At 62.9% G+C, this 113,619-nt stretch carries 104 protein-coding genes and 1 pseudogene (2 of these 105 only partly in view); 38 read left to right on the top strand and 67 right to left on the bottom strand.

Annotated features, from left to right (window positions below):
• The 4 genes from motA to AC57B1_RS26220 all read left to right on the top strand — a co-directional run.
• A protein-coding gene (gene motA, locus AC57B1_RS26235; protein ID WP_408182281.1) for a flagellar motor stator protein MotA crosses the window boundary here: on the top strand, positions 1-633 show its 3' portion. Its footprint begins 237 nt before the window's first position; the window shows 633 of its 870 coding nt (coding positions 238-870); the start codon falls outside the window, past its left edge; its stop codon occupies positions 631-633.
• 14 nt (positions 634-647) lie between these two features.
• A complete protein-coding gene (gene motB / locus AC57B1_RS26230) occupies positions 648-1,643 on the top strand; it encodes a flagellar motor protein MotB (protein WP_496419122.1) in 996 nt (331 codons plus the stop codon).
• Positions 1,644-1,733: 90 nt separating this feature from the next.
• Positions 1,734-2,417, top strand: coding sequence for a Pr6Pr family membrane protein (locus AC57B1_RS26225; protein ID WP_496419121.1), 684 nt, complete (start codon positions 1,734-1,736; stop codon positions 2,415-2,417).
• A 165-nt stretch (positions 2,418-2,582) separates the two neighbouring features.
• On the top strand, positions 2,583-2,870 hold the full coding sequence (locus AC57B1_RS26220; protein WP_091802872.1) for a CsbD family protein: 288 nt from the start codon (positions 2,583-2,585) through the stop codon (positions 2,868-2,870).
• 55 nt (positions 2,871-2,925) lie between these two features.
• Here the strand turns inward: AC57B1_RS26220 and AC57B1_RS26215 are convergent, their stop codons facing one another.
• The 3 genes from AC57B1_RS26215 to AC57B1_RS26205 all read right to left on the bottom strand — a co-directional run bounded on the left by AC57B1_RS26215 (position 2,926) and on the right by AC57B1_RS26205 (position 6,247).
• On the bottom strand, positions 2,926-3,738 hold the full coding sequence (locus tag AC57B1_RS26215; protein WP_496419120.1) for an exodeoxyribonuclease III: 813 nt from the start codon (positions 3,736-3,738) through the stop codon (positions 2,926-2,928).
• Positions 3,739-3,762: 24 nt separating this feature from the next.
• Positions 3,763-3,981, bottom strand: coding sequence for a hypothetical protein (locus AC57B1_RS26210; protein WP_408299612.1), 219 nt, complete (start codon positions 3,979-3,981; stop codon positions 3,763-3,765).
• Between the two features lie 142 nt (positions 3,982-4,123).
• Positions 4,124-6,247, bottom strand: a complete 2,124-nt coding sequence (locus tag AC57B1_RS26205) for a D-(-)-3-hydroxybutyrate oligomer hydrolase (protein ID WP_496419119.1) — start codon at positions 6,245-6,247, stop codon at positions 4,124-4,126.
• 141 nt (positions 6,248-6,388) lie between these two features.
• Here AC57B1_RS26205 and AC57B1_RS26200 point away from each other — a divergent pair, with 141 nt between their 5' ends.
• The 7 genes from AC57B1_RS26200 (at position 6,389) to AC57B1_RS26170 (ending at position 14,069) form a co-directional block, all read left to right on the top strand.
• Positions 6,389-7,141, top strand: coding sequence for a 2Fe-2S iron-sulfur cluster-binding protein (locus AC57B1_RS26200; protein ID WP_408347976.1), 753 nt, complete (start codon positions 6,389-6,391; stop codon positions 7,139-7,141).
• Between the two features lie 11 nt (positions 7,142-7,152).
• Positions 7,153-8,154: an FAD binding domain-containing protein gene (locus tag AC57B1_RS26195; protein WP_496419118.1), complete on the top strand. Its 1,002-nt coding sequence runs from the start codon at positions 7,153-7,155 to the stop codon at positions 8,152-8,154.
• Positions 8,151-10,373 (top strand): xanthine dehydrogenase family protein molybdopterin-binding subunit, encoded by a 2,223-nt coding sequence (locus tag AC57B1_RS26190; RefSeq protein ID WP_496419117.1) that lies wholly within the window; start codon positions 8,151-8,153, stop codon positions 10,371-10,373. Before AC57B1_RS26195 ends, AC57B1_RS26190 begins: the two co-directional genes overlap by 4 nt.
• A gap of 226 nt (positions 10,374-10,599) precedes the next feature.
• Positions 10,600-11,187: a nucleotidyltransferase family protein gene (locus AC57B1_RS26185; protein ID WP_408299604.1), complete on the top strand. Its 588-nt coding sequence runs from the start codon at positions 10,600-10,602 to the stop codon at positions 11,185-11,187.
• 138 nt (positions 11,188-11,325) lie between these two features.
• Entirely contained in the window at positions 11,326-12,855 is a 1,530-nt protein-coding gene (locus AC57B1_RS26180; protein ID WP_496419116.1) for a UdgX family uracil-DNA binding protein, read from the top strand.
• A gap of 255 nt (positions 12,856-13,110) precedes the next feature.
• Positions 13,111-13,815, top strand: coding sequence for a PIG-L deacetylase family protein (locus AC57B1_RS26175; protein ID WP_408347964.1), 705 nt, complete (start codon positions 13,111-13,113; stop codon positions 13,813-13,815).
• Positions 13,816-13,916: 101 nt separating this feature from the next.
• The gene (locus AC57B1_RS26170; protein WP_165614491.1) at positions 13,917-14,069 is read left to right on the top strand and encodes a hypothetical protein; all 153 of its coding nucleotides are present in this window, start codon (positions 13,917-13,919) and stop codon (positions 14,067-14,069) included.
• A 33-nt stretch (positions 14,070-14,102) separates the two neighbouring features.
• Here AC57B1_RS26170 and AC57B1_RS26165 read toward each other — a convergent pair whose 3' ends face one another.
• The 3 genes from AC57B1_RS26165 to aepX are packed head-to-tail and all read right to left on the bottom strand — an operon-like array spanning position 14,103 to position 18,094.
• The gene (locus AC57B1_RS26165; RefSeq protein WP_091802901.1) at positions 14,103-15,170 is read right to left on the bottom strand and encodes a 2-aminoethylphosphonate aminotransferase; all 1,068 of its coding nucleotides are present in this window, start codon (positions 15,168-15,170) and stop codon (positions 14,103-14,105) included.
• 15 nt (positions 15,171-15,185) lie between these two features.
• On the bottom strand, positions 15,186-16,349 hold the full coding sequence (aepY, locus tag AC57B1_RS26160) for a phosphonopyruvate decarboxylase (RefSeq protein ID WP_496419115.1): 1,164 nt from the start codon (positions 16,347-16,349) through the stop codon (positions 15,186-15,188).
• Positions 16,346-18,094, bottom strand: a complete 1,749-nt coding sequence (gene aepX, locus AC57B1_RS26155) for a phosphoenolpyruvate mutase (RefSeq protein WP_496419114.1) — start codon at positions 18,092-18,094, stop codon at positions 16,346-16,348. The genes aepY and aepX overlap by 4 nt, the downstream gene beginning before the upstream one ends.
• A 604-nt stretch (positions 18,095-18,698) precedes the next feature.
• On the opposite strand from aepX, the gene AC57B1_RS26150 reads away from it, so the two are divergent.
• The gene (locus AC57B1_RS26150; protein ID WP_408347953.1) at positions 18,699-20,240 is read left to right on the top strand and encodes a methyl-accepting chemotaxis protein; all 1,542 of its coding nucleotides are present in this window, start codon (positions 18,699-18,701) and stop codon (positions 20,238-20,240) included.
• Positions 20,241-20,633: 393 nt separating this feature from the next.
• Complete coding sequence (locus tag AC57B1_RS26145) at positions 20,634-22,400, top strand: peptidoglycan D,D-transpeptidase FtsI family protein (protein ID WP_496419113.1); 1,767 nt, start codon at positions 20,634-20,636, stop codon at positions 22,398-22,400.
• A gap of 253 nt (positions 22,401-22,653) precedes the next feature.
• On the opposite strand, the gene AC57B1_RS26140 is transcribed toward AC57B1_RS26145, so the two are convergent.
• Positions 22,654-23,769 (bottom strand): GGDEF domain-containing protein, encoded by a 1,116-nt coding sequence (locus AC57B1_RS26140; protein WP_496419112.1) that lies wholly within the window; start codon positions 23,767-23,769, stop codon positions 22,654-22,656.
• A 257-nt stretch (positions 23,770-24,026) separates the two neighbouring features.
• On the opposite strand from AC57B1_RS26140, the gene AC57B1_RS26135 reads away from it, so the two are divergent.
• The gene (locus AC57B1_RS26135; protein ID WP_091802919.1) at positions 24,027-24,284 is read left to right on the top strand and encodes a DUF2866 domain-containing protein; all 258 of its coding nucleotides are present in this window, start codon (positions 24,027-24,029) and stop codon (positions 24,282-24,284) included.
• Positions 24,285-24,323: 39 nt separating this feature from the next.
• Here AC57B1_RS26135 and AC57B1_RS26130 read toward each other — a convergent pair whose 3' ends face one another.
• The gene (locus tag AC57B1_RS26130) at positions 24,324-24,962 is read right to left on the bottom strand and encodes a 2-hydroxychromene-2-carboxylate isomerase (protein ID WP_496419111.1); all 639 of its coding nucleotides are present in this window, start codon (positions 24,960-24,962) and stop codon (positions 24,324-24,326) included.
• Between the two features lie 324 nt (positions 24,963-25,286).
• Between AC57B1_RS26130 and AC57B1_RS26125 the strand changes: the two genes are divergently transcribed.
• Positions 25,287-25,655, top strand: a complete 369-nt coding sequence (locus AC57B1_RS26125; protein ID WP_496419110.1) for a hypothetical protein — start codon at positions 25,287-25,289, stop codon at positions 25,653-25,655.
• Positions 25,656-25,712: 57 nt separating this feature from the next.
• On the opposite strand, the gene AC57B1_RS26120 is transcribed toward AC57B1_RS26125, so the two are convergent.
• Complete coding sequence (locus tag AC57B1_RS26120; protein WP_496419109.1) at positions 25,713-26,339, bottom strand: LysE family translocator; 627 nt, start codon at positions 26,337-26,339, stop codon at positions 25,713-25,715.
• 252 nt (positions 26,340-26,591) lie between these two features.
• On the opposite strand from AC57B1_RS26120, the gene AC57B1_RS26115 reads away from it, so the two are divergent.
• The 3 genes from AC57B1_RS26115 to AC57B1_RS26105 all read left to right on the top strand — a co-directional run bounded on the left by AC57B1_RS26115 (position 26,592) and on the right by AC57B1_RS26105 (position 29,115).
• Positions 26,592-27,176, top strand: a complete 585-nt coding sequence (locus AC57B1_RS26115; RefSeq protein WP_496419108.1) for an IMPACT family protein — start codon at positions 26,592-26,594, stop codon at positions 27,174-27,176.
• A gap of 662 nt (positions 27,177-27,838) precedes the next feature.
• Entirely contained in the window at positions 27,839-28,378 is a 540-nt protein-coding gene (locus AC57B1_RS26110) for a hypothetical protein (protein ID WP_408348456.1), read from the top strand.
• Between the two features lie 116 nt (positions 28,379-28,494).
• Positions 28,495-29,115 carry a LysE family translocator gene (locus AC57B1_RS26105; protein ID WP_408182322.1) on the top strand — a complete coding sequence of 207 codons (621 nt, stop codon included), beginning with the start codon at positions 28,495-28,497 and terminating at the stop codon, positions 29,113-29,115.
• 18 nt (positions 29,116-29,133) lie between these two features.
• Here the strand turns inward: AC57B1_RS26105 and AC57B1_RS26100 are convergent, their stop codons facing one another.
• From AC57B1_RS26100 to AC57B1_RS26040, 13 genes are all read right to left on the bottom strand, one after another.
• Positions 29,134-29,553: a serine O-acetyltransferase gene (locus tag AC57B1_RS26100; RefSeq protein ID WP_408299582.1), complete on the bottom strand. Its 420-nt coding sequence runs from the start codon at positions 29,551-29,553 to the stop codon at positions 29,134-29,136.
• 45 nt (positions 29,554-29,598) lie between these two features.
• Entirely contained in the window at positions 29,599-30,333 is a 735-nt protein-coding gene (locus AC57B1_RS26095) for a WecB/TagA/CpsF family glycosyltransferase (protein WP_494410814.1), read from the bottom strand.
• Positions 30,334-30,394: 61 nt separating this feature from the next.
• On the bottom strand, positions 30,395-31,186 hold the full coding sequence (locus tag AC57B1_RS26090; RefSeq protein WP_408347931.1) for a heparin lyase I family protein: 792 nt from the start codon (positions 31,184-31,186) through the stop codon (positions 30,395-30,397).
• Positions 31,183-32,187, bottom strand: coding sequence for a glycosyltransferase family 4 protein (locus AC57B1_RS26085; protein WP_496419107.1), 1,005 nt, complete (start codon positions 32,185-32,187; stop codon positions 31,183-31,185). The genes AC57B1_RS26090 and AC57B1_RS26085 overlap by 4 nt, the downstream gene beginning before the upstream one ends.
• 151 nt (positions 32,188-32,338) lie before the next feature.
• Complete coding sequence (locus AC57B1_RS26080; RefSeq protein WP_496419106.1) at positions 32,339-33,649, bottom strand: O-antigen ligase family protein; 1,311 nt, start codon at positions 33,647-33,649, stop codon at positions 32,339-32,341.
• On the bottom strand, positions 33,642-34,469 hold the full coding sequence (locus AC57B1_RS26075) for a glycosyltransferase family 25 protein (RefSeq protein WP_496419105.1): 828 nt from the start codon (positions 34,467-34,469) through the stop codon (positions 33,642-33,644). Before AC57B1_RS26075 ends, AC57B1_RS26080 begins: the two co-directional genes overlap by 8 nt.
• Positions 34,466-35,767: a flippase gene (locus tag AC57B1_RS26070; RefSeq protein ID WP_496419104.1), complete on the bottom strand. Its 1,302-nt coding sequence runs from the start codon at positions 35,765-35,767 to the stop codon at positions 34,466-34,468. The genes AC57B1_RS26075 and AC57B1_RS26070 overlap by 4 nt, the downstream gene beginning before the upstream one ends.
• Before the next feature lie 39 nt (positions 35,768-35,806).
• Positions 35,807-37,051, bottom strand: a complete 1,245-nt coding sequence (gene wecC, locus AC57B1_RS26065; RefSeq protein WP_091802943.1) for a UDP-N-acetyl-D-mannosamine dehydrogenase — start codon at positions 37,049-37,051, stop codon at positions 35,807-35,809.
• A 131-nt stretch (positions 37,052-37,182) separates the two neighbouring features.
• The gene (locus tag AC57B1_RS26060; protein WP_496419103.1) at positions 37,183-39,393 is read right to left on the bottom strand and encodes a polysaccharide biosynthesis tyrosine autokinase; all 2,211 of its coding nucleotides are present in this window, start codon (positions 39,391-39,393) and stop codon (positions 37,183-37,185) included.
• 3 nt (positions 39,394-39,396) lie between these two features.
• Complete coding sequence (locus AC57B1_RS26055; RefSeq protein WP_408348450.1) at positions 39,397-39,819, bottom strand: low molecular weight protein-tyrosine-phosphatase; 423 nt, start codon at positions 39,817-39,819, stop codon at positions 39,397-39,399.
• A gap of 11 nt (positions 39,820-39,830) precedes the next feature.
• Positions 39,831-41,033: a polysaccharide biosynthesis/export family protein gene (locus AC57B1_RS26050; protein ID WP_496419328.1), complete on the bottom strand. Its 1,203-nt coding sequence runs from the start codon at positions 41,031-41,033 to the stop codon at positions 39,831-39,833.
• Positions 41,034-41,188: 155 nt separating this feature from the next.
• On the bottom strand, positions 41,189-42,604 hold the full coding sequence (locus AC57B1_RS26045) for an undecaprenyl-phosphate glucose phosphotransferase (RefSeq protein ID WP_496419102.1): 1,416 nt from the start codon (positions 42,602-42,604) through the stop codon (positions 41,189-41,191).
• 169 nt (positions 42,605-42,773) lie between these two features.
• Positions 42,774-42,923, bottom strand: a complete 150-nt coding sequence (locus AC57B1_RS26040; RefSeq protein WP_408347910.1) for a hypothetical protein — start codon at positions 42,921-42,923, stop codon at positions 42,774-42,776.
• Between the two features lie 143 nt (positions 42,924-43,066).
• On the opposite strand from AC57B1_RS26040, the gene AC57B1_RS26035 reads away from it, so the two are divergent.
• A complete protein-coding gene (locus AC57B1_RS26035; protein ID WP_496419101.1) occupies positions 43,067-44,044 on the top strand; it encodes a 2-dehydropantoate 2-reductase in 978 nt (325 codons plus the stop codon).
• Between the two features lie 107 nt (positions 44,045-44,151).
• Here the strand turns inward: AC57B1_RS26035 and AC57B1_RS26030 are convergent, their stop codons facing one another.
• The 3 genes from AC57B1_RS26030 to oxlT all read right to left on the bottom strand — a co-directional run bounded on the left by AC57B1_RS26030 (position 44,152) and on the right by oxlT (position 48,041).
• The gene (locus AC57B1_RS26030) at positions 44,152-45,603 is read right to left on the bottom strand and encodes an aldehyde dehydrogenase family protein (protein WP_496419327.1); all 1,452 of its coding nucleotides are present in this window, start codon (positions 45,601-45,603) and stop codon (positions 44,152-44,154) included.
• 80 nt (positions 45,604-45,683) lie between these two features.
• Entirely contained in the window at positions 45,684-46,667 is a 984-nt protein-coding gene (locus tag AC57B1_RS26025; protein WP_408483137.1) for a LysR family transcriptional regulator, read from the bottom strand.
• A 30-nt stretch (positions 46,668-46,697) separates the two neighbouring features.
• Complete coding sequence (gene oxlT / locus AC57B1_RS26020) at positions 46,698-48,041, bottom strand: oxalate/formate MFS antiporter (protein WP_091802959.1); 1,344 nt, start codon at positions 48,039-48,041, stop codon at positions 46,698-46,700.
• A gap of 407 nt (positions 48,042-48,448) precedes the next feature.
• On the opposite strand from oxlT, the gene AC57B1_RS26015 reads away from it, so the two are divergent.
• Both AC57B1_RS26015 and AC57B1_RS26010 read left to right on the top strand, forming a co-directional pair.
• The gene (locus AC57B1_RS26015) at positions 48,449-49,396 is read left to right on the top strand and encodes a LysR family transcriptional regulator (RefSeq protein ID WP_091802961.1); all 948 of its coding nucleotides are present in this window, start codon (positions 48,449-48,451) and stop codon (positions 49,394-49,396) included.
• 96 nt (positions 49,397-49,492) lie between these two features.
• Entirely contained in the window at positions 49,493-49,798 is a 306-nt protein-coding gene (locus AC57B1_RS26010; RefSeq protein WP_091802963.1) for a hypothetical protein, read from the top strand.
• A 62-nt stretch (positions 49,799-49,860) separates the two neighbouring features.
• On the opposite strand, the gene AC57B1_RS26005 is transcribed toward AC57B1_RS26010, so the two are convergent.
• The 6 genes from AC57B1_RS26005 to AC57B1_RS25980 all read right to left on the bottom strand — a co-directional run bounded on the left by AC57B1_RS26005 (position 49,861) and on the right by AC57B1_RS25980 (position 54,419).
• Positions 49,861-50,778, bottom strand: coding sequence for an NAD(P)(+) transhydrogenase (Re/Si-specific) subunit beta (locus AC57B1_RS26005; RefSeq protein ID WP_496419100.1), 918 nt, complete (start codon positions 50,776-50,778; stop codon positions 49,861-49,863).
• 63 nt (positions 50,779-50,841) lie between these two features.
• Positions 50,842-51,660, bottom strand: coding sequence for a fumarylacetoacetate hydrolase family protein (locus tag AC57B1_RS26000; RefSeq protein ID WP_496419099.1), 819 nt, complete (start codon positions 51,658-51,660; stop codon positions 50,842-50,844).
• Positions 51,661-51,687: 27 nt separating this feature from the next.
• Positions 51,688-52,935, bottom strand: a complete 1,248-nt coding sequence (frc, locus tag AC57B1_RS25995) for a formyl-CoA transferase (protein WP_408182360.1) — start codon at positions 52,933-52,935, stop codon at positions 51,688-51,690.
• 24 nt (positions 52,936-52,959) lie between these two features.
• Complete coding sequence (locus tag AC57B1_RS25990; protein WP_496419098.1) at positions 52,960-53,145, bottom strand: hypothetical protein; 186 nt, start codon at positions 53,143-53,145, stop codon at positions 52,960-52,962.
• A 355-nt stretch (positions 53,146-53,500) separates the two neighbouring features.
• A complete protein-coding gene (locus AC57B1_RS25985) occupies positions 53,501-54,220 on the bottom strand; it encodes a GntR family transcriptional regulator (protein WP_496419097.1) in 720 nt (239 codons plus the stop codon).
• Positions 54,198-54,419, bottom strand: a complete 222-nt coding sequence (locus AC57B1_RS25980; RefSeq protein WP_408347887.1) for a hypothetical protein — start codon at positions 54,417-54,419, stop codon at positions 54,198-54,200. Before AC57B1_RS25980 ends, AC57B1_RS25985 begins: the two co-directional genes overlap by 23 nt.
• Before the next feature lie 360 nt (positions 54,420-54,779).
• Here AC57B1_RS25980 and shiA point away from each other — a divergent pair, with 360 nt between their 5' ends.
• The 3 genes from shiA (at position 54,780) to AC57B1_RS25965 (ending at position 57,996) form a co-directional block, all read left to right on the top strand.
• Positions 54,780-56,102 carry a shikimate transporter gene (shiA, locus tag AC57B1_RS25975; protein WP_408347884.1) on the top strand — a complete coding sequence of 441 codons (1,323 nt, stop codon included), beginning with the start codon at positions 54,780-54,782 and terminating at the stop codon, positions 56,100-56,102.
• Between the two features lie 351 nt (positions 56,103-56,453).
• Positions 56,454-57,857: an L-lactate MFS transporter gene (locus AC57B1_RS25970; RefSeq protein WP_496419096.1), complete on the top strand. Its 1,404-nt coding sequence runs from the start codon at positions 56,454-56,456 to the stop codon at positions 57,855-57,857.
• 10 nt (positions 57,858-57,867) lie between these two features.
• Positions 57,868-57,996 carry an MFS transporter small subunit gene (locus AC57B1_RS25965; protein ID WP_091802982.1) on the top strand — a complete coding sequence of 43 codons (129 nt, stop codon included), beginning with the start codon at positions 57,868-57,870 and terminating at the stop codon, positions 57,994-57,996.
• 111 nt (positions 57,997-58,107) lie between these two features.
• On the opposite strand, the gene AC57B1_RS25960 is transcribed toward AC57B1_RS25965, so the two are convergent.
• The 4 genes from AC57B1_RS25960 to AC57B1_RS25945 all read right to left on the bottom strand — a co-directional run bounded on the left by AC57B1_RS25960 (position 58,108) and on the right by AC57B1_RS25945 (position 65,591).
• Positions 58,108-61,854 carry a YadA-like family protein gene (locus tag AC57B1_RS25960; protein WP_496419095.1) on the bottom strand — a complete coding sequence of 1,249 codons (3,747 nt, stop codon included), beginning with the start codon at positions 61,852-61,854 and terminating at the stop codon, positions 58,108-58,110.
• A 430-nt stretch (positions 61,855-62,284) separates the two neighbouring features.
• On the bottom strand, positions 62,285-63,505 hold the full coding sequence (locus AC57B1_RS25955; RefSeq protein WP_408347878.1) for a sensor histidine kinase: 1,221 nt from the start codon (positions 63,503-63,505) through the stop codon (positions 62,285-62,287).
• A 250-nt stretch (positions 63,506-63,755) separates the two neighbouring features.
• A complete protein-coding gene (locus AC57B1_RS25950; protein ID WP_408299536.1) occupies positions 63,756-64,181 on the bottom strand; it encodes a DUF3830 family protein in 426 nt (141 codons plus the stop codon).
• A gap of 486 nt (positions 64,182-64,667) precedes the next feature.
• Positions 64,668-65,591 (bottom strand): helix-turn-helix domain-containing protein, encoded by a 924-nt coding sequence (locus AC57B1_RS25945; RefSeq protein ID WP_496419094.1) that lies wholly within the window; start codon positions 65,589-65,591, stop codon positions 64,668-64,670.
• Between the two features lie 181 nt (positions 65,592-65,772).
• Between AC57B1_RS25945 and AC57B1_RS25940 the strand changes: the two genes are divergently transcribed.
• Positions 65,773-66,774, top strand: a complete 1,002-nt coding sequence (locus tag AC57B1_RS25940) for a helix-turn-helix transcriptional regulator (RefSeq protein ID WP_408347869.1) — start codon at positions 65,773-65,775, stop codon at positions 66,772-66,774.
• A 66-nt stretch (positions 66,775-66,840) separates the two neighbouring features.
• Here AC57B1_RS25940 and AC57B1_RS25935 read toward each other — a convergent pair whose 3' ends face one another.
• The 3 genes from AC57B1_RS25935 to AC57B1_RS25925 form a co-directional block, all read right to left on the bottom strand.
• Positions 66,841-67,602, bottom strand: coding sequence for an ABC transporter permease (locus tag AC57B1_RS25935; RefSeq protein WP_091802995.1), 762 nt, complete (start codon positions 67,600-67,602; stop codon positions 66,841-66,843).
• Positions 67,599-68,525 (bottom strand): ABC transporter ATP-binding protein, encoded by a 927-nt coding sequence (locus AC57B1_RS25930; protein WP_091802997.1) that lies wholly within the window; start codon positions 68,523-68,525, stop codon positions 67,599-67,601. The genes AC57B1_RS25935 and AC57B1_RS25930 overlap by 4 nt, the downstream gene beginning before the upstream one ends.
• A gap of 152 nt (positions 68,526-68,677) precedes the next feature.
• Complete coding sequence (locus AC57B1_RS25925) at positions 68,678-69,175, bottom strand: response regulator (protein WP_408347863.1); 498 nt, start codon at positions 69,173-69,175, stop codon at positions 68,678-68,680.
• Positions 69,176-69,590: 415 nt separating this feature from the next.
• Here AC57B1_RS25925 and AC57B1_RS25920 point away from each other — a divergent pair, with 415 nt between their 5' ends.
• Positions 69,591-69,992: a hypothetical protein gene (locus AC57B1_RS25920; RefSeq protein WP_408347860.1), complete on the top strand. Its 402-nt coding sequence runs from the start codon at positions 69,591-69,593 to the stop codon at positions 69,990-69,992.
• Positions 69,993-70,168: 176 nt separating this feature from the next.
• Here AC57B1_RS25920 and AC57B1_RS25915 read toward each other — a convergent pair whose 3' ends face one another.
• The 3 genes from AC57B1_RS25915 to AC57B1_RS25905 all read right to left on the bottom strand — a co-directional run bounded on the left by AC57B1_RS25915 (position 70,169) and on the right by AC57B1_RS25905 (position 73,289).
• Complete coding sequence (locus AC57B1_RS25915) at positions 70,169-71,839, bottom strand: tannase/feruloyl esterase family alpha/beta hydrolase (RefSeq protein ID WP_408355152.1); 1,671 nt, start codon at positions 71,837-71,839, stop codon at positions 70,169-70,171.
• Positions 71,836-72,969: an OpgC domain-containing protein gene (locus AC57B1_RS25910; protein ID WP_408355155.1), complete on the bottom strand. Its 1,134-nt coding sequence runs from the start codon at positions 72,967-72,969 to the stop codon at positions 71,836-71,838. The genes AC57B1_RS25915 and AC57B1_RS25910 overlap by 4 nt, the downstream gene beginning before the upstream one ends.
• A 119-nt stretch (positions 72,970-73,088) precedes the next feature.
• Entirely contained in the window at positions 73,089-73,289 is a 201-nt protein-coding gene (locus tag AC57B1_RS25905; RefSeq protein ID WP_496419093.1) for a hypothetical protein, read from the bottom strand.
• 232 nt (positions 73,290-73,521) lie between these two features.
• On the opposite strand from AC57B1_RS25905, the gene AC57B1_RS25900 reads away from it, so the two are divergent.
• Both AC57B1_RS25900 and AC57B1_RS25895 read left to right on the top strand, forming a co-directional pair.
• On the top strand, positions 73,522-74,697 hold the full coding sequence (locus AC57B1_RS25900; RefSeq protein WP_496419092.1) for an acyltransferase family protein: 1,176 nt from the start codon (positions 73,522-73,524) through the stop codon (positions 74,695-74,697).
• 135 nt (positions 74,698-74,832) lie between these two features.
• Positions 74,833-75,087 carry a hypothetical protein gene (locus AC57B1_RS25895; RefSeq protein WP_408355164.1) on the top strand — a complete coding sequence of 85 codons (255 nt, stop codon included), beginning with the start codon at positions 74,833-74,835 and terminating at the stop codon, positions 75,085-75,087.
• Between the two features lie 82 nt (positions 75,088-75,169).
• Here AC57B1_RS25895 and AC57B1_RS25890 read toward each other — a convergent pair whose 3' ends face one another.
• Positions 75,170-77,074: an AAA family ATPase gene (locus tag AC57B1_RS25890; RefSeq protein ID WP_496419091.1), complete on the bottom strand. Its 1,905-nt coding sequence runs from the start codon at positions 77,072-77,074 to the stop codon at positions 75,170-75,172.
• Positions 77,075-77,904: 830 nt separating this feature from the next.
• Complete coding sequence (locus AC57B1_RS25885) at positions 77,905-78,129, bottom strand: hypothetical protein (RefSeq protein WP_496419090.1); 225 nt, start codon at positions 78,127-78,129, stop codon at positions 77,905-77,907.
• A gap of 338 nt (positions 78,130-78,467) precedes the next feature.
• Here AC57B1_RS25885 and AC57B1_RS25880 point away from each other — a divergent pair, with 338 nt between their 5' ends.
• Positions 78,468-79,508 (top strand): helix-turn-helix transcriptional regulator, encoded by a 1,041-nt coding sequence (locus AC57B1_RS25880; RefSeq protein WP_408355170.1) that lies wholly within the window; start codon positions 78,468-78,470, stop codon positions 79,506-79,508.
• A gap of 3 nt (positions 79,509-79,511) precedes the next feature.
• Here AC57B1_RS25880 and AC57B1_RS25875 read toward each other — a convergent pair whose 3' ends face one another.
• Complete coding sequence (locus AC57B1_RS25875) at positions 79,512-80,813, bottom strand: MFS transporter (protein WP_496419089.1); 1,302 nt, start codon at positions 80,811-80,813, stop codon at positions 79,512-79,514.
• A 244-nt stretch (positions 80,814-81,057) separates the two neighbouring features.
• Here AC57B1_RS25875 and AC57B1_RS25870 point away from each other — a divergent pair, with 244 nt between their 5' ends.
• The gene (locus tag AC57B1_RS25870; protein WP_496419088.1) at positions 81,058-81,681 is read left to right on the top strand and encodes an ABC transporter ATP-binding protein; all 624 of its coding nucleotides are present in this window, start codon (positions 81,058-81,060) and stop codon (positions 81,679-81,681) included.
• Between the two features lie 137 nt (positions 81,682-81,818).
• On the opposite strand, the gene AC57B1_RS25865 is transcribed toward AC57B1_RS25870, so the two are convergent.
• From AC57B1_RS25865 to AC57B1_RS25830, 8 genes and pseudogenes are all read right to left on the bottom strand, one after another.
• Positions 81,819-82,826, bottom strand: a complete 1,008-nt coding sequence (locus AC57B1_RS25865; RefSeq protein WP_496419087.1) for a zinc-dependent alcohol dehydrogenase family protein — start codon at positions 82,824-82,826, stop codon at positions 81,819-81,821.
• Positions 82,827-82,955: 129 nt separating this feature from the next.
• On the bottom strand, positions 82,956-83,270 hold the full coding sequence (gene hmuQ, locus AC57B1_RS25860) for a heme-degrading protein HmuQ (protein ID WP_091803019.1): 315 nt from the start codon (positions 83,268-83,270) through the stop codon (positions 82,956-82,958).
• 106 nt (positions 83,271-83,376) lie between these two features.
• Positions 83,377-84,336 carry an O-fucosyltransferase family protein gene (locus tag AC57B1_RS25855; protein ID WP_496419086.1) on the bottom strand — a complete coding sequence of 320 codons (960 nt, stop codon included), beginning with the start codon at positions 84,334-84,336 and terminating at the stop codon, positions 83,377-83,379.
• Positions 84,337-84,462: 126 nt separating this feature from the next.
• A pseudogene (locus AC57B1_RS25850) lies at positions 84,463-84,693 on the bottom strand (tetratricopeptide repeat protein); the annotation flags it as partial.
• A gap of 112 nt (positions 84,694-84,805) precedes the next feature.
• Entirely contained in the window at positions 84,806-85,156 is a 351-nt protein-coding gene (locus AC57B1_RS25845; RefSeq protein ID WP_408355183.1) for a copper-binding protein, read from the bottom strand.
• 37 nt (positions 85,157-85,193) lie between these two features.
• Positions 85,194-86,489: a multicopper oxidase family protein gene (locus AC57B1_RS25840; protein WP_496419085.1), complete on the bottom strand. Its 1,296-nt coding sequence runs from the start codon at positions 86,487-86,489 to the stop codon at positions 85,194-85,196.
• Between the two features lies 1 nt (position 86,490).
• Positions 86,491-87,921, bottom strand: coding sequence for a TolC family protein (locus tag AC57B1_RS25835; protein ID WP_496419084.1), 1,431 nt, complete (start codon positions 87,919-87,921; stop codon positions 86,491-86,493).
• The gene (locus AC57B1_RS25830; RefSeq protein ID WP_408355192.1) at positions 87,918-88,220 is read right to left on the bottom strand and encodes a hypothetical protein; all 303 of its coding nucleotides are present in this window, start codon (positions 88,218-88,220) and stop codon (positions 87,918-87,920) included. The genes AC57B1_RS25835 and AC57B1_RS25830 overlap by 4 nt, the downstream gene beginning before the upstream one ends.
• A 260-nt stretch (positions 88,221-88,480) precedes the next feature.
• Between AC57B1_RS25830 and AC57B1_RS25825 the strand changes: the two genes are divergently transcribed.
• The 3 genes from AC57B1_RS25825 to copM all read left to right on the top strand — a co-directional run bounded on the left by AC57B1_RS25825 (position 88,481) and on the right by copM (position 89,640).
• The gene (locus AC57B1_RS25825; RefSeq protein WP_408355194.1) at positions 88,481-88,747 is read left to right on the top strand and encodes a hypothetical protein; all 267 of its coding nucleotides are present in this window, start codon (positions 88,481-88,483) and stop codon (positions 88,745-88,747) included.
• Between the two features lie 155 nt (positions 88,748-88,902).
• Positions 88,903-89,100, top strand: coding sequence for a heavy-metal-associated domain-containing protein (locus AC57B1_RS25820; RefSeq protein ID WP_408355197.1), 198 nt, complete (start codon positions 88,903-88,905; stop codon positions 89,098-89,100).
• Between the two features lie 153 nt (positions 89,101-89,253).
• Positions 89,254-89,640 (top strand): CopM family metallochaperone, encoded by a 387-nt coding sequence (gene copM, locus AC57B1_RS25815; RefSeq protein WP_091803039.1) that lies wholly within the window; start codon positions 89,254-89,256, stop codon positions 89,638-89,640.
• A gap of 21 nt (positions 89,641-89,661) precedes the next feature.
• Here the strand turns inward: copM and AC57B1_RS25810 are convergent, their stop codons facing one another.
• Complete coding sequence (locus tag AC57B1_RS25810) at positions 89,662-90,714, bottom strand: AraC family transcriptional regulator (protein ID WP_408355212.1); 1,053 nt, start codon at positions 90,712-90,714, stop codon at positions 89,662-89,664.
• 245 nt (positions 90,715-90,959) lie between these two features.
• Here AC57B1_RS25810 and AC57B1_RS25805 point away from each other — a divergent pair, with 245 nt between their 5' ends.
• Both AC57B1_RS25805 and AC57B1_RS25800 read left to right on the top strand, forming a co-directional pair.
• Positions 90,960-91,793, top strand: a complete 834-nt coding sequence (locus AC57B1_RS25805) for a class I SAM-dependent methyltransferase (RefSeq protein ID WP_496419083.1) — start codon at positions 90,960-90,962, stop codon at positions 91,791-91,793.
• Positions 91,790-91,966 carry a hypothetical protein gene (locus AC57B1_RS25800; protein WP_177205116.1) on the top strand — a complete coding sequence of 59 codons (177 nt, stop codon included), beginning with the start codon at positions 91,790-91,792 and terminating at the stop codon, positions 91,964-91,966. The genes AC57B1_RS25805 and AC57B1_RS25800 overlap by 4 nt, the downstream gene beginning before the upstream one ends.
• A 111-nt stretch (positions 91,967-92,077) precedes the next feature.
• Here AC57B1_RS25800 and prpF read toward each other — a convergent pair whose 3' ends face one another.
• The 3 genes from prpF to prpC all read right to left on the bottom strand — a co-directional run bounded on the left by prpF (position 92,078) and on the right by prpC (position 97,475).
• Positions 92,078-93,265 carry a 2-methylaconitate cis-trans isomerase PrpF gene (prpF, locus tag AC57B1_RS25795; RefSeq protein WP_496419082.1) on the bottom strand — a complete coding sequence of 396 codons (1,188 nt, stop codon included), beginning with the start codon at positions 93,263-93,265 and terminating at the stop codon, positions 92,078-92,080.
• A gap of 132 nt (positions 93,266-93,397) precedes the next feature.
• Entirely contained in the window at positions 93,398-95,995 is a 2,598-nt protein-coding gene (acnD, locus tag AC57B1_RS25790; RefSeq protein WP_496419081.1) for a Fe/S-dependent 2-methylisocitrate dehydratase AcnD, read from the bottom strand.
• A 310-nt stretch (positions 95,996-96,305) separates the two neighbouring features.
• A complete protein-coding gene (gene prpC, locus AC57B1_RS25785; protein WP_091803051.1) occupies positions 96,306-97,475 on the bottom strand; it encodes a bifunctional 2-methylcitrate synthase/citrate synthase in 1,170 nt (389 codons plus the stop codon).
• A 219-nt stretch (positions 97,476-97,694) separates the two neighbouring features.
• On the opposite strand from prpC, the gene prpR reads away from it, so the two are divergent.
• Positions 97,695-99,662: a propionate catabolism operon regulatory protein PrpR gene (prpR, locus tag AC57B1_RS25780; protein WP_496419080.1), complete on the top strand. Its 1,968-nt coding sequence runs from the start codon at positions 97,695-97,697 to the stop codon at positions 99,660-99,662.
• Here prpR and AC57B1_RS25775 read toward each other — a convergent pair.
• From AC57B1_RS25775 to AC57B1_RS25725, 11 genes are all read right to left on the bottom strand, one after another.
• Positions 99,619-100,077: a helix-turn-helix domain-containing protein gene (locus tag AC57B1_RS25775; RefSeq protein ID WP_408299486.1), complete on the bottom strand. Its 459-nt coding sequence runs from the start codon at positions 100,075-100,077 to the stop codon at positions 99,619-99,621. The genes prpR and AC57B1_RS25775 overlap by 44 nt on opposite strands.
• Complete coding sequence (locus AC57B1_RS25770) at positions 100,074-101,243, bottom strand: NAD(P)/FAD-dependent oxidoreductase (protein WP_408353794.1); 1,170 nt, start codon at positions 101,241-101,243, stop codon at positions 100,074-100,076. Before AC57B1_RS25770 ends, AC57B1_RS25775 begins: the two co-directional genes overlap by 4 nt.
• Positions 101,240-102,634 carry an FAD/NAD(P)-dependent oxidoreductase gene (locus AC57B1_RS25765; protein WP_496419079.1) on the bottom strand — a complete coding sequence of 465 codons (1,395 nt, stop codon included), beginning with the start codon at positions 102,632-102,634 and terminating at the stop codon, positions 101,240-101,242. The genes AC57B1_RS25770 and AC57B1_RS25765 overlap by 4 nt, the downstream gene beginning before the upstream one ends.
• On the bottom strand, positions 102,619-102,933 hold the full coding sequence (locus tag AC57B1_RS25760; RefSeq protein WP_091803062.1) for a (2Fe-2S)-binding protein: 315 nt from the start codon (positions 102,931-102,933) through the stop codon (positions 102,619-102,621). The genes AC57B1_RS25765 and AC57B1_RS25760 overlap by 16 nt, the downstream gene beginning before the upstream one ends.
• On the bottom strand, positions 102,930-104,774 hold the full coding sequence (locus tag AC57B1_RS25755; RefSeq protein WP_496419078.1) for an ABC transporter ATP-binding protein: 1,845 nt from the start codon (positions 104,772-104,774) through the stop codon (positions 102,930-102,932). Before AC57B1_RS25755 ends, AC57B1_RS25760 begins: the two co-directional genes overlap by 4 nt.
• Positions 104,774-105,724: an ABC transporter permease gene (locus tag AC57B1_RS25750; protein WP_408353802.1), complete on the bottom strand. Its 951-nt coding sequence runs from the start codon at positions 105,722-105,724 to the stop codon at positions 104,774-104,776. Before AC57B1_RS25750 ends, AC57B1_RS25755 begins: the two co-directional genes overlap by 1 nt.
• Positions 105,721-106,674: an ABC transporter permease gene (locus AC57B1_RS25745; protein WP_408299478.1), complete on the bottom strand. Its 954-nt coding sequence runs from the start codon at positions 106,672-106,674 to the stop codon at positions 105,721-105,723. The genes AC57B1_RS25750 and AC57B1_RS25745 overlap by 4 nt, the downstream gene beginning before the upstream one ends.
• A 119-nt stretch (positions 106,675-106,793) precedes the next feature.
• A complete protein-coding gene (locus AC57B1_RS25740; protein WP_408353804.1) occupies positions 106,794-108,410 on the bottom strand; it encodes an ABC transporter substrate-binding protein in 1,617 nt (538 codons plus the stop codon).
• A gap of 79 nt (positions 108,411-108,489) precedes the next feature.
• Entirely contained in the window at positions 108,490-109,764 is a 1,275-nt protein-coding gene (locus tag AC57B1_RS25735; protein ID WP_496419077.1) for an NAD(P)/FAD-dependent oxidoreductase, read from the bottom strand.
• A gap of 78 nt (positions 109,765-109,842) precedes the next feature.
• On the bottom strand, positions 109,843-110,511 hold the full coding sequence (locus AC57B1_RS25730) for a haloacid dehalogenase type II (RefSeq protein ID WP_408353808.1): 669 nt from the start codon (positions 110,509-110,511) through the stop codon (positions 109,843-109,845).
• 299 nt (positions 110,512-110,810) lie between these two features.
• A complete protein-coding gene (locus AC57B1_RS25725) occupies positions 110,811-112,289 on the bottom strand; it encodes an aldehyde dehydrogenase family protein (RefSeq protein WP_408353810.1) in 1,479 nt (492 codons plus the stop codon).
• Positions 112,290-112,569: 280 nt separating this feature from the next.
• On the opposite strand from AC57B1_RS25725, the gene AC57B1_RS25720 reads away from it, so the two are divergent.
• Positions 112,570-113,442, top strand: coding sequence for a GNAT family N-acetyltransferase (locus AC57B1_RS25720; protein ID WP_408353812.1), 873 nt, complete (start codon positions 112,570-112,572; stop codon positions 113,440-113,442).
• Between the two features lie 5 nt (positions 113,443-113,447).
• Positions 113,448-113,619, top strand: partial view of a 2-hydroxyacid dehydrogenase gene (locus AC57B1_RS25715; protein ID WP_496419076.1) — the 5' end (the start) only. The gene runs 755 nt beyond the window's last position; 172 of the gene's 927 nt are visible here — the first part of the coding sequence; the start codon lies at positions 113,448-113,450; its stop codon lies beyond the right edge, outside the window.

The raw sequence follows: 113,619 nt of genomic DNA, 5'->3' as shown, positions 1-113,619 counted from the left end.
GCATTGCTTTACGAGTTGCTCCAGAAGGCGCGCAAGGAAGGCATGATGTCGCTCGAAGTCGACGTGGGCGCACCCGAAGAAAGCGTGCTTTTCCAGAAGTATCCGCATGTGCTCGAGGACCATCATCTGCTCGACTTCATCGTCGACTATCTGCGCATGATGTCCGGCGGCAATGTGAACGTGCTCGAAGTGCAGGATCTGATGGACGAGGAACTGGCCACGCATCACGCGGAATCGACCGTCGCGGCCAACGCCATTCAGAAAATGGCGGACGGCCTGCCCGCCTTCGGTATCGTCGCCGCGGTCATGGGCGTGGTTCACACCATGGGTTCGGTTGGCGCGCCGCCCGCCGTGCTCGGCGAAATGATTGCAGGCGCGCTGGTCGGCACGTTCCTCGGCATTCTGCTCGCGTATGGCTTTATCGGCCCGCTGGCCGATCTGCTCAACGCCAAAGGCCGCGCCGAAGCCAAACCGTATCAGTGCGTGAAAGCCGTGCTGCTCGCATCGCTGTCCGGCTACGCGCCGCCGATCGCCGTCGAATTCGGCCGCAAGGTGCTGTTCACCGCCGACCGCCCGAGCTTCCAGGAACTCGACGACGCCGTGCGCGCCACCAAGATGCCGAAGTCGGCCTGACGCGGAGCGGCATGATGAGCGAAAGAAAATCGCGGGCGTCACGGGAGGAGCAGGCGCCGGCGCCGGTGATCGTGCGCCGCTCGAGAAGAGGCGAAGATCATGGCGGCCATCACGGTGGCGCATGGAAAATCGCGTACGCCGATTTCGTCACCGCAATGATGGCGTTCTTCCTGCTGATGTGGCTGCTCGGCTCCACGTCGAAGTACGACAAGCAGGGTATCGAGGATTATTTCAACACGCCGCTGTCGAGCCTGCTCGGCGGCAACGAAGGCACGGCTGCGGCGCGTCCGAGCGTGGTGCAGGGCGGCGGCCGCGACATCTCCGAGACACGGCCCGGCGACGGCAGGAAGAGCCAGACCGAGACCCAACCCGCACCGTCCGCGACCGTCGCGCCGACCGTGGCGCCATCCGACGCGGCGCGCCTCGAACAACTGAAGGCGAAGCTCACCACGCTGATCGAACAGAGCCCCGCGTTGAAGGCGTTCAAGGATCAGATCCGCATCTCGATCACGAATGAAGGGCTGCGTATCGAGATCGTCGATTCGCAGAACCGGCCCATGTTTCCTTCCGGCAGCTCGAAGCTGCAACCTTATGCGGTAACGATCCTCACGCAGATCGGCGCCGCGCTCAACGACGTCGACAACCGCATTTCGATCGCCGGCCATACGGATGCGGTGCCCTACACGGCGGGACCGGAGGGCTACTCGAACTGGGAACTGTCGTCCGAACGCGCCAACGCCGCGCGCCGCTCGCTCGTTGCCGGTGGCATGCATGGCGAAAAGCTGCTGCAGGTGCGCGGACTGGCGGACGTCTTGCCGCTGAACAGCAATGTCGCCGATGAGCCGACCAACCGGCGCATCAGCATTCTGGTCCTGAACAAGGCCGCCGAATTGGCATTTTTCCACGATGGCGGGCGCACCGCGATCGACGAAGCCGTTCCGGCGAGTTCAGCCATTCCCGCAGTAGTGGAACGCCTGAAGCCTGTGACCGGTTCGCGTAGCACGCCGTAGTATTTCTTCTGCCTCGCGCCTGATCGATGCGGCGCGTGCGCTCGGTCACGCACACTGCAAAGCCCATGCAGTGTGTATAAAATCGAACGCATGCGCCCTGCCCCTTCCGAGCACCGGGAGCCCGAGCTTCCGCTGCATACGCCAAGTGTTTCGTCGGTGACGCTGGCGGCGATCATCGCCGTCATTGCGTGGATCTCGATCGTCGCGCAAGCTGACGTCACGATCGACCGCACGCTCGCGCGCGGGTTGACCGTGCTCGACGGCATCTCCCGCATGAGCAGTTATCTCACCAATCTGACGGCGCTCGCCTGCGCGATCTGTTTTACCTGCGTGGCGTTACGCGGGCACAGATCGGCGCCCGCGCGGTTTTTCCGGCAACCTACCGTCGTCACCGCGGTGGTGGTGTACATGGTGTTTGTCGGCATTGCGTACAACCTGCTGCTGCGAGGTTACTGGACGCCCACGGCATTCCGGCTGCTGCTCAACGAATCGCTTCACAGCGTCTTGCCCATGCTGGCCGCGCTGTACTGGGTGCTGTTCGTGCCGCGCTTTCATTTGCGGCTGCGGCATTGTCTGTTGTGGCTGGTCTATCCGCTGGCCTATCTCGGCGTCACTTTCTGGCGCGGGAGCCTGTCGGATTTCTATCCCTATCCGTTCATCAACGTCGAGACGCTCGGAATCCGGCACGTCGTGGTGAATTCGGCGCTGCTGTTCGGCGGCTTTCTGATGCTGATGGCCGTCTTCGTGGGCATCAATTCCAGACGGCGGCGCTGACGCGTTCCCGCTTCGTCGGCTCTGCTTTTTCCCGGGCGCGCTTCTTGCGCCTTGTCTGGTGGACGTAAGCCGTGCCTCTCAGGGCGGCGTGCGCGAAACCCCGGTGTGCAGGTGTTGCGATTCGCGATGGCTCACACGTAAATATGACAATGGGAGCAAAAACGTATGGACACCAATTCGGCAGCGAACAAAGTGGAAGGCGCAGTCAAGGAAGTCGCGGGGAAGGTTCAGGGCGCGGCTGGCGATGTACTGGGCGATACCGGCACCCAACTGGCCGGCAAAGCCAAAGAACTGAGCGGCAAGGCCCAGCAACTGTGCGCGAGCACCACGAGCCTCGTGCGTGAAACGACGGCGGAAAGTCCGTTCACGGCGATCGCGGTGGTGGCGCTCGCCGGTTTCGTAGCGGGCGCGCTGTGGGCGCACGGCGCCGCTGAGCGCGACTATCGCCGTTGATTATCGACGCGTTTGATCACCGGGCGATCGGCTTCTGTCGATCGCCCGTTTCGCTTCATGCGCTGCTTTTCTTGCGGCGTCCCGCACCCATGTCAAGTTCGACCCACGCGGGCGCGTGATCGCTTGCGTGCGGCTCGCCACGCACCCACCGATCGACACCCGCATCGCGCAAGCGCGGCGCGAGGTCGGCGCTCAGCAGCAGATGGTCGATACGCAAGCCGGAGTTGGTGTCCCAGTGGCGGCGAAAATAATCCCAGAAGGTATAGATCCGTTCTCCGCCGAATTGCGTTCGCAATGCGTCGGTCCAGCCTTGCGCGAGCAATCGCTGATAACGTTCGCGGCTCTCGGGTTGCAGCAGCGCGTCTTTCAGCCAGGAGCGCGGGTTGTAGATGTCTTCGTCGGTCGGCACCACGTTGAAGTCGCCTGCCAGCACCACTGGATGACCGCTCTTGTAGAGGTTCGCCGCGTGCTTGATCAGATGATCGAACCACGCCAGCTTGTAGTCGAATTTGGGGCCGGGCTGGGGATTGCCGTTGGGGAGATAGAGGCATGCCACCAGCACGCCGCCAATCGCGGCTTCGAGATACCGGCTATGGGTGTCCGCCTCGAAACCCGGCAGGCCGCGGCGGCTCTCCAGCGGCGCCGCGCCTTTCGACAGGATCGCCACGCCGTTCCATGCGCTTTGCCCTTGCCAGATCGCCCCATAACCTGCATCGCGCAGCTGCTCGGCGGGAAACGCGCTGTCCACCGCCTTGAGTTCCTGCAGGCAGACAATGTCGGGCGTCTCGCGTTCGAGCCATTGCAACAGCGCCGGCAGGCGCGAGCGAATTCCGTTGATGTTGAAGGTCGCGATTCGAAGCCTGGCCACGACGTGTCCTCTCTGCAATGCGCGTTATTGCGCCGCCGCGTCGCACCATTCCATTGCGTAGGACTTCGCGCATGAAATGGCGTCGGCTTCACTGGAAAAGGCGTCGATGTCGCCGGAATCGTGCGACCGGACGTGTTCGTTTTTCTGCGGCACGTGAGTGATCTTCGCTCTCGCGTGGTAAAGGCCGTCTTCCGCGTGGCGGGCGCGGCAATCGATATGAAAATGCCTGTAGTCGAACTGCATTCGTTCTCCTTTGAACACGCTTCACTTCACCTGCCATAGCATCGCTTATACCCGGGCGGGCTTGCTCGCGAGCAGCGATTCGCGCAGGCCGGCTCGCGCGCGTGACGGCCGCCGCGAGCCGGTGCATTCAGCTATGCGCGATTCAGTTCGGCACGTTCACCGCGCCATTGCTCACCGTAATCGCGTTGACGCCGGGGCTCGCCGCGATCGCCGGCAGATTGGCCGTGGTCAGTTGCGGCGCGGCGCCCGGCGAGCCGCCACGCGGTATGGTATGAATCACCTGAGACGGCGGCAATGGCGTGCCGTTTTTCAGATGGCTCCACATCAGATTGAGCGCCTGAATGTTGTAGTAATGCAGCGGCACGAAGCGTGAATCGAAACCCGCCACGCCGAGGAACGCATCGAAATGCTGGGCGTTCGTCACTTCATAGAACGATAGCTTGCTCGCGCCGCCTTCGCTCAGCTGGTTCAAGCCGAGATACGGCCGCGACGCGTGGTTGATCGGCACCAGCGCATCCGCGCGACCCTGCACGATGATGGCGGGCTTGCCATGCAGGTTCGCATTCACACGAATGGCTTCGACGCTGCCAGTCAGCGTACCGTTGGTCCACAGCGTGCGCAGACAGGAGGCCCCCGCAAAGCTGCCGTCGGCGCTCGCCAGCCGATGGTCCGCCGCGCCTGCGCCCGGGTTGAAGACGAGGTTGATGCCGTTGGTCGGAGGCACGCCGTTGCCATTGCCGAACACCGTGAGCATCGGCGACACCGCAGGCGTCACGCCGGCCGCTCCCGCCGCGCTCGTCGTGCCGAAGCTGAACGCGCAGAGGTTGGCGGTCACGCTCGCTTTCGCGTACGCATCCGCATAGGTCACGGCAACGGCCGGCACCGCCTGCGAGTCCCACATGGGCGCTTGCAGCACGTCGGAGTCGGTCTGATAGCCGTTTTGATGCAGGAGCGCGAGCGCGTTGATCGCCTGGGTCGTCGTATTCGTGCCCGTGATCACACCCGCGCTCGCCAGCGACGTGCATCGCGCGGTGCGAATCGACGTGGTGGTGGCGAGCGGCAACGCCGTCAGATATGGCGCGCCGGCCGCGGCGGGCGCGAGTGCCGCGCACGGTTGCAGCATATTGGCGAGCGTCATGTAGTCGGCGAGCGGCTTGCCGAATGCGCCGACCGGCACGCCGCCCTGCGCCACCGAGACCTGCGCGGGCAGCCGCAAATTGATCTGCGGCTCGCCCACGACCACCGCGGTGATCCAGCCGGACGTGTCCTGTTCCGCCGCCGCGAGCGACGCGCCGCCGCCGTTGCTCACCGAAGCCGCGATGGTCGTGATGCTGCCGTTCTCGTAGCGCACGTTGCGGGTCGCTCCGTTGAGCGTGCCATACGAGTCGTTGAGCGCCCAATACGCGAACTGGATCGCCTGCAAGGTATTCTTGCCCCAGTCCTTCTCCGGATTCTGCTGCGAGTGCGCGTGCTTGAATGCGTAGCGATTCGGGAACTGGTTGTTGTAAGTCGCGAGATCGGTATTGCCGAGGTTGGCCGTGAAGAAACTGTTCTTGCCCGCCGCAGTGGCATCCTGCAACGTGCCGTCGATCAGCGTAACCCGATTGGAAGACAGCTCATGCGCGCCGTTGCCGCTGCCTTTATCGTTGTAGGCCACCGCGCAACCGCGCTTGAGGCCCCACTCGCCGGCCGCCGAAATCGCGCCGTACACGCCGCGCGAACCGGATGACGTAGCCGCGACAATGCACGGCTGATCCGGATTGAAGCTCGCCGGAATCTGCACCAGCATGGTGACGTTCTGCGTGCCGCTGCCGTCGTCGGCGAAGGCGAGATATTCCTTGCCGGCGATCTTGCCCTCGCCGAGCGTGTCGTTGCCGTTCAGGTCGACATTGGGTCCCCAGAAACGTCCATAGCCCCCGTTCGCGGTCATGTCCACGAGCGCGCGATAGTTCGCCCAGATAGCGAGGCGGCGCAGTTCGGCGGCCGTCGGTTGCGCAGCGTTGGCAATGGCCGGCGCCGTGGCCGAAGCGAGGCCGGTCTTGCCGAGGCCCGCGGTGAGCAGGTCGTCGGTATTGCCGTCGTAGGACTGGGTTCTTACCGAGGCACTGGCGATAAAGCTCGGCAGCGTGTTCGTTGGCGGCGGCGAATTGACTTCATCGCTGCCGTGGCATGCGCTCAACACGACCGTCACGGCCACCAAGGGGACCAGGGTTCGTACCAGCGGCACGGGTCTCGACGCGGACTTGAATCGGGGCATTACTGTCATTGGCTGTCTCCGATATTTGCTAATACCGTTGTGTATGCAACGGCACCGAAATTGCTGCGTGATGTCCAATGGATCGCGACGCTTCGGATACCGACGCATCGCTAGCCTGCATCGACCTTTCAACGGAGTCAACAGAACGTCATGTCCACGCATAACGAATGTCAGGATCCGAGTGACGAGTCAGCCGCCACCCCACCCCAACCTTCACGCCGCCGCTTCCTTCAATCGGCCGCCGCTGCCGCCACGATCGGCGCGGCGCCGCATCTGCGCGCGCAAACCCAAACCCCTGCCGCACCGCCGGTCCAGGCTCGTCAAGCCGTACCGCCGCGCCCGGTCACGTTGACCGTAAACGGCCGCCCGTACACCCTGCAACTCGAGCCGCGCGTGACTCTGCTCGATGCACTGCGCGAATACGCGGGCCTGATGGGCACGAAGAAAGGCTGCGATCGAGGACAATGCGGCGCCTGCACGGTGCTCGCCGATGGCCGCCGCATCAACGCCTGTTTGACGCTTGCCGTGATGCACGAGGGCGAGACCATCACCACGGTCGAAGGGCTGGCCAGCAATGGCGCATTGAGTCCGATGCAGCGCGCGTTCATCGAACACGACGCCTTTCAGTGCGGTTACTGTACGCCCGGGCAGTTGTGCTCAGCGACCGCCCTGCTGAATGAATTTCGTACCGGCACGGCAAGCACCGTCACGGCTGATGTCCGCAGCCGTCCCGCACAACTCTCCGATGATGAGATCCGCGAACGCATGAGCGGCAATATTTGCCGCTGCGGCGCATACGCGAACATCGTGGCCGCCGTGCGCGCGGTGCATGAAGGCGGCGGCCAGAACAGCAATGCTGCGGGCACCGACACGATGGGCAGCGGCAACAGCCGCAACGCCTGAGGAGCGACAGCATGGATGCGATCTCTTACGAACGCGCCGGCGACGTCGCCGGTGCAGTGCGGGCGGCGCAGCAGCCGGGCGCGGTGTTCATCGGCGGCGGCACCAACCTGCTCGATCTGATGAAGGGCGGCGTAGCGCGGCCGGTGCGGCTGATCGATATCACGCATATCAGCGGTCTCGACACGGTCACGACACTGCCCGATGGCGGCATCCGCATCGGCGCGCTGGTACGCAATAGCGATGCCGCCAACCACGCGCTGGTGCGCGAACAATACCCGTTGCTCACGCAAGCATTTTTGTCGGGCGCGTCGTCGCAGTTGCGCAATATGGCGACCGTAGGCGGCAATCTGCTGCAACGCACCCGTTGCGGCTACTTCTACGACACGGCCTTCACGCAGTGCAACAAGCGCATGCCGGGCAGCGGCTGCGCGGCGCTCGACGGTCACAATCGCACGCATGCGATTCTCGGGGCGAGTCCCCATTGCATCGCGGTAAATCCGTCGGATATGAGCGTGGCGCTGGCCGCGCTCGACGCCGTGGTGCGCGTGAGCGGTCCCGCGGGCGAGCGGATCATTGCGTTCGCCGATTTCCACCGGCTGCCTGGCGAGCGGCCCGATGTCGATACGACCTTGCAGCCTGGCGAACTGATTACCGCCGTCGATCTGCCGCCGCCGCTCTTCAGCGCAAACTCCCACTACCTCAAAGTGCGTGACCGCGCCAGTTACGCATTCGCGCTGGTTTCGGTTGCCGCCGCATTGCAGATGGACGGCGACCGCGTGCGGACCGCGCGTATCGCGTTAGGCGGCGTGGCACACAAGCCGTGGCGCGCGAGCGCGGCGGAGCAGATGCTCAATGGCCAGCCGCTCACGCAAGCCACGCTGAAGAACGCCGCCTCGGCCGCATTGCGCGAGGCCCGGCCGCAACACGACAATCGCTTCAAGGTGCAGCTCGCGCAGCGCGCGATCGTGCGCGCAGTGAATCAGGCCGCCGGCCACGCGGGAGGTGTCGCATGAATCTGATCGGTCAACCGTTCGACCGCACCGACGGTCTGCTCAAAGTCACCGGCGAAGCGCGCTATGCCGCCGAATTTCCCGAGGCGCGTCTTGCGCATGCGGTGCTCGTCACGAGCACGATCGCGCGCGGCACCATTGCCTCGATCGACGCGAGCCGCGCACAGGCGCTGCCCGGCGTGCTGCTCGTCATGACGTATCAGAACGCGCCGCGCTTGCCCAATGGCGGCAAGCCCGCGCTGGCACCACTGGCCGGCCGCCGCCTGTCGCTGCTTCAGGACAACGAGGTTCATTACAGCAACGAGCCGGTTGCCGTGGTGGTGGCCGACACGCTCGAACATGCCACCGACGCCGCGCGCCAGTTGCGCATCACCTATCAGAGCGGCGCCGCGGTCACGGACTTCGCGCAAGCCAAACCGAACGCGCACGCACCCGACAGGCCGCAAGGCCGGCAAACCGACACGCAACGCGGCAGCTTCGACGACGGCATGCAAAGCGGCACGGTGCACGTCAACGCGACCTACACCACGCCGATCGAACATCACAACCCGATGGAGCCGCACGCCACGATGGCGCGCTGGGACGGTCCGCAGCTCACGCTCTACGATTCGACCCAAGGCGTCAGCAGCGCGGCGCAGGCGATCGCGAAGACGCTCGGCATGTCACCCGCCGACGTGCGCGTGATTTCGCCGTTCGTCGGCGGCGGTTTCGGTTGCAAGGGCTCGTCGTGGTCGCATGTGTCGTTGTGCGCGATGGCGGCGAAACAGACCGGGCGCCCCGTGCGGCTCGTGCTCGAACGGCCGCAGATGTTCGGCCCGGTCGGCGCGCGTCCGCACACCGAGCAGCACTTCGTGCTCGCGGCGCGACGCGACGGCACACTGACCGCGATGCGTCACGACAGCCTCTCGAACACCTCGGTGATCGAAGACTGGACCGAGACCTGCTGCATGGTCACGCGCATGCTGTACGCGGTACCCAATCAGGTGACCACGCACCGCATCGTGCCGCTCAATCTCGGCACGCCGACCTTCATGCGCGCGCCGGGCGAAACGACCGGGTCGTTCGCGCTCGAGTCCGCGATGGACGAACTCGCCGTCGCCTTGCACATGGACCCGCTCGCGCTGCGCCTGAAGAATTACGCCGAGGCCGATCCGCAGGAAAACAAGCCGTGGTCGGGCAAGTCCTTGCGCGAGTGTTATCAGATCGGCGCCGAGAAATTCGGCTGGTCGCGGCGCACGAGGGAGCCTCGCTCGATGCGCAACGGCGGCACGCTGATCGGCATGGGCATGGCCACCGCGACCTATCCGGCCAATCGCAGCGAAGCCAGCGCCATTGCGCGGATCTTGCCCGACGGCACTGCGATGGTCGCATCCGGCACGCAGGATATCGGCACCGGCACCTACACCGTGATGACCCAGGTGGCCGCGGACGCGCTTGGCTTCGCACCGGAAAACATCCACTTCGCGCTCGGCGATTCGTCCTTGCCGCGAGCGCCGGTGTCTGGCGGATCGCAATCGGCGGCGAGCGTTTCACCTGCCGTGCGCGACGCGGCGAGCCAGGCGCGCAGCCAGTTGATCGCGCTGGCGCTCGCCGATCAGGCTTCGCCCGTGCACGGCATCGCGCTCGACGACATCACCGTGGAAAACGGCTGGGTGACGAGCCGCTCGCAACCGGGCAAACGCGATCCGGCGGCGGCGATCATCGCGCGCTCGGGCGGCAAGCCGATCGAGGCGATCGCGACCGTCAAGCCCGGCGACGAAAAACAGAGGTACTCGTTTCACTCGTTCGGTGCGGTATTCGTGGAGGTGCATGTGGATGCCGACCTCGGCACGATCCGGGTGCCGCGCGTGGTGGCTGTGTACGACGTGGGACGCGTGCTCAACCAGAAGACGGCGCGCAGCCAGTTGATGGGCGGCATCGTGTGGGGTGTCGGGGCGGCGCTGCAGGAAGAGACTTCAGTCGACACGCGCTATGGCCGCTTCACCAATGCGAATCTCGCGGAATATCACGTGCCGGTGAATGCCGATATCGGTTCGCTCGACATTACCTTTATCGACCGGCCGGATCCGTATATCAACTCGCTCGGGGTACGCGGCATCGGCGAGATCGGCATTACGGGCGTGCCGGCGGCGATTGCGAACGCGGTGTATCACGCCACCGGCGTGCGCGTGCGCGATCTGCCCATTACGCTGGACAAGGTGATGGGCACGATGCAGGTGTGATGCGTGGGCGTTTGCGTTCACGTTGGCCGGTAGGTTCGCGTCCGCCGTTACGTTCGCATACGCCGATGCGTTTCATGGTGACGCCGATTCGTTTCGATCGACGTCGCTAAGTTATGCAAACGCATCGCGATATCGAACAGCAAGCGCCATGCATACGCATTGGCGCTTGCCTACGGCTGCGTTGCATCGCACAATCGACCTCATCTTTTGCTCCCGGTGTCCGTCCATGGCCTACGCCTCGCTCGCCACTGGCGTGTTGCTCGCCGCCGGCTTCGGTTCGCGCTTCGACCCGGACGGCCTGCACAATAAACTGCTTGCACGTATGCCCGACGGCACACCGGTCGCGCATGAATCCGCGCATCGGCTGCTGCGGGTCGTGACGCGGGTGCTGGCCGTGGTGCGGCCAGGTTCGGACGCGCTCGCGCGGCTGCTCAACGACGCCGGTTGCGACGTGGTGTTCGCGCGCGATGCCGAACGCGGGATGGGCGCGAGCCTCGCGGCCGGCATCGAGGCAAGCGAAGGCGCCGAGGGCTGGATCGTCGCGCTCGCCGACATGCCCCGCATCGCCACTTCGACGATCGAAGACGTGGCGCGCGCACTCGACGGCGGTGCTTCGCTGGTCGCGCCGTTTTATCAGGGGCAGCGGGGGCATCCGGTCGGCTTCGGCATCGAGCATCGCGACGCACTGCTGGCGCTCGATGGCGATACCGGCGCAAAGTCGTTGTTCATGTCGCAACGGGTGACGCGATTGGATGTCGACGATGCGGGCATTTTGCGCGATGTCGATACGCCCGAGGATTTACGCGACGTCTAGGCGTGACGCCCCGGCCGGGGTCGCTGTAACGCGGCAGGCTTGATCCGGACGGGCGTTCAGGCGCATACTGTACATCCATACAGTATTTTGTCCGCGAGGGTTGGCGCTTTACGTTGCGCATGGCCGCGGCGCGCCCGCATGAAACGCATTTCTATCGAACCGACTTTCTCCGCGTGGCGCCGCGCGGCGCGGGAGTTACTGCTGCAAGAGGTCGAGCCGGCGCGGATCGAATGGGTCGAGTGTGATTCGGACGCTTCGAGCCATGCAAGCAATTCGAACCATTCGGGCAATTCGGGCAATTCGAGCCTTTCGACCAATGTCGGCACTCACACCGCCAATGTTCCGGATAGCCCCGCCACCACTCTGGCGGTCGCCGCTCCCGCCGTTCCTCGTGAACTGCTCGCCCGGCTGAAAACCGCGGCCTGCTTCCGCGCCCCGGACCGCTGGTCCCTGCTCTACCGCATTCTGTGGCGTTGGACGCGCGGCGAGCGCCACGTCCTCGATCTGCTGGACCACGACGGCGCGCTGCTCGATCAGCGTATTCGCTCCGTGGAGCACGAAACCGACGATCTACTACTGCTCACCCTGTTCAGGCGGCGCGATCCGTCCATGGGCCTGCCGGAATTCGTCGGCTGGTACGAGCCGCATCATGATCTGCTGGAGCGCGCCGCCACACGCTTCGCCGAGAGGATGGGCGATTCCACGTGGATGCTGGCGACGCCACACGGCGCGGCGTTCTGGAACGGCATGCTGCTGCGAATCGACCGGCCGTTGACGGATAACGGCGAGCACCCTCTCTCCGAGAGCCGGCAGCACTCGCCTGCCATGCAGGTGTTGCCACCGGGCGCCATGGCCGGCGAAGCCACGACCAGCGAACCCACCGAGGCGCTCTGGCTCACGTATTACGCCAGCGTCTTCAACGGCGCGCCGGCGCCCGTGCCACTGCGCTACTGGAGAACCCCGCCCGCGGGCCCGCCGCTGCCCGCGCACCTCGCACGCGAGCGCAGCCGTATCGGCGCGCAGAGCGGCACCGTCACCGTCCCGGACATGCCGCCCATTGAATATTCAGCGATCACGCCACCGTTGCGCGAGCCGACCGGTCCGCTCACCACCTGCCGGCGCTGCGCGTTGTGGCGCAACGCGAAGCAGGCCGTCGCGGGCACCGGTCCCGCTCAGGCGGCGATCATGGTGGTCGGCGAACAACCCGGTGAGCATGAGAACCAGACCGGCGCGCCCTTCACCGGCCCCGCCGGTCAGTTGCTGGACACCGTGCTCGCGCGCGCCGGACTCGCACGCGCGGCGCTGTATCTAACCTATGCCGTCAAGCACCACAAGTGGGAAACGCTCGATCAGCAGCGCGTGCACCGCACACCCGCGCTGCGCGAGGTCGAGGCTTGCCAGTATTGGCTGGAGCAAGAGCTTGAGCGGGTCGCGCCGCGAGTGGTCGTTACGCTCGGCGCGACCGCGCTGAAGGCGCTGACCGGTGCGCACGTCAATCTATCGGAATATCTGGGGCAGACCATCGATCACGGCGGGCGGCTGATCGTGCCGACGTGGCACCCGTCGTATGCGTTGAAGACGGTTGACGCCCGGTTGCGCGAGGATATCGTCGCGGGGATGATGGCGGCGTTCAATCGCGCGGCGGCGCTGGTGGCCGAAGGGGCATAGCGTTCGCGCCTGGCCAGACGATTTTCCAATACAGAAAATCAGCTTAAGCGCTCACCTGACTTCTCAAGGCGTCTTATCAATCACATGTGCACGATCAGGCACGCCACTTGCACCCCACAAAACCGCCGCGCAAGGCACGCCAATTCCGCCTAAGCTGATGTGACGCCGCGTTTTCCCGCGCACCAGCGCGACGCTCGGGGCACAGTCGGCCAACCTCGTGCACAGCCCGCGCGTCGCGAACCCATCACACGTCCCATGAGCGAAACCAGCCCGCGCCTTTTCATCGTCTCGCCCCATTTCGACGACGCCGTTTTCAGCTGCGGCGCGTTGCTCGCCGCGCATCCCGACGCCGCCGTCTGCACGGTGTTCGCCGCGCCGCCCGAGCAGCCGATGCATACCGAATGGGACGCCAACTCGGGCTTCAACGACGCCCATCAGGCCATTCACGAGCGCACGCTGGAAGACAACCGCGCACTCGAAGTGCTCGACGCGATTCCGCTACGCATGCCGTTTCGCGACAGCCAGTATTCGGACTCGCCATCGATCGGCAAACTGGCGGCGGCGCTCGAAGAAACCATCTACCGCACGACCGCGAATACGCTGCTCATGCCGCTCGGCCTGTATCACGACGACCACGTGCGGGTGTTCGAAGCCTGCTGCGAAATCCTGCCGCGCCTGTCGCATCTGACCTGGTTCGGCTACGAGGAAGCAATTCACCGCCGCACGCCTGGCGTGGTGCAGGCGCGGCTCGCCGATCTCGCGCAGCGCGGCATCGTCGCGACACCGGCCCAGCCGAGCGCCAGCTATACGATCGATCCACAACGCCGCGCGCAACTCAAACGCGAAGCCGTCAACGCTTACGAAAGCCAGTTGCGCGCATTCGGCGCGGGCAATTACGACGACATTTTCGCCACTGAGCGTTACTGGCAGCTCAGCGCGGGCCGTCGTGTGAAAAAGTAAGAGACGCGGCGCGCCGGAAACGTCTACGCTTGAAAAGAGCGGCCGGCGTGGGTTCGACCTCGCCGCCCGTACTGTCCTCGTCTCCAGCCAAAGGTGCCGTCATGAGCTACGACATGCATACCAGCCCGATTCCCGATCCCAATGCCGATCCGAACCGCGACCCGGAAGCCGATCCGCTGGTGCCGCCGTCACCCGGCCACCATACCGAAGAACCGCAGCGGCCCGATGGGCCGCCGGACAAAGATCCGGTGTGACCGCGTTGCGCGGCCAGCCACCGGAAGCGCGAATCAACGCGTCAGTTCGCTAAAGCCTTGCAACAGACGGTCGATGTCGGCGGCGTGAATGTTGCCCATCGTCGAGATGCGGAACAGTTCCGCCGACAAACCGCCCTGCCCCGCGTAGATGACGAAGCCGCGCGCCTTGAGCGCGTCGTGCAGTTGCGGATAAGCGACGCCGGCCGGCAGACGGTACGCGCGCAGCACCACCGACGATTGCTCCGGCGGCAACACGCTGCCGATGCCGCGCTCGGCAAGCCCGGCGCGCGCCTGTTCGGCGAGCGCCGCGTAGCGCGCATGACGTGCGCGCCAGCCGCCTTCGTCGGCGAGTTCGCGCAGCGCTTCGACAAGCGCGTAGTACGCATGCACTGAAGGCGTGAACGGCGTGTTGCGCTGATCCTGCAAACGCGCAAGACGTCCGAGATCGAGGTAGTACGTGCGGCTCGCCGCCTCTCCGAGCGCCGCGCGGCGCACCAGCACGAACGACGCGCCCGGCACGCCATGCAGGCACTTGTTCGCCGTGGCCGCCACCGCGTCGAGACTCGTGTCGGTGAAATCGATCGATTCCGCGCCGAAGCTGCTGACGCCGTCCACCAGTAAACGCAGCCCCCGTTCGCGGCACAACGCGCCGAGCGCGGCCAGATCGTTCAGGCGGCCCGTCGTGGTTTCGTGATGGATCACGGCGACGTGCGTGAACGCCTTGTCCGCGTCGAGGCGTTCGGCGATCTTCGCGAGGTCGGGCGCCTGCATCCAGTCGTGCTTCAGCGATTCATGCGCGATCCCGTACTGCGTGGCGATCTGCGAAATACGCTCGCCGTACACGCCGTTTTCCACCACGAGCAGCTTGCCGTTCTGCGGCACCAGCGCCGCGGTCATGCTTTCGACCGCCGCCGTGCCGGAGCCGGTCATCAGGACCGCTTGCCATTCGCCGGCATCGAGGCCGTACAGATCGACCAGACGCGTGCGGGCCTCTTCCTGCAAATCGAAAAACTCGCTTTCGCGATGGCACAGATCCGTCTGCAACAGGCTGTTGCGAACGCGTTCGGTGAGCGTCACCGGACCGGGATTGAGTAGCAGCATGGGCGCTCCTTGACTTCAAGCGGCGCCGATGTGGCGCATGAGACGCGTCTTCACATCCGGCGGAGTAATGGTGGGACGCGGCAGCCCGTCGGGCGTGCCGCGGCGAATGGCCAGACGCACGAAACGCGGACCGTCGAGCGGCGCCGCTTCGAACAGGTCGTCGATCACGGCCGCGTCGTCGCTTTCGAGCGCCGATGCGTAACCGCACGCCGCGGCGACGCCCGCAAACGAAACCTGCGGCGACACCGTCGCCTGCCCCCCCGTGGAGTCATGCGCGCCGTTATCGAGCAGCACGTGCGTGAGATTCGACGGCCCGTATGCGCCGAGGGTCGCGAACGCGCCCATGCGCATGAGCGCGGCGCCGTCGCCGTCGAGCGCGACCACATGCAGATCGGGACGCGCGAGCGCGAGACCCAGCGCGAACGGCGTCACGCAACCCATCGAGCCGACCATGTACAACTGGTTCGGACGGTCGTCGATCGCGTACAGTTCGCGCCCGCAAAATCCGGTCGAGGCGAGCACCACCGTCGATTCGAGCGGCGTGTGCGCGATCACCTTTTTCAAAGCATCGTGACGCGAAGCGAGGTCACTCGCCGCGAGATTCGCGAACCGCGACTGCGGCGCAACGGGCACGCGGCGCTCGCTCGCGCCGCTGTCCTTCAACTCGTACGGCGCCACGCTGCCTTTTTGCATCACCAACGCATACGGGCGGCCGGTTTCATCCATATGCGCGATGGCGCGATCGAGCGCCGGGCCGATTGCGTCGGCTTCGGTCGGGAATGTTTCCCAGGGAATCTCCATCGTGTCGAGCATGGCGGGTGTGACGGGACCCATCAGCGCGTGCTGCGGTTCGTCGGCGACACCGGGCTGGCCGCGCCACGTCACGATCAGCAATTGCGGCAGACGGAACGTCCACGTGAGCGACGTCAACGGGCTCACGGCGTTGCCGAGTCCGGAGTTCTGCATCATCGTGATGCCGCGCCGGCCGTTGCGCGCGCCGAGCGTGACACCCGCGATCAGGGCGACGGCGTCGCCCTCGTTGGCCGCCGATACGTAATGCAGCGACTCGTCCTGCAGCACGTAGTTGATGAACGGCGTCAGATACGAACACGGTACACCCGCGTACCAGTCGAAGCCGCGCTCGCGCGCCGCCTCGACGAACTGGGCCGCCTCGATCATTGCGCCGCTCCCGTTGCTGCGCTGCTTGCGACATTATTCGCCGCGCTGTTCGCCGAGTCACCGACCGCGGCCGCGAACGGCGCTTGTGCATGCGCGAAGTCGCCCGCACGACGGAAGTCCTCGAGATCGTTCACGCCGCGCCAGTGGCCGTGCACGTATTGCACTTCGATCGATTCGCCCGCTTCGATCAGCGCGTTGAGCAACGCGGGCATATCGAGCGACGCGAAATCCGGCCGCGCCTGCAACTGGCGCATGACCGCCTGCAAGCGCTCACGGCCTTGGCCGCGCACGTTCAGCAGTCCGACCCAGCGGCCATGCGGCGTTTGCGACGCGATCGACGAAGCAGCGTCCTGCCCGCTCGACACGTGACGCAGCACGACCTTGTTGCCGAACAGGCCGCGGTCGTCGGCCGCCGAGCACCATGCGAAATCCCGCACGCTGGCGTTTTCCGCGTCGGTCAGCGACGAATCGACCACCACGCTGAACGCCGCGTCGCTCTCCACCAGATCGCGCAGGATATAGCTGCGAAACAGCAGATCGCCATACGAGACGACCGTGTCGCCGGCCAGTTTGTCGACCGCGCAGGCGAGCGACGCGAGCTCGCCGGATTGCGCGTGCTGTTCATTCACGACGAGCTTGATACCGGCCGTGTCGATCGCGTCGGCCCGATAACCGCCGACCACGGTGATGTCGTTCACACCCTGCTTCTTGAAGGCGTCGACGAGCCAGCGCAGCAGCGGCTTGCCGGCGATCGGCAGCATGACTTTCGGACGGTCTTCGGTAACGGCTTCGAGACCCTTGCCGCGGCTTGCCGCGAGCACGACCGCGGAGCCGGCCGCGCGGCCGCTCGACAGGTAGCGGTCTTCGGCTTCCGAGTATTCGTCGGCATCTTGCAGACGGAAGATTTCGTTGACGGCGGCGATGCTGTCTTCGACGTTGACGAGCGTTTCGTTCGCGTGAATTTCCTTGGCGACCGCCTGCATGGCCGAGGTCGCCGCGCGAATCAGATGGTTCGCCCAGATCACCGTGCTGATGCCGGCTTCGCGGAACACTTCGGTCGGCGTGCTGTAGTACTTGGTCGGCACGATCACGAGCGGACCGCGGCCGGCCCATTCGCGCGCGAATTCGAGAATTTCGTCGGGACGCGAGAGCTTGCTGTGAATCAGGATCGCATCCGCGCCGGCCTGCCGGTAGGCTTCCGCTCGACGCAGCGCCTCGTCCATACCCCAGCCGGCGATCAACGCCTCAACACGCGCGACGATCGAAAAGTTTTCATCGGACTGCGAGTCCTTACCGGCTTTGATCTTGCCGCAGAACTCGTCCATATCGGCGAGCGGCTGCGCTTCGCCGTTGATGAAGCTGTTGGTCTTGGGGAATTGCTTGTCTTCGATACACACGCCGGCAATGCCGCGCTGTTCGAGCTTGCGCACGAGTCGGCGCACGTTGTTGAAGTTGCCGTAGCCGGTATCGCCGTCGAGCAGGATCGGCAGGTCGCTCGCGTCGGCCATGAATTCGAGCGTGTCGACGACTTGCGTCCAGCTTGCTTCGTTGTTGTCGCGCACGCCGTATTGCGCCGAGATCGCGAGGCCCGAGCCCCAGATCGCCTTGAAACCGGCTTCGCGGACGATCCGCGCGGACAGGCCGTTATGGGCCTCCATCATGAATTCGAGTTCGTTACTGACGAGCATCTGGCGCAGGCGCGCACTACGGGAAGCGGAGACGAAAGCAGGTTCGCGAGCGTTCATTTTTTTGTACTCCTGGTGGCGGGCTTATTGGTGCTCTTCTTTTGCCCGACTGGCGACTGGAAAATGGCGACTATAGCGGAATTTTTATTTATTCGTCTTTTCCACGACTGCGACTTTCTCCATTTGCGGATAAGTGGAAAAATGTGTCGTTTTTTGCAACCGAGGTAATCCGCCGTTGACTTGGATTTTATTGGCGTTTTGTGGAATCATGACGCAACCGCTCGCCAGGATGCAGACAGGTACTGCGTCGGGTCAGTTTTGTCGATAACCCATTGTGGCGATCTTGAGGTTCCCGATATTCCAATTTTATTTACGAAATTCCTGGACTATTAATATCGATTCAAAATCATCCGCATCTTTATTCGGCTATTCAGGGAACGCCCGATTGAATCAATCAAATAAACGGGCCACTGCGAATCGCTGCATAAAAATGCCATTCCGCCTGTAAAGACTCTTTTTAGTCAGACAAATAAGGATGCCTGACAGCGGGTTTCCCCTGCCCTGCGCAGTCCCTGCCGCCGCGCCGTAAACACAGTCAGCGACAAGCCACTCGCCGCTAGCGAACCCCAACCTGACCGACCACTGTGCGAAAGCAAAAACCGCTATGACTTTGAACAAGAAACTGGCGTCGATGATCGCCGTCCTCTGGATCGGCCTGATCCTGATCGGCGGCTTCGGCGCATGGCAAAACCGCGCCTCGATGATTTCGGACCGCCGCGATCAGTTGCAAGCGCTGATCGACCAGGCCAACCATATCGTCGGCCGCTACTACACGCTCGCGCAACAGCACACCCTCAGCGAAGACGAAGCCAGAAAGCAGGCGCTCGCCACACTGGCGGCCATGCGCTACGGCAAGGACGGCTACATCTCCGTCAACGATTCGCAGCCGGTCATGCTGATGCATCCGTTCAAGCCGGAAATGGTCGGCAAGAACCTCGGGCAGTTCGTCGATCCGGCGGGCAACCATCTGTTTACCGATATCGTCACCGCGGGCAATCGCGAGGGCGGCGGTTTCGTCGACTATCTGTGGGCCAAGCCCGGCAACGATAAGCCGGTGGCCAAAACCAGCTACGCGCTGCACTTCGTCCCGTGGGACTGGTATATCGTCACCGGCATGTATATGGACGACGTACAGAGCGCGTTCTATGCCAATCTGCTGCGCTGGCTCGTGATCACCGTCACGCTCGGCGCGATCGCCACCGCGGTCATGCTGCTGGTGCTGCGCAGCATTCGCCGCTCGCTCGGCGGCGATCTCGAAGCCGCCGTGGAACACGCGCAGCTGATGGCGCGCGGCAACCTCGCCACGCGCGTGCCGGTCCAGCCGGACAGCGCCGGCAGCCTGCTGCACGCGCTCCAGACGATGCAGGCCGGTCTCGTCGAGACCGTGTCGCGCGTGCGCCTCGGCACGGAAAACATCAACATCGGCGCGACCGAAATTGCCGCCGGCAACACGGACCTCTCGCAGCGCACCGAAGAACAGGCCGCCGCGCTCGTCGAAACCGCGTCGAGCATGGACCAGATGACGGTCAACGTGAAGCAGAACGCGGACAGCGCGCAGCAGGCCGCACACCTCGCCGGCCAGGCCGCGGACGTCGCCACGCGCGGCAGCCGCGTGGTCGACGACGTGGTGCGCACAATGGGCGAAATCACCACCAGCTCGCGGCAGATCGGCGACATTATCGGCGTGATCGACGGCATCGCTTTCCAGACCAACATCCTCGCGCTCAACGCGGCCGTGGAAGCGGCTCGCGCCGGCGAACAGGGACGCGGCTTCGCGGTGGTCGCAGCCGAAGTGCGCAGCCTCGCGCAACGTTCGGCCACGGCGGCAAAGGAAATCAAGGCCTTGATCGAGACCTCGACCGATACGGTCGAAGCCGGCGCATCACTGGTCGCCAACGCCGGTTCGACGATGGGCGAGATCGTGCAGTCGGTGCGCCGCGTGAACGAGATTCTCGAAGAGATCAGCAACGCCTCGCGCGAACAGAGCGCGGGCATCGAGCAGGTCAATCGTGCAGTGGGCGAAATGGACCAGGTCACGCAACAGAATGCGGCGCTGGTCGAACAGGCCGCGGCTGCCGCGCATTCGCTGAAGGATCAGGTAGGGGTGCTGCGCGAAGCGATTTCGAGCTTCTCGCTGCCGGCCTGAGCGTTGTCGGACCACTCGGGAACGACACAAGCAGGCACATAAAAAAGAAGGCGCTCAACAGGCAGGGAGCGCCTCTTTAACACGCCGCGTCGGAGTCGACGCATTAATCGAACGAAACGGCCGCGCGGATTTTCAAGTCCGCGCGGCTTTTTTTATGCCCCTGCCCCTGCCCCTGCCCGTTTGCGGCACTCGGCACGCGGCCCTCGGCGGCGGCGCCGTGCGCGACATCGTACCCAACCAATATCAGCTTGCATGAACCTCGCATACAGATTACGTTCTTATTACAATTGGACCGGCATCGGCTGCCGGAGCAGTTGCGCCTGCCACCCAAAGTATTCATTGCCGCTGATCCAGGCGGCACAAGTTAATTGAGCTGTTCGATATCCGCACCCAATGATCCACAAGAAGAAATCCCAGTCTCACGATCCCTACGCGCCCGTCGCGAAGAATCAGTTGCTGGCCGCGCGCCTGCCCATGTGGCGTTCGAAATTCATCGTCCTGCTGGTGTTCGGCGCGTTTGCCTCGCTGGCGGGGCGCGCGTTCTGGGTGCAGGTGGTGAACCAGGATTTCTACGTCGATCAGGGCCAGAAACGCTATCAGCGCACCCTCGAACTCGACGCGACACGCGGGCGGATCGTCGATCGCAACGGCTCGATGCTCGCCGTCAGCCTCGCGACCTATGAAATCTGGGCCTCGCCCAAACTGATCGACGAAGCAGCGGTCGCGCCGCTCTCCAGGCTGCTCGATCTGCCACTCGCGGAGCTGCGCAGGCGTCTGAACGGCGACAAGACCTTCGTTCTGCTCAAGCGGCAGGTGGATGCCGAGACCGCCGGGCATCTGTCCAAACTGGGCCTCGCCGGCATCACGCAGATCGCGGATTCGAAGCGGTTCTACCCCGAAGGCGAATCGGCGGCGCACGTGGTCGGTTTCACGGATGTCGAGGACAACGGCCAGGAAGGCGTCGAACTCGCCGCCAACGAGCAGCTGCTCGGCGTGCCCGGCCAGCGTGAAGTGATCCGCGACCGTCTGGGCCGCGTGGTGTCCGAGACCCGGCCGCTCGTGCCCGCGCAGAACGGCGACACCATCCACCTCACGATCGACCGGCGGATTCAGCAGCTCGCTTACGCGCAGTTGAAGGAAGCGATTGCCAAACATCACGCGGAGGCTGGCAGCGTGGTGGTGCTCGATGCGCGCAATGGCGAAATTCTGGCGCTCGCCAATTATCCGAGCTTCGATCCGAACGACCGCGCCCGCCTGACTGGCCGTCAATTGCGCAATCGCGCGGTGGTCGACACCTTCGAGCCCGGCTCGACGATCAAGCCGGTGGTCGTCGCGCTGTCGATCGACGCGGGCAAAGTGCGGCCACAGAGCATCATCGATACCGCGCCGGGCTGGTACAAGATCGGGCCTGCCGTGATCCACGACACCTCGAATCACGGCGCGATGACGGTCGCCGAAGCGGTGCAGAAGTCGAGCAACATCGCGCTCGCCAAGCTCGCGCTGAACCTGCCGGCCGAGACGATCTGGACCAAGTATCAGGAATACGGGCTCGGCCTGCGCCCTGAGCTGACCTTTCCGGGCGTGGCGTCGGGCAAGGTGCGTCCGTATAAACGCTGGCGTCCGATCGAACAGGCGACCATGGCATATGGCTATGGACTCTCCACCTCGCTGCTGCAGATCGCGCAGGTCTACACGGCCTATGCGGGCGACGGCACGATGCATCACGTGAGTCTGTTGCGTAATGGACCGGGAGCGGGAGCGGGAGCGGGAGCCGCCGCGCAGTCCACGGACAAAGGTCACACGGTCACGACGCCGGCGACCGCGCGCGCCATCCGCTCGATGCTGGAAATGGCGACCGGCGTGGGGGGCACAGGCCGCGCGGCGACGGTGGAAGGCTACCGGGTCGGCGGCAAGACCGGCACGGCGCGCAAACAGGTCGGCGCGAGCTACGCGAAAAACCGCTACCGCGCGCTGTTCGTCGGCATGGCGCCGATGAGCGATCCACGGCTGATCGTCGCGGTCATGATCGACGACCCGGCGGGCAAGGCGTTCTATGGCGGCACGGTGGCCGGTCCGGTGTTCAGCGGCGTGACGGGCGGAGCGTTGCAATTGCTCGGCGTGCCGCCGGATACGCCGGTGGGTGCGAACGGCGTTAGCTGAATGGCCTGAGGTAGACCGTATGAATTGAGCGGCGTGAGTTGAGCGGTGAGTTCAACGGCGTGATCCGCTCGTAGCGCGGCAGGGACCCAGGAAACGCAGTCCTAGCGCGAAGCTCGCATCGCGCCCCATCCTTTCACACGGACGGCAAGCCCGGCAGCGCGATCAGGCACAAGCCATGATGGGCCGAAGCGGCGCGCAATCTCTGCAGGGTGCGCTGGCTAATCAGCCGCACAATTTCCGCCGGATGCGCCAACTAATCAGCCGCGCAATCTCCATCCGCATTCACCAGCGCTTCGATACGATTACGGCCGTTGCGCTTGGCCTGGTACATCGCGCGATCCGCTTCTTCCATGATCACACTGCCTAACGTGGCCGCCTCGGCCTGCGTACGGCTGACCATCCGCGCCGCCACGCCGATCGACACCGTCAAGGCAATACGTTCGCCATGGTCGTCCTGCAAAGCCAGCCTCTCGACTGCCAGCCGCACACGCTCGGCGACGGTGAGCGCGTCGGCCCGGTCACCTTGCAGCAGGGCGGCAAATTCTTCACCGCCATATCGTGCCACGGTATCGCCGAGACGCACCTGCTGCCGCACACAAGCCGCCACCGCTGCCAGCGCGCGGTCGCCGGTCTGATGACCGTACGTATCGTTGATCCGCTTGAAGCTGTCGATATCGATGAAAAGACACGCCACCGGCATCCGATAGCGAACGGCGCGCATGACTTCTTCACGCAGTCGCTCGTCGAAGTAGCGGCGATTGGCGAGGCCCGTCAACGAATCGGTCATGCCCAGTTGCTTGAGCCGCTCGCGATGCGCGACATTGTCGAGGCTCGCCGTCACGATACTCGCGAAGCGCTCCAGAATGTCGGTGGCCATGCCTTGACCGAAACGCGCAGGATCGTCGCTGCGGAGCCAGAGATAGCCGCTGACGGTGTCGCCCGCGGCAAGCGGCAGCAGGATCGCACTGGCCGGCGCTTCGGCGTCGCCGAAGAAAGCGCGCCGCACCGCGTCGTCCAGTTCGCGCAACGTGCCGAGCCACGGCCGGCCATCGTCGCATAGACCTCGAGCGGCAAGACCGCCCTCGCGCGACGTTCGCAGGTTGGGCTGGTCGAGCGCCTGCAAGGCGGCCGGCTCGAGCAGTTCGCGCAGCATCGGCGCGCGGTCGTCGAGCCAGAGCGTCACGCCCGTGAGTGAGAACTCCCGCGGCAAATGACTGATTAGCGTATCGAGAAAGGACGGGAAATCTTGCGCCCCGATCAATCGCAACTCCACGGTCTGGAAGCGGCGCAGCGTGCGCTCATTGTGCTGCACGGTATCGACGAGCGAGCGAAGGCGCTCGGAAAGCGGCGTTTGGGCGAGATTCGTCACGTTATGAGGTGCGAGCCCGAAGGGCGAAGCGGGGTCGGCGGCCCCAACCGCTCTAATAACGGCCGATTTCACGAGGTCTTGAGGGTACGCGCCGACTACGCTTTTACGCGATCTTAAGTCTCGCTTAATTCTTTGCTGTAACCATGAGGCACAACATCCCCTGTTGAAGCCGCCAGAACATCGGCGGCGCTTTTTCTCAAGGGTGTCGACGACGCGCGATAAGACGGGCTGCAGGCCCGCGAAGAAGGAGTCAAACCATGGATGAAAACACGGTATTCGAGCATCTGCGCGCCATGCCCGGCAACGAATGGGTCCACCAGATTCACTCGTGCAAGGTCTCGGACCCGCTGCAGCATCCTTGGGGACGTTCTTACCGGCTCGTCGAATGGACCATGAAGCACACGCCCGAATCATGTCGCCGGGTGGTGCCCGCCGAGAGCACCCCGCTTGAAATCGCTCAGGCTGTCGTTTCGCACGTTCCGGGCCGGCGCTTCTGCCAGCACGGTGACGAATAGCACGCGACAGGGTCGAGCACACGCGGCGCATGCATTGCGCTAGCCACGCGCGGCAATCGACTCGCAGTACTCCAATGCATCATCCAGCCGGTCGTTGCCCCAGAACATTTCATCGCCGATAAAAAACGTCGGGGCGCCGAAAATGCCGCGTGCCGCGGCCGCCGAGGTCTGCTCACGCAGGCGCAGTTTGTTCGCGTCGCTTTGCGCTTCGGTGATGATCTGCCGGGCCGGCAATCCCAGTTCCTCGAGCGCCTCGCTCACCACCTCCAACGAGCCGATATCGCGGTCATGCGCGAAGTTCAGTTGCATGATCTGGCGACAGTACGCCGCGATCCATTCGCGCTCCGCGCCGAGCAGCGCCACGCGCATGGCGAGGAGCGCCGCACGTGGAAACGTGCTGGGGCGCTTCAGCGGGATGCCATATTTGCGGCATTGCCGTTCCATGTCTTTCCATACGTACGCGCCCTTGTCCTTCTGCAGCACGAACGGTGAATTGTCGAAACCGAGGTCGCGGAAAACAGGCCCCAGCAAGAATGGGCGCCAGCCGATTCGCAAGCCCCTTGCCGCGGCCAGAGCCTCGATGCGCATCACGCTGAGGTAGCTGTAGTTACTGCCGAAGTCGAACCAGAACTCGATTTCCGGTGCGCGCGTGATCGCGCGAGATGCGACATCGCTCATGTTTACCTCTCCGATCGTATGCAGACGCATGGCGCCCACCCGCGCCCCACGTCTTGCAAAGCTTAACAGTCGCCCGGCGCGCTTATCCCTATGATGGCCCTACAACCCGCCACGTCAGATGGTCATACAGCATGCGCTATCCCTACGACATTCTTACCGCCACGTGTCTTTTCATCATCGTGGTCTCCACGTCCATCATGCTCGCGCTGTGTTGAACACTTGAGCCGCCTCGCGCGGAGGAAGTGAACCTGCGAACGCGCTCTACGCGCGTTCGTAAAAAGACGGGATATACTGTACATATATACAGTACTTTTTGTCTGAGCAATGCGTCTTCCATCCTTCGATCCTCCCACGCTCGCCGACCTGCGCGGTTGGTGGCGCACGCGCGACGAGCAGGCCGTTCAGCGGCTCATCCTCGAAATCCAGCGGCAGCGGCTTACGCTGCTGGAGCTGCGCAACCTGATCGATTGCGGCGTCCAGCAAGCTCGCGCAGCGGACCGCGCGCTGGTAGAACGCGGCGAACCGTTGATGACTCTGCGCATCAGGATCGCTCAGGAAGTGCTGCGTGTGGGCGATATCGACGACACGCGGCAGATGAGCCGCGCCGCGCAGGAAAGAGTTGCGGTTCGTACCGAAGGTCAGATGGAATACGCGCGCGAAGGCCGTCTCAGGCGACAGCGCCGCAACATCTAGTCAGAGCGCGGGGCCCACTCTCCTGTCGTGACGGCGCGAAACAAGCGCGCGCATCGTTCAACGCGTTTGTGTCGCCACGCGCAGGCCAAGCGAAATGAACAGCACGCCGATGATCTTGTTCTGCCAGCGCGTCAACCAGGTCAGGCGCCTGACGAATTTGCCCAGCGGACGAATGGTCAATACGATCAGCGTCGTATAAAGCGCACTCATGCCGACAAAGATTAGCCCGAGCGTGGTGAATTGCAGAAACGTGGAGCCGTGTTCGGGATGAACGAACTGCGGCAGGAACGCGAGAAAAAATAGCGCCGTTTTGGGATTCAGCACTTCGGCGGGAATGGCCTGAAAGAACGCCTTCGAGGCCGACACCGGCGCCACCGCCGGCATATGCGCACTCGCCTGCTTCTCGCGCAATGCACGAATGCCCAGATAGACGAGGTAGGCCGCGCCGACGAACTTCACCGCGTTGAAGGCGAGCGCGGAAGTCATCAGCAGCGCCGAGAGGCCGACCGATGCGCCCAGCGTATGAATGAAATCACCCACCGCGATACCGAGGCCGGTGAGAATACCGGCCTTGCGACCGCCATGCACGGTGCGCGTCAAAACCAGCAGCACGGCAGGACCCGGAATCAGAAAGAGCCCGAGTACGACGGCAACGAAAGTCCCCAACGTGGATAGGTCAAGCATGCTGTCTCCTTGGTGACGCGCTGATTGTCGCGGACGAGCGCGTGGCGTTCAGCGAAAGATTGTAGACGAATGCCCGCAATTCGATTGACGCGCGGCGCGTAGGCGCCAGAGCGCGGCAAACCAAGGCGACAATGTCCGTGCTCAACGTGCTCATGCGTGGCAGGCCGAATCCGTCCGCGGCCGCCGATCCGTTACCATGGCGGGCACGGCGCCGCGTGCGGCCGCGTTCTTTCATCCACCGAAGTCTTTGCCTTGCCCACTTATACCTTGCCCGCGGCGCTGAGCGCGGAACTCGAGATTCGCAAGAGTCGATTTATTGCATACGCGATACCGGTCGCCGACCGCGACGCCGCGATGGCCGAGTTGCGGCGTCTGCGCGACGAGCATCCCGCCGCGACGCACGTCTGCTGGGCCTTGCTGGCGGGCGGCCAGTCCGGCATGTCCGACGACGGCGAGCCCTCCGGCACCGCCGGCCGGCCGATTCTGGAAGTCTTGCGGCATCACGATCTGGACGGGGTGCTGGCCGCCGTCGTGCGCTACTACGGCGGCGTGAAGCTCGGCGCCGGCGGGCTCGTGCGCGCGTACACCGATGCGATTGCTTCGGCTTTACTGGATGCGCCGCGCGTCGAGCGGATCGCGCAGGTTTCGCTGACCGTCGAAGTCAGCTACGCCGACGAGGCGAAAGTGCGCCGATGGATCGACGCCGAAGGCTATACGCTTGCGGACAGCGCTTACGCGATGCTCGTGAAGATGACGATCCGTCTGCCCATCACCGCGGTGGATGACGCTCAGCGAGCGTTGGTGGATATGACGCAGGGGAAAGCCGGGTTCTTCTGACGGCTCGGCGTGACACGCCCTCTGTTGCGTGCGAGTTCGCCAGCAGTCGGTATAGAAGATCGTATCGTCAAGGCTCAAGACTTCGCCCGGCCGAAATGCGAACGGATTGATCTGATAGCAGTCGACGCCTCCACCCATTTGTTTTGCCATACTTAGTAATATTGAACCCTCGCGTTAAGTACGGGCACGCACCAACCGAACCGCAAATCGACAGTGGGCGTACGCGCCTCAAACTCTGCACTATCGCAAGCTCACGCGTCGCTATCAGGATTGCCAGCAGGCTATGTGCGTGACTGACCCGAGGGGTTGTCACACGCGACTGTTATTGTCGTGAGATAACGATTACCGCATCGATCTGACCGGTCCCAGGACGCGCGCGTAACAGTGATCCTCTATTGACACGGTGTTTATCGCAGCGCCTGCTGGTTATGATGAGCACGCCCGCTTGAAACCAGCGTGAATCCGGGTCACGATGTCATTAAGAGATGTACGAGGCCGGGCCGCTGTTACCATGTCGTTTATTCCCCGGAATGACTCAATCTAAAAGGGTAACTCCTCTGACTTCGACCGCCGCTTTTTCCAGCACAGCGCCTGAGTCGCCGCGCCGGAGCGCGTCTGCGCCGCCATCGCTCAGTCACACGCACTCCCCCTTGACGACAACCGTGCTCAAAGGTTGCGGCACGATCGCGCTGCCGTTGATGCTGTCCGCCTGCTCCTGGTCGTGGTTTGGCCTGAACAGCACGCCGCGCGCGGCGGCGCATCCAACCGGCTGGCTTAGCGTCGCCCCTGCCCGTGACTTCCCCTATATGCCGGCCCGCAATGGAGAGGTCTCGCCGAACCGCATCGAAAACACGGCAATGACGGGCATCGTGCTCAAAGACGATATCAATGAAACCGTGCGCGACGGCATTGTGAACCGCCTGAAAATCGCCGGTTTTCATCTCGACGCAGGCAAACGGGTTCTCAGCGGCAGCATCGAGAAATTCTCGGTGGACGACACGCGGTCGCCGGCGTTCTGGACGCTCAAGATGCGCTATGTGGTGACCGATGCCACGACTCAGAAGGTGGTGTTTTCCACCACCAAGACGGTCAAGCAAAAATCGCCCAAGTTCACTAGCAACACCATCGCCATCGAAGACACGGTCAGGCTGAACGTCGACGCGTTGATCGGCGATCCGGGGTTTGTCAAAGCGGTGAATTGAGGACGCCGGCAGCGTGAGTTAGAACCGGTTTCGCTACAATAGGCCAGAGGGTATCGCGCGGGCTGCCGTTGCGCCGTGCGATGGATCCCCAACGTCCGTTCACCGTGCGAGCCGTCATGTCCATTACCGCCTGGCTGTTTTTTCTACCCGCCTGTTTCGCGATCAATCTGGCGCCCGGCCCCAATAATCTGTTGTCGATCAATGTGGCGGCGCGTCATGGCTTCATGACCGCGTTCGTCGGCGGCACGGGCCGCCTCGTCGCTTTCGCCTTGATGCTCGTGCTTGCCGCAACGGGGCTTGCGGTTGTGTTGCACGCTTCGGAGTGGTTCTTTCTGGCCATCAAACTGGCCGGCGCTGCTTATCTGATCTGGCTCGCCATCCAGCTGTGGCGCAGCGACGCGCCGACCATCGACACGACGCAACAGGACGATGCCTCGCTTGCACGGGTCGCGCGCCGGGAGTTCCTCGTGGCCGCCGGGAACCCGAAAGCCATTTTGGTGTTCACCGCGTTTTTGCCGCAGTTCGTCGATATCGCCAAGCCCATGCTGCCGCAGTTCGCGGTGCTGGGCATCAGTTTTCTGGTGCTGGAATGGTTTGCTATCGCATTGTATTCGTGGGCGGGGATGTATCTCGGGAAATGGTTGGTCCGTGCGACGGTGCGGCGATGGTTCAACCGGTGTTGTGGGGGTTTTCTGGCGGCGATTGGGGTGGGGTTTTTGATGGTGAGGAGGGGGTGAGGGTATCTGGGAAAGCGGTTAACCGCTTTGTCGCGGCTGGACGATTCGAGCCGGGACGCCGACTACCGTGACATGCGGCGGCACGTCGAACGTGACCACGGCGTTCGCGCCGATCTTCGCATTCCGCCCGATCGTCACCGGCCCCAGTATGCATGCACCCGCACCGATTAGAACGTTATCCTCGATAACCGGCGCACCTGGCTGCCCGCGGCCCCCAATCACTACGTTGGGTGCAATGACTATATCGCTACCGAGCACCGCGTGCCGATGCACGACGATGCCAAGTCCCTGATAGCCGAACACCACATTTCGCCCGACTATGACAGACGGTGGCAAGGATACAGAAAAGACCACGCGGTTAAAGACTTTTAGCGCCCACGGCAAAAAAGGCACATGTAGACGATGAAGTAGATGCGCTACGCGATAGATGTACAACACGAAAGACTTCCTTGATTGACTGTGCGCGCGATTGGCTCGCCCCGGTTACCGCTGGACGATTAGCGCCTTACCTAACATAAGTGCGAACTTGCTGTTCGTGACCAGATAGCGGCGCCACATACGACGCGGCTCCTGCAGGACGCGAAAGAACCATTCCAGACCCACCCTTTGCATCCAGCGAGGTGCCCGGTTGACTTTACCGGCCACGACATCGAACGTTCCGCCTACCCCCATCACGAAATCGACGCCGAGCGCCGCTTGCCAGCGGTTGATGAAATTCTCCTTGGTAGGCGAGGTAATCGCCACGAACAGCAGTCGCGCGCCCGACTCGCGAATCCGGTCGACAACGGATTGCTGGTCATTGCCGAAATAACCGTGGTGATATCCCGCGATTCGCAGACCGGGATAGCGGGCCGTGCATATCGTGGCCACGCGTGCGACCACCTCGTCGGTCGCGCCGAGCAAATACACCGGAAGCCCTAGCCTCGCCGCCTCCGCTAGCAACCTGTCGAACAGATCGACGCCGGCAACACGTTCAGGCACCTCGTGACCAAGCATCCGCGCCGCCCAGATCACGCCCATCCCGTCGATACTGATCAGGTCACAATACTGGACCGACTTTGCCAGTTCGGTGTCGGCCTGCATATGTACGAGCTTCGCCACATTGACCGCGACGTGCTGGGTGAAGCGTCTAGCAATAACTCGATTCAAAATCGCGGCGACCGTTTCGTCCATTGTCGCCACATCCATAGGACATCCAAATACTTCAATGCGCTTCATAAAGCCACTCTGCCTGTTCTTTGACATCCCACACATGAATAGCGTGTCGCGGATGTTGCCTTTATTTCTTCGACACCGAAACCGGTCCAAAAAACAACGTAATCTCGCTGACATCGGACGCAGAACCATTCCACCCAGACTTGTACAGTCCCATTTTCAAATACGCGTCCTGCACACCCATGTAGGCATTCGGTACCCCTTGCGATGCAAACACCAACCGTCCGTCCCTCCACAACTGGGTCGAAGCGTGGTGACCGGAATCGTCGGCCACATAGCGCAGCGACCAGTTGACCCACTTGCCCTCGTCAGCGTCCGCGCAGCACAGCCACTTGCCGGCGGAAACAGTCGCTGTATTCGCCCCTCCACGCTCCGAAATGGCGTACTGCTTACCTTGCAAACTCAACGCGATCGTTGGGCCGCCGGTCCATTCACCTTGATGTACCTGGGTGATAATGACCGCCTGCCTAGCGTCGAAAGTGAAACCAACGGGTATGAACGTGCTCCATCTGATCAGATAGTCTGTTCCCTGCGAAAAACTCACCGCTCGCGGAAAGATCAACTCCGCTCGAGGAACGCCGTTCGCGATCTTCGAAAAGTCTTCGGATCGAGTCATATGAATACGCAAGGCCTTGCGTCCGGCAACCACCGGGTCGTCGACCACGGTGATACCGCCGGGATTTGCCTGAACGCCAATGCCTGCATCGATACCATCCTTCCACGCCGTCGAGAACAGCTTGTCGTACGTGCTCGTCAACGCGCTCATTTGCGGATCGGTCCACGCGACTCCGATATCCTGGGCGCGGGCAATACTTAAACTTCCCAGAAGACAAATCAGCAACCATCCATAACTCATATAAGCCCCTCCCGTTGGAAATCACCCACTTTCCGATAGCATCGAACGTATTGACCGACAATCGCGTCAACCGAATAACGGCTTAAGGCTCTTGACACCGCTTGCCGCCCCATTGCGCGTGCAAGATCGGGGCTTTCGACCACCTGCCGGATTCTTTCCGCCAGCTCGTCAGCGTCGCCGCAACGGACGAGGTAGCCCGTCACCCCCTCCTCGACCAGATCGAGGAACCCACCGACTCGCGTACCGATCACTGGGCGACCGATAAACATCGCCTCCAGTGTCGAGATGCCGAACGCTTCAAAATGACTCGGCATGCAAAATACGGCCGCGTCGCGATAGAACGCGAGCTTTGCATCGCCCTGTAACCATCCGACAAAGCGCACCCGCTCACTCACGCCGCAATCGATCGCTGCACGATTCCATCTATCCATATCGCCGGCGCCCGCCAACCGCAGTTCAACCTCGACGCCCTGTCGTTTCAGCGACGTAATCGCCCTCAGCAACTCGTCGAGCCCCTTGCCCTCCGTGAATCTGCCGGCAAAAGCGACGTATGGCATCACGTCCGCGCCCGTCGCGCCTGGGGAATCCCGCAAAGCCGCGCCTGCCGCCAATTCAGCGCTATACGCCGTGTTCCCGATTACATGCAGATCATGCGCAGCACCCTGATGAACCTGCAGTTCCGCCGCAATTGCCGATGACACAGCTACCACGGCGTCTGCTCCGCGAATGAAGCACAACATAGCTTTGCGAGTGGCAGATCCACTGCGGGTCCAAAAATATTGGAAATTACCTGCATGCAGATGAAAGATTGTTTTTTTTCCGCACAGTCGCGCAAGCAGATACAGCATGAATTTTCGGTAGAAAGAACCTCGGACCGACACATGGAAATGAATCAGGTCGACACCCTTGAGCAGCGCGAATAGAAAGCATGGAATATCGACTAGTAGAAAGCACAATAGCGATCTCAGGCTTTGGAAACCATGCGTTTCGAAGATAGCCACCCCTACACCGGCATGCAGAAACCTCGCCCGTTGCGCGCCCAGCTCAGCGAGTACAGATGCAATGCCACCTCGCTGACCCTGTCCGGGTCCCACGTGCAGCACCCGCATCGACACTGATTCATGAAGCGAGTGCGCGTTATTGTCCCGACGCTTATTCATCGTCCAACCTTCTCGTTAGAGGGTGGCGATCTGCCGCGCCACGCTCGACGAGCACAGCAATCATGGCCAGATATGGGCTGACGATTGCAGAGACAAGCACATGACCCGCAGTGCAAGCCGTTCCCATCAAGACGATATAAAACCATTTGCCAAAGCCCGGGACGGCCCCGTTTCCGCGATATAAGAACGCCCTTCCAACACGCCACAAATACAGAACACAAACTGGCAGACCCATCGCCAGCACCAGATCAGGCACGTCGATCTCAACCAGATAGCGCACTACCGGATAGCCGCCCGTGAGCAATGGCACAAAGCCTTCGCTTGCCACTTCGTCCCATACATTCGAAAACTTGACGTCGCGCCCGGATAAAATCATGGTGAGCATTCCGCCCTCGCCGGCGTGGTCATGCTGATACATGAAATATTGCAGACTGAGATCGACGGCGCTTCGCACGCCCGGCAGCGACAGGTAGACGGCCCCCGCCAGGCCAACCAGTACTGCAACGAGTGCCGCCGCGCGCAGGGTCGCTTGCGGCACCCGATGTCGGCAGTACAAATACGAACATGTCATGGCAAGCGCTCCCGCCATTGCCGCCTTGGTGCCAACAAGGCATGAAGCGAGCACAACGCTGCCGACCAAAGCGCCATTCCATGCCGTCCAGCCCGACGTCAAAACTCTGAGCAGGCCATAGCCAAGCGCCACGATCATCAGGGCGGACGCTTCGTTCTGCGCGTACACAATGCCCTTGTAACCAGAGCGGATTTGCGTTTCAGCCCAATAGCTGCGAAACATATCGATCGAGAACACCGCGCCCACCACGATTGCCAACGTGTAGGCAAACAGCGTCAAACGCACGATCGGTTCGAGTTTCTCAAGTTGGCTGTCGCTCATTCCCGAGAGCGCTGCGAGACAGACAAAAAAAGAGAATACTTTGAGAACGAAAACAGCTTGCTGCGTAAACTCGGCGCTTGTCACATCCCCGAATACGACCGCCCCTGCCGACGCGATGATCGCCAGCACGGCCAGTAGCGCCGTACGCCAACTCGAAAACCTTATCCGGCCGCCAGCGAGCATAAACAGTATCAGTCCGCCCACCATGCTTCCGCGCACGAACAGCGAGAAACGCGCGTCAGCGCCCGCGCTCTCGATTCCATGCGCAGCCAGGACTGACAGGTAGTCCGCGAACGGCGATAGCGCGAGTCCGCCCGCGAACACCATCCATATCAATGGCGTTCCAGGCTGGCGAGTCGGCTCATGCGCCGCCAATCGGTTCCGCTGCTGCACGAATACGGCGTCAGTCATGGCGCGCGCTTGCCGCATGGCTCACCGATGACGACCGCTGCAATGCAACCACGCTCCAACGAGCCGCGGTGCGCAAGAGACGCATCGGCCAAAGTGCTACGTCATGCAATGACGCGCGCGATCTTATCCCTGCTCCACGCTCCTCTTCGATACTGCTTGGCAACCGTTCGAAATCCTCCCACACGGCATAGGGACGCAATTCGGCTACGCGAGCCCCGCCCTCGTCGCGATGCCATGGCCAGTCATCGAGCAAAGCGCCGAGTGGTCCTTCCGAATAGGCGAGAGCCTGACTGGCCGCCCGCGCTGAGATCCAGTAGCCCACGGATCCCGATGTCCACTGTTTGAACGGAACACCGACACGCAGTCCGCCAATCGCCGTGACTCGTCTGAGCGGCTCGTTGAAGTAGGTCCACGATGACTCTGAGCGGCGCAACTTGGATTGTCCAAGCAAAACAATATCGGCAATGGCCGACAACTCGGACTCGTTGATACGCAGCACATCATCAAAGAATGCCGGTTCGAGGATCGCATCGTCTTCGAGGATTACCGCAGCGCGACCCGTTTCAACAATCTTGCGCCACACCGAGCGATGGCTCATAAAGCACGCCACTTCCGCACGGGTCAATGAGCGTCCGTAACGACGGCGAGCCGCAACATCGTCGTAGGCGGCATCCAGTTCGATCTGAGTAAGGCAACGCCCATCGACAGCGTCCTCGAAACGGAATGGCGCGTCATGGTCACCCAATAATCCGGCAATTGCATCGCGGCGGCCGGAACGAGACAGGGATATGACATGAACAGGGACCAGGCTTGGCATCATCGAATCAACAATTGGGTAAAGTGGTGGCGCAGCACTGGCTTGCTCAAGATCATCGAGACATACACGGCAAGCAACAGCGCCTCAGCGGTAAGAAGCGACACCGCGGCGCCATCGGCGCCGAAACGCGGCGTCAGAACAATTGCCAGGCCAACGTTCAGCGCGCCAGCCGCCAGCATCAACAGCGACCGCACGCGGGCATTCCCGAACGGCACCAGTACTTGCAATCCGAGAAAATAGGCCAGATTGCCGAACACGCTTGCAAGGCAAAGCAGCTTGAGCAGCGACGCACTACCCGCAAAGCCGGCACCCAGAATCAAAGTAGTCAGCGGTGTCGACACATAGGCGATGACCGCCAGTCCGGCCAGTGTCGTCGACACGATGGCAAGCGCACCGATCGCCGTGAGCCGGGCAGCCGACCGGGGTTGCGCGAAAAACAGCGACGCGATGCGCGGATAGCAAACCGTATTGATTTGAGCCGGCACCATATTGGCCACGGCCTTCAGTTTCTCGGCGGCCGTATAGATGCCCACCTGATACGGCGTCGTCACTGACGCGAGAACAACTGCGTTCGTTATGCCGAAAAGACTCACCGACGCCGACGAGACGAACATGTCGGCGCTTTCCCGAACACGCTGGGAGACCGAACGCAGCGATGCTGATGGAAGGCGCAGAACACCCAGTTGCCGTGCGGCAATCAGAGAAAAGAGTCCCGTTAAAACCGCGACTCCCCCCTGGATTCCTGCTGCGCACGCAACATCGTCACTGTGGCGTACGAAGACGAACGTCAGCGGCAAGGCTACAAAGCGGCCCGCCAGTGCGACGGTCGCAAATGCCGAAAACCGCTCGAGTCCCTGCAATAACCAGTTCAATGTAAAGACATTGCCAACCGCCATCGGCCACGCAGCGAGTACCACGGGAAAGACCGAAGCCAGTTTGCGATCAAAGTAGGCAACGACCAGCAGAACTGCGAACGAGAGCGAGCACAGGCATGCTTTGGCGATCATCGTCGACCAGACGAGTTCGTTAAGTGCCTCCGGTTGCCCTCGCCGTTCAACGACCGCCCTCGGACCGCTGAGAAAGAATCCCCACTCCGTCACAAGCATCCCGTACGTAGCGATCGCCGTCGCATAGCCAAGCACGCCGAAATGCGCCGCGCCGAGCACACGCGTCAGATAGGGAAACGTCGCCAATGGCACGAGGTAGTTACCGACCTGCCACACCATCATGGCGACGAAGTTCGAACGGATACGTGACGCCTTCATCGCCGAATTTGCGCGCGTTGCAGATTGATCGCTCACGCGATGCCTCGGCATGTGAACGCTGAAGGACGGGGTGCGCTACGCATGCGCCAGCACGCCGCGCGTGTCGATCACGACCTTCGCCTGAAAGCGGACTGGATCCACGCGCCGGAACTGCGCATGGTCGACCAGAATGACGATGATGTCCGCCTCCAACAGCGCTTCGTTCAATTCGCAGAGCCGCACCTTACCGTCGAGCGCCGCGGGCAAGGTTCTGACATTGGGTTCGACGACCACCACCTGCCCCGCGAATCTCTCCGCGAGTTCGTCAGCGATTTCGACCGCCGGGCTCTCACGCAGGTCGTCGATATTCGCTTTGAAGGCCAGCCCGAGACATGCGATCACCGGCTCCTTGAAGCGTCGCGCAGCGCGCTCGACGCGGTCAATGACATAGCCCGGCTTGGCGTCGTTGACGGTTCTCGCGGTACGAATCAGACGCGCCTGCTCGGGCGCTGAATCGACGATGAACCAGGGGTCGACGGCGATGCAATGGCCTCCCACTCCAGGGCCTGGCTGCAGGATGCTTACACGTGGATGCCGGTTCGCAAGCCGGATCAGTTCCCACACGTTAATATCGAGCTTATCGCAAATGATCGAGAGTTCGTTCGCGAAGGCAATGTTCACGTCGCGGAATGAGTTCTCGGTAAGCTTGCACATCTCGGCTGTTCGAGCATCCGTCAAGATGCAATCGCCGCGCACGAAGCTTTGATAGAGTTCGCGTGCCAATTCGCTGCACCGTGGCGTCATTCCGCCGATTACGCGGTCGTTCTCAACCAGTTCCCGAATCACGTGACCGGGTAGCACGCGCTCCGGACAATGTGCGATACGGATGTCGGATAGCTCGCCAGCCTGTTGCGGAAAAGTGAGATCGGGACGGAGCTCCGACATCCAGGCCGCCATCTGTTCCGTCGTGCCGACCGGCGATGTCGATTCGAGCACCACGAGATCACCCTTCTTGAGCACCGGCGCAATCGCGTGGCTCGCCGCCTCGATGAAACGGAGGTCCGGTTTGTAGCCGTCCGAGAAAGGTGTCGGCACCGCGATAAGGAACGCATCTGCCGGCTCAGGCGTGATGGTCGCACGCAGATAGCCTTGCGTTACCGCCGCGTGCACCAGCATGTCGAGTTCCGGCTCGACAATGTGAATGGCGCCGCGGTTAATGGTGTCGACCGCATGCTGACTAATGTCCACGCCGATAACACGCTTGCGGCGCGCCGCAAATGCGGCTGCAGTCGGCAGACCGATGTAGCCGAGGCCAACTACCGAAACAGTTTCAAAATCCATTTCTTTTCTATATCCGTAGGCAAATTGTGTTCGCTCGGACCGCTGGAGCCGGACCTCGCGAACCCGGACGTGACGCGATACGACCGTCGTGGAAGGCACCGCACCGATCCGCGGCAGTTTGTTGAAATCGATTACCTGGCCTTTTCCGCCCCATACTCGGAGAATGCGCCATACGCGCTGGCGCGATGGGGCACACCGTTCAACAGGACGCCGTCGACGGCGCGACCCGCGCTACCCAGTTGTCGCGTGCTTTCCTGGAGCTCGGCGGCCGAGTGGCGTCCGTGACGGACAACGAGCAATGTCAGGCCCGCGTGTTTTGCAACCAGCACCGGGTCGGTCACCGCGAGTACCGGCGGTGAATCGACGATCACCACGTCGTACAGCTTGCTGAAGTGCGCGAGCAATTTTCCGAAGGCATCGCTCATCAGCATTTCAGCCGGACTGGAGGCCACGCTTCCACTCGTCAGTACATCAAGGTTCGGCAGAACCTGACGGTGGACAGCACTGGTCGGTTCGACTCCACCGATCACATCGGATAGGCCCGGTTTGCTGGGAAGCGAGAAGTACCTGTGCACGTCGCCCCGGCGCATGTCCGAGTCGATCAACAGAACGCGCTTACCGCCTGCCGATAGCACCGCGGACAAGTTCACCGAGAGAAACGACTTGCCGACTCCTGGCCGCGGCCCCGTCAACATCACGATGTTGTTGTGCGATTTGAGCAAGCCGAATTGCAATGCGGTCCTCAGACTGCGGATTCCTTCGACCGCGATATCGTCGGGCTGAACCGCCGCGAGCACGTTCAAGCCCTGCACGCCACCACGCGCCGCCTGTTGTAGCGCCCGCTGCCGCGTGCTCTTCGAGACGATCGCGTATACCGGCACGCCGACAGCGCCTTCGATTTCCGACGGGGTCTCGAGCCCGCGATTCAGCGTGCTGCGCACAAATGCGACGGAGCATCCGAGCAGCAGACCGATGACACCCGACAACGCAATCACCAAGGTTTTCTTCGGCTTCACGGGCCTTTCGGCCACCTCGGCGTAGTCGACTGTGTGAACGTTCCCCAACTGGCCCGCCTTTAATACGCGCAATTGCTGCGCGCTATCCAGCAGCTTCGTGTACAGGTCCGTATCGACCCGCACATCGCGCAGGAGACGGAGTTCCTGTTGCTGAACATTCGGCAAAGCAGCGACTTTCTCATTGAAAGCAGCCTGCTGTTTCTGCAGTTCCGCAATCTGGGCGTCGATAGCCTGCACTGAGGGATGTTCGACCGTGTACCGTTGTGCAAGCGCAGAACGTTGTTGCTGTAACTCGATCAACCTGGTTTGACTATCGACGATTGACTGCAACAGGAGTTTGCCTTCGGCCTCCAGATCGACGGTGCCTTTCTCAGTGCGGAACGCGTTATATTTCGACTCGGCTTCGTCGAGGTCCGCGCGTAACTGAGGAAGTTGTTCGCCGAGGAACTGCAACATCTGCTGTGCCTGCGCAGACTTCCTGTCCACATTTCGCTGAACGTAAATGCTCGCAACACGGTTAACGGTCGCAGCGGCGCTCGCCGCGTCCGCGCCTTCAAGCGAGACAGCGACAATGCCCGACTGTTTCGCCTTCTCCCTGATATTGAGCGCGCTTTGCAGATCCGCTGCCGTAAGTTGTGTCGAGGCCCTCGCAAGATTGAACGACGTGTCCGCGCGCGCAACCATGCGGTTCACGCTCAGTTGCACCGGACCATACCGCGTCATACCCTGCGCCGTGGCGCCAACATGGCCGTGCAGCACCGTGCGGCCATCCGGGCCCTGGAGTTCGAATGCCTGGTTCGCCTCCACCATCAATCTGAAAGACTGATCGTAAAGCGCGGCGGGGACGTCGAATTGCGTCACATCCAGACTCTCACCGCCCCACGCGAAACGACTCATCCCCAAGACGGGATCCGCCGGAGCGCCTGCGGTCACATACCGCGCGACCAGCGCGCCGATTAAGGGAAACCGGTACGGCGTTGCCTTCACGTCGAGATGCAAACTACGGACGGTTTCTTCCGCCACCCTCCGCGATCGGATCAGTTCAATTTCGGCGTCGGTCGACGCCTTGCTCTGGAACAAGGATGCAAGGTCGCCGAGGTTGTCGTTGAGCGTATCGCTGCCAGGGTCGCTGTCGACCTGAATCATCACATCGGCTTTGTACAATGGCGTGGCGAAAAACGCATAGGCCACGCCGAGAAACAGCATTGCCGCAGTGGTCAGCGCAATGAGAAGCCGGTTCTCGCCCAACAAGGCAATGACATCGGACAGCGTGATTTCCTTTTCGCTCAGCGCGTCGGCCGAGCGTTCCCGATCAAGTAATTTCATAATTCAGTGCATCAACCTGGCAATGTCTTCGCACCATTTCAAAACGCTGTGCTCGATTTGCGCGAAAGCCAGTTCAAAAATGACACGATGCCGCTGATACGGATCCACAATATCAAGTTGCTCATGCTCGCCCAACCGGAATACCTTCCCCCTTGCGAACGGGAATCGATCGAGAATCAACGCGCGCTGCGTGTTCGTCATGGTCAGCACGACATCCGCTGCGCGCACGTGTTCGTCGCTCAGTGCCTCTGCCACATGCCCACTAATATCCATCCCATGCTCACGCGCAACCTGGATCGCCATCGGATCCGCATGCCGGCCAACGAGCGCTCGCGTACCTGCCGAACTCACTGAAACGAGTGGCAGCGCCCGCTCGAGAAGCGCCCGCGCCACCGGACTCCTGCAGATATTCCCCTCACACACCATCAAAACCCGGGTCATTTCGCAATCACCCCCGCAGTCAAGCCCGTGCTGATCAACGGCATCAACAAACTCAGCACACGATTGAAGCGAACGAGACCGCTACCATCCACATACACCACGTCCTTCGGTTGCAGCTCGAAATCCTTGGCGAGCAGCATCGCGACCGGTGAATGGCCGTCGAGGTGAAACACTTGCGGCGTGCCCGTCAGCGAACCGCGGATCACGAACATCTGGGCAGCGTCGGCGGTCGAAGCATTCACGCTGCCGGCCTGCGCAAGAGCGTCGGCCAGCGTCATGTGCCCCGTTCGGCGCGGAATCGCAGAGACCGGTTTGTTCACTTCGCCCATCACATACGCGTCGTTTTCGTCACGCGACACGACGCGCAGCAGGTCGCCTGGTTTCAGATAGAGGCGCGACGGGCTCAATCCCTGTGCAAGCATCTGGGTCAGGTTCACGCGATAAGACCGTTCGCCGCGAACCAGAACGAGGTCGCTCTGGTCGGCCGCTTCACTAAATCCACCTGCGCGGCCCACTGCTTCGTAAAGCGACATGGGCACGTCGTTGACCGCCAATGTGCCGGGGCTACGCACTTCTCCATCCACGTACACCTGGTGCGCCCGATACGACGCCATCCGCACGGTCACTTGCGGTTTGACCAGGTACTTGCCGAGCACGCTGCTCAACCGTTGCTGTATCTCTTCGGTGCGCAGGCCAGCCACTTGCAGGGTGCCTGCGTACGGAAATGTCAGGCCGCCGTTCTGATCGACGACGAATCCAGCGAGCGGATCACCCGGCCGCGACGAAGATTGCGTTTGTGCCGACCCAAGTGCCGCCGCGAATTCCGGATGGTCCCATACGACAATTTGCAGCACATCGCCCGGCCCGACCGTGTATGCCAACGGCGCTCCGGAGAGCAATTGCGACAGTTCGATCTGCTGCTGTTTCCGGCTTTGAGCCAGTTGCGAGATCAACTCCGCGTCGACTTCCCTGATGGCGATGTCCGGTGTGCCCGCCGTTGCATCGGCCTTTTCGCTTGCCGCGCCTTCGCTGGCTTCTCCAACCACGCTCGACGTATTGGACCCACCCGACTTGTCCTGCACGCGAGACGTTTCCATTCGCATACCTGGCGCCACTGCACATCCACCGGTCAGCAGGATTACCGCTGCCATCAAAACCCCATGCCTGAACGCCGGCCGGGTTGAAAATACCGCTAACATCTTGTTCAACCTATTCAAGAGAACGCGCCGAAGCCGCGTTCTCGCTGCCCGCTATTGGGCAGATTTCATTCATATTCCACTGGGATATGCGCCGTCTTCCACAATCGGCACGGCTTCATGATCAATCTGGTTTCAGATCGCGATGAAGCCGCGCGTCAATACGCATTCCGATGCCGCAACCCCTTCACCACCGTCGCAAACACAATCCGCATATCCAACCCAAACGACCAGTTACGCAAGTAGTACAGATCGTGTTCCACCCGTGCCTGCATCTTTTCAACCCGATCCGTCTCTCCGCGAAAACCGTTGACTTGAGCCCACCCGGTAATACCCGGCTTGATCCGGTACCGATGGATATAACCGTCGACGATGCCGCGATACTCGTCATCGTGTTCGATCGCGTGGGGCCGCGGCCCCACCACCGACATCTCCCCGCGCAGCACATTCAGAAACTGCGGCAATTCATCGAGACTCGTGCGACGCAAGAACGCGCCCACGCGAGTGACACGCGGATCGCCACGCGTAGCCTGACGAACGACACCGGTGCGCGCCGCGTGCTTGCGCATGGAGCGAAACTTGTAAATGCGAAACACACGTCCGTCCGCGCCCTTGCGCCGCTGGGTGAACAACACCGGCCCCTCCGACGTCGCCTTGACGGCCACTGCAATCGTCACCATCACCGGCGCCAACGCGAGCAACGCCGTGAGCGCGAACAGCCGGTCGAAAACCGCCTTCTGAACCAACGCGTACGGAGTCATTGGCGATGCCATCAGATTGATGGCCGGCGTGCCAATCAGATCGACCACGTTCCGATCGAACATCGCAAGACTGCGTACGTCAGGAATGAAGCGCACGTTGACCAGGTCTCCGCTGAATTCGTCGAGGATCCGCAGCACGGTGTCCTCCTCTGACATGGATAGCGCGAGCCACACTTCTTCGACCTGCTCACTGCGTACCCAGTCAGCGAATTCGGGCAGACACCCGAACGACGGCAAGCCCGGAAAATCAGATTCGTTCCCCTGCCGCGTGTTGAACGTGGCAACCATCCGGAAGCCCGCTTCCGGCGAGCGCATGATATTGGCGATCACACGGTCGCGATGCGCGCCGACGCCCACCACCGCCACCGTGCGCAGGTTGCCTCCCGCCCGCCTCATGCGGCCGAGTACCGCATGCACCAGCAGTCGCGAAACGACCAGCCCAACCGCCGTGATCGCGGTCCAACTCACGCACCAGAGCCGCGACACTGATGCAGCACGGTGAAGCAGGAACAACATGGCAAGTCCGCATACCTGCACCGCGATCCAGCCGAATACGATGTTGAAACTCAAACGCCATTTCGACCGCCCGCGCCACGAGTCGTACACGCCGAACCATGGCAAGAGCAAGATGGCGAACGCCATATCGAACGCGACGAACGCACCCTCGAAAATCGACAGACCCGGACGAGGCACAAACGCGAGCGAGGCCAACGACGCGCCCAACGCAATCAACATCACGTCGAGCAGGCGCGCCAACATGCTGTCCACGTCCGCTAAATTCCGGCCGGCGGGTTGACGAATTGCCGTTCGCATGGACCTTGCCCTAACACGCGTGAGGGTCGCGGCGCCGGGCACCAGCTTCCACGCCATGCAGACGGGTCTCCGGTGCCACATGCGCGAACGTGACGGAATAGTCCAAAGCAGTCCTCGGCCTCATGGCATCACCCTCAATACAGTTCATTTGCAATGCCGACCGAATGCATCACTTTTCAAAGAGATCGCATTCTGCCTCCATCAAGATCGTCCAAAGATGGGAAATTTCCCAAGTAGCCACAGCATTCGTCAGCTTGGAAATCCAATCTTTGGGAACGACTCTGAATTCTCCAAAACAGTCCGGTTTCTGGTCGTCCATAACCTATCCCTAATGGACTCGTTGAGAAACTTTAACTATCTGCAATCGTCTCCTCCCCTTATGCTCGAACAGTGACCCGCAAACCGTGTACGGCGAGAGACGGCACCGGGCAGGAGACTATTCATCGTCAGAGGAGCGGCATCATGAAGATCTGTATCTTCGGAGCAGGAGCGATTGGCGGCTTGATGGGTGTGCAGCTGGCACGCGCCGGCGCGGATGTGAGTTTCGTCGCGCGCGGCGCGCATCTCGCTGCCATGCGCGAACACGGAGCGCGTCTGATCATGGACGGCGAGACGTTCAGCGCGCCGGTACGCTGCACGTCCGATCCGCGCGAACTCGGCGTGCAGGACTTCGTGATCATTACGCTGAAAGCGCATTCGCTGCCCGGCGTGGTCGATGCGATGCAGCCGCTGCTCGGCAAACACACGGCGATCGTCACGGGCGTCAACGGCATACCGTACTGGTACTTCTACCAACACGGCGGCCGATTCGCCGGCACGCGGCTCGCGAGTGTCGACCCCGACGGCGGTCAATGGACGAAGCTCGGCCCTGAACGGGCGATCGGCTGCGTGCTGTATCCCGCCGCCGAAATCGTCGAACCCGGCGTCATCAAGCATGTGTACGGCAAGAAGTTCCCGATTGGCGAGCCAAGCGGAGAACGCACGCCGCGCATTCAGCAATTGCACGAGATCATGCAAGCGGCCGGTTTCGAAGCGCCGATTCGCGACAATGTCCGCGACGAAATCTGGCTCAAGCTATGGGGCAACCTGTGCTTCAACCCGATCAGCGCATTGACGCACGCCACGCTCGACGTGCTCACCAGCGACCCAGGCACCCGTGCCGTATCGCGCACGATGATGCTGGAAGCCAAGCGCATTGCAGATCAGTTCGGCGTGCACTTTCGCGTCGATGTGGAAAAGCGTATCGACGGTGCGGGCGCGGTCGGCGCGCATAAGACCTCGACGCTGGTCGACCTGGAGAATCGTCGTCCAATGGAGATCGATCCGCTGTTGACGGTGGTGCAGGAAATGGGCCGCCTCGTCGCCGAACCCACGCCGACTATCGATGTCGTGCTGGCGCTCATCAAACTGCGTGAGCGGATGGCATTGCAGGGAGATTGAGGCCTGGAAACACAATTTCGCCGTTGAACGACTGCAAGCAAAAGAGGATCGCACGCCACGCGCGTTCGATCCTCTTTCCTTTAGCGGCTACTTGTTACCACTGATCGCTACTGGTCGATAGCGAGCCACACGGCTTTAGGCTCGGTGAAGTTTTCAATCGCGACGTCGCCGTGTTCGCGGCCGAACCCGGAGTCGCCGGAGCCTCCCCACGGCAGGCGCACATCGGTGTAGCCGTAAGTGTTGATCCACACTGTCCCCGCCTTCAGATCGCGCGCAACCCGATGCACGCGGCCGATATCCGCGCTCCACACGCCCGCGGCGAGGCTATACAGCGTGCCATTGGCGATCCGTATCGCGTCGGCTTCGTCGTTGAATCGAATTACGCTCGCCACGGGACCGAAGATCTCCTCCTGCGAAATGCGCATCTCATGCTCGACGTTGGCGAAGACAGTCGGCTCGACAAAGAAGCCGCGCTCGCCCACTCGCGCGCCGCCGGTCACAAGCGACGCGCCTTCGGAGCGCCCTGTTTCGACATAGCCCAACACCGTCTTCATTTGCGCCGCGGAGATGAGCGGCCCCATGGACGTATCTCGCGCCGACGGATCGCCGATCTTGATCGACTTCGCGCGAGCGGCGAGGCGCTCGACCACTTCGTCGTACACATCGCGATGGGCGAGAATGCGCGAGCCCGCCGAGCACACCTGGCCGGTGTTGAAGAAGATCCCCGCCGCCGCGGCGCGCACCGCATTGTCGAGATTGGCATCCGGAAAAATCAGGTTGGCCGATTTACCGCCGAGTTCCAGCGTGACGCGCTTGAAGTTGCCGGCCGCGCCTTGCAGAATGCCGCGCCCCACGGAAGGCGAACCCGTGAACGTCACCTTGTCGACGCCCGGATGCGCGACCAGCGCATCGCCGACCACGCGTCCCTTGCCCGTGACGATATTCAGCACACCCGGCGGCACGCCCGCTTCGAGTGCCAGTTCGCCGATACGCAATGCGCTCAGCGGCGTGATCTCAGCGGGTTTGACGATCAGCGTACAGCCACACGCCAGCGCAGGCGCGATCTTCCACATGCCGATCATCAGCGGGAAATTCCACGGCACGATCGCGGCGACCACGCCGACGGGTTCACGCAACGTGTATGTCAATGCATCGGGGCGCACCGGCACGACCTGACCGTTGATCTTGTCGCACCAGCCTGCGTAGTATTCGAGCGTATCGATCGCGGCCGGAATGTCCTGGCGCATGACCGCGGCGATCGGCTTGCCGGCGTCGAGGCTTTCGAGCGCGGCGAGTTCTTCGAGATTCGCGCGCATCAGCGCGGCGAAGCGCATCAGAATGCGGCCGCGCTCAGCGGTTCGTATCGCGTTCCATACTTTCAATGCTGCACGCGCCGCGTGCACTGCCGTGTCCACGTCGGCGGAACTGCCTTGCGCAACCAGTGCGATCGGCTCTTCGGTGGCGGGGTTGATGTCGACGGAATATTCGCCGGTGCCGGGCGGCAAGCGCTTGCCGTCGATAAGCAGATCATGGCGCCTGAGGTCGGTTTCAGTTTCCATCATGAAGCTCCTTGCTTGAGATGCTGGCTGAGATGTTGCATGGGCTGAATGCTTGCGAACCGGTTTGGGATGAGGGCTGACTAGGGCTCGTGGAGTACGGCGCCGTCGCGCGCAACGGTCATCCCCGTTCGCATTGCGGAAATGGATGGCTGAGCGTCGGCGGCGTCTGAAGGCGCGCCGGCTGGCGCGGAAAACTGTGCCCACGCCGCCGCGGCGTTGGGCCTCAGGGAACGGTTGCGGCGATGCACGAGCAGCGTCGTCAGACTCATCCCCGGCTCAAGCGGCCGGCTAACGAGTGACGGGCCCACTGCTGGCCAATGCGCGTCGATGGGTAATATGCCGACGCCGAGCCCCAGTTCGACCATGCGCAACACTGCCGCGACATGCCCGAACTCCTGCACCGGCCGGCGCTTCACGCCGTTCGTATGGAAGGCGAGTTCGAGCGCCGCGCGCACACCCGTATCGGCATTCAGCGTAACGAGCGCCCATTCGTGCAATGCGCTCCACGCCACGGTGGCATGACGTGCAAGCGGATGCGCGGGCGGCATCACCGCGTGGAGCGGGGTCGTGAAGACGACTTGCGCGTGCAACAGATCGCCGGCGAGCGGCTCGGCGAGCGAGACCACGCCGAAGTCCACTTCGCCTTGCTCGACGCTCGCGAGCACACCGCTTTGCGGCTGATCCCTGACGGAGACGATCAACTCGGGAAAAGCCGCCGCGCATCGCGCGAGCCCTTGGGCCACCCAGCTCGACGACAACACCGGATTGCTCGCCAGCACCACCACGCCGGTATGCCCGTCGTAAGCGGCTCGCTCTTCACGCAGCGTCAGGTCGATTTCATCGAGCAGCCGGCCAATCCTTCGTTCGAGACTCGCACCCGCATGAGTCAGTTCGACCTGGCGGGTAGTACGGTCGAATAGTTTAAGTTCGACCGCTTCTTCGAGTTCGCGGATACAACGGCTCACCGCCGATTGCGTCAACTCGAACTCACGCGCCGCGCGCGTGAAACTCCGCTCACGCGCAACGGCGACGAACACCTTGAGTTGCTGCAACGATACATTCATGACTTCACTGCCGGGCGCGGGCCGCTCACCCTATTCTCCTGTCTGCTCAGGCCAGTGACTCAGCCGCGAGGCCTTGCCCGTGCCGGCAACCGCCAGCACACCCTGAGGCTCATTGTGCGTTTCGATCCAGCGTGAGCGCATCGGGGCGAGTATGAACTTCGCGGAGATGCCCGCGGCGATCGTCACGACGGCGGAGACGATGAAGACGAGACTCCAGCCACCCGTCGCCGACAGCACTGAAGCAATCGGCACCAGCAGCGAAGCCGTGCCCTTCGCGGTGTACAAGGTACCCGCATTGGCCGCCGCATACTTGCTGCCGAAGGTATCCGCACAGATCGCCGGGAAGATCGAGAAGATTTCGCCCCAGAAGAGGAAGATCAACGCGGCGAACGTCATGAACGCATACGGGTTGGTGCCGTATTGCATCAAGCCGAGCAACGCCAAACCCTCGCCGATAAAGATCACGAACATGGTGTTTTCACGGCCGAGCTTGTCGGAGATGAAGCCGCACAACGGACGCGTAAAACCGTTGCACACGTTGTCGATGGAAAGCGTGGCGGTCAGGAGCGGCAAGGTCATACCGAAGATCGTCATCGGAATGCGTGCGAGGCCCCAGTCTTTCGCAATCGGACCGATCTGCGCGGTGGCCATCAGACCGCCCGCGGCCACCGCCACGAACGAGACGTAGATCACCCAGAACACCGGCGTTTTGATCATCTGACCCGGCGTGAAGTCCACCTTCGAAACGGCGAACTTCTTCTTCGGTGCGGGTTGCTGGCGCAGGTTCGGCTTCTTCAACAGCAGTGCGAGCGCCAGAATGCATCCGCCTTGCAGAATGCCGAAGAAGAAGAACGTGTGCTCATAGCCCGAACGCGTAATCATGTTGGCAATCGGAATCACCGTCACCGCCGCGCCCGCGCCGAAGCCCGCAGCCGTGAGACCTGCGGCAAGACCGCGCCGGTCGGGAAACCATTTCAACGCATTGCCCACGCAGGTGCCATACACGCCACCCGCGCCGATCCCGGCGATGACCGCGGAAACATACAGCATCGGCAAGGTCGTGGCATATGAGTTCATCACCCATGCAATGCCCGCGCATATCGCTCCGCCCGCGACCACGGGCCGAGGCCCGAACCGGTCGACCAGCCAGCCTTCGAGCGGCACGAGCCACGTCTCAGTCAGAATGAAGATTGCAAACGCAAGTTGAATCGACGCTTCGCCCCAGTGATGCCGCGCGTTCATCGGGGTGACGAACAACGTCCAGGCGTATTGAAGATTGGCGACCAGTGCCATGCACACCATGCCGATGACGAGTTGCCACCAACGGTTCGCCCAAAACACCCGGGCCTTGGTCTGCTGAGTGAATTCGTCCATGAGCCTTGTCTCCACTATTTATTTAGTGCAGCCGACCAACGTCCCGATGGAAGTCCCTTCGATGACGCGCCGGACTGTATACATCCCACCTTATGGTTGTGCCCCGAAAAGCCGTGCTCCCGGGAATATCTGATATTTGCGTCTTTAATCCGTTGCTTTAAAAATCCACCCGCTTAATTCATTGCATTCTGAAAATACTTTATTCCGATCAATTAAAACTTCGCATTGCGACGAGGCTGTCTCCGCCGGTCCATAAGGCCTGAAATCCAAGCGTTAACCCGAGTACTTCACCCACTGCTCTGGCGGCATTTCCGCTTTCTTATACAGAGTCATGCTAGGGTCATTGCTGAATTACTAATAATTAAAGTTTGTTATTATGTTGATTCACGTTTGCTTATACATCGGCCATGACGATGCGAAATGCGACTCTGCGACAACTGAAGGTCTTCGAAACGGTGGCGCGCCACCTGAGCTTCTCGCGCGCCGCCGAGGAATTGCATCTCACGCAGCCGGCCGTCTCCACTCAGGTCCGGCAACTCGAAGAACATGCCGGGCTGCCGCTGTTCGAACAGCTCGGCAAAAAAATCTATCTGACGCCGGCGGGCACCGAAATGCTTCACTACAGCCGCGCGATCATCCAGCAATTCCACGAAGTCGACGAGGCGATGAGTCAGCTCAAGGGCGTCTCCGGCGGCAAGCTGAACGTCGCGGTGATCAGCGCGGGCGACTACTTCTTTCCCCGACTGCTGGCCGAATTCACGCGCCGCTATTCGGGTGTCGTGCTCAATCTCGCCGTGCACAACCGCGAGGAACTGCTGCATCAGCTCGCTACCAACCAGACCGATCTCGCGGTAATGGTGCGCCCGCCCCACGAAACCGACGCGACCAACGAGCCGTTCGCGCCGCACCCGTACGTGATCGTGGCGGCGCCCACGCATCCGCTCGCGCATAAGCGCAACATCAAGATCGGCCAGTTGGCGAATGAAGCCTTCATCGTGCGGGAACGCGGCTCGGACACATGGAATTCGATGGAAGAAGGTTTCGCCGGGCGCCTTGCCAACCTCAAGATCGCCATGGAGATCAAGAGCACCGAGACGATCAAGCAGGCTGTGATCGCGGGCATGGGCATCGCCTTTCTGTCCGCGCATACGATCAGCCTCGAACTGCAACTCGGTCATCTGGTCGTGCTCGATGTCGAGAGCTTTCCGGTCATGCTCAACTGGTACGTGGTGCACCGCAAGAACAAGCGCCTGCCGCCGGTAGCGGTCGCCTTCAAGCGCTTCCTCATGGAAGAAGGCGCGAATCTGATCGAGAAGATCACGCGCGTCAGGGAATTGAGCGTGTATAAGCAGTAGGCTATGGAGAAGCAATAAAACTTTAACTATTGAAAATTCATCAGGACTTCTATGCTGCAAGCGAGTTCCATCACTCGTCAGCCCAGGAGGCCGATCATGAATCACGCTTCGGTTGAATCCCATGCCAGCGCGCACCCTGACCGTGCCGCTTCGATCCATCCCGACGATGCCCACCTGAGCGCGTACAACGCCGCTTTCAGCGATCTCGGCCTGCGTTTTCGCTGGGATCGCGCCACGCTCGACGTGCTCAAGGAATTCAACAGTGAAGCGGCCCGTATCACCGCCTATATCGAGCGGTTTCACTCCCATCTCCATCGTGCCTACGATACCGACTTCCTCGCTCAACTGATTCTGCACAAGAAGTCGCAGTACTTCAGCGAGTTCACGGCGACAGGCGACTGAGAGCGTCGGCGGGATTTCGATCCCGCTACGCGTCGCGCTTGTCGTCAGACAGCTGCGTGCGTTCATAAGGCACGCCTCGTGGTGGCGCGAGTTGAATGATGGTGGGCGCACGCGCGCTTTCGCCCATCCCCATTCATGCTATGCCGTTCGCTTCGACAGCGCGGATATGCTGCCGTTCGCAGGTCGGCTCGCGTTACATCGTGCAGCGCCCAAGCCTGCTCTTCGCCGCCGTGCCATTCGATTCGCTCAAGCAGCCCACGGTTGTCCGTGGTCGCGCTATGACTGTGGCAACGCGCGGCAAACGCGAGTGCGCCTGAATCGTGGCCCTGCTCGCGCGCATTGGAATACTCGCGGCTGGTCATCAGATGCACACCCATTGCACAAGCCACCGAGCTCATCGCGAGTAGCGCGGCCAGTCCGAATGGCTGCGCCTGTTCGGTGACGAAACCGTAGCCGAGCCAGGCGCACAGCAGCAGCGCAAGCAGATTGACGACATCGTGACCAGGACGCGCCACCGCGGCGAAGTCCAATACACCGCGCAGTTTGCAGAACGCAATCGTCGAGGTGGCAAAAATCAACGCGCCGATGAACACGGCGACACAGAGTCCACCGCGCTCCACGCTCGCCTGCGCCGCCGACGACAGATAACGCGCAAAACCACCCGACATGACAGCGAGCCCCATGCCACTGCCCACCAGGGCGACGAGACGCGGCCGCCGCGTCAAGTTGCGTCCGTGCGCCAGCCGCGCGCCGAGCACCGCGCCCGCCGCCGCGGCGCCGACCGTGCCGTCGCTCGCGCCCATGCCCGCAGCGAGAAGCGCCGCGAGTGCGGCGGCCAACGCGCCGACGTGCCAGTCAGGCCGACGCTTCGCTCGCCGTTCGAACTGCAGTTGCCCGACTGCGGCAAGCGCGACGGCGAACACGGAAGCAAATACACCCGCCAGCGAACACCACACGGTACTGTCATACGCTAGCGGCATGCGTGCTCCTCCGAGTCGGAATGCATGGGCACGTGCCCATGCATGGCGAAGTCAGCCAACCGTTCAGACGGCGCTCGAAGCGACTCGCTCCGTGCCGGCCATAGCAACCGCGCGCGCGGCGCTCAAGGTATTGCTCAGCGTGCCGATCCCGTCGACCGTGATCGACACCGTCGCTCCGTCCTTGATCGACCCCACGCCCACCGAGGTGCCGCACGCAATCACATCGCCCGGTTCGAGCGTGAGATCCTGCGAGATCAGACTCACCTGCTCGGCCGGCGAGAAAACCATGTCGGCGAGCGGATAATTCTGCCGCTCCACGCCGTCGAGTGTCGTGACAAGACGTGCGCGCTGCCAGTCGAAACCGGAGACGATCGCCGGCCCGATACAGCAAAACGTATCGAAGCCCTTCGCACGGCACCATTGCGGAAAGTGCGGATTCTCGTTCAGCAGATCGGCAGCGGTGACGTCGTTCACCAGCGTGTAGCCGAAGATCGCTTCGGCGGCCTCTTCGACACTCGCGTCGCGGCAGCGCCGTCCTATCACAATGCCGAGTTCGCCCTCATAGACGATCTTGCCCGCGTAGCTGAGCGGCCTGCGGATCGGCTCACCCGCGCCGATCACCGAACCTGCCGGTTTCAGCAGGAAGAGCGGATGCGCGGGCACGGGCTTGTCGAGCTTCGCCGCCAGCGCGTGATAGTTGTTCCACAGCGCGACGATCTTGCCCGGCGCGCACGGCGCGATCGGGGCGAGCGCGCGCGTCGAGAGCACGGCGCCGGTCGGCACCGGCTGATCGAGACTTTCATACTCGTGCAGATAGCCCCCCTCCACACGGCCGAACACGACGCCGCCGTCGCTCGACATGAATCGCATCCACGTATCCATTCGTCGCTCCCTGTTAGCTTGAATCGTCTAGATCGCGCCGGCAGTGCGCAGTGCGCTGACCTGCTCGGGCGAATAACCGAGTTCGGCCATGACCTCGTCGGTATGCTCGCCGAGCAGCGGGGAACGCGTCACCTCGGTCGGGCTATCGGACAGTTTGATAGGATTGCCAACCGTCAGATATTTGCCGCGAGTCGGGTGATCCACTTCGACGATCGTGCCGGTTTTGCGCAGCGAAGGCTCTTCGGCGATTTCCTTCATCGACAGAATCGGTCCGCACGGAATGTCGTATTTGTTGAGAATCTGCATGGCCTCGAACTTGGTCTTGGTCATGGTCCAGCGTTCGATCTCCGCGAAGATGTCCTTCAGGTGCGGCAGGCGCGCGGCCGGCGTCGCGTAATCAGGATCTGTCGCCCACTCTTCCTTGCCGATCACGTTGCAGATCTTCGCCCACACCGGCGCCTGCGTGATGAAGTAGATATACGCGTTGGGGTCCGTCTCCCAGCCTTTGCACTTCAGGATCCAACCTGGCTGACCGCCGCCCGATGCATTCCCCGCGCGCGGCACTGCTTCACCGAACTGTCCATTCGGATATTGCGGGTACTCTTTCATCGTGCCGGTGCGTTCGAGCCGCTGCTGGTCGCGCAGTTTCACGCGGCACAGGTTCAGTACGCCGTCCTGCATCGCGGCGAGAACGCGCTGGCCGCGTCCGGTGTGTGTGCGCTGATAGAGCGCCGTGACGATGCCGAGCGCCAGATGCAAGCCGGTGCCACTGTCGCCGATCTGCGCGCCCGTCACGACCGGCGGACCGTCGTCGAAGCCGGTGGTCGAGGCCGCGCCGCCCGCGCATTGCGCGACATTCTCGTAGACCTTGCAGTCCTCGTAGGGCCCGGGGCCGAAGCCCTTCACCGAAGCGACGATCATCCGCGGATTCAATTCCTGAATCCGCTCCCACGTGAAGCCCATGCGATCGAGCGCGCCCGGCGCGAAGTTTTCCACCAGCACGTCGCATTTCTGGATCAATGCTTCGAGCACCTGCTTGCCTTCGGGGTTCTTCGTATCGATCGTGACCGAGCGCTTGTTGTGGTTGAGCATCGTGAAGTAGAGGCTGTCCACGTCCGGAATGTCGCGCAACTGCTCACGCGTGATGTCGCCCGCGCCCGCCCGTTCCACCTTGATCACGTCCGCACCGAACCACGCGAGCAGCTGCGTGCAGGTCGGTCCGGATTGCACATGCGTGAAGTCGAGAATGCGCACGCCGTCGAGTGCTTTGCTCATGTCCTGTCTCCTGAAGGGCGCGTCTTATTTGCACATGGTTTGGTTTTTGGTACCCGGCGCATGGTCTCGCGGGTCGCAATGGGCGGGTCCCACATCGAACGCGGTCATGCCGAACGTGCCCTCGCCGGCCGGGCGCGCCTTCTGTTTGAGCGCCTGTTCGGCCTTTGCGCTGCGCGCCGCTGAAATCAGGGGTGAAACAACTGCGGGCATAGTCGTCTCCTAGTCACCTTCGACACATACGGTATGTGATATATCAGATTCAATCAAGCTTGATTTCGGGATGCTGCCTCGGTGCGATTTCTCCTCTGTAGGCTTACTCAGACTGGCGCTGCGCAGAGAAACGGCAAACTTGCAGGTGCAAAGTCGAGGGAAAACACCGACGTCCTCGCTCCGCTCGGCTCGTTTGATATATCACATACCATATTTTTAAGACCGTCAAGCGAGGTTTATCCCGCACCTCGACGGCCTGACGGCATTTCGGTCTGGCGGGAAACAAAAAAGCCCGCGGTGTTTCCACCGCGGGCTCCCTATCCAGCCTGCCAATCAAACGCCGCCCAAGCAGCCGTTAATCCAGAAAATCGCAATTCGCCTCGACGAACGCGGCGAGATCCAACGAATGCTGCCGCGTGAGGCGCTCGGCCAGTTCGGTATCTCGCTGCTCCAGCGCCTCGATGATGCGCAGATGATCGACGATCGAACGCGATGCGCGGTCGCTCTGCGAAATGGTCATGCGGCGGATCGCCCGCACGTGGATGAAGATGTTCTTGATCGTGTCGAGAATGATCTGCGACTTGGACAACTCGACGATCGCCTGATGAAACGCGATATTGGCATCCGAGTACTCAGCGATGTGCTCGGCCGGCGTCGCGTCGCGGAAGTTGTCGAACATGTGGCGCAGCCGGGCAATTTCCTCGTCCGTGGCGTGCAGCGTGGCAAGACGCGCCGCCATGCTTTCGAGCGCCGCCCACATCTGGATCATTTCGACGATTTCACGCTTGCTCTTGCGCACGATATAAATGCCGCGCCGCGGCACCATACGCAAAAACCCTTCCTGCTCGAGCAGCGTCATGGCCTCGCGCACCGGCGTGCGGCTGACGCCGAGCGACTCGCTCAGCACGCGCTCGTCGAGCCGGATTTCTTCCCGGCTCTGATAGATGTCAGCGTCGGCAATCGCCTGGCGCAGCATGGCATACGCCTGATCGCGCAAGCTCGCGCTCGCGCCGATGGGCTGCAATGACAACGTGAGCGGTATGGCCACTGCTTCAGCTTGAAGTTCTGACGACATTCATCGCCTCTTGTTGAACATGCGCACGGTACGGCGCCGGCATTGCTGCGCCGCGTTGCTCGCCCAAACCCACGAAGCGGCCATGTTGCGCTGCAAGCTGCGCAACCGGTTGAGGAACCCAGCGGGTCAACAGAACAGTGGCCGCAGCGCCCAAACCCACAACGGAAACGGCAAGCAGCGAAAGAGGAACAAATTCCATTTGTAACTCCGAATGATTGAGTGAAGGAATGACTCAATCATATGCTGCAATGCCGCAAAAATCAATATTCCGTATGTAGTATATCAGTAACTGTTGTTTTTGAGATTGAATCCTCAAGGTAGCACGGCCTGCCTTCAGACGCTTCATCGCAGCGTCTGAAGGGGCGGGTGCTCGGTGTAAACGCGCAAAACGCGCGCTATTCGCGCACAGATGTACGATAATCGCGCATTATTGGTCAGATGTGGATTGTGGGATCGCCTTCGCATCATTAATCTTCGGGCATCCTGCAATCGATCGCGAACCGCCACGCTACCCTGCGGGCAAGCGATTCCAGCAGCCAGAGAGTTTCGAGGAGACACTATGACGAGCACCACCATCCCGACGGCCGCCATGGCCGACAACCGCAAGGCGCGCAGCCAGGCTCGCAAGGCGGCGCTCGGCAGCTTCGTCGGCGCCGTGGTCGACTGGTATGACTTCCTGTTGTATGGCATCGTCGCCGCGCTCGTTTTCAATGCCGAGTTTTTCCCCAAGGTCAGCCCGGCGATGGGCACGCTCGCCGCGTTCGCCACTTTCGGCGTCGGCTTTCTGTTCCGTCCACTCGGCGGCTTCGTGTTCGGCCACTTCGGCGACCGGCTCGGACGCAAGCGCATGCTCGTGCTCACGGTCATGATGATGGGCCTGTCGACCGCTGCGATCGGCCTGCTGCCGTCTTTCGCCAGCATCGGCTGGTTGGCGCCGGTGCTCCTCGTAACGTTGCGCGCGATCCAGGGCTTCGCGGTGGGCGGCGAATGGGGCGGCGCGGCGCTGATGGCGGTCGAAAGCGCGCCGGAAAAGAAGAAAGCGTTCTATAGCAGCGGCGTGCAGGTCGGGTACGGTGTGGGCCTCGTGCTCTCGACCGGATTGGTCGCGCTGATCAGCCGTTCGATGGATAACGCGTCGTTCCTGAGCTGGGGCTGGCGCCTGCCCTTCCTGTTCAGCGTGGTGCTGGTGCTGATCGCGCTATGGATCCGCTCGAGCATGGAAGAGTCGAAGGAGTTCGTCGAGAAAGTCGGCAAGCATGGTGAACGCAGCGTGCGCCTGCCGATTGTCGAAGCATTGCTGCGGCATCCGAAGGCGTTTCTGCTGATCATCGCGCTGCGTCTTGCCGAGTTGTTCACGATGTACATCGTGACCGCATTCGCGCTGAACTACTCGACGGCAAATCTGCACATGCCGCGCGAATTCTTCCTGACCATCGGTCTGCTGGTCGGCGCGCTGAGCTGCGTGACGATCCCGTGCTTCGCCGCGCTGGCGGATCGTTTCGGCCGCCGCCGCGTTTATATCGTCGGCGCGGTGATCGGCATGCTGAGCGCGGTGCCGTTCTTCCTCGCGCTCGAAGCGCGCTCGACGCTGTGGATCGTGGTCTTCGCCGTCATGCTTGCCAACGTCGCGCATGACATGGTGGTGAGCGTGCAGCAGCCCATGTTCACCGAACTGTTCGGCACCGAGTATCGCTACAGCGGCGCGGGTGTGGGCTATCAGGTGGCGAGCGTGGTCGGCGGCGGCTTCACGCCGTTCATTGCGGTCGCGCTGGTGAGCTTTGCCGGTGGCTCGTGGCATCCCGTGGCCGCTTATCTGGCTATCGGCTGCCTGATCTCGGTACTCGTGGCGGCCAAAATGAAAACTGGGCGCACCATCGCCTGAATGCGGTAACGCTGCCAAAGCGGGCCGGCGTGGCGAAAGATGCCACTGCCGGCCCGTTTCGTTTGGAGTATCCGGTAGTTTGTCCCGCCCTTTTGCGCCGCGGCGCCGCAATTCGACAGATTACGGTCGCGTTTCACCAGGCAAACACCTTATGTCTTTGCGTCTCATATTGCAAAGGCCATGCTCGCCGCCTATCGTTCGACGATGCGATTTTTGTCGCGGATTTCGGCACGTCATATGCAATTCAAATACATATATTGACGGCTCCGAATTCGTGGACTTTACGCCGCGGCGCCTAAAGCAAAGTGTACGAGGCGCCGATAACAACTAATTCGTCACCGGAGACCGACCATGAGCAGCATCACCGAGCCGAGCGGCAATTCAGGCTCTGCCCCGTTCTTTTCCAAACAGGCCACCGTTGCGAAACCCGGCTTTTCGCGTTGGATGGTCCCGCCCGCGGCACTCGCCGTCCATCTCTGTATTGGCCAGGCGTATGCGTTCTCCGTGTTCAATGGTCCGCTGACCAAAGTCATCGGCATCACGCAATCCAGTGCGGACGACTGGTCGCTGACCTCCCTCGGCTGGATCTTTTCGCTGGCGATCGTGTTCCTCGGTTTGTCGGCGGCCTTTGCCGGCAAGTGGCTCGAACGCGTCGGCCCGCGCCGCACGATGTTTACCGCCGCATGCTGCTTCGGCGGCGGCTTCCTCGTCTCCTCGCTCGGCGTGTATCTGCATCAGATCGTCCTGCTCTACCTCGGCTACGGCGTGATCGGCGGAATCGGGCTGGGACTTGGTTATGTGTCGCCGGTGTCCACGCTGATCCGCTGGTTCCCGGACCGCCGCGGGATGGCGACGGGCATGGCGATCATGGGCTTCGGCGGCGGCGCGATGATCGCCGCGCCGTTGTCCGTGGCGTTGATGAACCACTTCCGCAGCGCCACCAGCATCGGTGTGGCCGAGACGTTCGTCGTGCTCGGCATCGCGTACTTCATCTCGATGACGATCGGCGCACTGGCGATCCGCGTGCCGCCGGCGGGCTGGAAACCGGCCGGCTGGACGCCGGCCGCGACGAGTCAGAACAAGATGATCTCGCGTAACCACGTGCATATCGACCAGGCGCTGAAGACGCCGCAGTTCTATCTGATCTGGCTCGTGCTGTTCCTGAACGTGACGGCCGGCATCGGCATTCTCGGCCAGGCTTCGGTGATGATTCAGGAAAGCTTCAAAAACACGGTGACGGCGGCCGCGGCGGCCGGCTTCGTGGGTCTTCTGTCGCTGTTCAATATGGGTGGCCGGTTTGTCTGGGCGTCGGCGTCCGACTGGATCGGCCGCAAGAACACGTACTTCATCTTCTTCGCGCTCGGCGCGGTGCTGTACTACCTCGTGCCGGGTTTCGCCGCATCCGGTCAGATCGCCCTCTTCGTGCTCGCCTACTGCGTGATCCTGACAATGTACGGTGGCGGCTTCGCCACCGTGCCGGCCTATCTCGCCGACATGTTCGGCACGGCGTTCGTCGGCGGCATTCACGGGCGTCTGCTGACGGCGTGGGCTGCGGCGGGTGTCGCAGGTCCTGTGCTGGTGAACTACATTCGCGCCTATGAAGTCGCGCACGGCGTCGCCAAGGCGGACGCCTACACGATGACCGTTCATATCATGGCCGTGCTGCTGGTGGTCGGCTTCGTCTGCAACCTGCTGGTCAAGCGTGTGGACGACAAGCACCACATGACCGACGCTCAACTCGCCAAAGGCGCATAAGGAGATTCCCATGTCGACCGTTCAAGCAGTGAATCAGACCAGCAAGGTCAAACTCGCCGTGTTCTGGCTTTATGTGACCCTTCCGCTGGCATGGGGCGTGGTCAATACGCTCTCGCAGGCGATGAAGCTGTTCCAGTAACGGCCTGTCGTTCAGCACCCCGCGCGTTCAGACGGCGGGGTGCGCGCCGCGAGCCTGGCTCGCGGCCTGTCTACCGGCGCATTTCGAACGCGCCGATCTCCCGCCTTCGCTCTACCACTGATATGCCGCACCGGCCGTGACTGCGGTCGTGGCGGAACTGATGCCCGCGCCGAGCTTCACCTTCAGACTCTGCGTGACGCGCGCCGACAGCCCCACGGCCACCGCCTGATACCCCTTGTAACCGGCCGTGCCGACTCCGATTGCGAGGTTCTTGCTGGAATCGACTTCAGGAATCGAGGTCAACGCCAGCGCCGAGGCCGTGCCGGAGTAGGCACTGCGCGCCATGTCGCTCAAGCCGCCCTGGAACTGCTGCATATTCACCGCATCCGTGGGCGCCTGGCCCGGTGCGACGTTGGTGATGCGGCGCTCACTGCCGGATGAGCCCACGGAAACCGTGTTCGTCACGTCGGCCACCGAACCCTCGCCGATCGCCACCGAGTTCGGCGCCGACGCTTTGGCGCCGCCGCCGATCGCCACAGACCCGTTGCCGATCGCCTGCGCCGCATTGCCGGCGCTGTTCACGGAGACATAGGGAGTGCCGGTAGTCTGATTGTTCCGCACGGACTGAACCAACTGGTTCAGCGTGCTCACATCCTGGTTGGTATTCCAGAGCTGCGCACCGGTCACGGCGTCAGTGCTGGTGGCCGATAGATTGGCGTCCTTCAGATTGGTCAGCTGTACCTTCGGCGCACTGGCCGCCGTGCCGCCGAGCGTGATCCTGTCGTGCGCCGAACCGTCGTACTGCACCGCATTCGCGACCGCCCCGTTGAGGTTGCCGATGGTAGTTTGCAAACCGGCGATATCGCTGCTGTTTTGGGTGACGCGGCCATCCAGGTTGGTAATCGCGCTGCCGACGTTGTTCACTACCTTGCCGCCCACGCTATACGAAGGCGCCGTTACCGAACCGTCCGCGTTGACCGACGCTCCACCGCCCAGCGCCACTGCCGTGCTCGCCGCCTGCGCATACAGTTGCGCGCCATTCACCGCGTCGCTGCTCGTCGAACTGACCGATCCTCGCGCCACGCCTGTGACGACCCGATTACCCGCCGTGCCGGCCATGTTGATCAGATTGCCGTTCGTCGTCGCGCCCACTTTGATATCGCGCGACACCGGATCCTGCGTGACCATGCCGATGCCGCCGTTTTCCATGTTCTGCTGCAACGTGCTGAGACCATTGTCGAGCGAGCCGAGCGCGTCGCCGACCGTGGTTTGCGTGCCGCCTTGCATGTGATAGCTGGGGCCGGTCAGCGAACCGTCGGCGTTGATCTGCGCGCCGCCGCCCAATGCGGCCACCATCGGCTTGAACTGGCCGAGATTGACCGCGGATGCGTCCGTGGTGCCCGCCGCGATCCCGGTCAGCTCGCGCGCGCCGCCGGTGCCGGTGAAATCGACGCGCGCGCCGTCCGTACCTTTTGCCACGGTGAGATTGCGCGACGCCTGATCCTGCTGAACGAGCCCGATCTCGCCGTTCGTGATCTGGTTCGTGATGTTGGTCACGTCGCCTTCGATCGTGGTGGTGCGCTGGTCGAGATGGCTGATGTTCGTCGTGTTCGCGGTGACGCGCTGGTCGAGGCTGCTGATGTTCGTCGTGTTATCCGTCACGCGCTGGTCGAGGTTCGTGATGCTGACGCTGTTCTGCGCGACGGCCTGATTGGTGGCGAACAGTTGCGCGCCGTTGACGGCGTCCGAACTGCCGGCATCGAGATTAGCGGCGCGCACGTTGGTGAGCCGAACCGGCGCGACGCCCTTGCCCAACGTGATGATGTCGTGTGCCGCCGAATCGTACTGAACGGAATCGGCGCCTGCCTGAACACTGGTCGTGACGGCGGCCGCGAGCGCGGCCCCCACGTCGCTGTAGGTGCTTCCGCCGATGCTGTAAGCCGGCCTCTTGAGCGAGCCGTCCGGATTGACGGTCGACCCGCCGCCCAGCGCGGCCGCCGTATTAGCGGTGTTCGCATAAAGTTGCGCGCCATTGACCGTGTCGCTGCTGGCCGCGCCAACCGCACCAGCCGCCACGCCGGTGATCACGCGATTTCCCGCCGAACCCGCCACGCTGACCCGCGTGCCGGTCGTGGACGCGCCGATCAGAATGTCGTGGGATGCGGCATTCTGCGTGACGAGGCCGACCGTGCCGCCGCTGATCTGCGACTGCAGCGACGACAGCCCCGTGTCGAGCGAACTCAGCGCGCTGCCGACCGTGGTCTGCGTGCCCGCTTGCACGTGATACGTGGGACCGGCCACCGAACCGTTCGCGTTCACCGTTGCGCCGCCGCCAAGCGACGCCACGACCGGACTGAGCTGCGCCAGATTCACCGCTGAGCCCGCGGTCGTACCCGCCGCCACGCCAACCATCTCGCGCGCCCCCGTCAATCCGGTGAAGTCGACGTGCTTGCCGTCCGTGCTCTTCGCCACGGACAGGTCGCGCGAGACAGCGTCTTGCTGAAGCAGCCCCGCCTTGCCGTTACTAATGTTCGTGATGTTGCTGGAGATGTTGGTGATGTCAGTCGTGTTTTGCGCGACCGCCTGATTGGTGCCATAGAGTTGCGCGCCGGTCACGGCGTCCGAACTGGCGGCGCTCAAGGTGCCGGCCGCGACGTTGGTGAGCTTGACCGGCGTGACTTTGTTGCCGAGCGTCGCAACGTCATGCGCCGGGGTGTCGTAGCGCAGCGCGTCGGCACCGCCGGCGGCGCTATTTGTCACCACCGCCGCGAGGGCCGCGCCCACGTCGTGGTAGGTCGTCCCGCCGACGGTGTACGCGGGCGCGACCACCGCGCCGTTCGGATCGACTTGCGCGCCGCCGCCGAGCGCTTCGGCTACGCCTGAGAGCTGACCGACGTTGGCCGCGTCGGTGGGCCGCGTACCGGCCGCGACATAGGTGATCTGACGGCCTTGCGTAATGCTGCCCACCGAGACGACATTGGCGCGGTCGGCAATCGAATCGGCGCCGAGCGCGACCGAGCCCTTGGCGCTCGCCGACGCGTTTGAGCCAATCACGATCGAACTCGTCGAGGACGGGTTGATGAAGGCGTTGTAGCCAATGGCCACGGACCCGCTCGACACGGCGCTCGCGAAGGAGCCGAGCGCTATCGTATTCATGGCGCCTGCGCGGGAGTTGTAACCCACCGCTACCGAGTTATTGGAAAGAGCGCCCACGATGGCCGACGCACCGACAGCGGTCGAATTCACCGAAGCGACGCCCGCCGCCGAGCCGACCGCGGTCGAAGCGTCGGAACCGGCAATCGAGGCCGAACCGACGGCCAATGCGTTGAAGCCGGTTGCAGCGGCCGTTGGGCCGATCGCCATGGCGTTCAGGTCGGTCGACGCACTGGTGCGCGCGCCCAGAACGACGTTCGGACTCACGGCGATATAGTCGGTCACCGGTGTAGGCACGCTCGCCCCGAGCAAGCCGGTCCGGTTCGAACTGGCAAGGGATGCCGCCGACGATGGCGCCGACGATGGCGCCGACGCCGCGTCGAGTGCCGGATTGCCGGTGAACACGCTCGCATTCGTGATTGCGGCCACCATGTCCGCAGGCTTCGCCGCGTCGTCTTTGTCCGGCACGGCGACGCCGGCCGCCAGCGCCTGCGCGACGCTCAGACAGTTCTGTTCCGATGACTCGCACTCGCCGGCCGCTGCGGGTTGCGAAAACGCCAACGCACTCAGCAGCCCCGCACTCGCGGCCACCAGCGACCCGCATACCGACACCCCTCTTGCACCACGGCTTTTCGTCACCTCCGACGCGGCTGCGTATGTGCGGGTCGTTGCATTCCAGACGGTCTTATAAGATTTGTTCAACATACCTCCCACTCTTCTTATAGAAGAATCAAACAATAGTTTTTTCTTATGTGATCCTAACTATTTAGCCAGAACCAATAGAAACTTAAGATGGCATCGCGCTTCGCCTCGCCGCAAAGCCACGGGACACAAATATACCTTGCAAAGCTATTTTTTAGCTTATATTAGAAAAACGACCTAGCCGATTTAAGACGCAAAATGCCAAAAGTCTTAAATAGTGCAGACTATTTTTAGTCTTTTCTAAGACGCAATTTCAGATTGTCTGAAAACAGCGCTGTGGATAAATGCGAATCGCGGCTAGCCGGCTTTCACGCGGGCGAATATCGACGAAAATCAGTCTACGCTCGGCGACTGAACGAAAGTCATACAAGAGAACCACATTGGAAGAAGCAAGAACTGATACAGCGAAGCACGCCGTATCCCGATTGGCCTGTCAGCCACCCGTCGCCTGCAAGCGCATCGGAAAGGTGATCTCGAAAATGGTCCCCTTGCCTTCATGAGAGTCGAAACGAATCTCGCCCTCCAGCACCCGGCACAATTCCTTGACGATCGCGAGACCCAGACCGGCGCCGGGAATGTCGTCGGCGGCGGCGCGCTCGAATTCCTTGAACACGCGCTCCCGGTCCGATGCCTCGATGCCCACGCCCGTGTCCGACACGCGCAGGCGCCAGCGGTCGTCCTGCGCGGCCGTCATGCTGAATTCGATCAGGCCCGCCTTGGTATATTTGGTCGCGTTGGTTAGCAGGTTCAGCGCAACCTGCTTGAGTTTGAGGCGGTTGGACACGACCACCTGCAAGGCGCCGTCGAAGGCCGTCTGAAGCCGCAGCCCTTTCGCTTCGATCGCGGGTTCGCACGAGATCACCAGTTCGTCGAACAACTCGCGCAGCGCAAAGCTCTCCACCACGAGCGGACTGTTATCGCCGAGCACGACTGAATATTCGACCAGTTCGTCTACCAGCGTTTTCATGTCGGCGGCCTGACGGTTCGCGAGCGCGAGCGCGGTGTCGACGCGGGACGGCGCGCGGCTGATCAGTTGAAGCGCCATCGAAAACACGTTGAGAAAGTTGCGCAGATCGTGCACGACGCTGCGCGTGATCTGCATGCGTGACTCGTACAGATCGCCGACCAGCCGCTGCTTGAGCGTCAACTCGTGATTGGCGCGCTCGAGGCGCCCGGTGTAGTCGTCGATTTTCCGGTCGCGCTCGCTGACGACCTCGCGAATCGAGGTCAGCGTGACGAAGCTGACGGCTTCATCGACGAAATACCGCGCCCGCTCCTCGTGACGCCGCGTGAAATACGGCCGGGACTCGCTGAATTCGACGATCGCACCGGTCAGCATCTGCCGGAACAGATCGAGTTCGCGCACCAGTTCGTCGATCCGGTAGCCCTGCTTCCAGCGCAATTTGCCGTGCAGGCGCGCGTCGCGCTCGATCGCGCCTTCAGCGTGGTCGAGATCCTGGCGCTCCAGCACGCTGCAGATTTCCTCGAGGATGTTCGGGATGTGATCGGCCAGTTGCTCGTAGGTCAGCCGGTCGGATTCGGTCAATTCGGCGTCGTGAAAGACGGCCTTCATCCAACGTTCGGTCAGATCGACCTGTTGCAGACGCAACTGTGCGGCAAGAGCGGTCAGCGGCAGTACGTGCGAGTCCGTCATGTGGGAGACCTGGCGCCGCGTGGCGGCGAAAATAGGTGTTCCGCGCCACCGCCAGGAGGACTTCCTCGGCATATCCAACGCGACCGCAGGGACTGCGCAACCGCGCTCAGGAGGCACAGGGGGAGCGCTTCGCAAGCCGCCCGGACGCCTCCAGTATGCGCGATTTACGGAACAAAAATTAACCAGGGTTAGGACGCGTCTGCACTAGTGCCCCAACGCAAGTCGCCTTGCGGGACACCGCACCGCCGCGTCAGATCTTTTCGAACAGTACGTCCTGCGCGCCTTCCCACAACACCTTGGTGCCGAGCTCGCGCAGTTTTTCCTTGCCTTCGACAATGGTCAGGAAGTGATTGCCCGCGAGCTGGCCCATCTTGCTCGCGAAGCAGCACGACCCGTACGCGAGAATGATCTCGGTCTCGCTGTAGCCGCCGGGGTAGAACAGAATGTCGCCGACCGACGGATGGCTCGTGTGATTCTCGAAGCCGACCGCCACGCCGTCGTTCTCGAGCTTGAAGTCGCCGAGCGGCACCCAGCAGCCTTCGCCGCTCCAGCGCACGTGGATGATCTTCTGGCGGTACGGCAGAAGCTTCAGGAAGGCGGCCACGGTATGCGGCGCGTCCGGATGGGTTTCAGCGGTAAAGACATGGCCGCAGGAGGTGATTCGGAGTCGGGTCATCGCCAGTTGTCCAGTGTGACGGGTTGAATGGAATGGTCGGTCAGACGCGAGGCACAGGCCAGGCCGCAGGCGCACCATTCTGTCGTCCGGTGCAAGGCTTCGACAGATACAGTTGACATTTTGCCGGTCAGGCCAGTTGGACCAGTGCGACGAGCTTGTTCAATTCGTGGCCGCCGCGCCTTGACGGCATAGCCGTGCCAGGTCGAACCGCAAGTCCGCCACGAAAGTTCGTAGTTTGCAAGCCGCGCAATGCGCAGCACACTGCGCAAGGTGCGTGATTCCCCCAAGGCGGCCCGTCGCATTGTCCCTCGCAGCGATCCAAGTCGGTTCGACTTCGGTGACAGTACGACAGACAGTACGGCAGCGCGTCTGGCGGCGAAAGCGGCGACGCTTAGCGAACCCTCGTCCGGCTAGCTTGAACCCTCTGCCGCCGTCTCGCCACTGCCTGCTGACCAGCCGGCCACTTCCGGTCGCGCAATCCGTACTTCAGTCACGCAGCCGGTAAGCGAGCGGCGTCACGCCGTAGTCACGCTTGAACTGCACGGAGAAATGACTGGCATTCTCGAAACCAACCGCAATCGCAATCTGCAGCACGGTGTGATCGGTCGCACGCAACAGCCGCGCCGCCTCTTCGAGCCGCAGTCGCGATACGAACTGATGCGGCGCCTCGCCGGTCTCGCGGCGAAACACGCGCGCAAAATGAAAGCTGCTTAATCCCGCCTGGGCAGCCAGTTCGCTGATCGACAGATCCCCGGCCAGATTGGCGCGGATGTAGTCGGTCACACGGCGAATCCGGCGCGGCACGAGGCGTTCCGGGTGCGCCGGCAATCCGGTCTGCGATCCAGACAACGTTGAGCGGCCGCGTGAATAATGCTGCAACAGGTGCGCGGCAAGCGCGTGGACCAGCGCATCGACATACAGACGCGAGTCGGCCGGATCCGCCGCGGCGCGATGCAATGCGGCAAGCATCGCGGCAACCAGCGGATCACGAAACTGCATCGCGTCGCCGAGCGACAGCTCGCGGGAGCCGCCAAGCTCCATCTGATCGGCGACGCTGTCGATCAGGCTGCGCTCGATGTGCAAATGGACGGTCGACAGCGGCTCATCGCTGATCGAGCGCCAGCGCCACGAGATCGGCGCGGGCGGCACGAACCAGACGTCGCCCACCCGCAGATCGGCGCTCTCCCAGCGCCCGTTCAGGTTGCGCTCGAGGTGCTCGGCGCCGCTCGCGAGTGTCATCAGCGTGAGGTCTTGCAAGCCGGGCGCTTCCAGCAGTTCCTGCTCGGCCGGTTCGAGATACGAGCGCAGCACGAGGTGGCGCCACGGGCGATCCACGCTCGAGACCAGTTTCTCGCCCGCCATGTAGCGATCGTAGGCAAGCGTCGTAGTCAGCTTTGGAATTCGTGCCATCACGTCCATTCCCAGGGAGGTGCATATGAAGAGTGAACCCTGCCATACCCGTGTTGCCAGTCCGCTATCAGAGCAAGAACTCAAAAATGATAGCAAGGAACCGGCTACCGTAATTTTTGGAAATAGCTAATCATTCAGGTTGTCGTCTTTCACGCGTTTCGAACGCCGGAGCTACCGTTTAATGGAACACGAATGCGATACGCTGCCGCACTGGCTGACCGGCTCGCCGCAAGGTGAAGCCGGGCACGCGCCGGCAGCTTACAACTCGGCGGTTGCCGCACAACCGGCCTACCCGGCCGGCACGCGGCAATCCGAGAAATCAGCCCACGCGGCTGAAGCATCCAGGGCACCTAACCGCACCGCAACAGGCATCGCGCCCACAGGCTTTCTCACGCTCTTCACCGAGGAGGAAATCGGCACGCCCTCACCCGCCGCCCGCCGCGCCGCGCCGGTCATCAGTCCGCTGGTGCGCTTTGGCAGCGCGCAGGACCGCATCGAGTTCGTGCGGCAGCGCATCAGGCAACTCGGCTTCGACTCGTTCAGCTATTCGGCCACGCGCACGTCGGCGCATCACAAGACGATGTTCGTGCTGACCAGCTACGAGTCGCAGAGTTGGCTCACGCGCTACTTCCGCGAGCGTTATTTCGAACTCGACCCGCGCGTCGCACTCGCCTCGCCGACCGGCCTGCCGTTTCTCTGGAATACGGCGGACATGCGCGCCGATCTGCCGCGTGCGCAAATGCGCAGCGAACGGCTCGGCGGGCTGATCGACCTGCTGGAGGCGAGCGGGCGCAAAAGCGGGATTCTCACGCAGATGCCGCTGCCCGAGCCGGAGCTGAGCGCGAGCTTGTGCTTCAACTCGGAGATCGGCAATCCGCGCTGGATGACCGAATCGATCGTGGCCGAAACGTTGATGTTCGCGCACACGATCCACGAATTCATCTGGACGCACGCGAAAAGTGTGATCGGCATCGCGCCCGCGCAGCAGCAGCGCGTCACGCTGAGCGAATTGCAGCATGCGGTGCTGCGGGCGGTCGTGCAGGGTCAGCGGGACAAGGAGATCGCCTATTTCCTCGGGCTGTCGCCGCATAACGTCGATTACCACCTGCGCCGTCTGCGGCAGTTGTTCAACGTGCGCAACCGCGTGCAGTTGATCAATGTCGCGCAGGGTTATGTGACGTAGAAGGCAGGCAGGAAAAGCGCGCCGTGGCCGGCATGCCCGCAGGGGTGCCGGCTCGCGTGCGCCCTGCTAGCTCTTGAGCCGATATCCCGTCTTGAAGATCCACGCAACGATCAGCAGAAACACCGCCAGAAACAACGCGGTCATGGCGAGACTCACTTCGACATTCACGTCGGCGAGACCATAGAAGCTCCAGCGGAATCCGCTCACCAGATAGACGATCGGATTGAACAGCGTCACGACCTTCCAGAACGGCGGCAGCATATTGACCGCGTAGAAGCTCCCGCCGAGAAAAGTGAGCGGCGTGATGATCAGGAGCGGCACGAGTTGCAGCTTCTCGAAGCTATCCGCCCAGATGCCGATGATAAAACCGAGCAGACTGAACGTAACCGCCGTAAGCACGAGAAACAGGATCATCCAGAACGGATGCTGCACCTGTAGCGGCACGAACAGCCCGGCTGTAGCGAGAATGATCAGCCCGAGCAGAATCGATTTGGTGGCCGCCGCACCCACGTAGCTCACCACGATTTCCAGATACGACACCGGCGCCGACAACAATTCGTAGATCGTGCCGGTAAAGCGCGGAAAGTAAATTCCGAACGAAGCATTCGAAATGCTTTGCGACAGCAGCGACAGCATGATCAAACCCGGCACGATGAACGCGCCGTAACTGATCCCGTCCACTTCCTTGATGCGCGAGCCGATCGCCGCGCCGAACACGACAAAATAAAGCGAAGTCGAAATCACCGGCGCGATGATGCTCTGCATCAGCGTGCGCCAGGTGCGCGCCATCTCGAACTTGTAGATCGCGCGAATGGCGTAGAGATTCATTGGTCACCTCGGAGCAGACTGACGAAAATGTCTTCGAGCGAACTTTGCGTGGTGTGCAGGTCCTTGAAGCGAATGCCGGCGTCGTCCAGCGCCTTGAGCAGCGCGATGATGTCGGTGCGCCCGCCCTCGCCCTCATATGTGTAGATCAGCTCGTTGCCGCCCTTCGCGACGTCGAGCCCATAGCCGGCGAGCGAGTCCGGCACTTGCGCGAGCGGGCTCTCCAGTTGCAGCGTCAACTGCTTTTTGCCGAGTTTGCGCATCAACTCCGTTTTCTCTTCGACCAGCATGATTTCGCCGCCGCTGATCACGCCAATGCGGTCGGCCATTTCCTCGGCCTCGTCGATATAGTGGGTGGTCAGAATGATCGTCACGCCGCTCGCCGCGAGCGAGCGCACCAGCTTCCACATGTCGCGGCGCAACTCCACGTCCACGCCGGCAGTCGGTTCGTCGAGGAACAGCACGCGCGGCTCGTGCGAAAGCGCCTTGGCGATCAGCACCCGGCGTTTCATGCCGCCCGAGAGCGTGATGATCTTGCTATCGCGCTTTTCCCACAACGACAGGTCGCGCAACACCTTTTCGATGTACGCCGGGTTTTTCGGCTTGCCGAACAGTCCACGGCTGAACGAGACGGTCGCCCAGACGGTTTCGAAGGAGTCGGTGGTCAGCTCCTGCGGCACGAGGCCGATCAGCGAGCGCGCGCCCCGATAGTCGGTCGCGATATCGCGGCCGTCCACCGTCACGCTGCCAACGCTCGCGTTGACGATCCCGCAGATGATGCTGATCAGGGTTGTTTTGCCGGCACCGTTCGGGCCGAGCAAAGCGAAGATTTCCCCGCGGTTGATCGCGAGATTGATGTTTTTAAGCGCATGAAAACCGGTCGCATAGGTTTTCGACAGGTTCGTGACCGAGACGATTGGCTGCATGGAATCGACGATGGCAGACACCGTTGTTTAATTAGAGGGAGCGGTGTTAAAGCGCCACCGCACCCGCAATGTAATGGAAAGTGCGAAAGCGTGCAGCGCAGTGCAGCGCCGCACCGGAAATACGTAGGGTCGAGACGGGGAAGGATGTGCGCCTAGCGCTGTCCGCCGGGGAAGCGGCTGGTAATCACACGCTGAATTTCTTCGCACGACACCGGCTTGACCAGATGGTGGTCGAAGCCCGCCTCACGCGAACGCTGGCGGTCGGCCGCCTGCCCATAGCCCGTCACGGCGATCAGCAGCGCATTGGCGGTGGACGCGCGCTTGCGCATCTCCTCGGCGAGCTGAAGCCCGTCCATGCCGGGCAGGCCGAGATCGAGCAGCACGATCTCGGGTTCGAACTGCGCCGCAAGCTCGAGCGCATGATTGGCCTCGTGCGCGACCCGCACGTCGTAGCCGTCCACCTCGAACAGCATCGACATCGCCGTGGCGGCGTCCACGCTGTCGTCCACCAGCAGCAGACGCAGCGCCGGCCGCTCGCTGGAGACAGGCGAGACGGTAGCCGCGACGATGCCGGCACCGTTGTCGCGCAGCGTGTTCTGCTCGTCGTCCTGACCTGGCGGGACGAGAGGCGTTGCACCTGGCGTTTCCATGCGGCGTCCTTAATCGTTTTTGCGCGGACAGCGTGATTTGCCGGCCCGCGTTTTTACTGGTGGTTGTGGTGCTGCCGATCAGGCGCCTCGGACTCTAACACGCGTCATCTGCCTTCACAATCCTGCGATTGCCGTTCGCCGTCAACCTCCGCCGAAGGCGCAAGCATCGGCCGCTTTTACTGGACACAGCGCCCTCGCCGCGCGATTCAAGGTAACTATTCCCATTGCTTTGGATACCTACCTTTTCATCATTCGGGGCATCGATCCGGGAACGGCCCATGCTCGAATTTCTGCATGCTGCCGTGCCGTTCGCGCTAAAGCGAGCTCCCTCGAGCGAGGCACACCGCTTGCGGCAGTCCATGCATGTGAGCGACAAGCGCTTGCGTGACATCAAACTGACTTTATGGAGGTCAACATGAAACACGTTACCAAGATGGTTTTTGCTTCGGCGCTCGTAATGGCATTGTCTGGCGGAGCTTACGCACAGGCGGGCGGAGCCGGCGGTACGGGCGGTGGAGGCACCGGCGTAGGTGCCGGCGGCGGCACTGCGGGTGGCGCGGGCGGGACCGCAACGCCCGGTGTCGGCAATGGATCGATGAAGAGCCCGAGCGATTCGGGCTACGGCACGCCTGGCGTGACGGGCACCGGCGGCGGGATGGGCACGGGTACTGGCGCGTCACCGAATAGCCCGTCGATGAACCGTTCCAATAGCGGCATGAACAAAGGCATGAACAACGGTATGAGCAACGGCACCCGGAGCGGTACCGGCAATGGCATGAACAATGGGGCGGGCGGCACGATGCAAAACGGCCAGTAATACGTTACGGCCCGTGTATGCATTGAGTTGCTGAGTTCGATGTGGGGCGGCGGCGCCGATGCGAGGCGCCGCCGCCCTTCTCTTTGCGAAAGCGGAATCACCCGCTCATGCAGCGGGCTCGCTGCGCACGCTCCCCGGCCTTTCAATTTCCGCGGCGTTTTTTGCAAGACATCCGCTCACGGCTCGACACATACGAAACTGCTGGCCAGATTCACATTGCCCTTGCCGACATAACGCGGAAACAGCGGATAGCGGCACAGCGGACGCGAGCGTCCATTGGTCGCCGCCGCGATATCGGTTGCCGTCAGCGTTTCAGGTGATGCCCCGCGCGTCACCCAGTTATCGAGCGCGCCCAGCAGATCGACGGAAGGAATGAATACGCCGCTGCCGTGCTGGAATCCTGGCACCATGTACAAGCGCATAAAATTGTTGACCTGGTCGATGCCGAAACGATCGACCAGGGTGTCATAGTAGCGAATGGTCTGATTCGGGCTGATGACTTCGTCGGCGAGGCCTTGCAGCGTAATGAGCTTGCCGCCGCGAGCAATATAGCGCGAGAGGTCGGGATTCATCGCGCCGATCGTCTGCGACAACGCGACCAGTTGCGCGCGGTATTTGCCAGGATGTTGCGGGTCGAACCTGAGCGAGTCGAAGCCGGCATCGCGCGCGACGAAATAGCGGATATAGCCGTCGCCCTGCGCGAACAGGTAGCCGTTGGCAAAGAATGTCGGCACCGGCAAGCGCTCCGGCTGATGCGCAAGGCCGAGCAGTCCGCTCAGATGCGTGCCCTGAAAAATGTTGTAGCCGCTATAGCCGTTCACGTCCCAAGCCAGACGGTAGGGCAACGACAGCCCGTCGCGCATGACGAGCAAGGTGGAAAGTTGCGTGTCGGTGAGGCAGTCATCGTGCGACGGCGCACGCCCGGCGCAGCGCAGCGAGTCGATGATTTGCGCTTCGCGCTCCCGGCATGCGGCAACGTCGCTGACAATCCCGTCCGCCGCGCCGTCGAGTGCGTCACACGCGGCGAGCGAGCGTTGATAGACGTGTTCGAGCAGCAACGGTGGAATGAAGCCGCCCGGCGTGCTGTATTCCGCCTGGCCGAGTTTCACGCCGAGCAGACGCACGCCGGAAAAATTGAGCGCGGGCGAATTGGCGATCACGCCGTCGTAATCGTCGGGAAAGCGCTGCATCACGGTGTAGCCTTCGCGGCCGCCGGTCGAGCCGCCGGCGAAATACATCCGTTGCGGCGGCCGGCCATAAGCGCGTGCAATCAGCGCAAGCGCGGCATCGTGCGTCTTCTTCAGATGCGCAAAGCCGAAGTTCGTAACGGCCTCATCGACGAGGCCAAACACCGCAACCGACGAATCGCCCACATGTCCGGAGTCGTCGCCGAAGGTTGCGTAGCCTTGCGCGAGCGGCGCGCGGTTCGGCGAAAACGGCATCACGCCGGTGCCGCTCACCACGACGCCGTTATAACCGCCGCCTCCGATCTGCAGCGCGCGGCCATTCCAGCGGCGCGGAAGATTCAGATCGAAACGGATGTCGGGGGTGGTGGCTTTGACACCCTTGATACGGCCGGTGATACGGCAATACTCGCCGCCCTGCTGATTGCCCGGCGCGGTGGCGCTGACCATCGCCGCGCTTTCGATCTGCACACCCGCGCTCGGCATCGCAATGAGTTCGGGTGGCAGAACCGCGCCCGCGAATTCCGCGCAGCGCATGGCGAGCGGCGCTTCCTTCGGCGCGGCACACGCCTCGTGAGCGGCGAGCCCCAGCAGCGCGCCGACAATCTGAATCGCCGCGCGCCAATCGCGCGTGACACGCACAGAGGCCCAGCGCGACCTCATCCGCAACCCGCGCCGTTGGCGGCCGCGCGAGCCTGCTGCCCTTTCCAGCCGCTCCAGCCGCGCGCGATCATCAGCACGGCGCCGATGGCGACGAGATCGCCGCCCAATCCGATCAGCACGCCGCGAAAGCCATGGAATGTATGCGGCGTGGCCGTATCGACGATCAGGGACACCAGTGTGCCCGCAACGAAACACACCAGCCCCGTGCGGCCGACCGTGACCACGGCGGGCAGCCGCCGGGCGAGCCACGCGATGCTGCCCATGCGCACGAACTGCGCGGCGAGCCAGGCAATGACGATAAAGTTGATCACGCGATCAGGAGAAAGATTCTGTTTAAACGTGCCGGGCAAAGGTTGCGTCAGCACGAAGAGTTTGACGATAGCGAATGTCAGCGCCGCCACCACCGCGCCCCGCGTGCACCAACGGGCGGTGCGGGTCGCATGAAAGCGCTCGCTGACGGGCTGCACCCGGCAAAGAATCCCGAGCACGAACATCAGTTGCCACGCAAACGGATTAAAAGCCCAGTCGGCCACGTCGTCAATGCTGAATAACGCGGCCAGCGGCCGCGCGAGCGCCCAGATCGCCACGCTCAAGCCCAGCGCCATGAGCGACGAACGGCGGGCCAGCGGCACCGCGAACGGCACACATATCGCAAAGATCACATACATGGGCAGCACGCTCGACAGATAAGGCTGGCGCCGCAGCAGCATGATATCGAGCGCCTCGCGCAGCGGCTGGAGCGCGAAAGGCGCCCAGCCGGTGAGGTCGACCATGGGACGGTTCAGGTTCAGCGTCGCGAGCACGGCACCGGACAGCAGCGTCAGCACAGCCGTCAACAGATAGGCGCGGTAGATTTCCCAGCAGCGCCGCACAAAGCGCATCTTCGCCGCGCTCTCGCCGCGGCCCGCGAGCACGGCCGTATAAGCTGCCGCCGACGCATAGCCGCCGAGAAACACGAACACTTCCGCCGAATCGCACAGCGCATAAGCGTGCAGCATCAGATGAGAGAGTGTGCTGCCAGGAATGTGGTCCAACACGATGACGATCAGCACGACGCCGCGGAAGAAATCCACTTCGATCGAACGTCCCCCGGGAGGGCTTCCTCCGGAGTGGCCGCGACGGGTTTCCATTCAGGTTCTCGCAAGATGGGCGCACGCAGGCGGTACGCCGTTTTTCGTAGGAACACCATGACAATAAAACGTTCCTGCCGGCGCCGCAGAGTAGATCGGCGCGCGCTGACAAGACGCCTTTAATTTCGAATCGCATAGCGGCAATCTGAAATTCGGCTGTCGGCATGCGGTAATACTGAGTCGTCAAGTATTCGGTTTGCGGCAAGATTTGCGGTTTTAAATCGCTGGGCGCGAATGCGATCGGTAATGGAAGCAGAAAATAAATCGCTGAATGCGATGCGCGATTTTTTTCGCTTTTTTTCATCGTAGGATGGTTTCATGCACGCCCGTCGGACATCGCGCGCTTTGAGCGATGCCACCATTCGACGGCGGCCACTCATGTGGACCGGACACGCGCTCAGCCGATCCGCGATCGGCAGGCGCGTTGCGCGTCATTGCGACGCCTTCTCTTCGCCGCGGCCGACCTTAGCGTCGGTGGAGCGCTCCGGTCCTTCCATTACCGCCCAGAACGGCCGCGCCACGCGCGCCACCTTCGCACTGGAAGACGACCACATGAACACTAGAATTGCCGGCTTCGACGGACTGCGTGCGATCGCGGTCCTGATGGTCTTTTTTCAACACCGACTGTTCGGCGATATCGGCGAAATCGGCCATCTCGGCGTATGGATCTTTTTCGCGCTGAGCGGATTTCTGATCATCGGCATTCTGTCCGCGCAACGCACGCGCATTGAAACCGGCGTTAGTCGATTCGGCGCTGAATTGAAGCGCTTTCTATTTCGCCGGACCCTGCGCATTTTTCCGATTTATTACCTGATGCTGCTGGTGATGTGCGCCCTGATGGCGTTCGGCATGGCGAGTCCCGAACTCGCGAGCGGCATGCCGTTTCATTTCGCTTATCTGTCGAACATCTGGATCGGCTCCGTGCTGCACTATTGGCCGGGACGCTACTCGCATTTGTGGAGCCTCGCGATCGAGGAGCAGTTTTACCTCGTATTCGCACCGCTATTGCTGCTGCTTGCCGTTAGACGGCATCTCGCGGCGTGCCTCGTGATCGTCGCGGCCGGGCTCGTTTCGCTCGTGGCGATGCGCGCGGCACATTGGCAGGACATTACCATCTATACGCACCCACTGACGAACTTCTGGCTTCTGGCCCTGGGTGGGATCGGCGGCCTGATGATCGCGCGAAAAGAAAGCCGGCTGCGGGCATGGCTCGGGCACGGCGCGACGCTCTTCGCATTGAGCTTGGGGCTAGTGGCTTTCTGCGCGAGCGAGCCGAGCTGGAACCAGGTGGGCAACCCCGTGCTGTTCACCCTGATCAGCGCCGCGTACGGCCTGTGCATCGCGGCGCTGGTGTGTTCGATTGCGTGCTGCCGCAATGCGGTCGTTATCGGCCTGCTCGAAGCGAACTGGCTGGTGAGCTTCGGGAGAATCAGCTACGGCTTCTACCTCTATCACAACCTGATCCCCGACCTGACTCGCAACCATCACGCCGAGGCGCTCTTCGGCGGCACGGTGCCCTTGTGGGCGCATGTTGCAGGCATCGCTGGATCGTTTGCAATCTCGCTCGCCTTGGCCGTTCTGTCCTGGCGGCTGATCGAAGAGCCGATCCTGCGTTTGAAGACATCGCGCGCACCGGCATCGGCGCACACGCCGCCTGCCTCGCCGTCCCGTCATGAGCGAGTCGAGCGTTCCTTGACGGATGACCGCGCCGCGTCGGATGCGGCCTGAGGCCGCCGTGCCTTGCGTTTCGCCTGCCTGCCAAGGCCGTGAGGGCGCCGACAGCAAGCGGCTCGCTCACCTCAAACTGGCTGTGGTACGCGTATTGCTGCACATGGTGGAGTACTCACCAACCGGAGAGCCCTTGTGGCAAACATGGCTAATTCCCCGAACGAGCACGAGCCCGAGCGCCACGCCGAAGAAGACCCAGGCGGCCCGCCCACCGAGGTGTCCAAACCGATCGGCGACGCAATTCCCACGCCGGTCGAACCGGGTCTCGATCAACCGCTGCCGAAAAAAGGCGAGGTACTTCCGCCTGCCGAGGAAGCCGAGGACACAGCGTTGGGTGACACTGATACGCCTCCAGGCGTGCCGCCGCCGGGTCCGTCGGATTTTGCGTAGCGCAGGCCGGTCAACGACAACGGGCGGAGCCAATTGATGGCGCCGCCCGTATGAGTCACGCGCTGCTCAGCGAGTCAACCGTTCACGCAGCCTCCGGTTCGTGAACGATCTTCAGCGTGTTTTTGTGTTCCCTGATCAACCGGTACACGGTTTCTCCGGGAACGGTCTCCTGCTCGAGCAGTTCGTCCGCAATGGCGCGCAGCACTGGCTCGTAGGCATGCAACAGCCCGAAGCACAGTTCATTCAACTCCCTGAGCAGCACGTTCGCGTGTTCGATCGCACTCTTCATCTGCAAGCCTGCATATTGTGACGGCAGTGCCGCCAGACTGAACAGATCGCCGTCGCTGTTGAAGCCAAATTTCGACACCATATCCAGGCTGATGCGCGACGCTTCCTGCAGATCCGAGGCGGCGCCGCTCGATGCTTCGGAGAACGTGAGAATTTCAGCATTGCGGCCACCCAGCAAAACCTGGATTTCATTGCGGATCTCGGTCTCGCGATACAGGTGCTTGTCCTGTGCCTTGGTAATGAGCGCGACGCCCAACGCGCCGCCGCGCGGCAGAATCGTGACTTCCTCGAGCATGCCCGTACCCAGCAGCGCGGCGACGAGACCGTGCCCCGCTTCGTGCACGGCTATACGCGTGCGCTCGTCTTCGCTCAGCGCGCGCTCGGCGCCGCTCACGTCGCCGATGCGCGCAATCTTGATCGCTTCCATGAAATGCTTCGAGGCAATTTCGGTGTCGCCGCATTTGCGCGCGACGAGCCCCGCCTGATTGACCACCATCGCGACCGTTGCCGGAGACAGGCCGGTAGTCAGGCGCGCCAGCTGGTCATAGTCGATGTCGGCGGATTTCGATTTCAGTTTCTGCGCGTAGAAGCGGAAAATCTTCGCGCGATCTTCGCGATCGGGTAAACGGACCTGCACGGTGCGATCGAAGCGGCCCGGCCGGCGCAACGCCTCGTCCAGATTGTCGGGGTGATTGGTCGCCGCGACGATGATCACCCCTTCGTTCGAAGCGAAACCATCCATCTCCGCGAGCAACTGATTGATGATGCGGTTGCTCTCGGCTTCGACAGGACCGCTGCCCGTATCCGTGCGTTTGGCGAGGCCGTCCGCTTCGTCGATGAAGATCACCGTGGGCGCATTCTTGCGCGCCAGTTCGAACAGATGCTTGACCTTCTGGATGCCGACGCCGTAGTACTTCGCACTGAAATAGCTGCCGGTGATCGAGATGAAGTTCGCGCCGCACTCGCCCGCCAGCGCCTGAGCAAGCCGCGTCTTGCCGACGCCCGGTCCGCCCACCATCAGAATGCCGCACGGCGCGCGCACGCCCATCGACGTGAACTGCTTCGGATCGGACAGATAGCTGCGAATGTCCGCGAGTGCCGTCTTCGCTTCGGCCGCGCCGATCACGTCGTCGAAACGCAGCGCCGGCGCCGTGTCGAGCAGCCTCGCGCCACCGCGCATTTCGCGCCGCATGAACCACGCCATACCGCCGATCAACAACAGCGGAAGCAGCAAGCTGATGACGTCGCGAGTCTGATCGAAAAGTTGCGCCCAGCGTGAACCGCCGGTGCGAATATCCGCGTCGGGAAGCCAGACGAGTTGATAAGTGGCGGCCTCGTCGGACTTGGGTTCGCCGAGTAGAAGCGCGTGTGAGAAGGTCGCGTTGTGGTCGGTGACGAAGTATTTCGTGCCGTCGCGCTTCGAGATCAGAATCGCGTTCGGACTCACGCCGACCGCGGCGACATTGGCGTCGCGAATGTCGCGCAGCATTTGCGAGGCGTCTTTCTCTTCGCGCGTCCATGCCGAAGCATCATGGCGCATCTGGTTTGCGACACCGGTCAGCGCCGGCGCGACTTGCGCCGCGCGCTGCTGGTAATGCCACACGCCGAATGCGAGCAACCCCGCAATGAGTGCAGCGGACACCGAAATGGCGATCGTGCGTGTACGTCTTTTACCAAGCGAGTTCTTTCCCGGCTTCATGAGTCACTTCCAAAAACGGGCCCAAAACGAGCCCCGATACTTGTCAAAGTCAGATGGGCAGAGGTTGGCGGAGGGGAATCGACTAAGGACGATACCGTGCGTGATCAGAGGAAAGGACACCCAACCATACGTCCCTTTTAACAGCGTGCATACGCTCAAGTATGCGGTGCCGCCGTTTCTTCCAAATCGCGGAAAAAGCCTAGTTCTACCGTCTATCCGGCGATTCGAGCCGCCGGATTGTGGGGAACGGTCAATGCGCGCGATGCTGGCGCATGCTGCTCCGGCGCACAGTTTATCAGCGCTAAATTCGTTGCGTATTCTGCATACCTACAATTAACCGCTCCCTAATTAAAAGCGGTCAGAATTACAGTAGCGCCCTTTTTTCAGGGGTATCCGGAGTGAGCGACGATGACTCGCGTTGTCTGACCGCATCGTCGCGCTTCGATTCGCGATTAAGCGCGGGTGTGCAGAATGGACCGCTCTCCGCTGCAACCGAATAGGTTGGGCGAGCAAGTGAGACCAGCGGGGGTGCTGGAAAAGGGTGTTGTTCGCGAGGGATTGGTTCAGAACACGTGGAACGCTTAGCACGCATGGCGAAACGCGTTCACCGGCTCACGAGCGAGACGGTCGACCTGCCCGCACGGAGCCGCGCCGCAGATGGTCAATCCAGGTAAGGCTGGGCGGATGTGCGAACGGGCCTTTGCAGGCCCGTTCGCATCCTCGCCGCTTTCTCTCAGGTTCTTCGATTTTTAATGCCGACGCTCAAATGCATCGATCTGGTCCTCCTCTGCGCAACCCCGGTCTGCGTGCTTTTTGTTCTTGGCCAGGGCTCAGGCGGCGGTGCGCGGCTTTATCGCAATCCGGGCATCACGCGAGAGTCTTTCCAGCAGTTTCGCCACGCGTTGCCGCTGGGCGGCGATCAGCTCGTAAGTATCTTCCAGCGCGCGAATGCGATTTTCCCAATACTCATGGTCGAGCGAATGCAGCCCGCTGGACGCGTCCCCACGCGTCACATACTGCATCACGTTCTCGAGATGTTGCAGTTGGCTGTCCACCAGACTGGCCGGACGCCGCGCGGTCGGTTGCCTGTTCGTGCCGCTCATCGTCGATATCCCGTGAATTGCCTGCTGGCAAAGCGTGACCTTCGCGCCGCGCTTCGCGGATAGCGGATCGGCGCTCTCTCTTCGTGCGGATGCGATTCCAGCAACGGAGGCGGTGAATTACTGCGTGCCGCGCGCCGTCTGCGAAAACGTTCCGCATCTAATCACGTAACATTAATGCAGCTTTTTTGTTAGGCTTGACCATCCGTCTCAATTTCGGGCGGCGGCGAACCGTGTCTCCATGCATTGCGCCTGCTCGCCGAAACCGCACGCCTCGTCCCAGCAACCGATTCATGAATCAGCGCTCACTGCCGCAACATCTGGCCGCGGCCGCCGCCGCCCACTCGCGCTCCGTCATTTCGACGAGCCGTTTCAGCACGCGCGGATTGGCGCCCGACGAACAGTTTCTGGCGTGGCGCCAGCGTGTGGGTCATGTGGTCGACGCGCCGCCCTCGAAGGCCCAGGTTGCCGGGGGATTTCGCGGTGAAATCGATTTATACGCAACCGGCGGCATGGTGTTCACGGACTGCAGCACCGATTCGATGCTGCTGGAGCGCTCGGTGGCCCGCGTGTCCACCGACTCGCGGCGCGATTACGTGTTTCACCTCTTTCTGGAAGGGGAAGTCGGCCATGTGACCGGCATGCACAAAAAGCGCAGCGCGCCGGGTTCGGTGCGGGGCATCGTCGCGTTCGACCTGAACCAGCCGTTTCGCGTGGAACGCCCGGAATGCCGGGTGCTGAGCCTGTTCGTACCGGCCGCGCTCGTGGATGAGCAATTGCGCGACGGCGCGGCTATCCATGGCCGCATCGTTCAGCAAGGCTCGCCGCTCACCGGTGTCGTGTTCGATCACATGGCGGCGCTCGCTCGCGGCATTCCAAGGCTCGATGCGGCCGGCGCCATCGGCGCGCTGCACGCAGGCGCGCAGTTACTGGTGGCCGCGTTTCGCAAGGACGCGCACTTGAGCGGCACGGGCCGCGCCGCGCTGCAAGCTGCGGTAATGGGCCGGATACGCCGCTATGTCGAGGCCAATCTGCATCAGGGCGACCTCACACCGACCAGTGTGGTCCAGGCACTGCAATTGAAACGGGCGACGATCTATCGCTGGTTCGAGCACGAGGGTGGTCTTGGCGCGTATATCCGCCATCGCCGTCTGCGGGAGGCGGCAGACGAACTCGTCCGTTATCCGCACCTTCAGGTGGCGGAGATCGCTTTTGGACTCGGTTTTCAGAGCGCCTCCGACTTCACCCGCGCGTTTCGACGCGCCTTCGACATGAGCCCGCAGGACCTGCGCGCCCGCGCGTTCGAGCTGCAGCAATTGCGCAACCCGGCCTAGCGCTCAGGCAGCCGGCGGCGAGGCGCTGGCATCCGTCACCGCCTTTTCCGGGAAGGCCTTCAACGCGATGAGCGTGAGCACGGTCGCGCCCATCAGATACCACGCCGGCACCATTGGATCACCGGTCCGGTTGATGAGCCACGTCACCAGGAACGGCGAAAATCCCCCGGACAGGACCACCCCGAAGCTGTAAATCACCGACAGTCCGGCCGCGCGCCGGTGGGCGGGAAACGCCTCCATCATCAGCACCGAGGCGGCGCCGGCGTTGTTCACCGCGAGCGTCACGTAAGCCGTGATGATCACGAGCGACGCGAGGTTGCCCGCGCCGTGGGTCAGCGCCCAGAACGCGGGCCAGGCCACTGCCAGCGACGCCGCGAGCGATACGTATTGCAGCGTCTTGCGGCTCGCAAACCGGTCGGCCGCGAGTGCGATCAGCGGCGTCACCACGAGAATCACGACACCGGACAGACAGGCCGTGAGAAGGCTGACAGTCGGCGGCCTGTGCAATGTGCGGACCAGATAGGCCGGCATGTAGAACACGGTGACGTAAATGCTCACCGAAGGCGCCGCCATCATCAGCAGGCCGCAGACGAGCGGGCGCGAGTGCTTCGCGAACAGACGCCGCGGGCTGAGCCGCGTGCGCTCCTGCGGCGCGGCCGCCGGCATGCGGCGCCGCAGGTACCAACCAACCGGGCCGATCAACCCGCCCAGCACGAACGGAATGCGCCAGCCCCATGCCTGCATGGCGGCGGGCGACAGCAGCGCCGTGGTGCTCGCCCCCACCAGCGCGGCGGCGAAAGCGGCCGCGCCCTGGCTCGCGCCGCGCCAGCTCACCATGAAGCAGCGGTGCCGGTAGCCCGCCGACTCCATTAGCGACGCTGACGCCGGGCCGATCTCGCCACCTGCCGCAAGCCCTTGCATCAGGCGCGCGAGCACCATCAGCACGGTCGCTGCCGGCCCGATCGACGCGTAACCCGGCAGGCATGCAATCAGCCATGTGCCGAGCGTCATCAAGGTGAGTGATGCCGTGAGGCCGGCTTTGCGGCCCCGGCTGTCGGCGATATGGCCGATCATGATCGCGCCGAGCGGGCGCATGACGAAGCCAGCGCCGAAGGTGGCGAGCGAGAGCAACAGCGACGACGCGGGATCGTGCGACGGGAAGAACAGATTGCCGATCGCAACGGCCGAAAAGCTATAGACGGTGAAGTCGTAAGCAACGAAGCCATTGCCGATCACGATGGCGGTGACGATACGTCCGAGTTCGGCGCGCGACAGTGGGGCCGCATTGCTGGCAGCAGTGTGCATGAGTTGCAGTTGATAATTTCGTCGAGTTATTCGGGAAGCTGGCGAAGAAAATGAAGCGCTTGTTTTATCGGCCCGACAGGACGCAACTTTACGGCATGACGCCAGTTCTTCCAGATCTCCGGTCCTCCACGCACTGACGCGCGGCCTCGCGGCGTGGCTCACGACGCGGCAGCGGCCAGGTCTCACGCTGCTACACTTGCGCAACGCCAAGCTGCAAAAGACACCCTATTACACGCTCCAACCCATGCTTCGATTCGAAAACCTCAGCAAGCGCTACAGCGAGCGCCTCATCTTTCAGGGGCTGCATGACGACATTGCGTCCGGATGCGTAGCGTTAAACGATGAATCCGGCAGCGGCAAGTCGACACTCATAGGCATCCTCGCAGGTATGATCGAGCCCGACGCCGGCGAGGTGTGGCTCGGCGGTCATTCGCTGCGCACCGCACCGCTTGCAGCGAAATCCGTGCTCACCTACGTGCCCGAAGACTGCATGACCTATCCGGATCAAACCGGCCGCGAGTACTTGCGCAACGTGGCAGCGGCGAGAAACACGGCGGTGAGCAACACTACTCTGGAGCTTGCGGACCGCTTCGGTCTAACGCCGCATCTCGACAAACGCTTCGAACAGATGTCGTTCGGCACGCGCAAGAAGATTTTCCTGACCGCAGCCGTGCTCGGCGAGACCCGGGTCCTGCTTGCGGACGAACCCGTCGGCGGACTCGACGCCGCCGCACGCGCCGTACTGGTCGACCTGTTCAAGACTCTCGCGCAAACGCGCACGGTGTTTTTCTCGAGCTACGACACAGTCTTTACCGACGCGTGCGAAGCGCGCAGCGTGAGTTTCGCCGACCTCGGCGGGCGCGGCTAAGACGCGCTTGCGTGCGACTACGCCACCGTGTCGCGCCGCGATCAACGCGAGCGAAGCCGGCAAGCAGGTCTGCATGCGGGGCTGCATGCGCGCTCACGGATTTCGCTAACGCACGCACAACGCCGCACGCGCAACACTCAAACCGCCACGCAAATCTTCCCGAAGTGCGCCCCGGATGCCTCGTGCGCGAACGCCTCGCCGAGCTTCTCCAGAGCGAACGTGCTATCGATCACCGGCTTGATACCGGTCGCTTCGAGCGCCCGGATCATATCGCGCTGATCCTGGCGGCTGCCGACGATCAAGCCTTGCAGGCGCTGCTGCCTCGCCATCAACGCCGCGGTGGGCACCGGCCCCGCCCGTCCGGTCAGTACACCGATCAACGCAATATGACCGCCGATCCGGCAAGCGGTGATCGACTGCGGCAAAGTCCCCGGGCCGCCGACTTCGATCACGTGATCGACACCTCGACCGCCGGTCAGCGAGCGGACCTGCTTGCCCCATTCCGGATTGTCGCGATAGTTGATCGTATGGTCGGCACCCAGTGCGCGCAGGCGGGCGAGCTTCTCATCCGATGAAGACGTGGCAATCACCGAAGCCCCCATCGCTTTGGCAATCTGCAAGGCGAAAATCGACACGCCGCCAGTGCCGAGCACGAGCACCGTGTCGCCGGCCCTCAACTGACCGTCCACGACGAGCGCGCGCCATGCGGTCAGCCCGGCGGTAGTCAACGTGGCGGACTCCGCATGGCTATAACCGCGTGGCGCATGCGTGAAGTAGTGGCCCGGCAGCACAACGGCTTCGCGCGCATAGCCGTCCACGCCGTCGCCCGGCGTGGTCGTGAAATCAGCAGTGGCGGGCGGCCCGTTTTCCCAGAACGGGAAGAAGCACGACACCACATGATCGCCCGCCTTGAATTCCGAAACGCCCGCGCCGACTGCTTCGACCACACCCGCGCCGTCCGCCATCGGAATCCGCCCTGCTTCAGCCGGCAAATTGCCGCTCACCACGCCGTAATCGTGAAAGTTCAGGGAGTTCGCGTGAATGCGCACGCGAATCTGGCCCGCGCCGGGTTGACCGGGGTCCGCAATATCGACAACCTGAAGATTGGCTACAGTGGCGGGCGACCCGATTTTGACGGCTTTCATGCGTTCGTTCCTCTGTGCGTTGCCCGGCGCGTGACGCGCCGGCGCGAGTGACTCGCAAAAGAATACCGTAAGCACGCTGCGCACGTGCTCGCGTGCGCAGGCGCCAGCGCGATAGCCGCGCTCATGCGTTCATTTGACGGTCTGAATGACCTCGAAGCCTTCGAACTCCGGATGCCCGAGATAGAGCACACGATTGTCGCCACCGGCATTGCGATGCGCGGCGCGAAACGCCTCTGATTTCGTCCACGCCTCGAAAGACGCGTAGTCCTTCCAGATGGTATGGCTGGAATACAGAACGTGATCTTCCTTCTGCGGTCCCTTCAGCAGATGAAATTCCACGAAACCCGGCACCTCTTTCAGGTGTGTATCGCGCGTGGTCCAGAGATGCTCGAAAGCGGTTTCGGATCCGGGCGTCACTTTGAAACGGTTCATGGCAATGTACATGCTGAAGCCTCTTTGCAGTCACGATAGGTCTCGCGGGCTTTTGATTATATGCCCGTCATTCTTCCTACTCATGTGACGACTTCGAGACAGCAGAATGCGCCCGCGTTCAGGCCGCTTTGTCCTGCGCGACCTGTTCGAGCCAGAGTCGGCTGTCGGGAAACCAGAATGCATCCGGCCGCGGCGGCGACACGAGTTTCACCGGCAGCGACGGGTTGAATATTCTGGACCACGCCGACAGATACGAAGGCGTCTTCACGAGATACCCGCAACGCGATAGCAGAAGACTGGAGACCAGCGCTTCGCGGCCGATGTCGAGCCCAGGATAGCCGCTGAAATGCACCGGCGTATTTCCGCTCGCGAGCAATTTCGCGGGAGCGACCTTGACCGGCTTGCGAAACGGCCAGGCAACGAAGAAGTCGAGAAACGCCTGCTCGTCGCTCGAAACGAAAACGTTGCTCAGGTGCGGGTTTTCCGCGAGCGTCGTTTCTATGTGGCGGCAGAAATCGCTCCATGAAACCGGGATTGCTTCCAGCGTTTTGTCCGTGCCTCTGAAATGCGCACCGAGAGTCGACGTGCCAATTTCGAGTTGCTGGCAGATCGCGTCGACTTCGTCCTGAATGTGGCCGGCGGGCCGGTAATGCGCGAAAAATAGCTCGCTGGCGCTCATGAGTTGAAGCCGCGCCTCATAGCGCTGACGAAATCCTAGCTGGACCAGGTCGCGAACCGTCGATTTTCTCACCCTGTGCGTCAGCAACGCCGTAGCCTCGCCATGCATGGAATCGAAGAAGGCCGAGAACCAGTCGATCTTTCCTTCAGGGTCGCCGTAGAGCCCACCGCGAGCACTGATGGACGGCGTCAGACATTTTTCGTCGCAGTACATCAGGATAAACAGGACCATCTGCATCACGGAGAAGAAACCGGAGTTCTCCTGAATTTCGATGGCAAAAATGCCCCTGTTCAAACGCTGTGTAGCATGAAGTGAAATGCGACGCGGTGTGGCCACGGAATGCTTGAACCCCTCGCTGCGCCGGATCTTTTTCGCCCGATCGACCACTTTTCTCAGCATGCCCGGCTCCTAATGGAATCTAGGTATTCTTTGAAATCGTCCGCGTCTGTGCACGATGAAAGTCACGACGCCCGAGCATAACATTTCAAAACTTCGGGTCGAGTAAGTTCGGCTCGACTTGGTGAGCTACCGCACAAACGCCCGGTAAGACTTCCCGCGAGATGAGGCGCTCGCCTGACGCAACGCTTCGGCAACGCGCTCCAGCACGCCGTTCCAGTCACCTCGTCGCGACTGAGTGAAAAGCCGCACGCTCGGATACCAGGGGCTGTCGTCCCGATCGCGCGACCAGCGCCAGCAGCCGGCAAAGCGGTTGAGCAGCCACACCGGCTTGCCCATTGCCGCCGCCAGATGCGCGAGCCGCAATGAGGGCGGGCAAATGTAGCCGACACGCGCGAACCGTTCGAGCGCCAACGGCAGGTAGCGCACGAACTGCAGGACCGTTCCGAAACGGCCGATCACGCCTCGCGTTTTATCGCTTCTCCAGTTTCACCACCGTCAGCGCCCCGTCCACCTCTTCAGCGACGAAGTCGATTCTGTCACCAGGCTTGACCTGCGAGAGCATTGCCGAATCCTTCACTTTGAACACCATGGTCATTGCATCCATGCCGAGGTTTTCCAAAGGACCATGTTTGATGGTCAGCTTACCGGCAGCCGCATCCACTTTCCTGATCTCGCCATGCGACATGCCGGCCTTCGCCTGGCCTCCCGCTTGAGCGCCATCCGTGGCCACTGCCGCGTGGCTCGCCTCATCCGCCGCATACGCCGAAACGGGAACCGTCACCATGCAAATCATCGCCATCGAAACCAATACGTTCTTCATCTCACACTCTCCTAAGGTCATCACAATCTGCACGACATCAACCATCCGGCAATTCGCCGGTGTATTCGTACGCCACGGTTCCTTTGGGATGCCTGAACCAGCCCGGATCGCGGTAGTCGTCGCGCCCTAGCCCCTCGCGCACCTTCACGACCGTGAACATGCCGCCCATTTCGAGCGCACCGAATGGCCCTGTGCCAGTCATCATCGGCAGCGTGTTGTCGGGCAGCGGCATCTCCATCGCGCCCATCGAGCCGCCTGTGCTGCCCATGGCCATATAGTCGGGCACCAGCCGGTTGATGCGTTTGGCCAGGTCTTTCTGCGGCACGCCGATCATGTTCGGAACCTGGTGCCCCATCGCGTTCATCGTGTGATGCGACTTGTGGCAATGGAACGCCCAGTCGCCCGGACGATTCGCCGTGAACTCGATGGCGCGCATCTGCCCGACCGCGACATCGGCCGTCACCTCGGGCCAGCGCGCGGAAGGCGGAATCCAGCCGCCGTCCGTGCCCACCACTTCGAAGTGATAGCCGTGCAGATGAACCGGATGATTGGTCATCGTCAGATTGCCGACGCGAATCCGCACGCGATCGCCCGCGCGCACCGGCAACGAATCGATACCCGGAAACACGCGCGCGTTCCATGTCCACATATTGAAGTCGGTCATCTCGTTCACGCGCGGCGTGAAGCTGCCCGGATCGATATCGTAGGCCGACATGATGAACGCGAAGTCGCGGTCTACCCGCATCGCGCCGGAATCTTTCGGATGAACGATGAACAGGCCCATCATGCCCATCGCCATCTGCACCATCTCGTCGGCGTGCGGGTGATACATGAAGGTGCCGTGCCTCTCCAGACCGAATTCATAGACGAAGGTCTTGCCTGGCGGAATGTGCGGCTGCGTGAGCCCGCCCACGCCATCCATACCGCACGGCAGCAGCATGCCGTGCCAGTGGACCGTGGTGTGCTCCGGCAGCCGGTTGGTCACGAAAATGCGCACCTTGTCGCCTTCAACGGCCTCGATGGTCGGCCCCGGCGCCTGGCCGTTGTAACCCCACAGGTTCGCGTTCATGCCCGGCGCCAGTTCGCGCACCACCGGCTCGGCGATCAGATGAAACTCCTTCCAGCCGTTTCTCATGCGCCACGGCAGCGACCATCCGTTGAGTGTGGCGACCGGCGTGTACGGCCGGCCATTCGACGGCGCGCGCGGTGCCTGCATCGCGGCCGAGGCCATGCTGGGCGCTTCGGGCAGCGACGCGGCGCCGGCCTTGCTGACCAGCGCGGCGCCTAACAAAGCGGCTCCCGAGCCGCCGATAAAATGTCGACGTGACACCATGTCATTGACCTTCCAATTCAGTGGACGACGCCGGCTGCGTCGTGGAGGCGAGCGGCGTCGCGCTGGTGGCAACTGGCAGACGGCCGCCGAGCGCCTGTTGCAAATCGGTTTGCGCGAGCCAGTAGTCCTTTAGCGCATCGATCGCGCTATTCACCGCGCCGATCTGCTCGCGCGAATCGGCGAGCAGTTCGAACACGCTGACCAGCATGCCGTTGTAGCGAAGCAGCAATTCATCGGAGATGGTTTTGCGGACCGGCACGACTTCGTCGCGATAGTGCTTCGCGAGGTCGTAGCCGGACACATAGGCCGAATACGATTCGCGCACTTCGGAGCGCGCGTTGATCGCGGTCTCGGCAACACGATTCGCCGACTGCAGATAGATCGCTTCGGCTCGCGCCACTTTGGCGCTGCCCCAGTCGAACAACGGGATCTCGACGCTGATTTCATAGCCCTGCTGGCGGCCGTCGGAAGTCGTGAAATTGTTCTGATAGCCGACGTCCAGCACGTTGATGAAACGCGTCGCTTTGCTCAAGCCGAGTGCGCTGGCGACACTTTGCGTTTGCAGCTTCGCGGCTTGAATGTCGAGCCGGTTCTGCATCGCGAAGGTTTCCAGATCGTGCAACTCGGGGCGCGTGGCAGGCAGATCGGGCAGGCGCTCAGGCAGCGTGTACTGTGCCTGGGAACCCCAGAGTCCCATCGCGCGAGTGAGCTTTTCTCGCGCGGACACTGACTGCTGTCGCGCTCTTCCTACCTGCGCCATCGCTTCCGCGTAAAAGGCCTGCTCGCGCGCGTAATCGAGCTTGCTGAAATGGCCGGCCTGCTGCATGCGCGAAGCGAGTTCGGCGCCGGCCTCGGCCGCGTCCTTTACCTGCTCCGCGTACATTGCCGATTGCCCTGCGGCGACTGCGAGGATATAGGCGCGCCGGGCGTCGGCGGCGACTTTGAGCATGGCGTCCGCGGTGAGCAGGCGAGTCTGCTCGAAACGGCGGCTCTCGATGCGCGTCGCCAGCGGCATGGTCAGTACCCTCAGCATGCCGAGCGTGAAAGTGCGGCTGATACTCAGGTCATCGCCACCGTGCGTGCGGCTGAACGAAAAGCCGGGATTCGGCAGGCGTCCTGCCTGAACGAGGTCCGCTTCGGCAATGCCGAGTTCGCCGTACGACGCCTGCAGGCCACGGTTGTTCAGGAGCGCGATCTGGAGCGCGTCGTCCATGCTGAGCGGTGTGGCGAGCAACGCTTGCGTGCGGCTTGCCACGGTGTTTCGGTCTTCATCCGTCTTTATCGACACGGCGTCTTTGCCGATTCGCACGGAGGCCACCGTCGACACGGTGTCGAATCCGCCGTCCTTTGAAAACGCCGTGCAGCCGGCGAGCCATGACACGGCAATGGCGATGGAAACAGCGCCGGCGGAAGGAAGCAGGCGCGGCCTCATTTTGCTGCCTCCGCGTGGTGAGCACCGTGGTCGTCGCCTTCGGCATCTGTGACGCCCATGTGCATCGAACCGTGGCGCTTCCCAGCGCCATCGGCTGGATCGGTCACCGCGCGATTGAGCGCCTGCCAACCCGGTGACGGCTGCTCGCGGTGCGGCCGATAGCCGGCCAATGCAGATGGCACCTCGAGCGCAGGCACGGATGCCGCGGCATTCGCCGGGTCGGGAAATAGGGGCGCGGCGAACGCGAGCGCCGGCAGACATGCCGGCGCGCCGAGCAGCGCCGCAATGAACATTCGCATGGATAGTCTCGTCGTAGTCCGCCCCGACGGACGACACACGGCCGCCATCGAGACAAAATGGAACACCGCAGCACAGGGCTGCGAAAGATCTAGACGAGAGGGATTCGGGGAGGCCGTTCGACGCCGTCAGTCAGAAACGACACGACACGCACGGCGGGAGGCAAGGGAACAGCAAAATGAACCGCGTTAGCGGACAGGGACACGACCGGCGTGATGGGCAACGCGCCGCCGAAACAGCAGGACGCGCAGGCGGAGCACGCATGCGCGTGATGCTCGCTGCCCCCGCCGCCGTGATGCTGAAGATGAGTACCGGCGATATTGTCGGCCTGATCGGCCATCATCCCGGCATGATCGTGATGCCGGGCCATTGGACCCGCATGCTCGTGGCGCGCAGACATCCCTTCGCCCACGGAATGCGAGGACTCGCATTTCATGGAGACGGCCGCGAACGACTGAACCGGGAGGCACAGCACGAGCAGCAACACGATGAAGAATTTGCGCCAGCAAGACATGGAAACGGAGTCTAGCATGCGGTTCTGGAAAATCGTAAGGCAGGGACGACGTCGCGCGCGCACGTTTTTGGTGCGGTGATTTGCCTTCAGCCAGTCACAAAAAAGAGGCTTGACCTTACCGCCGTGGGAAGGTCCACGCTCTACCCATGACTTCTTATTGGAGGTAGGACATGGAATTCAACATCCCGGACATGTCGTGCGGCGGATGCGCCAACGCCATCACGCGTGCTGTCACGAGTCTCGACCCGGCTGCCAGGCTCGATGTCGATGTGCCCGTTAAAATCGTCAAGGTCACGTCGACGCTGGCGCCCCAGCAATTCATCGAGGCCATCGAGGCGGCGGGATTTCATCCGTCGCTGAAAGCCTGATAGGCTGATCGCCCAATCGCTCGATCGCCGGACCAGATCTACGCCGGATAGCTGCCGGATAGCCGCCGGGAAGGCGGTGGGAGCACACGCGCCTACTTCCGCTTTCCGGCAGCGGTGTCGATCGGGACAACTTTTCCCCAACGGAAATCTACTATGAAAAACCTTCGCGCCTTTCGTGCTCTCTGCCTGTTCGGCGGCTTTGCGTTTGCCGTTGCGGCCGCGCCCGTCCATGCCCAGCAACCGGCGTCCATGCCCGGCATGGATATGTCCGGTTCAGCCGGCGGCAAGTCGACGCAAGCTTTCAAAGCCGCCGACGACAAAATGATGCAGGACATGAGCGCCGACTACACCGGCGACGCCGATAAGGACTTTGTCGCTCACATGATTCCGCATCATCAGGGCGCGATTGAAATGGCGCAGGTCGAATTGAAATACGGCAAGGATCCGGAGTTGAAGCGGCTGGCCAGCAACATCATCAAGGCACAGCACGATGAGATCGCGTTCATGAAAAAATGGCAGGCGAAGCATGGCGTGAAGTGAGCGCACGGAGTATTGGCGCCTTCACATCGGGTGGCCGCTAAAGGGTTCGCTGTAGCAATCTACAGCGCTCGCACCAGCGGCACCCGCCGAGGCACTCGCCATTCCGCCCCGGCTCTTCCTCCACCCTGCCGGCGGCATCCCGAACTCCCGCTTGAAAGCGCGATTGAAGGCCGCCTCCGACTCATACCCCACCTGATCCGCCACCTCCGCCACCGACTTCGTCCCGCCGCGCAACTCCTGCGCCGCGACCTGCAAGCGCCAGTGGGCGAGATACTGCATTGGCGGCTGACCGAGCAACTGCGTAAACCGCTGCGCCAGCGCGGAGCGCGACAGCCCCGCCATGCGGGCAAGCTCATCCACTGTCCACGCATGCGCCGGCTGCGTATGCATCATGGCCAGCACCCGGCCGACAAACCTGTCCCCCACACCCGCGAGCCAGCCCTTTCGATCGGCCGGCAGCGCGTCGATGCAGCGCCGCACCGCCTCCACGAAGAGCAACTCCGATAGCCGCGCAAGCACGAGCGCACTGCCTACGCGCCATTCCGCCGCCTCGGCCGTGGCGAACCGCAAAGAAGATTCAAGCCACGCGGACTGCGGATCATTGCGCATGTCGACCTTGAAGAGGCGAGGCAACGCGGACAGCACCGGGTTGCTCAACGTGTCGTCGCAAGCGAGAAAGCCGCACACCAGACGCGTACTGTCGCCGCCGCCGCCATAGTTGAGCGCCATCAACTGCCCCGGGGAATTGCGCAGTTGACTCTCGAGCAGTTCGGCAGTGGGTCCGGGCGTCACGTCGAGTGAACTGCCCAGCAGATGCGATTCGCCTTGCGGAACGACGAGCAGTTCGCCGGCATTGACGTAAATGGCGGACTCGGGATCGTCCGCGAGTGCCGCCCAGCAACTTCCCTCGGTGATCAGATGATAGGAGACGACACGTTCGGCTCGTGGCAGATAACTGCCGCACAGCGCTGCGTCCGCCTGGCCGAACAGACACCAGGGCGCAGTGAAGTGGCCGTTTAGATACACCGCGCCGCCCAGGCGAACGAGGCGAAGAACGTTGGAGAGAGCATCCATGGATGTGTGCCCATGAACTTCGGCGTCCCGCGCAAAAGATCTGGACGCCTGGTCATTCATCGATTCAACACGCGCAACGATACTAGCACCCATGCGAATTCCTTACAACGATGCTAAGGAATCTTGAATGTATCGAATACTTAAACGCAATTAAGGAGGCGCCCCATGAATTCATAGCGACGCTGAAAGCCTTCGCGCAACGAGATCAACTTGCATTGCACAAAAAAATTTTCAGGAGCATTTCCATGTCACAAGTCCAGTCTTCTTCGCAAACCTCCGCATTCGCCGACGTCAAAGCGCGCCAGCACGTCGCGTGGGAAACGGGCAACTATGCGGTCGTCGGCACGACGCTGCAGATCGTCGGCGAAAACCTGTGCGAGGCGCTCGATCTGCGCGCCGGCACCAGCGTGCTCGATGTCGCGGCGGGCAACGGCAACGCCACGCTTGCCGCCGCACGCCGCTGGTGCGACGTCACCTCGACCGACTATGTCTCCTCGCTGCTCGAAGCGGGGAAGGCTCGGGCGCGAGCGGAAGGTCTCACCTCGGTGCGGTTTCGCGAAGCGGACGCCGAAGCGCTGCCCTACGCCGACGCCTCGTTCGATGCCGTGATCTCGACCTTCGGCGTCATGTTCACGCCGAATCAGGAGATGGCGGCAAGCGAGTTGGCGCGGGTGTGCAAGCCGGGCGGCAAAATCGGCCTTGCGAACTGGACGCCCGAGAGCTTCATCGGGCAGGTGTTCAAAACGATCGGCAAGTATCTGCCCCCGCCGCCCGGCCTCAAGTCGCCCGCGTTGTGGGGCACGAGGGCGCGGCTCGACGAGCTCTTTCACGGGAGCGCGAAGCCCGTCGCTGCAAAGAGCCGTGAATTCACGTTCCGTTACCGCTCACCGGCGCATTGGATCGAGGTATTCCGGACATATTACGGCCCGGTCAACAAGGCATTCGCCGCGATGGATGCCGAACGGCAGGCGGCCTTCCAGCTCGACCTGATGACGCTGCTGGCAAACGGCAACCGTTCCGGCGACGAGACACTCGTGTTGCCCAGCGAGTATCTCGAGGTCGTCATGGAGCGGACGTGAACGGGATCAGCCGCGCACTGGCTGGCGCGGCGGTCTACACCCTCAATCGATGGCCAACGCTCAGCGTGGTCGGCCTGCGGTGTGTCACGGTGGCTTTCGGCCTGCCGCTTTTTTCGTCCGTGTGCTTCTTCGGCCTTCGGTTCGTTCTCGCCAGCATCGGGCTGATGTCTTAGGCTTCGCCATTTCATCCAACCCGTTTTTCCGGCTTCGTGCTTTCCAGACGAAGCCGGACTTTCGCACTCTGGACACCTGAGCGGCGAATCGGCGCGCTCGCGCCGGCCGCCTCACCTTTCCTGCGGCACCCGCACCCACCCTTCCATCAACACGCGCGCGCTGCGGCTCATGATCGCCTTCTTGACCGTCCACTCGCCGCCGCTCTCGCTCGCCTCGGCACCTACCCGCAAGGTCCCCGACGGATGCCCGAAGCGTACCGACTGCTTCGCCCCGCCGCCTGCCGCGAGATTCACCAGCGTGCCGGAAATCGCCGCCGCCGTGCCGATCGCGACCGCGGCCGTGCCCATCATCGCGTGATGCAGCTTGCCCATCGACATCGCCCGCACCAGCAGATCGACATCGCCCGCCCCAATGCGCTTGCCGCTCGACGCCACATAGTCGGCCGGCTTCGCGACGAACGCGACCTTCGGCGTATGCTGGCGCGTCGCGATCTCGTCGAGATGCTTGATCAGCCCCATGCGCAGCGCGCCGTGCGCGCGAATGGTCTCGAACATCGCCAGCGCTTTTGCGTCGCTGTTGATGGCGTCCTGCAACTCCGTACCCTTGTAGCCGATCGATTCCGCATCCACGAAGATGGTCGGAATGCCCGCGTTGATCATGGTCGCCTTCAACGTGCCGACACCCGGCACTTCGAGGTCGTCGACCAGATTGCCGGTCGGGAACATCGAGCCGCCCGCGCCTTCTTCTTCCGCAGCCGGATCCATGAATTCGAGTTGCACTTCGGCAGCCGGAAACGTGACGCCGTCGAGTTCGAAATCGCCGGTTTCCTGCACGGCGCCATTGGTCATCGGCACGTGGCCGATGATCGTCTTGCCGATATTCGCCTGCCAGATGCGCACGGTCGCCGCGCCGTCGCGCGGAATCCGGCTCGGGTCGACGAGACCCGCGCTGATTGCGAACGGTCCCACGGCGGCCGACAGGTTGCCGCAATTGCCGCTCCAGTCCACGAATGCCTTGTCGATCGACACCTGCCCGAACAGGTAATCCACGTCGTGATCCGGCCGGCTGCTTTTGGCGATGATCACCGTCTTGCTGGTGCTCGAGGTCGCGCCGCCCATGCCGTCGATCTGCTTGCCGTACGGGTCGGGGCTGCCGATCACGCGCATCAGCAGCGCATCACGCGCGGCGCCCGGCACCTGAGCGGCCTCGGGCAGGTCCTGCAAGCGGAAGAACACACCTTTGCTGGTGCCGCCGCGCATGTAGGTGGCGGCAATCTTGATCTGGGGTTGGTGGGCCATGAAAGTCGTGTCCTGATGTAGGCGGACGGTCCCTGGAGGGACTTCGTGCAGGGCGTACGGCATGCCGCACCGTAGCGCCCTGTCCCGCGTTAAAACGTTCGCTGCTTCAAACGATCTGAAAACCGGGCAGCCTCAGGCCGCCGCTTTCGTCGATTCGAGAAAGTCCTGCGCAAAGCGTTGCAGCACGCCGCCGGCCTCGTAAATGGAAACCTCTTCGGCCGTGTCGAGCCGGCACGTCACCGGCACGTCCACACGCTCACCGTTCTTGCGATGAATCACCAGCGTGAGGTCCGCGCGCGGCTTGCGCTCGCCGATCACGTCGAAGGTTTCCGTGCCGTCGATACCGAGCGTAAGCCGGTTCACTCCCGGCTTGAATTCCAGCGGCAACACGCCCATGCCCACCAGATTCGTGCGGTGAATGCGTTCGAACCCTTCGGCGACGATCGCTTCCGTGCCGGCAAGACGCACGCCCTTCGCGGCCCAGTCACGCGACGACCCCTGGCCATAGTCGGCCCCGGCGATCACGATCAGCGGCTGCTTGCGCTCCATGTAGGTTTCGATCGCTTCCCACATGCGCGTGATCTTGCCCTCCGGCTCGATGCGCGCCAGCGAACCCGCCTTCACCTTGCCGTCTTCGACCACCATCTCGTTCTTCAACGTGGGGTTCGCGAAGGTAGCGCGCTGCGCCGTCAGATGGTCGCCGCGGTGAGTCGCGTAGGAATTGAAGTCTTCTTCCGGCAGGCCCATCTTCGCCAGATACTCGCCCGAGGCGCTGTTCGGCAGAATCGCGTTGGAAGGCGACAGGTGGTCGGTCGTGATGTTGTCGCCCAGCACGGCGAGCGCGCGCATGCCCTTGAGCGTTCGCTCACCCGCAAGTGCGCCTTCCCAATACGGCGGACGGCGAATGTACGTGCTCATGGGACGCCAGTCGTACAGCGGATTGGCTTGCTCGCCCTTGTCGACGGAGACCGCGAACATCGGCTCGTACACCTTGCGGAATTGTTCCGGCTTCACGCTCGACGCCACGATCGCGTCGATCTCCGCGTCCAACGGCCAGATGTCCTTCAGCGTGACGGCATGACCGTCGGCATCGATACCGAGCACGTCTTTCTCGATGTCGAAGCGGATCGTGCCCGCAATCGCATACGCCACCACCAGCGGCGGCGATGCCAGGAAAGCCTGCTTCGCGTACGGATGAATGCGGCCGTCGAAGTTGCGGTTGCCCGACAGCACGGCAGTCGCATACAGATCGCGCTCGACGATTTCCTTCTGGATCGCCGGATCCAGCGCACCGGACATGCCGTTGCACGACGTGCACGCATACGCGACCACGCCGAAGCCGAGCTTCTCCAGATCGTGCAGCAGACCGGCTTCTTCCAGATACAGCGTGACCGCCTTCGAGCCAGGCGCGAGCGAGGTCTTCGCCCACGGCTTGCGCGTCAGTCCGCGCCGGTTCGCGTTCCGCGCCAGCAGGCCGGCGGCGATCATGTTGCGCGGATTGTTGGTGTTCGTGCAGCTCGTGATCGCGGCGATGATCACCGCGCCGTCGGGCATCAGGCCCGGTTCATTCTCCACCTTGCCGCTGATGCCGCGCGCCGCCAGTTCCGACACCGGCAGACGGCGGTGCGGGTTGGACGGACCGGCCAGCGTGCGCACCACGGTGGACAGATCGAACTTGAGCACGCGTTCGTATTCGGCATGCTTGAGGCTGTCCGCCCACAGGCCGGTTTCCTTCGCATACGTTTCCACCAGTTTGACGAGCGCGTCGTCGCGGCCGGTGAGCTTGAGATACTTGATGGTCTGTTCGTCGATATAGAACATCGCGGCCGTGGCGCCGAATTCCGGCGCCATGTTGGCGATGGTCGCGCGATCGCCGAGCGTCAGGTTGGCCGTGCCTGCACCGTAGAATTCGAGGTACGCGCCGACCACTTTTTCCTTGCGCAGGAATTCGGTCAACGAGAGCACGATGTCGGTCGCGGTAATGCCTTCAGCCGGTTTGCCGGTCAGTTCCACGCCGACGATATCCGGCAGGCGCATATACGACGCGCGGCCGAGCATCACGCTTTCCGCTTCGAGTCCGCCCACGCCGACGGCGATCACGCCGAGCGCGTCCACCATCGGCGTATGGGAGTCGGTGCCGACCAGCGTATCGGGGAATGCCACGCCGTCTTTCACCTGCACCACCGGGCTCATGCGCTCGAGGTTGATCTGATGCAGGATGCCGTTGCCCGGCGGAATCACGTCGACGTTCTTGAACGCGCGCTTGGTCCAGTTGATGAAGTCGAAGCGGTCTTCATTGCGGCGGTCCTCGATCGCGCGATTCTTCGCGAACGCGTCCGGATCGAACCCGCCGCACTCGACGGCGAGCGAATGGTCGACCACGAGTTGGGTCGGCACCACCGGATTCACCATGGCAGGGTCGCCGCCTTGCGCGGCGATCGCATCGCGCAGACCGGCGAGGTCGACCAGCGCAGTCTGGCCAAGAATGTCATGACAGACCACGCGTGCCGGGAACCATGGGAAATCCAGATCGCGCTTGCGTTCGATGATCTGCTTGAGCGACGCGACGAGCGTGACGGGATCGCAGCGGCGCACGAGGTTCTCCGCCAGCACGCGCGACGTGTACGGCAGCTTGTCGTACGCGCCGGGCGCAATGGCGTCGATGGCGGCACGCGTGTCGAAGAAATCGAGCTGGGTGCCGGGAAGGCGTTTGCGGTTTGCGGTATTCATGGCGTAGGGGACAAAACAGTAATGATCCGGGAACGATGGCGGCGGCCGATCACAGTCAGCTGCCCCTCTTTTAGCGCTTCCCTGGCGGGCCAGTCAGGTACGTGTAGTTTAGCTCGCGGCAGCGTACGGGCCGGGTTTGCCGGCACTCACGCGAATACGCCGCAAAAAACAGCCTTGGCTCGGGGTTCCAGCGAGCCAAGGCCCAATTTCATTGCGCCGCGCTCTCGAGACGCAATGAAGGTCGAACACTTGCCTCGGCGTGTCGACGCTCTCTCGCGATCGACAACGCTCGCAAGGTCTTCAGCCGCGCTCAAACACGTTTCGCGAGCGGCACGAACGGCAGGTCATCGGGTCCGGTGTAATTCGCGCTCGGACGAATGATCTTGTTGTCGATGCGCTGCTCGATGATGTGCGCGCTCCAGCCGGCCGTTCGCGCGATCACGAAGAGCGGCGTGAACATCGCCGTCGGCACGCCCATCATGTGATACGAGACCGCGCTGAACCAGTCCAGATTCGGGAACATCTTCTTCGCTTCCCACATCACCGACTCCAGCCGCTCGGCGATGCTGAACAGCTTGGTGTTGCCGGCTTCCTTCGAGAGCTTCTTCGCGACTTCCTTGATGACCTTGTTGCGCGGGTCCGAAATCGTGTACACCGGGTGGCCGAAACCGATCACCACTTCCTTGTTCTCGACGCGGCGGCGGATGTCCGCTTCGGCTTCGTCCGGCGTCTGGTAGCGCGACTGGATCTCGAACGCGACTTCATTGGCGCCGCCGTGCTTCGGCCCGCGCAGCGCGCCGATCGCGCCGGTGATCGCCGAATAGATGTCCGATCCCGTGCCCGCGATCACGCGGCCCGTGAAGGTCGATGCGTTGAATTCATGCTCGGCGTACAGGTTCAGCGACACGTGCATTGCGTCGACCCACGCCTTCGACGGCTCCACGCCGTGCAGCAGGTGGAGGAAGTGGCCGCCGATCGAGTCGTCGTCGGTTTCCACTTCGATGCGCTTGCCGTTGTGCGAATAGTGATACCAGTAGAGCAGCATCGAACCGAGCGAGGCCATCAGCTTGTCGGCAATGTCGCGCGCGCCCGGCAGGTTGTGGTCGTCTTTCTCCGGCAACACGGTGCCCAGCACCGACACGCCGGTGCGCATCACGTCCATCGGGTGTGCTGCGGCCGGGATCCATTCGAGCGCGGCCTTGACGTTCGCGGGCAGGCCGCGCAGCGCCTTCAGCCTGGTCTTGTACGCGGTGAGTTCGGCCTGGGTCGGCAGCTTTTCGTGGACCAGCAGGTACGCGATCTCTTCGAACTCGCAGGCGCCCGCGATATCGAGAATGTCGTAGCCGCGGTAGTGCAGGTCGTTGCCGGTCTTGCCGACCGTGCAGAGGGCGGTATTGCCTGCCGTCACGCCGGACAGGGCGACGGATTTCTTCGGTTTGAACGCGCCTGTGTTCGGCGTACTGTTATCTGCTTCGCTCATGACTTCGTCTCCTGATGCATGGGGAATATGTTGGACCGCATCCCAAAACGCAAAGAACGGGCCAGCCACGCGCACGCGCGCTAAGTACCTGATTTAAAAAAGGACTGCCGTCCGCGCCCGCCTCGATCCGATTTCAGAAATGAAACGTGGATTTCAGATTGGAAATGGATGCGCGCATAATGAGTGGACTTTCCTAGCACCGCCGTGAGCCGCCCCGCCTTGAGCACACCTCTTTTCGAACCCGCCCAGCGCCCCCGCATCTGGGCGCTCAGCATTAGCCGCTTGCGCGATCTGTTTTTCGATATCGCCGGCGAATACGTGGAGCGCGCGGACCTGCGCATCGTCTCGCACGGCTTCGAAGACGCCGTGCGCGAAGTCGAGGCCGCGGGCGCGGGTCGTCCGGATGTCGTGATTGCCGGCGGCTCGAACGGCGCGTATCTGAAGACGCGCGTGTCGGTGCCGGTCGTGCTGATCGGTCCGACCGGTTTCGACGTGATGCACGCGCTCGCGCGCGCACGCCGCGACGGCGCGAAGGTCGCGCTCGTCACGCACGGCGACACACCCGACGAAGTGCGGCGTTTCACGGCCGCTTTCGCACTCGACATCACGTTCGCTTCCTATCAATCGGCGCAGGACGCGGAAAGCCTCGTGCTCGATCTGCGCGATCGCGGCATCGAGGTGGTGGTCGGCCCCGGACTCGTCACGGACCTCGCCGCGAATGCCGGCATGGGCGCGGTGTTTCTCTACTCGCGCGCTTCCGTGCGCGCGGCCTTCGACACCGCGCTCGAAGTCGCGCAGGCCACGCGCCGCGAAACGGTTCGACGTCAACGGCTCGACAATCTGTTGCAGCATCTGCGCGACGGCGTCGTCGCGCTCGACGCGCAAGGGCGGGTCGAAGCAATGAACCAGCGCCTCGCGAGCGTGCTCGGCCTCGACGCGGCACACGCCGTGGGCCGCGTGCTGCTCGAACTCGCGCCCGATCTCGCAGGCAGTCTGCCGGACGCGGACGGCGACGGGTTCTGCACGGTGCGCGGCGTGAGCTATGTCGTGCATCGCGGGCCGCTGGCGAGCAGCGGCTCGGCGGCGGGCACCGTGCTGACGTTTCAGGAATCGCGCGCGGTCGAACGGCTCGACCGGACGCTGCGCTCGCGCCAGCGCGTGCAGCAGTTCAGCGCGCGTTACCGGCTCGACGATATCGTCGGCGCGTCCGAATCGATGGAACGGGTACGTACGCTCGTCAAGCGCTATGCGCGCTCGGACGCCACCGTATTGATTCTCGGCGAAAGCGGCACGGGTAAGGAGATGGTCGCGCAGAGCATGCATCAGTTGAGCGCGCGGCGCGACTTCGCGTTCGTCGCGATCAATTGCGGCGCGTTTCCCGAGGCGCTGCTGGAAAGCGAGTTGTTCGGCTACGAAGAAGGCGCATTTACCGGCGCGCGCAAGGGCGGCAAGGCCGGGCTGATCGAAGTGGCGCACCGCGGCACGCTGTTTCTGGATGAAATCGGCGAGATGCCGCTGTCGCTGCAAAGCCGGCTGTTGCGCGTGCTACAAGAACGCGAGGTCGTGCGGCTCGGCTCGACGGAGCCGACGCGGGTCGATATTCGCGTGGTCGCGGCGACGCATCGCGGCTTGACCGAGGGCATCGAAGCGGGCAGCTTTCGGGCCGACCTGTACTACCGCCTCAACATTCTCAGCATCGCATTGCCGCCGCTGCGCGAGCGGCCGACCGACCTGCTGCCGCTCGCCGCCCAACTGCTGCTGCAAGCCGTGGCGCGTGAACCGAGGCTCGCGGCGCGTGTGCCGGACGCAGCTGCCGCCGAACGCGTGCTCGCCCCACTCGACGAGCCGCTCAAGCGTTACGCGTGGCCCGGCAACGTGCGCGAACTGCAGAACGTGATTGAACGGATCGCCGTGGAACTCGCCGACGCGGCCCCTGAAGACACCAACGCAGACGCCACCGAATCCGCTTTCACCCGCGACATGTTGCGCACGCTCGCGCCGGAAATCGTCGAGCCCCACGCGCGCGCGAGGAAAGCCGCGCTATCGCTACGCGAACGCAGCCGTCACGTGGAAGCCGACGAAATCCGCGCCGCGCTCGCCGCGCACGAAGGCGATCGCGACGCCGTCTGCGAGGCGCTCGGCATCAGCAAGACGACGTTATGGCGGAAGCTGAACGCGGCGCAGTAGGCGTGGTGCCGGCGTTGCCCACGCCGCCATGCCGCGCCGGCCGCACGGCGCTGATCGCCGCAGTGCCGGCGCTCGTGATCGCGTTGCTGCCCGCAGCGGCGCGCGCGATGAACATGCTGGGCGTCATGCCGCAGCATCGCTTGAAATGGCGGCCGAAATGGCTTTGGTCGAAGAAGCCGACTTCCGTCGCGACGACCGATCCCGGCACGCCTTCGAGCAACAGCGTCTGCGCGCGTTGAATCCGCAGGCCGCACAGATAGCGGTATGGCGACGATCCATATTGCTGCCGGAACACCGTGGCGAAGCGCGACACGCTGAGCGCGGAGAGCGCGGCGAGTTGGGCGAGCGTCACCGGTTCGTCGAAATGGGCTTCGATGAACGCGCGGGCCGCGTTGAGGCTGATGGACTGTTTCATGACGTCACGATAGTCGAGCGGGCCGCCGGTTGTTTCGCGAAACGCCGAATGGAAAACGGGTCGAGAGGAATCGCCGTGCTGCCCGTATCGACCAGTTCCGCGAGCGTCTCGCCGACGCCCGGACCGATCTGAAAGCCCGAGCCGCTGAAGCCGAACGCATAGTAAAGGCCGTCGACCTGGCCGCTCGGACCGATCACTGGCTCGCTGTCGGGCAGATAGCTTTCCACGCCGCTCCAGACACGAATCACATGCAGCGGCGCCAACGCGGGCACGAGCCGGCGCATCTGCGCCAGTTGCCGCACGGTGTTGATGGGCAACACGGAGGCGCGGCGCGTCACGGCGTCGGCCGGACCAGCAGGACCGCCGCCAACGATGATGTTGCCGCGCGGAATCTGGCGGAAGTAGATGCTCTCTTCCTTGATCGACGTGAACACGCCCATCGACGATTTGAATACGTACGGCACCGGCTCGGTCACGCACATTTGCGGCCCCCGCGCGGTCAGCGGCACGGATTCGCCGAACTGTTCGGTCAGGCGGCTCGCCCACGCGCCGGCGCAGATCACGAGCTGCGCTGCCCAGTAGACGTCGCCACGCGCGCTTTCCACGCGAAACCGGCCACCATCCTTTTCCACGCGAACGATCTCCGTGTCCTCGATCACCTGTGCGCCGAGCCGCGCAGCCGCGCGACCGAACGCGGGCGCGGCGAGGCGCGGATTGGCATGGCCGTCGAGCGGCGAGATCGAGGCCGCCAGCACTTCGCGGCCGAGAAACGGAAAGCGCCTGAACATGGCGTCGCCATGCAGCACTTCGAGTTCGAGTCCGTAGGCGCGCGCGTCGATCGCATACTGATCGAAATTCTCGACATCCTTCTGGTGGTAGCACACGCGCGTGTGGCCCGAAGGCAGAAACTCGATGTCCTCGCCGAGCAGTTCCGCCGAGCGTTGCCACGTGCGCAGCGCGCGGTTGGCCATGGCCAGTTGCGGCAGCGCGCGGCCCTGCCGGCGAATGCCGCCGAAGTTCACGCCGCTTGCCTGCTGGCCGGTGAGTCCGCGTTCGAGCAGAATCACCGAGCGATTGCGCTGACGCAGGAAGAACGCCGTCGTCGTCCCCATGATGCCGCCGCCGATCACGATCACATCGGCTTCGTTGCGAGTCGTCGCGCTCATTGGCCCACCTCGCTGCTCGTTTCGTCGATCGCCTCTTCGGTCAGCGCCACGGGCAGCGGTTTGACCGGCGCCTGGCCGCGCAGCCGTCCCACTGTCGACAGCGGCACGCACGCCGCCGCCGCAATAATCTCCGCGCCGGCGTGGCCGCAATAACGCCCCTGGCAACGGCCCATGCCGACGCGCGAAAACGCCTTCGCGCGATTGGCTTCCTTCGCGCCGCTCGCGCGGACCACGCGGCGCAATTCGCCCGCGGTAATCGCTTCGCATCGGCAGACGATCGTCTCGTCCGGCAGCGACGCGGCGAACTTCGCCGGCCACGGGAAAGCTTCGCGCAAGCCCGCGGCAAACCGCGTGAAGCGCGCGAGTTCGGCGCGCAAGCGCTCCACGCCGTTGACCGGCATGCCGTGATCCTGCATCGCCGCGAGCGCCGCGAGACGGCCCGAGCGTTCCGCCGCGTCGGCGCCGCGCACCCTCGCGCCGTCGCCCGCCAGGTAGACGCCCTTGATGCTGCTGCGGCCGTCGGCATCGATTTGCGGCAGCCACTGCTGGGCGTTGTCGTCGAACACGAAGCGGCAACCCGCGAGGTCCGCGAGTTGCGTCTCGGGGCGCAGGTGGTAGCCGAGCGCAACCGCATCGCATGCCAGTTCGAGGCGCTTGCCATTGGGTAGCGCGACCTCGACCGCGCTCACGCCGTCGCGCGGCGTGCCTTTGATTTCGAGCGGTTGCACGCCGCGATGAACCGGCACGCGCGCGTCGGCGAGCGCGCGCGTCAACGCAATACCTTTTCTGAGCGCGGCGGGAATCGCCAGCAGACGCGGCAACGCGGCCACGCGCTGCATGAACGTCGAAGTGTCGAGCACCGCCGCCACCTGCGCGCCCGCCTTCACGTACTGCGCGGCCACGAGGTACAGCAGCGGCCCGCTGCCCATCATCACGATGCGCGAGCCGATCGCGCAGCCCTGCGACTTCAGCGCGACCTGCGCGCCGCCGAGACTGTAGGTGCCGGCGTGATGCCAGCCCTTGACGGGCATCAGCCGGTCCGTCGCGCCGCTGCAGACGATCAGCGCATCGAATACGAGCGTGCGGTAACGCGTGCCGCTCACCAGATGCACGGTGTTCGGCGAGATATTCCAGACCAGCGTTTCCGGCAGATAGTCGATCCTGCTTTTCAGCGCGTCGAAGCTCTGATGCAGCGACGCGGCACGCGCGGCCTCCGTGCCATAGAGCGTGTCATAGCTGCGCGAAAAGCCTTCCGGCTGACGCCGATAAATCTGTCCGCCGTCGCGCCGCGATTCGTCGATAACGGCAGGCCGCAGCCCCGCTTCGACCAGCGCCTGCGCCGCGCGCACACCCGCCGGCCCGGCCCCGATGATCACTACACGCGGGGCCATACACCCTCCCCGGCATCCGCCAGTTTCGTGACGATCGACATGCCGGGTGTTGCCGGCGTGCTGCAAGCCCGCACGCGCTCGCCTTGCGCGGTCCACACCCAGCAGTCCTGGCATGCGCCCATCAGGCAGAAGCCCGCGCGCCGGCCGTCGCCGAATTCGGAATCGCGCAACGTGCGCGTGCCGGTGAGCAATGCGACCATCAGCGTGTCGCCTTCGGCGGCTTCGCGCACCACGCCGTCCACGGTAATCGGAAACGTCTTGCGGCCGGCTTCCGCGACGCGCACAAATCGTCCGCTCATGCCGGGGTCGCCTCCACGGACTGCAAACGGTTCAGTTCGGCGGCCGGATGGTGGCACAGAATCTCCGCGCCCGAGGGCAGCCGCTTGACCGAGGGCGGCGTCACGTTGCACTTGCCGTCGATACGCACCGGACAGCGCGCGCGAAACGAACACAGCTCGGCAATATCGGCGCTTTCGCCCATCGCCGGCAAAGCGGTGGCGACGATCTCGCGGCGCGCGTCGAGCCAGCCGGGTTTGAGCGCCGGCACCGAATCCACCAGCAAGCCCGTGTACGGGTGATACGGCGGCGCGGCGAGCACATCTCGCTGCCCCGCTTCCACGCGATGCCCGGCATACAGCACGATCACTTCGTCGCAGATGGCGCGGACCGTTGAAATATCGTGGCTGATGAACATGTACGACACGCCCAGTTCGCGCCGCAATTCGGCGAGCAGATCGAGGATCGCCGCGCCGACCACCGTGTCGAGCGCGGAAGTCACTTCGTCGCACAGAATCAACGCGGGATTGGCGGCGAGCGCGCGCGCCAGATTCACACGCTGCTTCTGGCCGCCCGAGAGCCCCGCCGGCGTGCGCGTGGCGATGGAGGCCGGCAGTTTCACCAGATCGAGCAGTTCCAGCATGCGCTTCTTCGCCGCCGAGCCACGCAGATGGTGATAGAACGCGAGCGGCCTGGCGAGGATGTCGGCGATCGAGTGGCTCGGGTTCAACGCCGTGTCGGCGTTCTGAAACACGATCTGGATCTGCCGGTATTGCTCCGGCGTGCGGCGCGAGAGCTGCGCCGGCAGCGACTCGCCATTGAACAGCACCTCGCCGCGCGCCCGGTCGACCAGACCCGCCACCACGCGCGCGAGCGTCGTCTTGCCGGAGCCGGATTCGCCGATCACGCCGAGCGTACTGCCGCGCGGAATCGACAGACTGACGTCGTCGAGCACGCGCACGGCGGGCGCGCCATACCGGTCGATGCGGCCATAACCCGCGGACAGTCCGCGAATCTCCAGCAGCGGCGGCACGTGCTTGCCCAGGGTCGGCGGCAATTCCAGTACCGCTTCCGGACGGCGCGTGGCGGCCAGCAACTGGCGCGTGTAAGCATCCACAGGAGCGTCGAGCACTTGCGCGACCGCGCCGTTTTCCTTCACCGCGCCGCCGTTCAGGACGACGATGCGGTCCGCCATTTGCGCGACCACCGCCAGATCGTGCGATACGTAGACCGCCGTGGTGCCGAGTTCGCGAACCACTTTCTTGAAGGCCACGAGCACTTCGATCTGCGTGGTGACGTCGAGCGCCGTGGTCGGCTCGTCGAACACGACGACGGCCGGATCGGTGATCAACGCCATCGCCGCCATCAAGCGTTGCAACTGCCCGCCGGACACCTGGTGCGGATAGCGCTCGCCGATCGTTTCCGGCGCGGGCAAGGCTAGCGAGCGGAACAGGCCAATCGCTTTGGCGCACGCCGCCTCTTTGGTCATGAGGTGATGCAGCAGCGCCGGTTCGGTGACCTGATCCATGATCGTGCGCGCCGGATTGAAGCCGGCCGCCGCGCTTTGCGCGACATACGCGACGGTGCGCGCGCGCAACGCTCGGCGGCCTTTCGCGTCGAGCGACAACACGTCGACCTCGCCGATGCGCACCGACCCGCCGCTGATCGCACAGCCGGCTCGCGCATAGCCGAGCAGCGACAGCGCGATGGTGGTCTTGCCCGAGCCGGACTCGCCGATCAGCGCGAGCACTTCGCCCTTCTTCACCGAGAAATCGACACCCTTGACGATCTCTGTCACCGGCCCCGGCGCCGCACCCGCGACGACTCTCAGGCCCCTCACTTCGATCATGTCCCGCTCAGCCATCACGCACCTCCGTGGCTACGGCCGCGACGCCGCAGGTTGTCGATCAGCAGATTCATACCGATGGTCAGCGTCGCAATCGCGACGGCCGGCATCAGCACGGCGGGCGCACCCTCCGACAGGCCGCCGATGTTCTCGCGCACGAGCGAACCCCAATCGGCGTTCGGCGGCTGCACGCCAAGGCCGAGGAAAGAGAGCCCGCTCAGCAGCAGCACGATGAACACGAAGCGCAGGCCGAAGTCGGCCAGCATCGGGTGAATCATGTTGGGCAGCACTTCGACCCGTGCGATATAGAAGATGCCTTCGCCGCGCGCTCTCGCCACCTGCACGTATTCGAGGCCCATCAGGTTCACCGCGAGCGAGCGCGAAATCCGGAACGCGCCGGGAATGTAGGCCAGCGCGGCGACTGTGGTGAGCATCGGGATCGACGAGCCGAACGCGGCGATCACGACGAGCGCGAGCACCTTGCTCGGAATCGAAATCAGCGCGTCGAACAGACGGCTCAGGATTTCATCGACCCAGCGGCCCGACACCGCCGCGAGCAGGCCGAAGAACGTGCCGATCACGCTCGCGAGCACCGCCGCGGCGAGCGCGAGGCCGACCGTGTAGCGCGCGCCGTAGAGAATCCGGCTGAGCATGTCGCGGCCGAGATAGTCGGTGCCGAGCGGATACGCCGCGCTATAGCGGCCGAAAATTTCCGTCGAGGTCAGCGCGCCGCCTTTGTACGGTGCGACGAGTGGCCCGATGAACGCGACCAGCAGCCAGAACGCTACCATCAGCAGACCGATCAGGCCGAGTACCGAGAAGCGGTAGACGAGGCGTTTGAGCACGCCCTGTTTCAGCGCAACCGCTTCCACGGGCGTGGGCTCGACGACCAGTTCGTCGCGGCGCACGTCGTACAGTTCCGTGCCCGCGTGAGGAATGTGGTGGGGATTGGTAGGTTGGCTCATCATCGACGCAGCCTCGGGTTGGATACGATTTGACACAGGTCGGCGATCAGCACGAGCGCCAGATACGCCGCGCAGAACACCATGACGCAGCCCTGCACGAGCGGCATGTCGCGGTTGGTCACGGCGTCCACCATCAGGCTCGCGAGGCCCGGATAGTTGAAGATCGATTCGACGATCACCACGCCGCCGAACAGATACGACAGGCTCAGCGCCACGGCGTTGGCGATCGGGCCGATGGTGTTCGGCAGCACGTGCCGCCACACCACGCGCACCGGCGAGGCGCCCTTGAGCAAGGCCATTTCCACGTACGACGAATTGAGCTGATCGAGCACCGCGGCGCGCGTCATGCGCGCCATCTGCGCGACCAGCACGCAGCACAGCGTCATCACCGGCATTGCGTAGATGCGCAGCAGCGCGCCGAACGAATGCACTTCCGACAGATACGACAGCGCCGGCAGCCAGCGCAGTTTGACGGCGAAGATCAGTACGGCGATCGTCGCGATCAGGAATTCCGGCACCGCGACGGTCGACAGTGTGAGCACGTTGAGCGTGCGGTCGAGCAGCGAGCCGCGGAACATCGCCGACGCAATGCCGATCAGGAGCGCCACGGGCACCGCGACCACGGCCGTCAGGCCGGCCAGCGCGAGCGAGTTGGGCAGGCGCGTCGCGATCAGCTGGCTGACCGGCAGATTGTTCGACAGCGAGGTGCCGAAGTTGCCGCTGACCACATGCAGAAGCCACACGCAATAGCGTTGCAGCGCGGGCTGGTCGAGGCCGAATTGATGCCGCAAGGCGGCAACGGCTTCGGGGGTGGCCGCCTGGCCGAGCGCCTGTTGGGCCGCGTCGCCGGGAAGCAGCCCGGTGACGGCGAACACGACTGCCGACACCAGCAGCAGCGTGAGTAGCGCGAGGCCGAGGCGCGCGGCGATGAGACGTTGCGCATGTGCTTTCATCGAGAGTCGCCTCTTCAGTTGAAGCCGCGCGCCGCTCGAAACGCGGCGCGCGTGTTGCAGGGTGTGACTTTCCAGTTCGTCAGACCGGAAACCCTTCGTAACCGCCCTTCAGATCCGGCTCAGGCCTCGAGCCAGACATTTTCCGCGAACATGAAACCCATCAGGCCGGCGAGCGGAATCGAGCCGAGACCCTTGAGCTTGTCCGTGTAGGCGTCGAGCGAACTCTGGAACAGCGGAATGCCGACACCGCCCGTTTCATGCACCAGCACCTGCATGTCGCCGTAGATTTTCTTGCGCTTGGCGTCGTCCGGTTCGCCGCGTGCCTGAATCAGCAGTTGGTCGAACTTCGGGCTTTTCCAGTTCGCTTCGTTCCACGGCGCGTCCGACTTGAAGAACTGCGTGAAGATCACGTCGGCGCTCGGGCGCGCATTCACATTGCCGAAACCCAGCGGGTGCTTCATCCAGTGGTTCGACCAGTAGCCGTCGGCCGGCACGCGCGAGACTTGCAGATTCAGACCGGCTTGCGGCGCGACCTGCTGCAGGAACATCGCCATTTCAACCGAGCCTTCGGCCGCCGGCGAAGCAAAAATCTGGATCGGCGCGCTGCCGACCTTCGCCTTCTGGAAATGGAACTTCGCCTTGTCCGGATCGAAGGTGCGCTGCGGCAAGCCGGCCAGGTAGTACTTGTTGGTCGGATCGATCGGCTGGTCGTTGCCGATCGTGCCGTAACCCTGGAAGATCGCGCGGCGCATCTGCTCGCGGTCTTGCAAATACATCATGCCACGCCGGAAATCGTCGTTGCCGGTAATGCCGCCTTCGTCGCGCACAACCAGGTCGGTGTACAGGCCGGTTTTCGTCTCCAGCACGGAGAAACCACCCGCGCCCTTGATCTGGGTGGTCGAACGCGGGCTCACCGCGTTGATCAGTTGCACGTCGCCCGAGAGCAGCGCGTTCACGCGCGCCGATTCGTCGCCAATGCCGATCAGTTCGATCTCGTCCAGGTGCGGCATGCCCGGCTTCCAGTACTTCTCGTTTCTCACGCCGACCGTGCGCACGCCCGGCGAAAATTCCTTGACCTTGAACGGACCGGTGCCGATCGCCGTTTTGAAGTCCTTGGTGCCGTCCTTGATGATCTGGAAATGCGAGGTGGCGAGGATCACCGGAAGATCGGCGTTCGGGCCTTCCAGCGTGATCGTCACTTCGTTCGGGCCGGTGGCCTTCACTTCCTTGATCTGATCGGCCAGCGTCTTCGCTTTCGAGGCGGTGGCCGGATCCTTGTGGCGCATGATCGAATACACCACGTCGGCCGGCGCGAGCGCTTTGCCGTCGTGGAACTGCACACCATTGCGCAGCTTGACGACCCACACGGTGGCGTCTTTCGTATCGAGCGAGGTCGCCAGCGACATCTTCGCGCCGAGATGCGAATCGAGTTCGGTGAGACAGTTGTAGAACATGAAGCCGCGGACGTAGTCGGTGCCGAGCGCACCCTTCGCGGGGTCGAGCGTGTCGGCCGCGGAAGCGGATTGCGTCGCCACACGGATCTTGCCGCCCTGCTTCGGCTTGGCCTGCGCGAGCGCCGCGCCGCTGGCGGTCAACAAGCCGGCGCCGGTGACCGACATCATGCCGGCGGCGGCCATTGCGCGCAGCACGCCGCGCCGCGACGCGCCTTTGGCAGTCAATCGCTCCAACTCGCTTCCGAGTCCAAGAGCGCCATGTTGCGAGTTTTCCTTATTCATCGAACTTCTCCGCGAGGTGAGCAACGAGGTTAAGCAGGCGTGGCTGCGTGGTTTTGACTGCCAATCGAACAACGAACGATCAATAAAAAATGTCTTTGATGCGGTAGTACGTCCCCACGAGCGGCAGGAACCAGGGCTTGCCGGTGTGGCCGGGAATCGCGGGCCATTCGGACTCGCGCCACGGATTCTGGTCTTCGTGGCCGTCCATCACATCGGCCATGACCTGGCCCATGTGCGTGGACATCTGCGTGCCGTGGCCGCTGTAGCCCATCGAAAAATAGATACCGTCGTGCTGGCCGGCATGCGGCAAACGGTCGGCGCTCATGTCCACCAGACCGCCCCAGCAATAGTCGATGCGCGCATGCGCGAGCATTGGGAACATCGCGGCGAGGCCTTCTTGCAGGATGCGACCGCTCTTCGCATCGGACGGCCTCTCGGACGCCGTGAAACGCGCGCGGCCGCCGAACAGAAGTCGCGAATCCGGCGTCACGCGAAAGTAGTTGTGCATCAAACGCGTGGTGGTGTACGCACGCCGGTTCGGAAACACTTGCGCCAGCAACGCCGGCGCCACAGGCTCCGTCACCACGATGAACGAACCGACCGGCGCGAGACGCCTGCGGTACCAGCCGAACGGACCATGCCGCGACGGGCCGGTGGCGATCAGCACCTGCTTCGCGCGCACTTCGCCGCGCGCCGAGCTGATACGAAAGCCGCCGCCGTCTTTCGCGATGGCAGTAACCGCCGCGTTCTCGTACAGCTTCGCGCCGCGGCGCACCGCCGCCTCGGCGAGACCCACCGTGAACTTGCCCATGTGCATCTGGCCGCCGTGCCGTTGCAGCAATCCGCCGTAAAAGCTGTCGGATTGAATTTCGCTGCAGATACGGCTACGGTCGATCAGTTCAATATCCGTATCCACTTCGCGGCGAATCGCTTCGGCCGTCTTTTCCAGATGCGCAAGATGATGCGGCTTGGACGCCAGCTTCAGCTTGCCGGTCGCGATGTAATTGCAGTCGATGTTTTCCTCGCGGATCAGACGCTCGACCGTGTCGACCGCATCCGAAAACGCGCGGTAGCAGGCGCTCGCGCGCTCCACACCGAGTTGCGCGACCAGCGCAACGAAGTCCTGCGCGACCCCGGTATTAACCTGACCGCCGTTGCGCCCGGACGCGCCGCCGCCAATGCGACCCGCGTCGAGCACGGTCACCGTGGCGCCGCGCTTGCCCAACGCCTGCGCCGCCGACAGTCCGGTGAAGCCGCCGCCGATCACGACCACATCGGTCTGGCCGTCGACCGGACCCTCGCACGCCGACAGCAGTGGCGGCGCGGTGTCGAGCCAATAGGAATCGAGCTTCATCCGTGAGGTCCTTGAGATGGGCAATGAGCGAGGCGGCGGGCAGTGTCTGGCACGTGCAAAGGCAAGGGCAACCGGCGCTTACAGGCCGAGTTCCGAAGCCAGATGCGGAATGTCGTTGACCTCGTAGTACTGGTAGTACGGCGTCGACGGTTCGTGGCCGCGCTTGACGAACGCTTTGTGCTTGATGCCCATGTCATGCGCGGTCATCAGGTCGTAGCGCAGGCTCGACGACACGTGCAGCACGTCTTCCGGATTGCAGTTGAGCTGGTCGAACATGTATTCGAAACCCTGCATGCGCGGCTTGTACGACTGCGCCTGCTCCGCCGTGAAGACCTTGTAGAACGGCGCGCCGAGCTTGTCGACGTTGCTCTGGATCTGGTTGTTCGAAGCGTTCGAGAGAATCACCAGCTTGTACTTCTTCGCGAGACGAGCAACGCCTTCCGGCACGTCCGGATGCGGACCCCAGGTCGGCACGGCGTCATAGATGCTTTGCGCGCCCGCTTCGTTGAATTCGACGTTCATGCGCTTGCACGCGCGGCGCAGCGCGTTGACCACCACGTCGCGATACGGCTTCCATGCGCCGAGCACTTCGTCGCGACGATAGCCCGAGTAAAACGCGACAAGCTTTTCCAGGTCTTCGCCGTTCAGCAAATGACCGTACTGCTCGCGCGTCATGTCGGCCATGTGGAATTTGGTCAGCGTGCCGTAGCAGTCGAAGGTGATGTATTTCGGTTCGAATTCGATCATGGTGCAGTCCTATCGTGATGGTGAACTCGTGGTCGGAGTTCATTGGCGAAAACAGCAACTATCTTGCAAGGGATCTGAGCAAGTGCTTCGCACCCGCTCAGATCGACAAAAGCTAATTCCTGTAAAAGATTTAATCAGCGCAAAAACATAGATGTTCCTGATTAGGGCGCTGCCGGTGACACAAACCATGCGTTTTTCGGGCCGCTGACAGCACAGAATGCGGCGATCAGGCTAAACCCTTGCCCCTACTGGGTTTGCGACCGGCACGCGAAGCGGCCGGCGGGTGCTCAGAGGCGTCTTCAGGCCCGCAGGTCGATCAGTACGCTTTTGAAACGCAGGTTCGCCTCGTAGGCCTGGCGGCCCAGGTCCTTGCCGATGCCGGAGCGCTTGTAGCCACCCGTGGGAATCATGAAGTCCGAGGTGCGGCCATAGCGGTTCACCCACACCGTGCCTGCTTCGAGCCCGCGCACGAAACGCAGCGCCCGGCCGAGGTCGGCGGTATGCACGCCGGCCGCGAGGCCGTACTCGGGATGCTGCGCGAGCGCGAGCGCTTCTTCTTCGGTATCGAAGGTTTGCAGCGTCAGCACCGGCCCGAAGACTTCTTCGCGCACCGCTTCGGAGTGCGCCGTGACGTCCGTGAGCAAGGTCGGGGCGTAGAACGCGCCATCAGCGCCGCCGTCGGCTCTCACGCCGCCGTAGCGCAGCGTCGCACCAGCTTCCAGCGTGCGTCCCACAATGCCTTCTATGCGCGCCGCCTGCGGCGCCGAAATGATCGGCGAGAGCGTCGTGCCCGCGGCCCATGTCGCGCCGGGCTTCAACTCGGCGAAGATCTTGCCGATGCGTTCGGCAAGCGGCTCAGCAAGGCTGCGCTCGACTAGCAGGCGCGAGCCCGCCACGCACACTTGCCCCGCGTTGCCCGTGATCGCGCCGGCAATGCGGCGCGCCACATCGTCCAGACGCGGCGCGTCGGCGAATACGATTTGCGGGCTTTTGCCGCCCAGTTCGAGCGTGACCGGCTTGGTGCCGCTGGTGGCGCACGCGGCCATGATCGACGCGCCGGTTCGCGTAGAACCCGTGAAGGTGACCTTGCTGATCTTTGGATGGCGCACGAGTTCGTCGCCGGTCACCCGGCCATCGCCCTGGATCACGTTGAAAATGCCGGCCGGCACGCCCGCCTGCACCGCCAGTTCGGCGAGCCGCAAGACCGAGAACGGCGTCATCTCCGAGGGCTTGAGCACCACCGCATTGCCGGCCGCCAGCGCCGGGGCGATCTTCCACGACGCCATGACCAGCGGGAAATTCCATGGCGCGATCGCGCCGATCACGCCGTAGGGTTCGGCGATCGTCATGCCGAGATGATCGTGATCGGTGGCCGCCACGTCGCCACCCAGCTTGTCGGCGAACTCGGCGTAAAAGCGGATGCCCTCCGCGGTGAACGGCACGTCCCAGCCGATCGCCTGCGCAATCGGGCGCGTCGAGCCGAGCGCTTCCAGCCGGCCGAGCGTCGGCGCGTCGGCTTCCACCAGCTCGGCGAAACGGCGCAGGATCTTCGCGCGTTCGCGCGGCGCCATGCGCGCCCAGCCACTCGCCCTGAATGCCTGCCATGCGTTCTCGACGGCGCGGTCCACCATCGCGGCGTCGGCAAGCGGCACCGACGCATACACCACGCCGTCCGATGGACGCGCCACCTCGATGCGTTGCTCGCCCGCCTCGACATATACACCGCCGATGTAGTGTCCGCTGCGAATCGCGACGTCGTCTGGATTGAAGCTGTCCATGAGAGAGGTGTCCTGTGTGACTGGCTAGTGGTCTCGCGCGGCGCGGTCCCGAGACCGCCGCCGCCATGACAAAATCGTAGAGCCGCGGGCGTGGCATATGTCGCCGACAAAAATCGCCCCGCAGCAGAACTCACCTGTAATGCGTGCCCGGACCTGGCGTTTTGCATCGAATTGCGCTGCGGTGCTTTCCGGGGGCCGCGATAAAAAGATCGTCCTAGTCACACCGCGCAGCGGATGACACAGTGACGGCGTAAGCCTTCAGTCAATCAGGGAGCTCGGCGTGTCCGATTCGATTACCTATAGACGCTTCACCCTCGAGGACATCGCCGCTGCGCATGCGTTGACCGTCGAACTCAAATGGCCGCATCGCGCGGACGACTGGAGATTCGTGGCGCAACTGGGCGTGGGCTTCGTCGCGGAAGACGCGAGCGGCGTGATCGGCACCGCCCTGTGCTGGAAATACGGCGCCGAGCACGCTTCGCTCGGCATGGTGATCGTGTCGCCGGCGCACCAGGGGCGCGGCATCGGCAGAAAGCTGATGGATCTGGTGCTGGAAGAACTGGGCGGGCGCGTCACCTTCCTGCACGCCACTCCCGCGGGCCAGCCGCTGTATGAAAAGCTCGGCTTTCGCGCGATCGGCACGCTCGACCAGCATCAGGGCGCGGCGTTTCAGCCGCCGCTCGTGTCCTTGCCGCCCGGCGAACGGTTGCGTCCGCTCGGTTCGAGCGATACCGCGCGGCTGGTCGAACTGGCGTCGCGGGCCAGCGGTCTGGACCGCGGCGAAGTGTTGCCCGCACTGCTGGGCGCCGCCGACGGCATCGCGCTCGACCGCGACGGCGAACTGATCGGCTTCGCACTGTTTCGCCGCTTCGGGCGCGGCTTTGCGATCGGTCCGGTGGTCGCACCCGCCTCGGAAGATTCGAGCCGCGCGAAGGCGCTCATCAGCCACTGGCTGGCGCTGAACGAAGGCGTGTTCGTGCGTATCGACACCCCGGGCGAAAGCGGTCTGACCGAATGGCTGGAACAGCTCGGGCTGCCGCGCGTGGACACGGTCGTCAAAATGATCCGCCCCGCCACGCCGGGCCAGCCCGCGAGCGGCGGACAGGATGCGCATTACCTGCAATACGGCATCATCAACCAGGCAATCTGCTGACCATCATGGCCTTCCTCTATAAAGCCGACCCGGCGCGCGGCGCCCAGTGGGCGAAACTCTTCGCGCAGAAGGCGCCGGACTTGCCGTTTCATATCTGGCCCGATCTCGGCGATCCGGCCGCGATCCGCTATCTCGCTGCCTGGCAGCCGCCTGAAGACCCGACGCGCACCTTCCCTA

The organism is Paraburkholderia sp. BGA-UO-ETr-F21 (assembly GCF_059567925.1).
This window is presented reverse-complemented; position numbering and strand designations above follow the sequence as displayed.

What these genes read in the sequence shown, in the direction of transcription:
- motB (WP_496419122.1), top strand. Translation starts at nt 648, where the DNA reads ATGAGCGAAAGAAAATCGCGGGCGTCACGGGAGGAGCAGGCGCCGGCG.
- AC57B1_RS26225 (WP_496419121.1), top strand. Translation starts at nt 1,734, where the DNA reads ATGCGCCCTGCCCCTTCCGAGCACCGGGAGCCCGAGCTTCCGCTGCAT.
- AC57B1_RS26220 (WP_091802872.1), top strand. Translation starts at nt 2,583, where the DNA reads ATGGACACCAATTCGGCAGCGAACAAAGTGGAAGGCGCAGTCAAGGAA.
- AC57B1_RS26210 (WP_408299612.1), bottom strand. Translation starts at nt 3,981, where the DNA reads ATGCAGTTCGACTACAGGCATTTTCATATCGATTGCCGCGCCCGCCAC.
- AC57B1_RS26205 (WP_496419119.1), bottom strand. Translation starts at nt 6,247, where the DNA reads ATGACAGTAATGCCCCGATTCAAGTCCGCGTCGAGACCCGTGCCGCTG.
- AC57B1_RS26200 (WP_408347976.1), top strand. Translation starts at nt 6,389, where the DNA reads ATGTCCACGCATAACGAATGTCAGGATCCGAGTGACGAGTCAGCCGCC.
- AC57B1_RS26195 (WP_496419118.1), top strand. Translation starts at nt 7,153, where the DNA reads ATGGATGCGATCTCTTACGAACGCGCCGGCGACGTCGCCGGTGCAGTG.
- AC57B1_RS26190 (WP_496419117.1), top strand. Translation starts at nt 8,151, where the DNA reads ATGAATCTGATCGGTCAACCGTTCGACCGCACCGACGGTCTGCTCAAA.
- AC57B1_RS26185 (WP_408299604.1), top strand. Translation starts at nt 10,600, where the DNA reads ATGGCCTACGCCTCGCTCGCCACTGGCGTGTTGCTCGCCGCCGGCTTC.
- AC57B1_RS26180 (WP_496419116.1), top strand. Translation starts at nt 11,326, where the DNA reads ATGAAACGCATTTCTATCGAACCGACTTTCTCCGCGTGGCGCCGCGCG.
- AC57B1_RS26175 (WP_408347964.1), top strand. Translation starts at nt 13,111, where the DNA reads ATGAGCGAAACCAGCCCGCGCCTTTTCATCGTCTCGCCCCATTTCGAC.
- AC57B1_RS26170 (WP_165614491.1), top strand. Translation starts at nt 13,917, where the DNA reads ATGAGCTACGACATGCATACCAGCCCGATTCCCGATCCCAATGCCGAT.
- AC57B1_RS26165 (WP_091802901.1), bottom strand. Translation starts at nt 15,170, where the DNA reads ATGCTGCTACTCAATCCCGGTCCGGTGACGCTCACCGAACGCGTTCGC.
- aepY (WP_496419115.1), bottom strand. Translation starts at nt 16,349, where the DNA reads ATGATCGAGGCGGCCCAGTTCGTCGAGGCGGCGCGCGAGCGCGGCTTC.
- aepX (WP_496419114.1), bottom strand. Translation starts at nt 18,094, where the DNA reads ATGAACGCTCGCGAACCTGCTTTCGTCTCCGCTTCCCGTAGTGCGCGC.
- AC57B1_RS26150 (WP_408347953.1), top strand. Translation starts at nt 18,699, where the DNA reads ATGACTTTGAACAAGAAACTGGCGTCGATGATCGCCGTCCTCTGGATC.
- AC57B1_RS26145 (WP_496419113.1), top strand. Translation starts at nt 20,634, where the DNA reads ATGATCCACAAGAAGAAATCCCAGTCTCACGATCCCTACGCGCCCGTC.
- AC57B1_RS26135 (WP_091802919.1), top strand. Translation starts at nt 24,027, where the DNA reads ATGGATGAAAACACGGTATTCGAGCATCTGCGCGCCATGCCCGGCAAC.
- AC57B1_RS26130 (WP_496419111.1), bottom strand. Translation starts at nt 24,962, where the DNA reads ATGAGCGATGTCGCATCTCGCGCGATCACGCGCGCACCGGAAATCGAG.
- AC57B1_RS26125 (WP_496419110.1), top strand. Translation starts at nt 25,287, where the DNA reads ATGCGTCTTCCATCCTTCGATCCTCCCACGCTCGCCGACCTGCGCGGT.
- AC57B1_RS26120 (WP_496419109.1), bottom strand. Translation starts at nt 26,339, where the DNA reads ATGCTTGACCTATCCACGTTGGGGACTTTCGTTGCCGTCGTACTCGGG.
- AC57B1_RS26105 (WP_408182322.1), top strand. Translation starts at nt 28,495, where the DNA reads ATGTCCATTACCGCCTGGCTGTTTTTTCTACCCGCCTGTTTCGCGATC.
- AC57B1_RS26095 (WP_494410814.1), bottom strand. Translation starts at nt 30,333, where the DNA reads ATGAAGCGCATTGAAGTATTTGGATGTCCTATGGATGTGGCGACAATG.
- AC57B1_RS26090 (WP_408347931.1), bottom strand. Translation starts at nt 31,186, where the DNA reads ATGAGTTATGGATGGTTGCTGATTTGTCTTCTGGGAAGTTTAAGTATT.
- AC57B1_RS26080 (WP_496419106.1), bottom strand. Translation starts at nt 33,649, where the DNA reads ATGACTGACGCCGTATTCGTGCAGCAGCGGAACCGATTGGCGGCGCAT.
- AC57B1_RS26075 (WP_496419105.1), bottom strand. Translation starts at nt 34,469, where the DNA reads ATGATGCCAAGCCTGGTCCCTGTTCATGTCATATCCCTGTCTCGTTCC.
- wecC (WP_091802943.1), bottom strand. Translation starts at nt 37,051, where the DNA reads ATGGATTTTGAAACTGTTTCGGTAGTTGGCCTCGGCTACATCGGTCTG.
- AC57B1_RS26060 (WP_496419103.1), bottom strand. Translation starts at nt 39,393, where the DNA reads ATGAAATTACTTGATCGGGAACGCTCGGCCGACGCGCTGAGCGAAAAG.
- AC57B1_RS26055 (WP_408348450.1), bottom strand. Translation starts at nt 39,819, where the DNA reads ATGGTGTGTGAGGGGAATATCTGCAGGAGTCCGGTGGCGCGGGCGCTT.
- AC57B1_RS26050 (WP_496419328.1), bottom strand. Translation starts at nt 41,033, where the DNA reads ATGTTAGCGGTATTTTCAACCCGGCCGGCGTTCAGGCATGGGGTTTTG.
- AC57B1_RS26045 (WP_496419102.1), bottom strand. Translation starts at nt 42,604, where the DNA reads ATGCGAACGGCAATTCGTCAACCCGCCGGCCGGAATTTAGCGGACGTG.
- AC57B1_RS26040 (WP_408347910.1), bottom strand. Translation starts at nt 42,923, where the DNA reads ATGGACGACCAGAAACCGGACTGTTTTGGAGAATTCAGAGTCGTTCCC.
- AC57B1_RS26035 (WP_496419101.1), top strand. Translation starts at nt 43,067, where the DNA reads ATGAAGATCTGTATCTTCGGAGCAGGAGCGATTGGCGGCTTGATGGGT.
- AC57B1_RS26030 (WP_496419327.1), bottom strand. Translation starts at nt 45,603, where the DNA reads ATGGAAACTGAAACCGACCTCAGGCGCCATGATCTGCTTATCGACGGC.
- AC57B1_RS26025 (WP_408483137.1), bottom strand. Translation starts at nt 46,667, where the DNA reads ATGAATGTATCGTTGCAGCAACTCAAGGTGTTCGTCGCCGTTGCGCGT.
- oxlT (WP_091802959.1), bottom strand. Translation starts at nt 48,041, where the DNA reads ATGGACGAATTCACTCAGCAGACCAAGGCCCGGGTGTTTTGGGCGAAC.
- AC57B1_RS26015 (WP_091802961.1), top strand. Translation starts at nt 48,449, where the DNA reads ATGACGATGCGAAATGCGACTCTGCGACAACTGAAGGTCTTCGAAACG.
- AC57B1_RS26010 (WP_091802963.1), top strand. Translation starts at nt 49,493, where the DNA reads ATGAATCACGCTTCGGTTGAATCCCATGCCAGCGCGCACCCTGACCGT.
- AC57B1_RS26005 (WP_496419100.1), bottom strand. Translation starts at nt 50,778, where the DNA reads ATGCCGCTAGCGTATGACAGTACCGTGTGGTGTTCGCTGGCGGGTGTA.
- AC57B1_RS26000 (WP_496419099.1), bottom strand. Translation starts at nt 51,660, where the DNA reads ATGGATACGTGGATGCGATTCATGTCGAGCGACGGCGGCGTCGTGTTC.
- frc (WP_408182360.1), bottom strand. Translation starts at nt 52,935, where the DNA reads ATGAGCAAAGCACTCGACGGCGTGCGCATTCTCGACTTCACGCATGTG.
- AC57B1_RS25990 (WP_496419098.1), bottom strand. Translation starts at nt 53,145, where the DNA reads ATGCCCGCAGTTGTTTCACCCCTGATTTCAGCGGCGCGCAGCGCAAAG.
- AC57B1_RS25985 (WP_496419097.1), bottom strand. Translation starts at nt 54,220, where the DNA reads ATGTCGTCAGAACTTCAAGCTGAAGCAGTGGCCATACCGCTCACGTTG.
- AC57B1_RS25980 (WP_408347887.1), bottom strand. Translation starts at nt 54,419, where the DNA reads ATGGAATTTGTTCCTCTTTCGCTGCTTGCCGTTTCCGTTGTGGGTTTG.
- shiA (WP_408347884.1), top strand. Translation starts at nt 54,780, where the DNA reads ATGACGAGCACCACCATCCCGACGGCCGCCATGGCCGACAACCGCAAG.
- AC57B1_RS25970 (WP_496419096.1), top strand. Translation starts at nt 56,454, where the DNA reads ATGAGCAGCATCACCGAGCCGAGCGGCAATTCAGGCTCTGCCCCGTTC.
- AC57B1_RS25965 (WP_091802982.1), top strand. Translation starts at nt 57,868, where the DNA reads ATGTCGACCGTTCAAGCAGTGAATCAGACCAGCAAGGTCAAACTCGCC.
- AC57B1_RS25960 (WP_496419095.1), bottom strand. Translation starts at nt 61,854, where the DNA reads ATGTTGAACAAATCTTATAAGACCGTCTGGAATGCAACGACCCGCACA.
- AC57B1_RS25955 (WP_408347878.1), bottom strand. Translation starts at nt 63,505, where the DNA reads ATGACGGACTCGCACGTACTGCCGCTGACCGCTCTTGCCGCACAGTTG.
- AC57B1_RS25950 (WP_408299536.1), bottom strand. Translation starts at nt 64,181, where the DNA reads ATGACCCGACTCCGAATCACCTCCTGCGGCCATGTCTTTACCGCTGAA.
- AC57B1_RS25945 (WP_496419094.1), bottom strand. Translation starts at nt 65,591, where the DNA reads ATGGCACGAATTCCAAAGCTGACTACGACGCTTGCCTACGATCGCTAC.
- AC57B1_RS25940 (WP_408347869.1), top strand. Translation starts at nt 65,773, where the DNA reads ATGGAACACGAATGCGATACGCTGCCGCACTGGCTGACCGGCTCGCCG.
- AC57B1_RS25935 (WP_091802995.1), bottom strand. Translation starts at nt 67,602, where the DNA reads ATGAATCTCTACGCCATTCGCGCGATCTACAAGTTCGAGATGGCGCGC.
- AC57B1_RS25930 (WP_091802997.1), bottom strand. Translation starts at nt 68,525, where the DNA reads ATGCAGCCAATCGTCTCGGTCACGAACCTGTCGAAAACCTATGCGACC.
- AC57B1_RS25925 (WP_408347863.1), bottom strand. Translation starts at nt 69,175, where the DNA reads ATGGAAACGCCAGGTGCAACGCCTCTCGTCCCGCCAGGTCAGGACGAC.
- AC57B1_RS25920 (WP_408347860.1), top strand. Translation starts at nt 69,591, where the DNA reads ATGAAACACGTTACCAAGATGGTTTTTGCTTCGGCGCTCGTAATGGCA.
- AC57B1_RS25915 (WP_408355152.1), bottom strand. Translation starts at nt 71,839, where the DNA reads ATGAGGTCGCGCTGGGCCTCTGTGCGTGTCACGCGCGATTGGCGCGCG.
- AC57B1_RS25910 (WP_408355155.1), bottom strand. Translation starts at nt 72,969, where the DNA reads ATGGAAACCCGTCGCGGCCACTCCGGAGGAAGCCCTCCCGGGGGACGT.
- AC57B1_RS25905 (WP_496419093.1), bottom strand. Translation starts at nt 73,289, where the DNA reads ATGAAACCATCCTACGATGAAAAAAAGCGAAAAAAATCGCGCATCGCA.
- AC57B1_RS25900 (WP_496419092.1), top strand. Translation starts at nt 73,522, where the DNA reads ATGAACACTAGAATTGCCGGCTTCGACGGACTGCGTGCGATCGCGGTC.
- AC57B1_RS25890 (WP_496419091.1), bottom strand. Translation starts at nt 77,074, where the DNA reads ATGAAGCCGGGAAAGAACTCGCTTGGTAAAAGACGTACACGCACGATC.
- AC57B1_RS25880 (WP_408355170.1), top strand. Translation starts at nt 78,468, where the DNA reads ATGAATCAGCGCTCACTGCCGCAACATCTGGCCGCGGCCGCCGCCGCC.
- AC57B1_RS25875 (WP_496419089.1), bottom strand. Translation starts at nt 80,813, where the DNA reads ATGCACACTGCTGCCAGCAATGCGGCCCCACTGTCGCGCGCCGAACTC.
- AC57B1_RS25870 (WP_496419088.1), top strand. Translation starts at nt 81,058, where the DNA reads ATGCTTCGATTCGAAAACCTCAGCAAGCGCTACAGCGAGCGCCTCATC.
- AC57B1_RS25865 (WP_496419087.1), bottom strand. Translation starts at nt 82,826, where the DNA reads ATGAAAGCCGTCAAAATCGGGTCGCCCGCCACTGTAGCCAATCTTCAG.
- hmuQ (WP_091803019.1), bottom strand. Translation starts at nt 83,270, where the DNA reads ATGTACATTGCCATGAACCGTTTCAAAGTGACGCCCGGATCCGAAACC.
- AC57B1_RS25855 (WP_496419086.1), bottom strand. Translation starts at nt 84,336, where the DNA reads ATGCTGAGAAAAGTGGTCGATCGGGCGAAAAAGATCCGGCGCAGCGAG.
- AC57B1_RS25845 (WP_408355183.1), bottom strand. Translation starts at nt 85,156, where the DNA reads ATGAAGAACGTATTGGTTTCGATGGCGATGATTTGCATGGTGACGGTT.
- AC57B1_RS25840 (WP_496419085.1), bottom strand. Translation starts at nt 86,489, where the DNA reads ATGGTGTCACGTCGACATTTTATCGGCGGCTCGGGAGCCGCTTTGTTA.
- AC57B1_RS25835 (WP_496419084.1), bottom strand. Translation starts at nt 87,921, where the DNA reads ATGAGGCCGCGCCTGCTTCCTTCCGCCGGCGCTGTTTCCATCGCCATT.
- AC57B1_RS25830 (WP_408355192.1), bottom strand. Translation starts at nt 88,220, where the DNA reads ATGCGAATGTTCATTGCGGCGCTGCTCGGCGCGCCGGCATGTCTGCCG.
- AC57B1_RS25825 (WP_408355194.1), top strand. Translation starts at nt 88,481, where the DNA reads ATGCGCGTGATGCTCGCTGCCCCCGCCGCCGTGATGCTGAAGATGAGT.
- AC57B1_RS25820 (WP_408355197.1), top strand. Translation starts at nt 88,903, where the DNA reads ATGGAATTCAACATCCCGGACATGTCGTGCGGCGGATGCGCCAACGCC.
- copM (WP_091803039.1), top strand. Translation starts at nt 89,254, where the DNA reads ATGAAAAACCTTCGCGCCTTTCGTGCTCTCTGCCTGTTCGGCGGCTTT.
- AC57B1_RS25810 (WP_408355212.1), bottom strand. Translation starts at nt 90,714, where the DNA reads ATGGATGCTCTCTCCAACGTTCTTCGCCTCGTTCGCCTGGGCGGCGCG.
- AC57B1_RS25805 (WP_496419083.1), top strand. Translation starts at nt 90,960, where the DNA reads ATGTCACAAGTCCAGTCTTCTTCGCAAACCTCCGCATTCGCCGACGTC.
- prpF (WP_496419082.1), bottom strand. Translation starts at nt 93,265, where the DNA reads ATGGCCCACCAACCCCAGATCAAGATTGCCGCCACCTACATGCGCGGC.
- acnD (WP_496419081.1), bottom strand. Translation starts at nt 95,995, where the DNA reads ATGAATACCGCAAACCGCAAACGCCTTCCCGGCACCCAGCTCGATTTC.
- prpC (WP_091803051.1), bottom strand. Translation starts at nt 97,475, where the DNA reads ATGAGCGAAGCAGATAACAGTACGCCGAACACAGGCGCGTTCAAACCG.
- AC57B1_RS25775 (WP_408299486.1), bottom strand. Translation starts at nt 100,077, where the DNA reads ATGAAACAGTCCATCAGCCTCAACGCGGCCCGCGCGTTCATCGAAGCC.
- AC57B1_RS25770 (WP_408353794.1), bottom strand. Translation starts at nt 101,243, where the DNA reads ATGAGCGCGACGACTCGCAACGAAGCCGATGTGATCGTGATCGGCGGC.
- AC57B1_RS25765 (WP_496419079.1), bottom strand. Translation starts at nt 102,634, where the DNA reads ATGGCCCCGCGTGTAGTGATCATCGGGGCCGGGCCGGCGGGTGTGCGC.
- AC57B1_RS25760 (WP_091803062.1), bottom strand. Translation starts at nt 102,933, where the DNA reads ATGAGCGGACGATTTGTGCGCGTCGCGGAAGCCGGCCGCAAGACGTTT.
- AC57B1_RS25755 (WP_496419078.1), bottom strand. Translation starts at nt 104,774, where the DNA reads ATGGCTGAGCGGGACATGATCGAAGTGAGGGGCCTGAGAGTCGTCGCG.
- AC57B1_RS25750 (WP_408353802.1), bottom strand. Translation starts at nt 105,724, where the DNA reads ATGATGAGCCAACCTACCAATCCCCACCACATTCCTCACGCGGGCACG.
- AC57B1_RS25745 (WP_408299478.1), bottom strand. Translation starts at nt 106,674, where the DNA reads ATGAAAGCACATGCGCAACGTCTCATCGCCGCGCGCCTCGGCCTCGCG.
- AC57B1_RS25740 (WP_408353804.1), bottom strand. Translation starts at nt 108,410, where the DNA reads ATGAATAAGGAAAACTCGCAACATGGCGCTCTTGGACTCGGAAGCGAG.
- AC57B1_RS25735 (WP_496419077.1), bottom strand. Translation starts at nt 109,764, where the DNA reads ATGAAGCTCGATTCCTATTGGCTCGACACCGCGCCGCCACTGCTGTCG.
- AC57B1_RS25730 (WP_408353808.1), bottom strand. Translation starts at nt 110,511, where the DNA reads ATGATCGAATTCGAACCGAAATACATCACCTTCGACTGCTACGGCACG.
- AC57B1_RS25725 (WP_408353810.1), bottom strand. Translation starts at nt 112,289, where the DNA reads ATGGACAGCTTCAATCCAGACGACGTCGCGATTCGCAGCGGACACTAC.